This window comes from Mesorhizobium sp. L103C105A0, from assembly GCF_000502215.1.
Taxonomy (GTDB): domain Bacteria; phylum Pseudomonadota; class Alphaproteobacteria; order Rhizobiales; family Rhizobiaceae; genus Mesorhizobium.
On the sequence record NZ_AYXF01000008.1, the window covers coordinates 56,158 to 165,835 of the forward strand.

The 109,678-nt window shown below is 62.9% G+C and carries 118 protein-coding genes, 3 tRNA genes and 2 pseudogenes (2 of these 123 running past the window's edge); 51 read left to right on the plus strand and 72 right to left on the minus strand.

Features of this window, described 5'->3' with window-relative positions; genetic code table 11:
• The 5 genes from X727_RS143880 to X727_RS143860 form a co-directional block, all read left to right on the plus strand.
• Window positions 1–458, plus strand: partial view of a saccharopine dehydrogenase family protein gene (locus X727_RS143880; protein ID WP_023834741.1) — the final stretch only. Its footprint begins 706 nt before the window's first position; the window shows 458 of its 1,164 coding nt (coding positions 707–1,164); its start codon lies beyond the left edge, outside the window; its stop codon occupies window positions 456–458.
• Window positions 459–566: 108 nt separating this feature from the next.
• Window positions 567–1,355, plus strand: a complete 789-nt coding sequence (locus X727_RS143875) for an ABC transporter substrate-binding protein (RefSeq protein WP_023684789.1) — start codon at window positions 567–569, stop codon at window positions 1,353–1,355.
• A 150-nt stretch (window positions 1,356–1,505) separates the two neighbouring features.
• Window positions 1,506–2,183, plus strand: a complete 678-nt coding sequence (locus X727_RS143870; protein WP_023693902.1) for an amino acid ABC transporter permease — start codon at window positions 1,506–1,508, stop codon at window positions 2,181–2,183.
• Window positions 2,180–2,854 (plus strand): amino acid ABC transporter permease, encoded by a 675-nt coding sequence (locus X727_RS143865; RefSeq protein WP_023684787.1) that lies wholly within the window; start codon window positions 2,180–2,182, stop codon window positions 2,852–2,854. Before X727_RS143870 ends, X727_RS143865 begins: the two co-directional genes overlap by 4 nt.
• A gap of 70 nt (window positions 2,855–2,924) precedes the next feature.
• On the plus strand, window positions 2,925–3,653 hold the full coding sequence (locus X727_RS143860; RefSeq protein ID WP_023670319.1) for an amino acid ABC transporter ATP-binding protein: 729 nt from the start codon (window positions 2,925–2,927) through the stop codon (window positions 3,651–3,653).
• A 208-nt stretch (window positions 3,654–3,861) separates the two neighbouring features.
• Here X727_RS143860 and X727_RS143855 read toward each other — a convergent pair whose 3' ends face one another.
• From X727_RS143855 to X727_RS143815, 9 genes are all read right to left on the minus strand, one after another.
• Entirely contained in the window at window positions 3,862–4,929 is a 1,068-nt protein-coding gene (locus X727_RS143855) for a cyclic nucleotide-gated potassium channel (RefSeq protein WP_023684786.1), read from the minus strand.
• A gap of 144 nt (window positions 4,930–5,073) precedes the next feature.
• Window positions 5,074–6,144 carry an adenylate/guanylate cyclase domain-containing protein gene (locus tag X727_RS143850; protein ID WP_023693905.1) on the minus strand — a complete coding sequence of 357 codons (1,071 nt, stop codon included), beginning with the start codon at window positions 6,142–6,144 and terminating at the stop codon, window positions 5,074–5,076.
• A gap of 3 nt (window positions 6,145–6,147) precedes the next feature.
• Window positions 6,148–6,642 (minus strand): Rab family GTPase, encoded by a 495-nt coding sequence (locus X727_RS143845; protein WP_023670316.1) that lies wholly within the window; start codon window positions 6,640–6,642, stop codon window positions 6,148–6,150.
• A gap of 11 nt (window positions 6,643–6,653) precedes the next feature.
• On the minus strand, window positions 6,654–9,332 hold the full coding sequence (locus X727_RS143840; protein WP_031204504.1) for an OmpA family protein: 2,679 nt from the start codon (window positions 9,330–9,332) through the stop codon (window positions 6,654–6,656).
• 7 nt (window positions 9,333–9,339) lie between these two features.
• Window positions 9,340–10,005 carry a hypothetical protein gene (locus X727_RS143835; RefSeq protein WP_023670314.1) on the minus strand — a complete coding sequence of 222 codons (666 nt, stop codon included), beginning with the start codon at window positions 10,003–10,005 and terminating at the stop codon, window positions 9,340–9,342.
• A 196-nt stretch (window positions 10,006–10,201) separates the two neighbouring features.
• Window positions 10,202–10,603 (minus strand): GFA family protein, encoded by a 402-nt coding sequence (locus X727_RS143830; protein WP_023670313.1) that lies wholly within the window; start codon window positions 10,601–10,603, stop codon window positions 10,202–10,204.
• Window positions 10,604–10,624: 21 nt separating this feature from the next.
• Window positions 10,625–11,683 (minus strand): Gfo/Idh/MocA family oxidoreductase, encoded by a 1,059-nt coding sequence (locus X727_RS143825; protein ID WP_023695537.1) that lies wholly within the window; start codon window positions 11,681–11,683, stop codon window positions 10,625–10,627.
• Between the two features lie 103 nt (window positions 11,684–11,786).
• A complete protein-coding gene (locus X727_RS143820) occupies window positions 11,787–12,572 on the minus strand; it encodes a ThuA domain-containing protein (protein ID WP_023738662.1) in 786 nt (261 codons plus the stop codon).
• Between the two features lie 215 nt (window positions 12,573–12,787).
• The gene (locus tag X727_RS143815; RefSeq protein ID WP_023834742.1) at window positions 12,788–14,302 is read right to left on the minus strand and encodes a DUF2778 domain-containing protein; all 1,515 of its coding nucleotides are present in this window, start codon (window positions 14,300–14,302) and stop codon (window positions 12,788–12,790) included.
• 530 nt (window positions 14,303–14,832) lie between these two features.
• On the opposite strand from X727_RS143815, the gene X727_RS08695 reads away from it, so the two are divergent.
• The 3 genes from X727_RS08695 to X727_RS143805 all read left to right on the plus strand — a co-directional run bounded on the left by X727_RS08695 (window position 14,833) and on the right by X727_RS143805 (window position 16,334).
• Window positions 14,833–15,384 carry a cytochrome c gene (locus X727_RS08695; RefSeq protein WP_031204506.1) on the plus strand — a complete coding sequence of 184 codons (552 nt, stop codon included), beginning with the start codon at window positions 14,833–14,835 and terminating at the stop codon, window positions 15,382–15,384.
• A 129-nt stretch (window positions 15,385–15,513) separates the two neighbouring features.
• A complete protein-coding gene (locus X727_RS143810) occupies window positions 15,514–15,936 on the plus strand; it encodes a hypothetical protein (protein WP_023670308.1) in 423 nt (140 codons plus the stop codon).
• Between the two features lie 212 nt (window positions 15,937–16,148).
• Entirely contained in the window at window positions 16,149–16,334 is a 186-nt protein-coding gene (locus X727_RS143805; RefSeq protein ID WP_023834744.1) for an FCD domain-containing protein, read from the plus strand.
• Between the two features lie 324 nt (window positions 16,335–16,658).
• On the opposite strand, the gene X727_RS143800 is transcribed toward X727_RS143805, so the two are convergent.
• Complete coding sequence (locus tag X727_RS143800) at window positions 16,659–17,591, minus strand: dimethylarginine dimethylaminohydrolase family protein (protein WP_023693913.1); 933 nt, start codon at window positions 17,589–17,591, stop codon at window positions 16,659–16,661.
• A 19-nt stretch (window positions 17,592–17,610) separates the two neighbouring features.
• A complete protein-coding gene (locus X727_RS143795) occupies window positions 17,611–19,212 on the minus strand; it encodes a peptidase M20 (RefSeq protein ID WP_031198082.1) in 1,602 nt (533 codons plus the stop codon).
• A gap of 83 nt (window positions 19,213–19,295) precedes the next feature.
• Between X727_RS143795 and X727_RS143790 the strand changes: the two genes are divergently transcribed.
• The 6 genes from X727_RS143790 to X727_RS143765 all read left to right on the plus strand — a co-directional run bounded on the left by X727_RS143790 (window position 19,296) and on the right by X727_RS143765 (window position 24,968).
• The gene (locus X727_RS143790) at window positions 19,296–20,192 is read left to right on the plus strand and encodes a LysR substrate-binding domain-containing protein (RefSeq protein WP_023705214.1); all 897 of its coding nucleotides are present in this window, start codon (window positions 19,296–19,298) and stop codon (window positions 20,190–20,192) included.
• A 103-nt stretch (window positions 20,193–20,295) separates the two neighbouring features.
• A complete protein-coding gene (locus tag X727_RS143785) occupies window positions 20,296–21,387 on the plus strand; it encodes an ABC transporter ATP-binding protein (protein ID WP_023693915.1) in 1,092 nt (363 codons plus the stop codon).
• 82 nt (window positions 21,388–21,469) lie between these two features.
• Window positions 21,470–22,585 carry an ABC transporter substrate-binding protein gene (locus X727_RS143780; RefSeq protein WP_023689052.1) on the plus strand — a complete coding sequence of 372 codons (1,116 nt, stop codon included), beginning with the start codon at window positions 21,470–21,472 and terminating at the stop codon, window positions 22,583–22,585.
• Window positions 22,586–22,606: 21 nt separating this feature from the next.
• Window positions 22,607–23,440, plus strand: coding sequence for an ABC transporter permease (locus X727_RS143775; RefSeq protein WP_023670301.1), 834 nt, complete (start codon window positions 22,607–22,609; stop codon window positions 23,438–23,440).
• Window positions 23,440–24,246 (plus strand): ABC transporter permease, encoded by an 807-nt coding sequence (locus tag X727_RS143770; protein WP_023684771.1) that lies wholly within the window; start codon window positions 23,440–23,442, stop codon window positions 24,244–24,246. The genes X727_RS143775 and X727_RS143770 overlap by 1 nt, the downstream gene beginning before the upstream one ends.
• A 107-nt stretch (window positions 24,247–24,353) precedes the next feature.
• The gene (locus tag X727_RS143765; protein ID WP_245259945.1) at window positions 24,354–24,968 is read left to right on the plus strand and encodes a LysE family translocator; all 615 of its coding nucleotides are present in this window, start codon (window positions 24,354–24,356) and stop codon (window positions 24,966–24,968) included.
• Window positions 24,969–25,014: 46 nt separating this feature from the next.
• On the opposite strand, the gene X727_RS143760 is transcribed toward X727_RS143765, so the two are convergent.
• Both X727_RS143760 and X727_RS143755 read right to left on the minus strand, forming a co-directional pair.
• Entirely contained in the window at window positions 25,015–25,872 is an 858-nt protein-coding gene (locus tag X727_RS143760) for an alpha/beta hydrolase (RefSeq protein WP_245260072.1), read from the minus strand.
• Between the two features lie 32 nt (window positions 25,873–25,904).
• Window positions 25,905–26,240, minus strand: a complete 336-nt coding sequence (locus tag X727_RS143755) for a hypothetical protein (RefSeq protein ID WP_031198108.1) — start codon at window positions 26,238–26,240, stop codon at window positions 25,905–25,907.
• A 130-nt stretch (window positions 26,241–26,370) separates the two neighbouring features.
• Between X727_RS143755 and X727_RS143750 the strand changes: the two genes are divergently transcribed.
• Window positions 26,371–26,444: transfer RNA gene (locus X727_RS143750), tRNA-Cys, on the plus strand.
• Between the two features lie 20 nt (window positions 26,445–26,464).
• Here the strand turns inward: X727_RS143750 and X727_RS143745 are convergent.
• Window positions 26,465–26,541, minus strand: a tRNA-Arg gene (locus X727_RS143745).
• Between the two features lie 60 nt (window positions 26,542–26,601).
• Window positions 26,602–26,907 carry an ETC complex I subunit gene (locus X727_RS143740; protein WP_023670294.1) on the minus strand — a complete coding sequence of 102 codons (306 nt, stop codon included), beginning with the start codon at window positions 26,905–26,907 and terminating at the stop codon, window positions 26,602–26,604.
• Between the two features lie 173 nt (window positions 26,908–27,080).
• Here X727_RS143740 and X727_RS143735 point away from each other — a divergent pair, with 173 nt between their 5' ends.
• The 4 genes from X727_RS143735 (at window position 27,081) to X727_RS143720 (ending at window position 29,536) form a co-directional block, all read left to right on the plus strand.
• On the plus strand, window positions 27,081–28,265 hold the full coding sequence (locus X727_RS143735; RefSeq protein WP_023727315.1) for an NAD(P)/FAD-dependent oxidoreductase: 1,185 nt from the start codon (window positions 27,081–27,083) through the stop codon (window positions 28,263–28,265).
• Between the two features lie 51 nt (window positions 28,266–28,316).
• Window positions 28,317–28,393: transfer RNA gene (locus tag X727_RS143730), tRNA-Pro, on the plus strand.
• A gap of 179 nt (window positions 28,394–28,572) precedes the next feature.
• Window positions 28,573–28,884, plus strand: coding sequence for a hypothetical protein (locus tag X727_RS143725; RefSeq protein ID WP_023689055.1), 312 nt, complete (start codon window positions 28,573–28,575; stop codon window positions 28,882–28,884).
• A 391-nt stretch (window positions 28,885–29,275) separates the two neighbouring features.
• Entirely contained in the window at window positions 29,276–29,536 is a 261-nt protein-coding gene (locus X727_RS143720) for a hypothetical protein (RefSeq protein ID WP_023834745.1), read from the plus strand.
• 8 nt (window positions 29,537–29,544) lie between these two features.
• On the opposite strand, the gene X727_RS143715 is transcribed toward X727_RS143720, so the two are convergent.
• The 5 genes from X727_RS143715 to X727_RS143695 form a co-directional block, all read right to left on the minus strand.
• Window positions 29,545–30,003 carry a type II toxin-antitoxin system VapC family toxin gene (locus X727_RS143715; protein WP_081726183.1) on the minus strand — a complete coding sequence of 153 codons (459 nt, stop codon included), beginning with the start codon at window positions 30,001–30,003 and terminating at the stop codon, window positions 29,545–29,547.
• Window positions 30,000–30,257, minus strand: coding sequence for a type II toxin-antitoxin system prevent-host-death family antitoxin (locus X727_RS143710; RefSeq protein WP_023711889.1), 258 nt, complete (start codon window positions 30,255–30,257; stop codon window positions 30,000–30,002). The genes X727_RS143715 and X727_RS143710 overlap by 4 nt, the downstream gene beginning before the upstream one ends.
• Window positions 30,258–30,577: 320 nt before the next feature.
• A complete protein-coding gene (gene hdaA, locus X727_RS143705; RefSeq protein ID WP_023711890.1) occupies window positions 30,578–31,282 on the minus strand; it encodes a DnaA regulatory inactivator HdaA in 705 nt (234 codons plus the stop codon).
• Window positions 31,283–31,284: 2 nt separating this feature from the next.
• Window positions 31,285–32,478, minus strand: coding sequence for an AI-2E family transporter (locus tag X727_RS143700; protein WP_023834746.1), 1,194 nt, complete (start codon window positions 32,476–32,478; stop codon window positions 31,285–31,287).
• Window positions 32,450–33,007: a CDP-alcohol phosphatidyltransferase family protein gene (locus X727_RS143695; protein WP_023734063.1), complete on the minus strand. Its 558-nt coding sequence runs from the start codon at window positions 33,005–33,007 to the stop codon at window positions 32,450–32,452. Before X727_RS143695 ends, X727_RS143700 begins: the two co-directional genes overlap by 29 nt.
• Window positions 33,008–33,194: 187 nt before the next feature.
• On the opposite strand from X727_RS143695, the gene purM reads away from it, so the two are divergent.
• From purM to X727_RS143675, 4 genes are read left to right on the plus strand one after another with little or no spacing between them, the layout of a single operon-like run.
• Window positions 33,195–34,274, plus strand: a complete 1,080-nt coding sequence (gene purM / locus X727_RS143690; protein ID WP_023733903.1) for a phosphoribosylformylglycinamidine cyclo-ligase — start codon at window positions 33,195–33,197, stop codon at window positions 34,272–34,274.
• Window positions 34,271–34,978, plus strand: a complete 708-nt coding sequence (purN, locus tag X727_RS143685) for a phosphoribosylglycinamide formyltransferase (protein ID WP_023733902.1) — start codon at window positions 34,271–34,273, stop codon at window positions 34,976–34,978. Before purM ends, purN begins: the two co-directional genes overlap by 4 nt.
• Before the next feature lie 22 nt (window positions 34,979–35,000).
• The gene (locus X727_RS143680) at window positions 35,001–35,333 is read left to right on the plus strand and encodes a hypothetical protein (RefSeq protein ID WP_023834747.1); all 333 of its coding nucleotides are present in this window, start codon (window positions 35,001–35,003) and stop codon (window positions 35,331–35,333) included.
• Window positions 35,334–35,343: 10 nt separating this feature from the next.
• Window positions 35,344–35,859 (plus strand): histidine phosphatase family protein, encoded by a 516-nt coding sequence (locus X727_RS143675; protein ID WP_023834748.1) that lies wholly within the window; start codon window positions 35,344–35,346, stop codon window positions 35,857–35,859.
• A 191-nt stretch (window positions 35,860–36,050) separates the two neighbouring features.
• On the opposite strand, the gene X727_RS143670 is transcribed toward X727_RS143675, so the two are convergent.
• The 6 genes and pseudogenes from X727_RS143670 to X727_RS143650 all read right to left on the minus strand — a co-directional run bounded on the left by X727_RS143670 (window position 36,051) and on the right by X727_RS143650 (window position 41,873).
• Complete coding sequence (locus X727_RS143670; RefSeq protein ID WP_023684758.1) at window positions 36,051–36,284, minus strand: DUF680 domain-containing protein; 234 nt, start codon at window positions 36,282–36,284, stop codon at window positions 36,051–36,053.
• Window positions 36,285–36,520: 236 nt separating this feature from the next.
• Complete coding sequence (dapB, locus tag X727_RS143665; RefSeq protein WP_023834749.1) at window positions 36,521–37,294, minus strand: 4-hydroxy-tetrahydrodipicolinate reductase; 774 nt, start codon at window positions 37,292–37,294, stop codon at window positions 36,521–36,523.
• Window positions 37,295–37,357: 63 nt separating this feature from the next.
• Window positions 37,358–38,161 (minus strand): agmatinase, encoded by an 804-nt coding sequence (gene speB, locus X727_RS143660; protein WP_023834750.1) that lies wholly within the window; start codon window positions 38,159–38,161, stop codon window positions 37,358–37,360.
• A 96-nt stretch (window positions 38,162–38,257) separates the two neighbouring features.
• Window positions 38,258–39,429: pseudogene (locus X727_RS01000000164960) on the minus strand (amidohydrolase).
• 12 nt (window positions 39,430–39,441) lie between these two features.
• Complete coding sequence (locus tag X727_RS143655) at window positions 39,442–40,668, minus strand: Zn-dependent hydrolase (protein ID WP_031204513.1); 1,227 nt, start codon at window positions 40,666–40,668, stop codon at window positions 39,442–39,444.
• Window positions 40,669–40,670: 2 nt separating this feature from the next.
• Complete coding sequence (locus X727_RS143650; protein WP_023834752.1) at window positions 40,671–41,873, minus strand: diaminopropionate ammonia-lyase; 1,203 nt, start codon at window positions 41,871–41,873, stop codon at window positions 40,671–40,673.
• A gap of 103 nt (window positions 41,874–41,976) precedes the next feature.
• Between X727_RS143650 and X727_RS143645 the strand changes: the two genes are divergently transcribed.
• The gene (locus X727_RS143645) at window positions 41,977–42,453 is read left to right on the plus strand and encodes an Lrp/AsnC family transcriptional regulator (RefSeq protein ID WP_023834753.1); all 477 of its coding nucleotides are present in this window, start codon (window positions 41,977–41,979) and stop codon (window positions 42,451–42,453) included.
• Between the two features lie 58 nt (window positions 42,454–42,511).
• Here X727_RS143645 and X727_RS143640 read toward each other — a convergent pair whose 3' ends face one another.
• The 6 genes from X727_RS143640 to X727_RS1000000168595 all read right to left on the minus strand — a co-directional run bounded on the left by X727_RS143640 (window position 42,512) and on the right by X727_RS1000000168595 (window position 49,449).
• Window positions 42,512–44,620: a molybdopterin oxidoreductase family protein gene (locus tag X727_RS143640; RefSeq protein WP_023834754.1), complete on the minus strand. Its 2,109-nt coding sequence runs from the start codon at window positions 44,618–44,620 to the stop codon at window positions 42,512–42,514.
• A gap of 158 nt (window positions 44,621–44,778) precedes the next feature.
• Entirely contained in the window at window positions 44,779–46,656 is a 1,878-nt protein-coding gene (locus X727_RS143635; RefSeq protein ID WP_023689073.1) for an ABC-F family ATP-binding cassette domain-containing protein, read from the minus strand.
• Window positions 46,657–46,793: 137 nt separating this feature from the next.
• The gene (locus tag X727_RS143630) at window positions 46,794–47,240 is read right to left on the minus strand and encodes a MucR family transcriptional regulator (protein ID WP_023670270.1); all 447 of its coding nucleotides are present in this window, start codon (window positions 47,238–47,240) and stop codon (window positions 46,794–46,796) included.
• A 167-nt stretch (window positions 47,241–47,407) separates the two neighbouring features.
• Window positions 47,408–47,641, minus strand: coding sequence for a hypothetical protein (locus X727_RS143625; RefSeq protein ID WP_023684750.1), 234 nt, complete (start codon window positions 47,639–47,641; stop codon window positions 47,408–47,410).
• Window positions 47,634–48,602 (minus strand): DMT family transporter, encoded by a 969-nt coding sequence (locus X727_RS143620; protein ID WP_245274193.1) that lies wholly within the window; start codon window positions 48,600–48,602, stop codon window positions 47,634–47,636. The genes X727_RS143625 and X727_RS143620 overlap by 8 nt, the downstream gene beginning before the upstream one ends.
• A 13-nt stretch (window positions 48,603–48,615) precedes the next feature.
• Complete coding sequence (locus X727_RS1000000168595; RefSeq protein ID WP_023743822.1) at window positions 48,616–49,449, minus strand: hypothetical protein; 834 nt, start codon at window positions 49,447–49,449, stop codon at window positions 48,616–48,618.
• 111 nt (window positions 49,450–49,560) lie between these two features.
• Between X727_RS1000000168595 and X727_RS143610 the strand changes: the two genes are divergently transcribed.
• Window positions 49,561–50,529, plus strand: coding sequence for a LysR substrate-binding domain-containing protein (locus X727_RS143610; RefSeq protein ID WP_023743821.1), 969 nt, complete (start codon window positions 49,561–49,563; stop codon window positions 50,527–50,529).
• A 240-nt stretch (window positions 50,530–50,769) separates the two neighbouring features.
• Here the strand turns inward: X727_RS143610 and X727_RS1000000168600 are convergent, their stop codons facing one another.
• Window positions 50,770–50,922, minus strand: coding sequence for a hypothetical protein (locus X727_RS1000000168600; RefSeq protein ID WP_023684746.1), 153 nt, complete (start codon window positions 50,920–50,922; stop codon window positions 50,770–50,772).
• A gap of 136 nt (window positions 50,923–51,058) precedes the next feature.
• On the opposite strand from X727_RS1000000168600, the gene X727_RS1000000168605 reads away from it, so the two are divergent.
• From X727_RS1000000168605 to X727_RS143600, 3 genes are all read left to right on the plus strand, one after another.
• The gene (locus tag X727_RS1000000168605; protein ID WP_023684745.1) at window positions 51,059–51,226 is read left to right on the plus strand and encodes a hypothetical protein; all 168 of its coding nucleotides are present in this window, start codon (window positions 51,059–51,061) and stop codon (window positions 51,224–51,226) included.
• Between the two features lie 50 nt (window positions 51,227–51,276).
• Window positions 51,277–53,358, plus strand: coding sequence for an ATP-dependent helicase (locus tag X727_RS143605; RefSeq protein WP_023743820.1), 2,082 nt, complete (start codon window positions 51,277–51,279; stop codon window positions 53,356–53,358).
• A gap of 162 nt (window positions 53,359–53,520) precedes the next feature.
• Window positions 53,521–53,823, plus strand: coding sequence for a DUF982 domain-containing protein (locus tag X727_RS143600; protein ID WP_023670262.1), 303 nt, complete (start codon window positions 53,521–53,523; stop codon window positions 53,821–53,823).
• Here the strand turns inward: X727_RS143600 and X727_RS1000000168715 are convergent.
• The 4 genes from X727_RS1000000168715 to X727_RS143585 form a co-directional block, all read right to left on the minus strand.
• Window positions 53,811–54,038, minus strand: coding sequence for a hypothetical protein (locus tag X727_RS1000000168715; RefSeq protein ID WP_023834755.1), 228 nt, complete (start codon window positions 54,036–54,038; stop codon window positions 53,811–53,813). The genes X727_RS143600 and X727_RS1000000168715 overlap by 13 nt on opposite strands.
• A gap of 885 nt (window positions 54,039–54,923) precedes the next feature.
• The gene (locus X727_RS143595; protein WP_023738635.1) at window positions 54,924–55,709 is read right to left on the minus strand and encodes a GGDEF domain-containing protein; all 786 of its coding nucleotides are present in this window, start codon (window positions 55,707–55,709) and stop codon (window positions 54,924–54,926) included.
• A gap of 277 nt (window positions 55,710–55,986) precedes the next feature.
• The gene (locus X727_RS143590; RefSeq protein WP_023743818.1) at window positions 55,987–56,637 is read right to left on the minus strand and encodes a hypothetical protein; all 651 of its coding nucleotides are present in this window, start codon (window positions 56,635–56,637) and stop codon (window positions 55,987–55,989) included.
• Window positions 56,638–57,121: 484 nt separating this feature from the next.
• Window positions 57,122–57,634, minus strand: coding sequence for a DinB family protein (locus tag X727_RS143585; protein ID WP_023743817.1), 513 nt, complete (start codon window positions 57,632–57,634; stop codon window positions 57,122–57,124).
• Window positions 57,635–57,903: 269 nt separating this feature from the next.
• On the opposite strand from X727_RS143585, the gene bluB reads away from it, so the two are divergent.
• Window positions 57,904–58,539 (plus strand): 5,6-dimethylbenzimidazole synthase, encoded by a 636-nt coding sequence (gene bluB, locus X727_RS143580; RefSeq protein ID WP_023743816.1) that lies wholly within the window; start codon window positions 57,904–57,906, stop codon window positions 58,537–58,539.
• A gap of 12 nt (window positions 58,540–58,551) precedes the next feature.
• Here bluB and X727_RS1000000168055 read toward each other — a convergent pair whose 3' ends face one another.
• Window positions 58,552–58,713, minus strand: coding sequence for a hypothetical protein (locus X727_RS1000000168055; protein WP_023834756.1), 162 nt, complete (start codon window positions 58,711–58,713; stop codon window positions 58,552–58,554).
• A 299-nt stretch (window positions 58,714–59,012) separates the two neighbouring features.
• Between X727_RS1000000168055 and ndk the strand changes: the two genes are divergently transcribed.
• Window positions 59,013–59,435 carry a nucleoside-diphosphate kinase gene (gene ndk / locus X727_RS143575; RefSeq protein WP_023684731.1) on the plus strand — a complete coding sequence of 141 codons (423 nt, stop codon included), beginning with the start codon at window positions 59,013–59,015 and terminating at the stop codon, window positions 59,433–59,435.
• Window positions 59,436–59,502: 67 nt separating this feature from the next.
• On the opposite strand, the gene X727_RS143570 is transcribed toward ndk, so the two are convergent.
• The gene (locus X727_RS143570) at window positions 59,503–59,958 is read right to left on the minus strand and encodes a MarR family winged helix-turn-helix transcriptional regulator (protein ID WP_023727329.1); all 456 of its coding nucleotides are present in this window, start codon (window positions 59,956–59,958) and stop codon (window positions 59,503–59,505) included.
• A 64-nt stretch (window positions 59,959–60,022) separates the two neighbouring features.
• Between X727_RS143570 and X727_RS143565 the strand changes: the two genes are divergently transcribed.
• A complete protein-coding gene (locus X727_RS143565; RefSeq protein WP_023689086.1) occupies window positions 60,023–60,502 on the plus strand; it encodes a cupin domain-containing protein in 480 nt (159 codons plus the stop codon).
• Window positions 60,503–60,504: 2 nt separating this feature from the next.
• Here X727_RS143565 and X727_RS143560 read toward each other — a convergent pair whose 3' ends face one another.
• The 6 genes from X727_RS143560 to X727_RS143535 form a co-directional block, all read right to left on the minus strand.
• Entirely contained in the window at window positions 60,505–61,272 is a 768-nt protein-coding gene (locus X727_RS143560) for a YbaY family lipoprotein (protein WP_023731117.1), read from the minus strand.
• Between the two features lie 69 nt (window positions 61,273–61,341).
• Window positions 61,342–61,815, minus strand: coding sequence for a molybdenum cofactor biosynthesis protein MoaE (locus X727_RS143555; protein ID WP_023834757.1), 474 nt, complete (start codon window positions 61,813–61,815; stop codon window positions 61,342–61,344).
• A 4-nt stretch (window positions 61,816–61,819) separates the two neighbouring features.
• Window positions 61,820–62,077 carry a molybdopterin converting factor subunit 1 gene (gene moaD / locus X727_RS143550; RefSeq protein ID WP_023673448.1) on the minus strand — a complete coding sequence of 86 codons (258 nt, stop codon included), beginning with the start codon at window positions 62,075–62,077 and terminating at the stop codon, window positions 61,820–61,822.
• Window position 62,078: 1 nt separating this feature from the next.
• Window positions 62,079–62,675, minus strand: coding sequence for a CDP-diacylglycerol--glycerol-3-phosphate 3-phosphatidyltransferase (pgsA, locus tag X727_RS143545; protein WP_023673449.1), 597 nt, complete (start codon window positions 62,673–62,675; stop codon window positions 62,079–62,081).
• A 170-nt stretch (window positions 62,676–62,845) separates the two neighbouring features.
• Window positions 62,846–64,921, minus strand: coding sequence for an excinuclease ABC subunit UvrC (uvrC, locus tag X727_RS143540; RefSeq protein ID WP_023705337.1), 2,076 nt, complete (start codon window positions 64,919–64,921; stop codon window positions 62,846–62,848).
• Window positions 64,918–65,682, minus strand: a complete 765-nt coding sequence (locus tag X727_RS143535; RefSeq protein ID WP_023705338.1) for an SDR family oxidoreductase — start codon at window positions 65,680–65,682, stop codon at window positions 64,918–64,920. Before X727_RS143535 ends, uvrC begins: the two co-directional genes overlap by 4 nt.
• Window positions 65,683–66,093: 411 nt before the next feature.
• On the opposite strand from X727_RS143535, the gene X727_RS143530 reads away from it, so the two are divergent.
• On the plus strand, window positions 66,094–66,744 hold the full coding sequence (locus X727_RS143530) for an outer membrane protein (RefSeq protein WP_023834758.1): 651 nt from the start codon (window positions 66,094–66,096) through the stop codon (window positions 66,742–66,744).
• 63 nt (window positions 66,745–66,807) lie between these two features.
• Here X727_RS143530 and X727_RS143525 read toward each other — a convergent pair whose 3' ends face one another.
• The 3 genes from X727_RS143525 to X727_RS143515 form a co-directional block, all read right to left on the minus strand.
• Window positions 66,808–67,404: a glutathione S-transferase family protein gene (locus X727_RS143525; protein WP_023834759.1), complete on the minus strand. Its 597-nt coding sequence runs from the start codon at window positions 67,402–67,404 to the stop codon at window positions 66,808–66,810.
• A 340-nt stretch (window positions 67,405–67,744) separates the two neighbouring features.
• Window positions 67,745–68,134 (minus strand): hypothetical protein, encoded by a 390-nt coding sequence (locus tag X727_RS143520; RefSeq protein WP_023834760.1) that lies wholly within the window; start codon window positions 68,132–68,134, stop codon window positions 67,745–67,747.
• 581 nt (window positions 68,135–68,715) lie between these two features.
• A complete protein-coding gene (locus tag X727_RS143515) occupies window positions 68,716–69,243 on the minus strand; it encodes a DinB family protein (RefSeq protein ID WP_023711920.1) in 528 nt (175 codons plus the stop codon).
• Between the two features lie 95 nt (window positions 69,244–69,338).
• On the opposite strand from X727_RS143515, the gene X727_RS143510 reads away from it, so the two are divergent.
• Window positions 69,339–69,929, plus strand: a complete 591-nt coding sequence (locus X727_RS143510) for a TetR/AcrR family transcriptional regulator (protein ID WP_023673456.1) — start codon at window positions 69,339–69,341, stop codon at window positions 69,927–69,929.
• 96 nt (window positions 69,930–70,025) lie between these two features.
• Here X727_RS143510 and X727_RS143505 read toward each other — a convergent pair whose 3' ends face one another.
• The 6 genes from X727_RS143505 to X727_RS143490 form a co-directional block, all read right to left on the minus strand.
• Window positions 70,026–70,472: a hypothetical protein gene (locus tag X727_RS143505; RefSeq protein ID WP_023834761.1), complete on the minus strand. Its 447-nt coding sequence runs from the start codon at window positions 70,470–70,472 to the stop codon at window positions 70,026–70,028.
• Window positions 70,473–70,675: 203 nt separating this feature from the next.
• Window positions 70,676–71,098 (minus strand): VOC family protein, encoded by a 423-nt coding sequence (locus tag X727_RS143500; protein ID WP_023834762.1) that lies wholly within the window; start codon window positions 71,096–71,098, stop codon window positions 70,676–70,678.
• 70 nt (window positions 71,099–71,168) lie between these two features.
• Window positions 71,169–71,516: a MarR family transcriptional regulator gene (locus X727_RS1000000166870; RefSeq protein WP_196815014.1), complete on the minus strand. Its 348-nt coding sequence runs from the start codon at window positions 71,514–71,516 to the stop codon at window positions 71,169–71,171.
• Complete coding sequence (locus X727_RS1000000168610; RefSeq protein ID WP_023829025.1) at window positions 71,468–71,644, minus strand: hypothetical protein; 177 nt, start codon at window positions 71,642–71,644, stop codon at window positions 71,468–71,470. Before X727_RS1000000168610 ends, X727_RS1000000166870 begins: the two co-directional genes overlap by 49 nt.
• A 192-nt stretch (window positions 71,645–71,836) precedes the next feature.
• Window positions 71,837–72,685: a 23S rRNA (adenine(2030)-N(6))-methyltransferase RlmJ gene (locus X727_RS143495; protein WP_023701908.1), complete on the minus strand. Its 849-nt coding sequence runs from the start codon at window positions 72,683–72,685 to the stop codon at window positions 71,837–71,839.
• Window positions 72,686–72,692: 7 nt separating this feature from the next.
• Window positions 72,693–73,307 carry a hypothetical protein gene (locus X727_RS143490; RefSeq protein ID WP_023834764.1) on the minus strand — a complete coding sequence of 205 codons (615 nt, stop codon included), beginning with the start codon at window positions 73,305–73,307 and terminating at the stop codon, window positions 72,693–72,695.
• Window positions 73,308–73,489: 182 nt separating this feature from the next.
• On the opposite strand from X727_RS143490, the gene X727_RS143485 reads away from it, so the two are divergent.
• Window positions 73,490–74,647, plus strand: a complete 1,158-nt coding sequence (locus tag X727_RS143485; RefSeq protein ID WP_031204521.1) for a hypothetical protein — start codon at window positions 73,490–73,492, stop codon at window positions 74,645–74,647.
• Between the two features lie 58 nt (window positions 74,648–74,705).
• Here X727_RS143485 and X727_RS143480 read toward each other — a convergent pair whose 3' ends face one another.
• From X727_RS143480 to X727_RS143450, 8 genes are read right to left on the minus strand one after another with little or no spacing between them, the layout of a single operon-like run.
• Window positions 74,706–74,999, minus strand: coding sequence for an addiction module antidote protein (locus X727_RS143480; RefSeq protein ID WP_023672747.1), 294 nt, complete (start codon window positions 74,997–74,999; stop codon window positions 74,706–74,708).
• A 1-nt stretch (window position 75,000) separates the two neighbouring features.
• Window positions 75,001–75,288: a type II toxin-antitoxin system RelE/ParE family toxin gene (locus X727_RS143475; RefSeq protein WP_023672746.1), complete on the minus strand. Its 288-nt coding sequence runs from the start codon at window positions 75,286–75,288 to the stop codon at window positions 75,001–75,003.
• Window positions 75,289–75,340: 52 nt separating this feature from the next.
• Complete coding sequence (locus tag X727_RS143470) at window positions 75,341–76,345, minus strand: Rieske (2Fe-2S) protein (protein WP_023672745.1); 1,005 nt, start codon at window positions 76,343–76,345, stop codon at window positions 75,341–75,343.
• Window positions 76,342–77,475, minus strand: a complete 1,134-nt coding sequence (locus tag X727_RS143465) for a GNAT family N-acetyltransferase (RefSeq protein ID WP_023834766.1) — start codon at window positions 77,473–77,475, stop codon at window positions 76,342–76,344. The genes X727_RS143470 and X727_RS143465 overlap by 4 nt, the downstream gene beginning before the upstream one ends.
• Window positions 77,472–78,728 (minus strand): F390 synthetase-related protein, encoded by a 1,257-nt coding sequence (locus X727_RS143460; protein WP_023715075.1) that lies wholly within the window; start codon window positions 78,726–78,728, stop codon window positions 77,472–77,474. Before X727_RS143460 ends, X727_RS143465 begins: the two co-directional genes overlap by 4 nt.
• Entirely contained in the window at window positions 78,725–79,549 is an 825-nt protein-coding gene (locus X727_RS08335; protein WP_023743806.1) for an MBL fold metallo-hydrolase, read from the minus strand. The genes X727_RS143460 and X727_RS08335 overlap by 4 nt, the downstream gene beginning before the upstream one ends.
• A complete protein-coding gene (locus X727_RS143455) occupies window positions 79,546–80,550 on the minus strand; it encodes an NAD(P)-dependent oxidoreductase (protein ID WP_031204524.1) in 1,005 nt (334 codons plus the stop codon). Before X727_RS143455 ends, X727_RS08335 begins: the two co-directional genes overlap by 4 nt.
• Complete coding sequence (locus tag X727_RS143450; RefSeq protein ID WP_245274194.1) at window positions 80,547–81,488, minus strand: 3-oxoacyl-[acyl-carrier-protein] synthase III C-terminal domain-containing protein; 942 nt, start codon at window positions 81,486–81,488, stop codon at window positions 80,547–80,549. The genes X727_RS143455 and X727_RS143450 overlap by 4 nt, the downstream gene beginning before the upstream one ends.
• 201 nt (window positions 81,489–81,689) lie before the next feature.
• On the opposite strand from X727_RS143450, the gene X727_RS143445 reads away from it, so the two are divergent.
• On the plus strand, window positions 81,690–82,286 hold the full coding sequence (locus X727_RS143445) for a T6SS immunity protein Tdi1 domain-containing protein (RefSeq protein WP_023743803.1): 597 nt from the start codon (window positions 81,690–81,692) through the stop codon (window positions 82,284–82,286).
• 6 nt (window positions 82,287–82,292) lie between these two features.
• On the opposite strand, the gene X727_RS143440 is transcribed toward X727_RS143445, so the two are convergent.
• The 3 genes from X727_RS143440 to X727_RS1000000168060 are packed head-to-tail and all read right to left on the minus strand — an operon-like array spanning window position 82,293 to window position 84,584.
• On the minus strand, window positions 82,293–82,742 hold the full coding sequence (locus X727_RS143440; RefSeq protein WP_023672739.1) for a DNA polymerase III subunit chi: 450 nt from the start codon (window positions 82,740–82,742) through the stop codon (window positions 82,293–82,295).
• An 8-nt stretch (window positions 82,743–82,750) separates the two neighbouring features.
• Window positions 82,751–84,241, minus strand: a complete 1,491-nt coding sequence (locus X727_RS143435; RefSeq protein ID WP_023715072.1) for a leucyl aminopeptidase — start codon at window positions 84,239–84,241, stop codon at window positions 82,751–82,753.
• 49 nt (window positions 84,242–84,290) lie between these two features.
• Window positions 84,291–84,584: a hypothetical protein gene (locus X727_RS1000000168060; protein WP_155923601.1), complete on the minus strand. Its 294-nt coding sequence runs from the start codon at window positions 84,582–84,584 to the stop codon at window positions 84,291–84,293.
• 32 nt (window positions 84,585–84,616) lie between these two features.
• Between X727_RS1000000168060 and lptF the strand changes: the two genes are divergently transcribed.
• From lptF to X727_RS143395, 8 genes are all read left to right on the plus strand, one after another.
• Window positions 84,617–85,816, plus strand: coding sequence for an LPS export ABC transporter permease LptF (gene lptF / locus X727_RS143430; protein WP_023672737.1), 1,200 nt, complete (start codon window positions 84,617–84,619; stop codon window positions 85,814–85,816).
• 2 nt (window positions 85,817–85,818) lie between these two features.
• A complete protein-coding gene (gene lptG, locus X727_RS143425) occupies window positions 85,819–86,901 on the plus strand; it encodes an LPS export ABC transporter permease LptG (protein WP_023702945.1) in 1,083 nt (360 codons plus the stop codon).
• On the plus strand, window positions 86,901–89,333 hold the full coding sequence (locus X727_RS143420; protein WP_023727348.1) for an LPS-assembly protein LptD: 2,433 nt from the start codon (window positions 86,901–86,903) through the stop codon (window positions 89,331–89,333). The genes lptG and X727_RS143420 overlap by 1 nt, the downstream gene beginning before the upstream one ends.
• A 90-nt stretch (window positions 89,334–89,423) precedes the next feature.
• A complete protein-coding gene (locus tag X727_RS143415) occupies window positions 89,424–90,353 on the plus strand; it encodes a peptidylprolyl isomerase (RefSeq protein ID WP_023695593.1) in 930 nt (309 codons plus the stop codon).
• A gap of 12 nt (window positions 90,354–90,365) precedes the next feature.
• On the plus strand, window positions 90,366–91,394 hold the full coding sequence (pdxA, locus tag X727_RS143410) for a 4-hydroxythreonine-4-phosphate dehydrogenase PdxA (protein WP_031204525.1): 1,029 nt from the start codon (window positions 90,366–90,368) through the stop codon (window positions 91,392–91,394).
• Between the two features lie 38 nt (window positions 91,395–91,432).
• Window positions 91,433–92,269, plus strand: a complete 837-nt coding sequence (rsmA, locus tag X727_RS143405) for a 16S rRNA (adenine(1518)-N(6)/adenine(1519)-N(6))-dimethyltransferase RsmA (protein ID WP_023727350.1) — start codon at window positions 91,433–91,435, stop codon at window positions 92,267–92,269.
• Window positions 92,270–92,337: 68 nt separating this feature from the next.
• Window positions 92,338–92,643, plus strand: a complete 306-nt coding sequence (locus tag X727_RS143400; RefSeq protein ID WP_023672731.1) for a type II toxin-antitoxin system RelB/DinJ family antitoxin — start codon at window positions 92,338–92,340, stop codon at window positions 92,641–92,643.
• A complete protein-coding gene (locus tag X727_RS143395; RefSeq protein ID WP_023672730.1) occupies window positions 92,640–92,933 on the plus strand; it encodes a type II toxin-antitoxin system RelE/ParE family toxin in 294 nt (97 codons plus the stop codon). Before X727_RS143400 ends, X727_RS143395 begins: the two co-directional genes overlap by 4 nt.
• 33 nt (window positions 92,934–92,966) lie before the next feature.
• On the opposite strand, the gene gmk is transcribed toward X727_RS143395, so the two are convergent.
• The 7 genes and pseudogenes from gmk to fabD all read right to left on the minus strand — a co-directional run bounded on the left by gmk (window position 92,967) and on the right by fabD (window position 99,835).
• A complete protein-coding gene (gene gmk / locus X727_RS143390) occupies window positions 92,967–93,623 on the minus strand; it encodes a guanylate kinase (RefSeq protein ID WP_023689111.1) in 657 nt (218 codons plus the stop codon).
• A 24-nt stretch (window positions 93,624–93,647) separates the two neighbouring features.
• Window positions 93,648–94,614: pseudogene (locus tag X727_RS0134380) on the minus strand (YicC/YloC family endoribonuclease).
• A gap of 262 nt (window positions 94,615–94,876) precedes the next feature.
• Window positions 94,877–96,133, minus strand: a complete 1,257-nt coding sequence (gene mltG / locus X727_RS143385; protein WP_023715070.1) for an endolytic transglycosylase MltG — start codon at window positions 96,131–96,133, stop codon at window positions 94,877–94,879.
• A gap of 201 nt (window positions 96,134–96,334) precedes the next feature.
• Window positions 96,335–97,597: a beta-ketoacyl-ACP synthase II gene (fabF, locus tag X727_RS143380; RefSeq protein ID WP_023834768.1), complete on the minus strand. Its 1,263-nt coding sequence runs from the start codon at window positions 97,595–97,597 to the stop codon at window positions 96,335–96,337.
• Between the two features lie 34 nt (window positions 97,598–97,631).
• Window positions 97,632–97,868, minus strand: coding sequence for an acyl carrier protein (locus X727_RS143375; protein WP_006203723.1), 237 nt, complete (start codon window positions 97,866–97,868; stop codon window positions 97,632–97,634).
• A gap of 221 nt (window positions 97,869–98,089) precedes the next feature.
• Window positions 98,090–98,827 (minus strand): 3-oxoacyl-[acyl-carrier-protein] reductase, encoded by a 738-nt coding sequence (gene fabG / locus X727_RS143370; protein WP_023672725.1) that lies wholly within the window; start codon window positions 98,825–98,827, stop codon window positions 98,090–98,092.
• Window positions 98,828–98,842: 15 nt separating this feature from the next.
• Window positions 98,843–99,835, minus strand: a complete 993-nt coding sequence (fabD, locus tag X727_RS143365) for an ACP S-malonyltransferase (RefSeq protein ID WP_023834769.1) — start codon at window positions 99,833–99,835, stop codon at window positions 98,843–98,845.
• 277 nt (window positions 99,836–100,112) lie between these two features.
• On the opposite strand from fabD, the gene X727_RS143360 reads away from it, so the two are divergent.
• The 8 genes from X727_RS143360 to radA all read left to right on the plus strand — a co-directional run.
• Entirely contained in the window at window positions 100,113–102,041 is a 1,929-nt protein-coding gene (locus X727_RS143360; protein WP_023715068.1) for an LTA synthase family protein, read from the plus strand.
• A 311-nt stretch (window positions 102,042–102,352) separates the two neighbouring features.
• Window positions 102,353–102,853 carry a 30S ribosomal protein S6 gene (gene rpsF, locus X727_RS143355; protein WP_023672722.1) on the plus strand — a complete coding sequence of 167 codons (501 nt, stop codon included), beginning with the start codon at window positions 102,353–102,355 and terminating at the stop codon, window positions 102,851–102,853.
• Entirely contained in the window at window positions 102,853–103,101 is a 249-nt protein-coding gene (gene rpsR / locus X727_RS143350) for a 30S ribosomal protein S18 (RefSeq protein WP_006203718.1), read from the plus strand. The genes rpsF and rpsR overlap by 1 nt, the downstream gene beginning before the upstream one ends.
• Window positions 103,102–103,367: 266 nt before the next feature.
• Window positions 103,368–103,955, plus strand: coding sequence for a 50S ribosomal protein L9 (rplI, locus tag X727_RS143345; RefSeq protein WP_023672721.1), 588 nt, complete (start codon window positions 103,368–103,370; stop codon window positions 103,953–103,955).
• Between the two features lie 186 nt (window positions 103,956–104,141).
• Window positions 104,142–105,491: a cyclopropane-fatty-acyl-phospholipid synthase family protein gene (locus X727_RS143340; RefSeq protein WP_023672720.1), complete on the plus strand. Its 1,350-nt coding sequence runs from the start codon at window positions 104,142–104,144 to the stop codon at window positions 105,489–105,491.
• A 157-nt stretch (window positions 105,492–105,648) separates the two neighbouring features.
• Window positions 105,649–106,614 (plus strand): small ribosomal subunit Rsm22 family protein, encoded by a 966-nt coding sequence (locus tag X727_RS143335; protein WP_023695601.1) that lies wholly within the window; start codon window positions 105,649–105,651, stop codon window positions 106,612–106,614.
• Between the two features lie 230 nt (window positions 106,615–106,844).
• Window positions 106,845–108,338: a replicative DNA helicase gene (locus X727_RS143330; RefSeq protein ID WP_023672717.1), complete on the plus strand. Its 1,494-nt coding sequence runs from the start codon at window positions 106,845–106,847 to the stop codon at window positions 108,336–108,338.
• Between the two features lie 230 nt (window positions 108,339–108,568).
• On the plus strand, window positions 108,569–109,678 hold the 5' portion of the coding sequence (gene radA / locus X727_RS143325) for a DNA repair protein RadA (protein WP_023672716.1). The gene runs 294 nt beyond the window's last position; 1,110 of the gene's 1,404 nt are visible here — the first part of the coding sequence; it begins with the start codon at window positions 108,569–108,571; its stop codon lies beyond the right edge, outside the window.

Here is a 109,678-nt window from a genome sequence, read left to right on the forward strand (position 1 = left end):
AGGGATTGCAACGCTCGGGCCGCTATACGCTGCGCTGGCCGGGATGGTCGGCGTTCTGGGCGCCGCTGAAGGAACTCGGCTTCCTCTCCGAAGACAAGGTGCCCGGCACCGGCGCCAGCCCACGCGAATTTCTCGGCCGTCTGCTCGGCCCGCAACTGCAATATGGCGCCGACGAGAAGGACCTTTGCGTGATGCGCAATGTCTTTTCCGGTCTCGAAGGCGGCCGCGCCAAAACGGTGACGTCGGACCTGATCATCGAACGCGACCTGGCATCAGGCCTGTTCGGCATGAGCCTTGGCGTCGGCTATCCCGCCAGCATCGTGGCGCAGATGCTGGCGCGGCGCGAGATCGCCACACCAGGGCTTTTGAACCCGCTGCTGCATGTGCCGGACGGGCCGTTCTTCGACGAGCTGGCCAGGCGTGGCATCAAGGTTGCCGAGACGGTGGCCTGGGACTGAGGATTTTCGAACGGTGGCTGCCGCCGGCAAACGGTGCCGCCGCTCAAAAAACACCCAAAAGGGTGGAATAACAAAGTGGAACAACAACGATAACAGGAGGAATGCCAAATGAAGATTGCCAAGCTTTTCATCGCCGGACTTGCGCTTGCGGGCCTGACCGCTGCTGCCAGTGCCGGAACGCTCGACGAGATCACCAAGCGCGGCGAACTGCGCGTCGCGGTACAGACGCAAGGACCTCCCTTCTCGCTGGTCGGCGCGGCCGGCGAGCGCACCGGCAGTTCGGTCGAACTCGCCGAACTGATGGCCAAGGAAATGGGCGTCAAGATCACCTTCCTCGACTATGATTGGGACGGGCTGATCCCGGCGCTGCTTTCGGGCAAGGCCGACCTGCTCGTCGCCGACATGACGCCGACGCTGGCGCGCGGCATGAAGGTCGCCTTCACCACACCTTACATGTATACGGGCAGCACCGTCTTCACCAAGGCCGACAGCAAGTTCAAGACAACCGAGGACTGCAAGGCCAAGGGCACCAAGATCGCCGTGCTGTTGGGCGCCACCGGCGAAAAGGAAGCCAAGAACGCCTTCCCGGATGCCGACATCAAGAGCTACAAGGGCGGCGGCCCGCTGCTGCTCGACGCAGTCAACAACGGCCAGGCCGATTGCGGCGTCAACGACGTCTCGGCGGTCAAGGGTCAGTCGACAGCCTATCCCGCCGGCACCTTCACCATCATGCCGGACCTGTTGTCGAAGGAGCCGCTTGCCTTCGCCACCCGCTACGACGAGCCGGACCTGTTGATCTGGATGAACCTGTTCCTCAACCAGGTCAGCATCGACGGCCGCCTGCAGAAGAACCTCGACTACTGGGTCAATTCCGACGCCTGGAAGAAGGATCACTAAGCAGAGGTAAGCAGGGAGTAGTGAGTAGTGAGTAGGAAGTAGTGAATGGTGAATGGTGAATGGTGAATGGTGAATGGCCATTCCGGACGCTACTCACTACTCACTACTCACTACTCACTACTGCCCATTCACCATTCACCATTCACCGCCATGCTCGAAAATTTCAGCTTCCGCACCATCATCGAATATCTGCCTTTGTTCGGGCAGGGTCTGATCACGACCGTGTGGCTGTCGGCGCTGTCCTTTGCGGGCGCGCTGGCCGTCGGCATCGTGCTCGCCGCCATGAACCTGCAGCGCGGCCAGCTGTTTCGCGTGCTGGCCAAGGGCTATATCGATGCCGTGCGCGCCACGCCGTTGCTGGCGCAGCTCTACTTCCTCTATTTCGGCCTGCCGCGTCTCGGCTTCGTCCTGCCCGAGCTGGTCGTCGGCATCATCGCTCTGTCGCTGAACAGCGGCGCCTATGTCGCGGAAATCATCCGCGCCGGCATCCTGTCGATCCCGCGCGGCCAGGTCGAGGCCGGCGTCGCCTCGGGGATGACCTATGTCCAGCGCATGCGCCTGGTCATCCTGCCGCAAGCCTTCAAGGTGACGATCCCGCCGCTGCTCGGCCAGGCGATCGTGCTGGTCAAGGATTCCGCGCTTTTGTCGCTGATCTCGGTTTCCGAACTGACGCGCGCCGGCCAGTTGCTGGCGTCCGACCGCTTCATGCCGGCGGAAGGTTTCATCACCATCGCCGCCTTCTATCTGCTGCTCTATTACGGCCTCAAAGGACTGGCGGGGCTGTCCAGTCGCTGGCTCGGTCTGCAGCCGGCAAGGAGCAGCACATGATCTGGCAACAGCTGCAAAGCCTGGCCGGCAGCTACCCCCTCGCCTTGCGCGGCCTTGGCATGACCGTGATGCTGTCGGCGATCAGCCTGGTGCTGGGCACGCTGCTTGGCTTCGGCCTCGGCATATTGCGCACCGGCGGCAACCGGCTGATCTCGAGCGTGATCGGGGCCTGGGTCGACCTGATCCGCGGCACGCCGTTCCTGGTGCAGATCTTTCTGATCTTCTTCATCCTGCCGGAATTCGGCATCGAGCTCGATGCCTTCACCGCCGGCATCATCGCGCTCACCAACCTCGCCGCGTGCTTCATCTGCGAGATCGTCGCCGCCGGCATCCGCTCGGTGCCGACCGGCCAGGTTGAGGCAGCTCTGGCGTCCGGCCTGTCGCGCTGGCAACGCATGCGCCAGGTGGTGCTGCCGCAGGCGATGCGCATCGTGCTGCCGCCGCTGGTCGGGCAATATGTACTGTTGATCAAGGATTCTTCCGTCGTCTCGGCGATCGGGCTGACCGACCTCACCCGCGTCGGCTGGCTGGTGGTGCAGCGTGTGCCCAACGGCCTGCTGGTCTTCTTCCTGGTCGGCGTCGGCTATTTCGTCGTCTGCTATCCGCTGATCATGCTCGCCCGCCGGCTGGAGCGCCGCATGGGCGCGGCGCATGGCGAGGTGCAGCTGTGACATCGAACCCAAAGGGCTGACCGCCATGACCAATCCAAGCCCGACCAAGACAAACCTGACCAAAACGGGCATGATCGACTTTCGCGGCGTCAACAAATGGTTCGGCTCGCTCAATGTGCTGAAGGACATCACGCTCAGCGTCGAGCCGCGCGAAGTGGTCGTCGTCTGCGGCCCAAGTGGTTCGGGCAAGTCGACGCTGATCCGCTGCATCAACGGCCTGGAAGCGATCAAGGATGGCGACCTCGTCGTCGACGGCCAGCGCCTCGGCGACCCCGCCACCAACATGACGCAGCTGCGCACCGAGATCGGCTTCGTCTTCCAGTCGTTCAACCTCTACCCGCACAAGACGGCGCTGGAAAACGTCACGCTGGCGCCGATCCATGTGCGCAAGATCCCCCGCGCCGAGGCCGAGCAGGCCGGGCGCGACTTGCTGGCCAAGGTCGGCCTCGCCGACAAGGTCAACGCCTACCCGTCACAGCTGTCCGGCGGCCAGCAGCAGCGTGTGGCCATCGCGCGCTGCCTCGGCATGCGCCCCAAGATCATGCTGTTTGACGAACCGACCTCGGCGCTCGATCCCGAGATGATTTCCGAAGTGCTCGACGTCATGGTCGCGGTGGCCGAGGAAGGCATGACCATGATGGTGGTAACGCACGAAATGGGCTTTGCCCGCAAGGTGGCGCAGCGCGTGGTGTTCATGGACGCCGGCGCCATCGTCGAAAGCGGCACGCCGGAGGCGTTTTTCTCCGACCCGAAGACCGACCGCAGCCGGGCTTTTCTAAGCAAGATTCTAAGGCATTAGAGTTTAGCCAAAGCCGGTCGTCCGAAAGGCCGCGGGGCAGGAACTGTCGACGCATAGCGCCAAACAACGAGCCGCCGGTAGAGTGGATCGGCTACGTTTAGGTCTCCGGCTACGCCTCTGGGACCTTCCACGTGCCGTCCAGAACCTTCGCGCGTGGTCGATAGAGCCGTACCATCCAGTTCCAGCCGGGCCACCATCGGCTGTACGGTCAAGCCACCGGCGCCGCGCCGCGCCGCTCGAGCGCGGTCCTGCGGATGATTTCCGCGATTTCCGGGCTACTGCTGCACAGCATCTGGAAATCCGCCGCGTGCAGCGACAGGAGTGAGACAGAAGTCGCGGCAGTGACGGTCGCCATACGCGGTTCGCCGCTGATCAGCGCCATCTCGCCGAAGAAGGCGCCAGGGCCAAGCTCCACCGGGTTGGGCGTCGCGACGCTGACGCGGCCCTCCACGACGAAGAACATCCGATCACCGGTCTCGCCACTGCGGCAGATCACGGCGCCCGCCGGCACCGTGCGAGGCCTTAACGCGCGCACGATCTCGACCAGCGTGGCCGGGCCAAGCTTCTGAAACAACGGAACGCCGGCAATCAATTGCCAATTGCGGACGAAATCCTCGCGACGGACTTCTTGATAAAAGCCGGAGGCAAGAATGCCGGCCCAGAGCCCGAAGATGCCGATGCCACACATCATGACAGCCCCGGCAAGGACGCGGCCGGCGAAGCTTTGCGGAATGTCGTCGCCATAGCCGGTAGTGGACAGCGTGACCACCGCCCACCACATTGTCTCGGGGATGCTGCCGAACTTTTCCGGTTGGACGTCGCGCTCGATGACATAGGCCGCGAGTGCGACACCGAACAGAACCAGGCCGAAGACCGTGGTGACGCCGACCAGGTTGCGCGCTTCGTTGGCCAGAACCCTGCCAAGCAGCGGGAAGAAGGTCGAGTCGCGCAGCGGCTTCAGCAGCCAGACAGCACAGTAGAGGCTCCGGTCGGGCGTGCCGTCGAGCAGAAATGCGGCGACTGGAACCAAAACCGCGAGCACATCGATCGCGATTGCCGGCGTCCTGTCCCTGAGGTCTCCCGCCCAGCGCTTGAGCAGGGTCTCGGCCATCTGCAGAAGATAGGCGGCCCAAATGACAGCAAGCACGGCAGCCAGAGCCAGTCTGCTTCGTCCGGACATGTTCGGCATCGTGAGCGCAGCCACCGCCAGAAGCCCAGGCGCAGCGAGCACCGCATTTAGCGGTGCGTAGATTCTCAGAAAAGGCAGTACCGACATTCTATCCCACCAGCGGCCACTGTGCTCCAGAATAGAGGCCTTCCGGGCAAGCGCAAAGGGTGCTTTGCGATCGCAAGATCAGGTCACGCCAATGGCTTTCGGGCGCCGCTATCGGCGCTCCACGGTCGCACCGCAGGCGACGGATCAGCTCGGGAGCCGCCACATTCGCACGCGACCCGCACCGCGCAATTCCGTTTCCTCGAGTGGGTCGCAAGCAAATTTCGGTCCAAGCAGTTGGCAAGTTGCATCGGAAATACGGATTTCATCGGGCTCCGCGGACGTTTGAATACGTGAGGCGAGATTAACGGTCTCACCCCACAGGTCATAGGCGAACCGCCTCTTGCCTATGACGCCGGCGACGATCGGTCCTGAGTGAATTCCAATTCTCAGCCTTATCGGCTCTCCTGCGAAGCGTTCCCGCTTGACCGCTTTGCGCAGCTCAATCGCATAGCGCGTGAGGGCCTTTGCATGATCGGATCGCGCCGTGGGCAGGCCGGCGACCACCATCACACAATCGCCAATTGTTTTGATCTTTTCGCAGCCGTATCGCTCAGAGAGCCGATCCGCCGCCTTGAAGAAGTAGTTTAAAATAGCGAGCGTCGTCACCGCTCCGACGCTGCGCGCTCGTTCCGTAAAACCGACGATGTCGGCAAAAAGCACACTCACCTCTGCGTGGTTGTCGGCAATTTTCTTTTGCGCTTTCAATCGCTCCGCGATCGAGGCCGGGAGAATGTTGAGGAGCAGGTTTTCGGCGCGCTGATATTCACGCGCCAATCCCTCCTGGCTCTTCCTCAACGCCTCGTTCGTCGATTGCAATTTTTCGTTGAGTTGACGCTCCCTCTCTTGCAGGAGCGTCATTTCATAGGCCTTCTGTTGAAGCCGCTGCCTGTTGTCTCGTTCGGCAGTGGCGTCCAGAAAAAGCAGCCACACGAACGCATTGTCAGCAAAAAAATGGAGGTCGGCGACACGCCCGCCGGGCAGTTCAACCATGTCCATGCGAAACGGAAGCTCCGGGCAAGGCAGCAAACCCTCCATGAATTCAAGCTGCTCGGCAACAGGCTTGCCGATGCGAAGTGATGACAGCCCGTAATGTTCAACATTGCCGCCCTTGGCAGCTATGCAAAGCTCAGGGTCGATTTTCAGATAAGCGACAGCGTGCCCGTCGAAGAAGAAATTGAAAAACCAATTTCTGACTTCTTTTGGCAATTCATGCATGGTCTATTTGGTGACCATCAAGGCAAGTTGACGAAAGGCGTCATCGACCTGCTCGCCCGAAAGCGCACTTGTTAGATAGATTTGCCATCCACGTTGCCTCAACTCGTTGATCTCACCATCCGATATCGCCCACCGATCGGCCAGATCGGACTTGTTGAACAGCAATACGAACGGCATGGCGCCGAATTCGGCCTCGACCCGTTCGCGCAGCGTGAGTGCCACGGCAAGAGTAGCGGCGCGGGTTCCATCGACGACAAGCACGAGCCCGGTTGCACCGCGAACATAGCTGACGCGGAATGAGCCGATATCGTCTTCGCCGGCCAAATCCCACAAAATCAGATCCACGGTTTTGTCCGGGAGCGCGACGCTTTTCTTGTCGATTTTCACTCCGACGGTGGTCAAGTAGGTTTCTGAGAAGATGCTCTGCACAAACCTGCGGACCAGACTCGTCTTTCCGACGGCGAAACCGCCCAGCATGCAGATCTTTTTTTGCAACATGTTGGGCTCCGCTAGTCCAGGTTTACCGTAATCGAAACCCGGCGATTGGTGGAGCTACCGGTTAGACTGTTTTCAGGTACAGCCGGCTCAAAAGTGCCCGCGCCCCGAACCAGCAGCAATTCGGGAGCGACGCCCCGCTTGTTGAGAAGCGCACGAACTGTCTCGGCGCGGGCGGCGCTGATCGACGCGTTGGCCGTCTCACGGCCTGTGGTGTCCGAATGCCCGGTCAACATGAACCGCGCCGTTACGCCGGAATTGCGGGCACTCTGGGCGAATTCCTTTATTTGGTCCGCCAACCTGTCGAGAACCGGCGTCTGCTCCGGTCCCGGCACAACTTTGCCGGAAGAGAAGAAAATATCGGTCGTCTGGATGGCCTGCCTCAAATGATTAAGTTCTGCAAGGTTCAGTTCACGCAGCTGCGAGACATCCAGAACCACGCCGTCCGCCGAAAGTTGTTCAGCGGCGGCCCGTGCCCGGTTGATCCAGCCGGCAGGAGCCTCACCCACGGCCACGATGCGACCCTGGATGATCGAGAGCTGAACGGTTTTCGGCGGGGACAGCGCCGCGGTCAGCCGCTTCACCACAAACTTCGGATCAAGGCTCTGATAGAATTGCCACTGTGCATGAACGCGGGCAGGATCAACGTCCGTTCCGGACAGCAGGGCTTGCGGGTCGGCGGCAAGCGGGTCTCTCAAGCCGGAAATGTAGAAATGTCCGCCCCTCGCGCTTTGTTGGGCGACGATGATTCCCGGTTGGGCCTCAAGTCGCGACACATAATACTGCCAGTGCTCCGCCGCGCGCGCTTCGGGGCTCACGTCACGAACCTTGGAGATGTCGAATTCGGGTCCGCCTGCCGAAAGCTGCCGGGCCGCCGCGCGCGCCCGATCTATCCAGGTGTCGGGAGCCTCGCCCTCGGCAACGATGCGATCATCGACAATCGAAAGTCGTACTGTATCCGGCGGATACAGCGACGCCGTCAGCCGCTTCAACACGAACTCCGGCTCAAGACTCTGATAGAATTGCCACTGCGCATGAACCCGGGCGGGATCGACCTCTGTTCCCGACAACAGCGATTGCGGATCGGCGCCAAGCGGGTCTCGCAGGCCGGCGATATAGAATTGGCCGTCGCGTATCTTTTGGTCTGCAACGATGATGCCCGGCTGGGTCTCCAGTCGCGACACATAAGCCTGCCAGCGCTGCGCCGCGTGCACTTCGGGGCTTACGTCACGAACCCCCGAGATGTCGAAGACCGGCCCGCCTGCCGAAAGCTGCTGGGCCGCCGCGCGCGCCCGGCTGATCCAGGTGTCGGGAGCCTCACCCTCGGCGACGACGCGACCATCGACGATCGAAAATCGCACTGAATCCGGCGGAGCCAGCGACGCCGTCAGCCGCTTCAGCACGAACTCCGGCTCAAGGCTCTGATAGAATTGCCATTGCGAATGAACCCCGGCCGGATCGACTCCCGTGCCTGACAACAGCGACTGCGGGTCGACGGCAAGCGGGTCCCTCAGGCCGGCAATATAGAACTGGCCATCGCGTACCTGCTGTTCGGCAACGATGATGCCCGGCTGGGCCTCCACTCGCGACACGTAAGCCTGCCAGCGCGACACGTAAGCCTGCCAGCGCTGCGCTGATTGCCAGGAAAGAAAGTACCAACCGCCTGCCAGACTCAAGAGCAACAGGGCAACGGCCGCCACCAGCCACGGAAATCCGTCGTTTGATTCCTCTTGCTTGAGCTCGACGCAGGTCTGCAACTGCGCCTCTACGCTGGCCAGCTGCGAACCGTCGCCGTCGAACTGCTCTAAAGCCTCTGAGGATTGCTCATGGATGCGAAGCAACACATCGCGAACGATTTCATGCAATTCCTCCGGCGGATTTCCCCGGATCACCGAAACCAGTGTCGCAAACGGTCCAACTTCCGACCAGAGACGAAGCTCGCCGAAACGGATTGTGTCCAGGCCGCTCTGCTCTTTCTCGTTAAATGAGTCTTTTACAAAATCCTGAATCGCACTGAGCATCGAAGAAATGAGCTGAGGATCTTCGCTCGTCGCATTGTCGGCAGTTACATGCGCTATCAAAAGGCCGGAATTCCGATGAATGAGAAAGGCATGTTCCACACGGTAGACAAGGGAATGCTTCAGAACAACTGCGGAGAAGCTTGCCCCTGTTCTCCAGGCTTCAAGTCTCCACTTGAGCCCGTGCCAGGTGAATATGTGCCTTAGAGTTTCATTCAGCGACTGAAAGGTCTGGTCGATCTTTTCGCCGATCGACTTGCGAATTGCCGGCAGAAACACCGGGTACAATATGTCCGTCAGCGTGCGCGGGCTCTTCTGGATCGACCGTTGCACAGCCCGTTCGACAGCTGGCGCAAGCGCCTCGCCGAGTTGCGCGTAAGGCGCTCGTCCGGCAGCACTGGGAAGAACGTCGCCCACGGCCGCCGCAAGCTGCTCGGGTTCGTCGAGCAGATGCGTGACGCGTGAAAGCTCGGAGATTTCGCGGCTGACCAGCAACTGCCGCAGCGTTTCCATGCGCGGATCGGCGGTTGGAACCGCCTCGAACTGCGCACGGTAGTCCGGATCAACGTTCCGGGCAATTTCGATCAAAAGACGAGCCAGAGCCTCGCGATCAATCTCTGTATCGTTCGAGGCTGTTCTTTGCGGAAGGTTGAATGGGTCGACGGTGGACGTCAAGGTCCCATCAACTCACTTTCCAGCTACGGTCCGAGTTGCTCTTGCTCCCGACGGGATCCTGATTGAGACACTTTGCAACCTCGACAAACAGGCCAGCCAAAAGATTTCGGTCGGTCTTGACGTTGCTGAGGTCGGCAAACATCTTCTCGATCAGCATCTGAACGCCTTCATTCTTCTGCTTGATTTCCTCACGCAGCAAATGATCGTTTCGATTTATCCGGTCCGAAACGTCGCGCTCGAGCGCGCTCAACTGATCCGACAACGTGCGCACCTGCTTTTCAAGAGCCTGGTTTTGCTCGCGAAGATTCCGGTCGATCTCTTTGTCGGCATCGGCTCGTGAATCTTTTTCGCTCCGTAATTGCCCTGCAAGCGAATCGATCTGCTTCTTTGCATTCGACTCGTACATTTCGAGATTGCGCTTGGCCTCGGACTCGACATCCTTGAAGCGCTGCAACACCCGTTCTTCAAGCTTGGAAAAACGGCGGTCATAGTCCTGCATCTGGTTGCCGAACAGCAGGTCACGGATCTTGTCGACACCGACGGCGTCGCCGGCGGTTCCGTTTTCGCGAGCCTGAACTCCCATGAAGTTCAGCCCGTTTCCTTCTGTGTTACCTATCAGATTTACGTCCGCCTTCTTTTCTGAAGAAGCGGAATTCGAAGATTCCTTAGCCATCCATATACCCCCATTGAACACATGCCGTCAGGTAAGCATGTCAGCAATCGGGCCGCAAGCCGGATTCGTCTTGACTTATGCCTATTCATGGGGCAGCCGAGCGCGATGGCTAACGGCCCGGCAATGGCAATCAGGGGCGATGCCCTCTTGAAGGCGCGGAGCGTGCGGACGGTTCCGGGTATCCAAAAAGCGGCCTTCAGTCGAACGTCGCCAGCGGCTCGGCATTGATCTCGACCCACTCACAGCGCCGGCTTTCGTGGTAAAAAGACTGAAATGGCGGCGGGAACGACGGGTCGGCGAAGGCGCCGACGGGAATGGCGATCACACCGGGCTGCGTGTCGATGCGATAGTGGACGGCGGCGCCGCACTCCGGGCAGAAATTGTAGATGACGCGGCCGCCCTCGTCGCCGGTGCGCGTGAACTGCTTCGCCCGCCCCTCGATCGATACATCAGCTTGCGCAAACCGGACATTGTAGCTGAAGGCGCTGCCGGTGCGGCGCTTGCAGTCGAGGCAATGGCAGACCGAGATGCGCACCGGCTCGCCCGAACAGACGGCTGAAAGCTGGCCGCAGAGACATTGCGCGCGGCGCGTGACCATTGTTTCTTCCTCCCCTTCACATCACTGCGTATCGGCGCTGGCCCTCAGTTCCGTCCGCTTCTGTTCCGAAACCATGGCCAGATCCAGCACCTTCTGCAGTTCGGCGGCATGGTGGAATGAAGGCTCGGCCTGCACGCCGCTGCGAACCGCATCGACGAAGCGCTGGTAATTGGTCGGCACCGTGCCGGCGTCGAGCACGTGCCATTTGGCGTTCTCGATATCCTCGCCGACACACGCCTTCAGTTCCGAACCCTCGAGATTGTGCACGACTTCGATGCCGCCCTTGTCGCCATAGATGCGCAGGCGCAATTCGTTGATGTGGCCGGTCGCCCAGCGGCTGGCGTGAACGACGCCAAAGGCGCCGTTGGAGAAATCCAGCGTCATGGCGAAGCTGTCATTGGCGTCGAGGTCGTATTCGCCGATACGGTTGCCTGGCGCCTTGTCGAAGGTGCGCAGCCGGCAAAACACGTGGTCGACGTCGAGTGCGGCGCCATAGCTGGCGAAATCGAGGATGTGGATGCCGACATCGCCGAGCACGCCGTTGGAGCCGTGGTCGCGCGACAGCCGCCACAGCCATTTCGGGTCGGTGCGCCAGTCGCCCCAGAATTTCGACACCAGCCAGCTCTGCAGATAGGAGGATTCGACGTGGCGGACGGTGCCGATCTCGCCGGCCAGCACCATCTGTCGCGCCTTCTGCAAGGCAGCGACATTGCGATAGGTGAGGTTGACCATGTTGACGATGCCGGCCGCCTCAGCCGCGTTGGCCATCTCGCTTGCCTTGCCGAAGTCTTCGGCCAGCGGCTTTTCGCACAGCACCGGCTTGCCGGCCGCGATCAACGCCATGGTGGTCGGGTGGTGAATGCGGTCCGGCGTGACGTTGGCGACCGCATCGAATTCGCCCCACGCCAGCGCGTCTTCCAGCGATGTGAATCGCTTCGGTATCTTGAACCCGTCGGCGAATTCGCCCACGCGCTTTTCATCGACGTCGACAGCACCGACGATCTCGACGCCGTCGATGCCGCCGAAACGGCGGGCATGCTCCTGCGCCATCCAGCCTGTACCCAGTATCAAAAGCCGCATTCTCTGCACTCCGAGCGAATTGGTTCGATTCAATCATATGGCGCAGATACGGTCTAGGAAACCCATGCGGAAAGCCGCTACGCCTTTTTTCCTGGACTTTGCTTTAGCGGTAGCCGGCCTCGCCCGAAACGTGCAGCTTGCCGCCGCGCTCGACGATCGGCTCCAGCGCCTTTTCGACCGGCACGTTCGGCGCCTCAAGGATCGCCGACTTGGTGCCCTGCGGATTGTGCGCCCACTTAACCGCATTGCGCAGCACCTTGTGCACATTGGCGTCGTGATAGGTCGGATAGGTCTCGTGGCCCGGGCGGAAGTAGAAGACATTGCCGGCGCCGCGGCGATAGGTCAGCCCAGAACGGAACACCTCGCCGCCCTGGAACCAGGAGATGAAGACGGTCTCCAGCGGTTCGGGCACGGCGAACTGCTCGCCATACATTTCTTCATTCTCGAGCTCGAAATATTCGCCGACGCCTTCGGCGATCGGATGGCTGGGACTGGTCGCCCAGAGCCGCTCGCGCTCGCCCGCCTCGCGCCATTTCAGCGTGCAGGGCGTGCCCATCAGCCGCTTGAAGATTTTCGAGAAATGGCCGGAATGGAGAACGATCAGCCCCATGCCTTCAAAGACCCGGCGGGCGACGCGCTCGACGATCTCGTCGGCGACGGCGCCATGGTCCTTGTGGCCCCACCAGACCAGCACGTCGGTCTCGGCCAAGCGCGCCTCGGGCAGGCCATGCTCGGGCTGTTCGAGCGTGGCGGTCGAGGCGGAGATCGCCTCGTCGGCATTCAGCGCCTTGGCGATGGTCGTGTGCATGCCCTCGGGATAGAGGGCTGCGACCACCTCATTGGTCCGCTCATGGATGTTCTCGCCCCAAACGACAGCGCGTATTGTCATGATGTCCTCGTGGTGAAGCCGACCCGCAGGGGTCAGTCATAATCTGCCTGGGGGTCAAAAGGGAATAGGCAGTGGGGAATAGGCAATAGGGGCAGAAAAACAAGGAACAGGCGATGGACGCTCCTGGGCCCTACTGCCTACTGCCTACTGCCTACTGCCTACTGCCTACTGCCTACTGCCTACTGCCTACTGCCTACTGCCTACTGCCTACTGCCTTACGCTCCCCGGCCTTCCTGAGCGACCCGCGTCAGCGGCTTGGTCAGGCGCGGCACGACGACGAGGCGCTTGATCTTGCCTTTCTTGTAGGCGGCAAGGAAGCGGGCGTAGTCCTTGAAGACGACGCAGCCATTGGACTCCGCACGGCCGCCGCGCAGCATGTAGGTGTGGGCGAGCAGGCCGTCGCGACCGTACTTGTTGCCGCCGCTGACGGGAGTGAGACGGAGCGCCTCGACGCCATGGAAGCGGGATTCTCGAAGACGCAGATCATAGGTGTTGGGCGGCGTCGGGCCGACATTCTTCTTGTGCACGAAGCGCGGCTGGTCGACCATCGAACCCAGCCCCGAATGGGCCTCCAGCCGCGAGCCGTCCGGCATATAGACGGTCTTGGCCGAGATATCGTACACGGCGACGCCGCCGCCCATTCCGGGCGTGGCGAACAGATCCTTGAAGGCGCGACCGACACCGCCCGCCGGGACGTCCGGCTTGGCATAGGCCAGCATCTCGCCGGCCTCTGTCTTCGACCGTTTGCCAGGCTTGATCCGGCTTGATTGGATGCTCTGGCTTTCTGGCACGCCAGGCAGTGCGGCAACCTCCGAAGTACTGCGTGGCGAGCGCGGCGACGAATTGCCCGGCGACTGGGGTGCGGGGCTCTCGGCCGTCCTGTCGGTCTGTGGCTTGGCTGCCCTGGGTTTGCTGGCTTGCCGAGCCTCGGCAGGCTGAGCGGTTTCGGCGCGTGGACGCCAACCCGGCAACGCAATGTTGTCGGGCAGATCGTCCTGCGGCGGCAGCGAAGCGACCTGAACCTCGGCCTGCCCAGGATCCTGCGCACCGGCGATTGCTGCAACGGCCGCCGGCGGGGCCAGCATGTCAGCGTCTTCCGGCAAGCTGTTGGCCAGCGCCAGCGCCAGGCGCGACGAGCGTTCGATCTCAGCCACTTCCGGCCCAAAGCGTTCCGAGGCCGGGCCATGCTGATCGGGCAGCCGGACTTCGGCGAAACGGGCAGCGACCGGAAGGCTGGCAAGCATGAAGGGCGCATTCGAGGCCTTGGCGAAGGCGGCAGCCAGCTTTTGCGGCGACAGCTCTGCCTTGGCCACCACGCCGTCGAAGCGCATGCCGCGCGAAGTGGCGAGAGCGACGCTGGTGTTTGGCGCAATGTTTGAGGCGACACTGCTCGGGGCCACAGCGTGCGCGGCCGGCTTCAGCCGCGCCATCTTGCCGTCATGCGCGAAGTTCGCGGCGGCATGCGCGCAGCCGGCGTCGCATTGGCTGAGCAGCGAGGCCTGTGATTTTTGCGCCGAAAGCCGCGGCGCCCACGAATTGGCGAGGCTGCGGCGCGAATCGGCAAGTGCTGCGTTCGGCAGAAGCAGACTGTGCGGAAGGCTGTTGGAGGCTGCGGTGAGCGAGGTACCGAGCGAATAGAGGCCGGCCATGGTTGCCACCGACCACAGCGCCAAGGCCGCGCCGACAACCGGCACCACCACCCAGCGCTGGCCGGATCTCTTCGAAGTCAAACCCCGTTCAGGAGTGTCGCCCCGGTCTTTCAAACGCAAAAACGCCATACAACCACTCTCAATCGGCATGCAGGCTTGCGACCCTCGCATCCGTGACATCCACAGTTCGCTGGTGCCCCCTGCACCTTTCGCGTCTGTTGCCGATTGAATCAAAAGATGGACAAAGTTGGTTAACCAATCCCTCCATCAGCCACCGATTATGCGGCGCCTGATACGAAAAAAAGAGCACTCCATGGTCTGCGCCACGGTAGAATGCTCTCCCTCACCCCCGCCTTGCTGCCCGTTTTTGCGATCCAAGTCAAGGAAACGCTGCGTCAGCTTGCTGCAAGCCTGTGCTGATTGCCCGCTGATCGGCCTTCTCAATCAGTTGACCTTCCGGTGGCTGGAAGGTCTATCCGCTCAGAGACGGAGACTTCCGGCGACGGAAATTTACCGATGAGAACCGGCATCACGACCGAAGAATCCGACTGCAGGTCGAACCCCTGCTGCGGCTGGCTGATCACAGATGGATGGGGCAAGGACATGGCGCCGTGAGATGGACTGTGAAAGCGGCGCTGCTGTGGCTGGTCTGTGCCCTTACGATGGCCGCCTCCGTCGGCGGCGGACCGATGGTCGCGGCCCGGCAGGCGTCGATGAAGGAGATGGCGGCGGCTGCGAAAACCATTGCCGGCGTGTTCGACCGCAGGCAAGCCTATGACGCGGCAGCCTTCAAGGCGGCAGCGGACACGCTGCGCGCGCGCACCGGCCCTGCCCTGATTGCCGAATTTCCGAGCGGCTCGCTTGGACCGCCTTCGCAGGCCAGGCTGGAGATCGATCAGTCACGGGCGGAATTCGAGGCCCTGGCAAATCATATCGGAACGCTCGCCGACGCTCTGGCCGCCAAGGCCGAAAGCGCGCCGGCCGTCATCACCGATGACATGCGCATGGGCACCGGCCTGGCGATGGGCGGCGGCAGCCTGCTCGGCAAGCGCTCGATTCCAGAGGAAGCCGATCCGACCAAACTGCCGGCGGAGCATATCCTGCATCTCATCCTGCAGGATTGCTCGACCTGTCATTCGAAATTCCGGCAAAAGGTACAGTGAAGCGACATTATCCGGCGGAGCATTTCTTGCTGGCCTGCGCCACAGTCACTTTGCATACAAGTAAATTCGTTTGTGCTAATATATCGCCGGTCGTGCATATCCATGCATGACGAGCATCGGGAGGATGCAATGAAAACCATGAATCGCAGGTCTGCAATTGCCCTCGGTCTGACGACCGCCGCGGTAGCGCCTTTGTTCCCCTTGGCGGCATCGGCAAAAATCAAGAAATACGGCCCGAAAGAGGGCAAGGAGATTGCGCCCGGTGTCAGGGTGGTGGAGGTCGGCACCGGCAATGCAGACATTCCCGCCTACAAGAGCATCGCAATTATCGACGTTGTGTTTCAGCCCGGAGCACATGCTCCTCAAACCGTGATGGACAACGACATGGTGTGCACCATTACCTCAGGTGCATTCACGATCAAGAAAGCGGACAAGGAATTCAAGCTCAAGACGGGTGATATGTACACCTGCTCCAAGGGCAAGACCGATGAAGCGACGAATACAAGCAAGGAGGTCGGCGTGCATCGCATCGCCGTATTGATACCCGCATAGCAGATGGAATTCCGGCCGGACCACGCCGTCGCGAGTCCGGCCGGCCAGACGAGGCGATCTCGTTCCGTCGTCAGCGCGGCCATCTCACGCCAGCCACTCCCTGATCGCCGGGCGGGCGGGAACGGCGCGCATGTGGTCTTCGCGCTATGGCTTTGTTTGGGCATGATCTTTTGGGGAAGCTGGCTTGGTTTCAAAATCAACGGCTAGGTCGAATGGCTGATCAATCAGCGCATCCACGTGGCCAATACGGAGATCGAAACCGCACGAGTTTTGCCGGCCACCAGGCGGTGTTCGAGGCGATCGAGCGCCGCGACCCGGAAGCGGCCGGCCAAGCGATGCGGGCGCATCTGGAAAACGCCCGGAGCAAGTTCAATTCAGGTTCGGGCAGATTGGACTAGCCGGCAGACGCGGCAGCGCTCTGGCGCAAAGCAAAAAGCCCGCCGTTCAAAGCCGGCGGGCTCCCTTCAATCATACAGCGCGATCCGGTCGCCGATAACCAGGACGACCGAATTTCGGCCTTCAGCGGCTGGTTGCGCTCAGGGGGCGGGCTTCGACGGGTTTGAAGCGACCAGCGATCCGAGTTTGCCGGCTTTGGCCAGACTCGGCTTTTCGTAAGTTTTCTTCACAGAATCCCTCCTCTAATGGCATCAATTTCCTCTGCCAGGCCTGTTTTGTCAAATCTGGCAGCAGTCCGTCACAGGTCCCGGCGGCAATTCGTGCCGTTACGCCGGCTCGCGCTTGAGCGCCTGCGCCATGCAGTGAATGCCGCCGCCGGTCTTGGAAATCTCGCTCATGTCGACGGCAGCAACCTCGAAGCCGCGTGCCTTGAGCTGGCCGATCAGCGACTGGCTCGACGTCGGCGCGATGACCCTGTCCTTGCCCAGCGACATGAAGTTGCAGCCGAGCGCCATCGTGTCCTGGAAGGGCACGTCGATGATCTCGTGGCCCTTGCCCTTCAGCCAGTCGACGATGCCGGGCTCGGTGCAGGCGAGGCACACCGCGGTGAGCTTCTCGGCGATCGGCACCACCATCAGGTCGATATGGACGTAATATTCGTCGATGAAGGCGAGGCGCGTTTCCCAGCCTTCCTTTTCGAACCAGTCCTGCACCTGGCGGGCGCCCTCTTCCTGAGTGCGGGCGCCGCCGCAGCCGATCAGCACCACGCCCTCCTCGATGACGTTGAAGTCGCCGCCTTCGAAGGTGCCAGCCGTGACCATGTCGTAGATGGGGATGCCGAGCTTTTCATAGGTGCGGATGGCGGCATAGTTCTCGCCGCGCCGCCACCAATTGGCCATGGCGGTGATGAAGGCGCCGTAGGGCGTCATGACGCTGGAGTCTCTGGAATAGACCTGCATCGGCAGTTCCGGCGTCGGCTCGTGCCAGTGGATGTTGACGCCGAAATGCTCATAGGCGGCGACGAGGTCCTTGTGCTGCGCCTGGGCGATCTGAACGTTGCAGGGCGCTTCGCGCAAATGCTTGCGCGACAGCGAGCTGGTCGAGAGGTGGCGCAGGAAGTTTGGCGAGCCGAGCAACACGTCTGTCAGCACGTCGGTCTCGTTGGCAAAGCCCCATGATGTCAGCGGCTTGGTGCCGCCGGCGGGATTGCGGCGCTGCAGCGAGAACGGTTCGGCGACGATGCGATCATGGACGGTCATAAGGTTCTCCTCGATTTGACTATGCAGCTTGATTGGATTGGCTGCTCGGAATCCACCAATCGCGTCCGCGCGCGGTGGTGACATATTCCGGCCAGCGGAAATTGATCGGCGGGTCATAGTCGCAAAGCGGCGCGATCCAGTTGGAGCCACCAATGCCGCCGCCGGTGCGGGTGACGAATTCGTCCATGGCCGCATCGCGCGCGGACTTGTCCTCGAGCAGGCGGAGGGCTGCAAGCGCAACCGTCTTGGCGGCGCAAATGACCATCGGGTCGATGGTGGCCGAGATACCGCCCAGCGCGTTCATCGCCCAGGATGGATAGGCATGGCCATTCGCCGAGCGCAGCGCCGGGCGGGCGACATAGAAGCGTGCGGTCGGCGTGTGCCACGACATGTCGGTGTAGTCGTCGGAGGTCGAGTTGATCTGCGACGGAGGCAAATCGCGGCGCAGGATTGCCTCGGCCTCTTGCGGCGCAACCAGCCGCTCCATCTCGTCGATGAAAGGGTTGTCGGTCGCGGTGCCGCCGGCATTGACCTGGACCTCGCGACCGATCGCTTTCGCCGCCTCGTCCCAGCTCGGAGCGCCAACGGTGGACAGCGCCTCACAGGCAATCCCCGCCATGGCGTGATTGGCCAGGCCCGGCCTCGACTTCGACACCCAATGGCGCTCATAGCGACAACCGCTGATCGCCGCGGCCGCGGCCGCATTACGGTCGAGCACCGCGGTGACCTGCTCTGCCATGGCAATGGTCGGCACGCGGATCATGTACTGGATCTCGGCCAGCCCCGCCGGCAGATTGTCGGCGGTCGCCTGCCCGGCGGTGAGGATCGCCTCGCTGATCGACCAGCCGCCCTGGTGAGGCAGCATGGAATCGCGCAGCGCCTTGGAGGTCATGTACATCGCCATCAGCGCGTCATTGGCACCGGGCGCCCGCACCGCCGAATGCGCCTGCGGGATCGGCGCGCCATCGCTTGCGCGAACCCAGTTTTCGGGTTCGTCGCAGACAAAACGGTAGATCATCGCGTAGGCCGCGCCGCAATGCGTGTCCCAGCGCGCCGTGTTGCAGAGCGGCAGCATATAGAAGGGGTGGAAGGAGATCATGCCGGCAAGGCCGTCATAGTAGCCCTTGGCCGCATGGATCGGCTTCGAGCCCCTGACCTTCTCGGCCGGCTCGCCGGTGAAGCGCAACGTCCCCTCGATGCCGTGGCGTTGCATTGCCGCCTTGGTGGCGAGAAGTCCGCCGAGGCCGGCAATGCCAAGCCCGGAATGCGGATCGGTGTGGCCGCCGGCCTCGCTGCCGAGGCCCGGCCGCGATCGCTTCACCGTTGCCGCGTCCTGGCAGTTGCCGGGCACGGCGTCGTATTCGCCGTACATGCCGATGGTCGGCCCCGGGCCGTTCGTCCAGTGGGCGCAAAAGGCGGTCGGCATGCCGGCCGACCCTTCCTCGACCGAAAAGCCCTCATGCTTCAGCCGCGCGACATACCAGGCCGCCGACTGGTATTCGCGCCAGGCTGTTTCGCCGAAATCGAAAATGGTGCGCGTCCACGCCGACAGCGACGGCTGGATGCTATCGAGACAGGCAAGCGCGGTGGCTTGCGCCGAGGTCGTCACCGGTTTCTCCATGCGGCCCAAGAAAGCAGTGAAGCGGCATTGCAAAAAGTGATATGTTTTTCCGGTTCATGCAAATTCGGTTCACCTGAGGCCTCTTGCGAATACCTTCCACACAGGCGCTGCGCGCCCTCGACAGTTTTGCCCGTCACGGCAGCGTCTGGCGCGCCGCCGACGAACTGCACCTCACCCGCAGCGCCGTCAGCCATCAGTTGCGGCTGCTCGAACGCGACCTCGGCTTCGACCTGCTGGAGCGCATCGGCAAGGGCGTGGCGCTGACACCGCGCGGCCAGCGCTATGCCGCCGATGTGAGAAAGGCGCTGACGGTGCTCGGCGATGCGGTGACGCGCCAGGCCGGCACGGGCGTCGGCGGTTCGTTCGCCGTTTCCTGCACGCCGGGCTTCGCCTCTCTGTTCCTGTGCACGCACATCGGCGAGTTCCGGCAGATGTATCCAGACGTGGCGCTGTCGATCCTGACGCCGCGGCGGCTGGACGATGTCAGCAATCCGGACGCCGATGCCTTCATTGCCTTCGGCGTCGGCAACTGGCCGAACCGCTCGGTGGAGTTGCTGTGCGAAATCTCGTTCACGCCACTTTGCAGCCCGACACTGCTCAACAAGGTCGGCGGCTTTTCAAAACCGGCCGACGTGCTGCGCGCCAATCTCCTGCATCTCGGCGACACCGAGGACTGGGCGCGCTGGCTGGCGCTGTCCAAGGTGGAAAACCCCGACACCGAAAGCGGTATCTTCTTCTCGGACATGAACCTCGTCTTCTCCGCGGCGATCGCCGGACAAGGCATCGCAATGGGCGACGAACTGACCAGCCGCCGCGCGCTCAGCGAAGGCCGTCTGGTGCGCCCCTTCGACATCGCGATCCCCTCGCCGCGCTCGTATTTCCTGGTGTCGGAACATGCCAAGGCCAGCCACCCGGTGCTGGAAGCATTCAATGGCTGGTTGAGGTCGAAGCTGTCGGAGAACCGGATCAGCCCGTACTAGCCTCCCATCCGTGAATCAAATTTGCCGATCAGGCGAAAACTATTCGGTTGCGGTGAGCCGGCGCACTGCCCTACGCTCAAGCCACGATCAAGGAAGAGGCAGGATGCAGCAACCCGGCCGGGCCGCAGAGATCAAGGCAATCGGGATCGGCAAGAGCTTCGGCTCGTTCCGGGCGCTGGACGACCTGACGCTCAATATCGGCCGCGGCGAGTTTTTGACGCTGCTCGGCCCCTCCGGCTCGGGCAAGACCACCTTTCTGATGATCCTGGCAGGCTTCGTGCAACCGACCGCCGGCAAGCTTTTCAGCGACGGTTTCGACATCACCGATCGGCCGGCAGAGCAGCGCGCCGCCGGCATGGTGTTCCAGGGTTATGCGCTGTTTCCGCATATGTCGGTCGAGGCCAACATCGCCTTCCCGCTCAAGGTACGCAAGAAATCGGCTTCCGAGATCAAGCGCCGCGTTGCCGAGATGATCGAGCGCGTCGGCCTCAAGGGCCATGAGACGAAACTGCCGGCGCAGCTTTCCGGCGGCCAGCAGCAGCGCGTGGCGTTGGCCCGCGCTTTGGTGTTCGAACCCGGCGTGCTGCTCCTCGACGAGCCGTTCTCGGCGCTCGACAAGAGCCTGCGCGGCCAGATGCAGGCCGAGATGAAGCGGCTGCATCAGGAGACCGGCACCACCTTCGTCTTCGTCACCCACGACCAGAGCGAGGCGCTGGCGCTGTCGTCGCGCGTCGCCATCTTCAACCACGGAAAATTGCTGCAGGTCGGAGCGCCGGACGAGGTCTACGACCGGCCGGACAACCGCTTCGTCGCCGAGTTCCTTGGCGAGATCAACATGCTGCCGTTGAAGGGGGTCAAGCCCGCCGACAATGGCTCGACGGGCCTCTGCGAGGACCGCGCGGTCAACATGCTCTGCAAGGCCGAGAAAGTCCGTGGCGATGCCATATTGGCGATCCGGCCCGAACATATGTCGATCACGCGCGAAGCCGCCGCCGGCGAGAATGGCATTGCCGCCACCGCCATCGGCTCGACCTATCTGGGTGCGGCGACCAAACTCGATCTGACGACACGCCAGGGCGCCAAGGTGACCGTCTCGGTGCCGAACGAGGTCGCGGCGGCTGCACTCAGCAAAGGCAATTCCGTCTGGCTGACATGGCCGGCGGAAAAGGGTTTCCTCCTTCCGGACGGAGGATGACGACGAGAACGGCGAAGTCTTCCAGCAAAGAATCTGGAGCGCGCCATAACCACCGGAACCAAAACGAAAAAGGGGAACTAAAATGACAAACCAAAGCAAAAAACAAGCCATGGACGGGCTGACCGCCCGGGCTGTGCGCGGCGAGATTTCGCGCCGGCAATTCACCCAGCTTGCAGCCCTCGTGCTGGCCGGCACACCGATGCTGCTGCGCTCGACCGGTGCCTTTGCGCAGGCCAAGGAGCTGGTGCTGGTCAACTGGGGTGGCGATGCCCTTACCGCTTATGACGCCGCCTACGGCCAGGCCTTCACCAAGGAAACCGGCATCACCGTCAAGATGGACGGTTCGGGCCCGACCGAAGGCGCGATTGCCGCACAGTTCAAGAGCGGCGCGCCGACCTGGGACCTTGTCGACGTCGACCCGTTCTCGGCCATCACGCTCGGCGCGCAGGGTGCGCTCGAGCCGATCGACTACGCCATCGTCGACAAGAAGAAGATGCGCGAGGGGTTCGGCTGGGAATACGCGGCGTCGACCTATTTCTTCTCCTATGTCATCGCCTATGATTCCGAGAAATACGGCAAGGACGCGCCGACCGGCATGGCCGACTTCTTCGACGTGAAGAAGTTTCCGGGCAAGCGCTCGCTCTACAAATGGGGCGTGTCGAGTTGGGAAGCAGCGCTGCTTGCAGACGGCATCGCGCCGGCCTCGCTCTACCCGCTCGACCTGAAGCGAGCGCATGACAAGATCGCCGCTTTCAAGGAAAACGTCGTGGCTTACTGGGGCGGCGGCGCCGAGAGCCAGAGCGTGCTGCTCAACGGCGAAGCCTCGATGGCGATCGTGTGGTCGACCCGCGCCTCGCTGATCGAGCAGGACTCGGGCGGCAAGATCAAGTTCATCTGGGATCAGGGCCTGATTTCGCCCGGCGCGCTGGCCGTGCTCAAGGGCAACCCCGGCGGCAAGGACGCAGCGATGAAGTTCATCGCCAGCGCCCAGGATCCGCAAAAGCAACTGGTGATGTTCGACAAGCTCGGACAGGGTCCGGCCAATCCGGCCGCCGATGCGCTGATCCCCGCCGACAAGAAGCGCATCAACCCGGTCGATCCCGAAAACATGAAGAAGCAGATCGCGCTCGACATGGACTGGTACGCCAAGAATTACGGGGCAGCACTCGACGAATACACCAAGATCATCTCGGCCTGACCAGGCCGGGCACGAGCTTCGATGAGAGGCACCCTCTCCGACAGGATGGGCGCGGCGGTGCTGATGGCGCCGCTGCTCCTGTTCCTTGTGCTGGCCTACGCCTGGCCGTTCCTCGGCGTCGTCAAGTGGAGCGTCACCTTGCCGACACCGGGGCTCGGCCAGTATGGCGCGCTCGCCACCGATGCCCTGGTGCAGTCTGTGTTCATCCGCACGCTGCGCATCGCGCTGATCGTCACCGTGGTTTCCGTGGCGGCGGCATACGCCATCACCATGGTGTGGGTGCGCGGCAGCCCGGCACAGCGCATAATCGCTGAATTCTGCATTCTCGTCCCCTTCTGGATCTCGGTGCTTACCCGCGCCTTCGGCTGGGTGGCGCTTTTGTCCAACCGCGGCCTGATCAACACCTGGCTGCAATCGATCGGCTTCATCTCCGAGCCGCTGGCGCTGGTGCGCAACGAGTTCGGCGTCATCGTCGGCATGACGCATTTCCTCATTCCCTTCGCGGTGTTCCCGCTGGCCTCCGCCATGCGCAGCCTCGACGAGCGCGTGCTGCTCGCGGCGCGCGGGCTCGGCTCCAGCCGTATGCGCACCTTCTGGACCGTGTTCGTGCCGATGACGCGCTCCGGCATCATCGGTTCGGCGATGATCGTGTTCGTCTTCTCGCTCGGCTTCTTCGTCACGCCGGCGATCCTCGGCGGCGGCCGCAGCGTGATGATCGCCGAGCTGATCTATCTCCGCATCTTCCAGAGTCCCGACTGGGGACTGGGTGCGGCGATCAGCGTCGTGCTGGTGCTGTTCGTCGGCGCGCTCATGGCGCTGCTGTTCCGCTATGTCAGACCGAAGCAACTGATCTGATGCCGACCTATCGCCCCGGTCCCGTCTCCCTGATCCTCGCCGTGCTAGTGGCGCTGTTCCTGCTGCTGCCGCTGTTGGCGGTCATCCCGGTGTCGCTGACGCCAAGCCGCATGCTGGCTATGCCGACGGGCGAACTGTCGCTGCGCCACTACCGCGCGCTGATCGAGGATCCGCGCTGGCTCGACGCCATCCTGCTGTCGATCCGCATCGGCATCGTCAGCAGCGTCATCTCCACCGTGCTGGCGCTGTGCTTCAGCCTTGGCGCCTGGATGTTCCAGCCGCGCTTCACGGCCACCCTTGTCGGCTTCGTGCTGTTGCCGATGGTGGTGCCGCCGGTGGTCTCGGCGATCACGCTCTACTTCCTGCTGACGTCGATCTCGGGCATGAGCTCGTTCTTCGGCTACGACACCTGGCTCGGCGTCGCCATGGCGCATTCGGTGATGACGGTGCCTTTCGCCACGGTGCTGATCCTGGTCTCGCTCAGCCAGCTCGACCGCCGCATCGACCTTGCCGCGCGCGGCCTTGGCGCCGGCGTGTGGGAACGCGCCACGCGCATCATCATGCCCAACATCAAGTTCGGCATCGTCACCGCCGCGCTGCTGTCCTTCGTGCTGTCCTGGGAAGAGATCGGCGTCACCCTGTTCATCACCTCGGTCAACGCCATCACGCTGCCGCGGCTGATGTGGATGGGCCTGCGCGACAACATCGACCCGGCGATCGCCGCGCTCTCGGTGATCCTGATCATCATCACTGTGCTGGTGCTGGCGGTGAGGACTGTGGTGGTGAAGATGCGCGGCGGGCACTGAGCCAAGGTGGCCAACAACAATCGGCGATAGCCAAGCCGCTGTGTGAAGGGCGTTACGGACGGTGAGCGCCGGGTACATTACGCGGCGTCATGGGAAACCTGCCGCTGGTGACATTTGCCTTCGTGTCGGTGCTCGGAATGGCGGTTCCGGGACCGGACGTCGTGCTCGCCATCACCAACGGCTCCCGCTACGGTTTTCGACGCGCGTTTCTCGGCATGGCCGGCGTCGTACTGTCTGATTTCGTTCTTATCAGCATCGTCGCGCTGGGCTTCGGCGCTCTTCTGCTGGCTTCGGAATTCTATCTCTCGGCTCTCAGGATGTTCGGCGCGGGCTATCTGCTTTTCGTCGCCATCGGTACCCTGCGCGCCGCATCCCGACCTTCGTTCAACCCTAACCTTCCCGAAACACGCCATTCAGCCAAGGCACTCATTGGGCGCTGCTTCCTGGTGGCGGTCACAAATCCGGCGGCCTGGCTGCTTTTCCCCGCGATCCTGCCGCATTTTGTCCGCGTGGATGAGCCGATCGCGATCCAGTATGGCATCCTGGCCATTATCGCCGCGCTTGCCGATGTGTTTGTGCTGACGTTTTACGCAGCCCTTGGCGCGCGGGCTGCAAGGCTTCTGGCTGGGCCAAACGCCGTGTGGATCGACCGGTTTTACGGTATCGCCCTGCTTGGTCTTTCGAGCACTTTGATCCTGCAATCCCTCGGCCATCTGAGATAGTCGACACAGGAACACACAGGCCCGGATTTTAGCAATCGGCCCGCAGTCAGCTTGCGAAGAATCTCGACAGCCTTGCAGCCGTGTCTTCGGGGTGCTCTTCCGGGAAGAAATGCCCACCCTTGACCGAGCCGCCTCCGACGTTATCAGCCCATTGCCGCCAGATCGCCAACGGGCCGCCCTCCTCCGCATACCAGTTCTCCAACCCGCCCTCGCCGCTCCAGAGCGCAAGCAGCGGGCATCTGATGCGACAGCCATTAGCCTGGTCCTGCGCGTCGTGCTCGCGGTCGATGCCTGCGGCGGCGCGATATTCCTCGCAGATGGCGTGGGCATGGGCGGGATCACGCAGCGCCTCGATATAGGCGGCCCTGACCTCAGCGGGAAAAGCATCTGGAGCCGAGCCCCAGCCGGCGATCGCATTGTCGACAACTGCGTCGGGTGCTGCGGACAACAGGCGCTCAGGCAGCGGTTCCGGCTGGGCGAGCAGGCTCCACGGCCAGAAGGCCAGCGCCAACCTGGCATCGGCCCGATCCCAGGCGGAGGCCGTGGGGACGATGTCGAGAACGGCGACTTTCGACACGGTTTCGGGATGGTCGAGCGCCAGCCGGTAGGCGACGCGACCGCCACGGTCGTGGCCGGCAACCATGAAACGGTCGAAACCGAGAACGTCCATAACCTGCACCATGTCGCGCGCCATCGCTCGTTTGGAATAGGCGGCATGATTGGCTCCGGAAGCCGGACAGGCGCTTTGTCCGTAGCCTCTCAGATCGGCGGCAACCACGCTGAAGTGCGGCGCCAATGCCACGGCGATGTCCCGCCACATAACATGCGTTTCGGGAAAGCCATGCAGGAGCAGCAGCGGCGGCCCTGAGCCACCGGCCCTGACGAAGATCGATGTCTCCTCCATTTGAACGGTCCTGGCGTCAAAGCCCGCAAACATCAGCTGCCGCCAACCATTCCGTGGCTGGAACGGATTCGCAGCACCTGGACACCCTTCGGCAATTCGATCAGGAACTCCTTGTCGCGGTCGAGATGGTGGATGCTTTGCGGATCGCCGCCGGTAAAGGCGGCCATCGCCTCGACGCTCTCCCAATAGGAGATGGTGATGAATTCCGAATGCGTCGGCGTGTCCTCGCGAAAAGTCTGCACGCCCAGCGCTTTCTCGATCAGCGGCTTGATACCGACCTCGTAGTTGTAGCGCTCATAGGCGTCGGCCTTGTCGGGCAAGGTCCTGCCGCGCCAGATGCGCGCAATGGTCGGGGTTGTCGGTGCCATCAGCAACAAACGCCTGAACGCGAGCCGCGTTCCGAACATCTCGACTGGTGGCAGCCGGATCGCGGTCCGAACCTGCGAGCAGAGGCCGGCCAAGTTGACTAGCTGTCGCGGTCAATGCACAAGGAGCCATGGTCTGAGGGCGGGACGGTGACGCATCGGTCTGCAAAACCGACGTAGTGGGTTCAATTCCCACTCAGGCCTCCACACTATCTCTTTGAAGTTGTTGGCGATCCCGACAGGATTCGAACCTGTGACCATCGGCTTAGAAGGCCGGTGCTCTATCCAGCTGAGCTACGGGACCGCTGGCCGGCATTTGATATCTTGGCCGGCTGGTGTCTATGTGCCAGGCGCTGACCGCCGGTCAATGCGTCCAGGGTATCCTGCGGTCATAGCGGAAATTTTCCGCATAGGAAATCTGCCGGCGCTTGGTCTCTTTCGGCTCCTCGACACGGAAGGCCAGCCCCTGCTTTTCGGCATAGGCCACCGCTTCTTCCCTGGTGTCGAAGGTCAGCCTGATCTGGCTCAGCATGTCGCCCGATGTGGTGTAGCCCATCAGCGGGTCGATCTTCTTGCGTTGGGCGGGATCGAATTCCAGCACCCAATGGCCGGTCTTGGCCTTGCCGGACTGCATCGCGGTTTTGGCTGGGCTGAAAATTCGCGCGGACATGGGCACCTCGTAGCTGCGTTGGCGGTAGCGCCGCCTTATTTCAGTCAATACTGTGCAACACTGCCGACGGCAAGGCCGAAGCGGCCTGCAACCAGGCCGCTTCGGCAGCGGCATCGGCCCGATACACTGGCGTAGCATCAAAAGTCATGGTCATGATGGCGACACAAAGAGGCATGGACGCAGGGATTTTGCACGCCGAGGCCGACAGCCAAGCGATTTTCGACGGCGCGATCGTGATCGGCGCCGGGGCAGCCGGCTTGACCGCAGCCCATGCGCTGCTCAAGACCGGCGTGCCTGTGATGGTGTTGGAAAAGGAAGCCCGGCTGGCCGAGCCATGGCACGGGCGGCACGAGCGACTGCATCTCAACACGCATCGCGACCTTTCGGCGCTGCCGGGCGTTTCCTTTCCTGCCGGCACCCCTGCCTTTCCGCACCGAAACACCATCATCGGCCATTTGAACGAATTCCACGCCATGCACCGGCTGCCGGTCGAGTTCGGCATCGCGGTCGAGGAGATTGGCTTCGAGGGCGACCACTGGCTTGTGCGGACCAGTGCCGGGCCGCGGCTGGCGCGCCATGTCGTCATCGCCACCGGGCGCGACCGGCAGCCCTTCATCCCGGCCTGGAAAGGCATGAAGGCCTTTGCCGGACGCATCATCCATTCGGCCGCATTCGGTAACGCCAAGGCCTATGCGGGCAAGAAAGTGCTGGTCGTCGGCGCCGGCAATTCCGGCTTCGACGTGCTCAATCACCTGGTGGCAGCCGACGCGGGACAGATCTGGCTGTCGGCGCGCAACGGTCCGGCACTGCTGCCCAAGCGCCTCGGCCAGATCGCCGTCCACCGATTTTCGCCGATCCTGGCGCGGCTGCCGTTCAAGCTCGCCGATGCGGTGATGGCGGCGACGCAGCGATGGGCCTTCGGCGACCTCACGGCCTACGGCCTGCCGCCGACGCCTTCGGGCGGCGCAAGCCGGCTGGCGTCGGATTATACCGCCATCGCCACCGATGACGGCGCCGTCGATGCCATCAAGGACCGCAGGATCATCGTGCTGCCAACCGTGCGGGAATTTACCGGCGACACGGTCGTTTTCGACGATGGCGCGACGATCCAGCCCGATATCGTCATCGCCGCGACCGGCTACCGCACCGGGCTCGAGGCCATGCTGGGCAAGCTCGGCGTGCTCGACGAAAAGGGCGTGCCGCTGTTCAACGGCGCCGACAGCGACCCGCGACTGCCGGGCCTGTGGTTCACCGGCATGCGGCCAAGCATCCGTGGCTGCTTCGCCAATGCTCGCATCCAGGCCAAGGCGATCGCAGCCAGGATTGCGCGGGAGCGCATACCGCCAAGCCCCGTTTGATGTTTTAGGGGTTGCGCGACAGGGTCCGGAACCGTATACGCCGCAGGGCCTCGGAGTGTAGCGCAGCCTGGTAGCGCATCTGGTTTGGGACCAGAGGGTCGGGAGTTCGAATCTCTCCACTCCGACCATTTTTTCCCACAAAGCCAGTCCTTGCCCAAGGTATCACTCCCAAGGTCGCCAATGGCTGCCTCGCCGGTAGCGCATGGCGGCACGCATTGCCCAAGCAGCAGCCGCTCGCCGATCGGACCCTACATTGGAACACCAGTTCGCTCCGAGAGTTGTGTATGTTCAACCCAAGGAGCAAACAATGAAAACCCTTCTCATCGCCTCGATGATCGCGTTCGCCGGAACGGCGGCTTTGATCGCACCGGCGCAAGCCGCCAGTCTGACTATCCAGTCCGATGACGACGATCAATATTCGTCCGACGATGGCGATATACAGATTCTTCGCCATCACCAGCGCCACAAAGACTATAGCGACGACTATGGCGACGACTACAGCGACAACCAGGATGGCCAATGGCGGCGCCACCATCGCCATCACCGCTGCCATATCGAACTGGTCAGGCACTGGCGCCATCACCACAGGGTCGTCGAAGAGGTCAGGGTCTGCGGCTGATCCGATCGCTTTAGACCTGCTACGGCCGAGTTTGGCGACCGGAGCACCAATCTGACCTAAAGCGCGTCTCATTTGAACGGACTCACGCGACGCGCTTGAGGTCTTGTTTGATGCATGTTTGATGCATGCGGTTCTCTCAAAACCGGGGCCACTTGAGCGACATGCATCAGGCGCCCGTGTCATCGAACAGCATCCCTTCGGCGGGTTTGGCTGAAAATCGACGCAGGGATAATCCCCTCGCTTCCACCTCTATCGCCGGTCTAAAAGCGCGTCGCGCTGAAACGTATCCAGGCGACGCGCTTTGATTTTTGTTTTGATGCATGTCGTTCTCTCAAAACCGGGACCACTTTTGAGCGACATGCATTAGACTCCGGGCAAGGGGAGATTCTGGATGCTTGGTCTCGAGGCATGGCTTTCGCTGATTGGCCCTGCCTACTTCGCTTACATCCGCATCACGGTTCCGTTCGTCGTCGTCTGGGCCATTATCTGTGCAGCCCTGTGGATCTGGAACAACCGGCCGAGCAAGAGGCAAGGCCCTCCCCGCTCGTGGCCCGCCAGCGTGCTGTTCTTTGTCGTCGTTGCCGCGTGCTACGTGGCAGCGCATACGGTGGTCTATCTGCTGGTCCGGTATCTGGCGGCGTTGTGGGCATAAACGTAGCTCTATAGAGCGCTCTCGATATCGGTCTTCGAAAAATCGTCGCCAACATAGAGTAAGCGGCAGGCTCGATCCTTTGCCACTTCATAGGCAAAGCAATCGCCGAAATTGAGCCCGGCCGGATGAATACCCTTGCCCCATCGCCCATACGCCTCGGCTATGCGTCGGCCAGAGGCTGGTGTCACCGCCGTGACCTCGAAGCCGAGCCCGTCGATCAGGCCGGCCATTTCCTCACCGACATTGCGCCTATCCGCCACGATCAGCGCCTCGGCCACTGTGCCAGCCGAGATCAAAATATCGTCTTCGGCTTCCAGCGCCGCAATGCAGGCACTGGATTGAGGTTCGGCAAGAACGATCNCCGAGATCAAAATATCGTCTTCGGCTTCCAGCGCCGCAATGCAGGCACTGGATTGAGGTTCGGCAAGAACGATCGCCATCAGGGCCGAGGTATCGACCACGATCATTCGGGCAGGCCATCAGCGCCATAGAGGAAATCCTGGCTCCGCGCGGCATCCGACCCGGCCTTTGCCTTGGCAGCGCCGGATGCTCGCATTGCCTCCAGCAATGCCCGGCGGCCTTTCCTGTCAGGGGCAGCCTTCACGGGAACAAGGCGCACGGCTGCATGACCATGGCGGGTCAGGATAATTTCATCCCCAGCCTCGGCACGACGCACCAGTTCGGTGAGCTGCCCCTTGGCGTCTGTAACGGATACCTGCATTGACCGCTCCTTTATGGACCATGCTCTGGTCCATATCCAAAAAGTAGACCATCTAATGGTCCATTTCAATGCAGGACGATGAGATCTTGCGGCTTGGTGAAGTCTGAATGACAGCTGGCGCGCAATCGTAGGCCTTGCGGCGATTCTATCTGAAGGTAAGCTCGCCGGGCGAGAACCCCAATCATCACTCCCGGCGAGCCTACAACCCGATCAGGAACGCGATCAGGACCGGGGTCAGCCGGCAAACGCAGTGTTGCAAGATGGATGCCAGAGGTTTCTTCTCGAAATGGGACAGGAGCGGAGTCTTCTCCTTCCACTGCCTAAACCTCGAACTCGCCCTGCCCTTCATCCATGGCGCTGACGATCTCGGCGGCGAGCGCCCTGGTGATCGGCGTCTTGCGCTCGAGCGCCGTGCGGTCGAGGCGTTCGACCACGCGCATGGCGGTGGCCAGCGAGCGCTCGATGCGGCGCACCAGATATTGCACGACATGCGGCTCGACCTCGACCTGGCGGTCGGCGAAGAGTTTGGCGATGACACCGGCCAGAAGCAAATCGTCCGGCTCATGGATCTCGACGGTTGCCGCCGCCTTCAGCCGCGAGGCAAGATCGGGCAACGTCACCCTCCAGGCGGCGGGGAAGCGCCGCGCCGTCAACAGCAAGGTGGCCCCGGCGCCGCGCACTTCATTGATGAGATGGAACAGGCCCGCCTCGTCGATGGCTGTCTTGTCGACATCGTCGATCAGCGCGGGCCTGCCGCCAAGCCCGGTGATGGCATTGCCGATGCGCTGGGCATCGACCGCCACAGCGTTGGCCCGCGCCTGCCAGATCGAGCCCAGATGTGTCTTGCCGGAACCGGCCGGGCCAGCGAGCACGATCACCGGCGACGGCCAGTCCGGCCAGCGATCGACAAGGGCTGCCGCCTCGCGGTTGGTGGCCGACACCACCAGTTCGTCGCGCGAGTAGCCGGTGCCGTGGCCAAGGTCGAGCGGCAGTTGGCGCGGCGGTTCGGTCTTATGATCCGTCACGTTCAGCCGCGCGGCGACCGGTGGCCGCCGCCGCGAGCGGCGGGCAGCGGCGGGACGGGCTCGCTGGAGTGTCCCTTGTAGAGCGGCGATTCGAGATAGCGGGCAATGGCAAACCGCACCAGCACGGCAACCGCCGCCGAAGCAGGAACGGCGATCAAAAGGCCGACGAAGCCGAACAGGGCGCCGAAAGCGAACAGCGCAAACATCAGCCAGACCGGGTGCAGGCCGACGCTTTTTCCGACCAATCTGGGCTGCAGGATGTTGCCTTCGATGAACTGGCCGATGAAGAACACCACGGCGACAGCAACGATCATGGTCCAGTCCGGCCAGAACTGGACGAAGGCGACGCCGACGGCCAGGACCAGTCCGGTCAGCGAGCCGACATAAGGGATGAACGAGATCAGCCCGGCGAAGAGGCCGATGAGGATGGCGAAATTCAGCCCGGTCAGCGTCAGGCCGGTGGCATACATGCCGCCGAGCACCAGGCACAGCGTGCCCTGGCCGCGCACGAAGCCGGCGGTCGCGGTGTTGATGTCCCTGGAGATCGCCCTGACCGTCCCGACATAATCGCGCGGCACCCAGCTGTCGACGACCGCCACCATGCGATCCCAGTCGAGCAGCATGTAGAAAGCGACAACCGGAGTGACCACGAACAGGCTGACCACCGACACCAGAGCAACGCCGGAACTCCAGATCGAGGTGAAGACGGTGCTCAGCAGGCCGAAACCGGAAGTGAGCAGCGAATTCAGCCCGTCGCGCAGGCCATTGGCATTGACGCCGAATTTCTGCTCCAGCCATTTCGGATCGAAGCTGGTGATCAGCGACTGCAGCCGGGTCAGATATTCCGGCAGCTTGCTGGCGAAATCGGCCATCTGCGTGGCCAGAACCGGAACCAGGATGACGAAGGCCAGCACCAAAAGGACGATGAAGGCGATCAGGATGACCACCGTCGCCATCAGCCGGGAGAGGCCGAGGCGTTGCAGCCGGTCGGCGACCGGGTCGAGGAAATAGGCCAGCACCATGCCGGCAACGAACGGCAACAGGATGCTGGAAAAAATGTAGAGGAACAGCGCCAGGAAGATTGCCGTGCCCAGCCAGAAGAAAATCTGGCGGCGAAACGCCAGGGACGCAGCCGCCTCTGCCAGCGCTGCAGTCGCGGCATTCTTGTCAACTACCCGGGGTGGAGCCTTCGCCATAGCCGCTCATATGCCTCAGCCAAGCCACGAGATAGGCCGCGGCCGAAGCCACGGTCAAGACCCCGGACAGCAATATGAGCGCAGGCCTCAGCGGGTCGAGGTGGAGGCCAAGGGCAAGTTCGCCCAGCACCACGGCGCCAGCACGATCTGGGCGGCGGTGTTGGCCTTTCGACACATAGAGCGGCTTCATCTCGACCGGATGCGCCATGACCGTGGACAAAAGCACGGCGCAGATGATCAGCGCATCGCGTGACACCATGGTCACCACCAGCCACAGCGGCAATTGCCCGATGAAGCCCATGACCACGAACACCGAGACCAGAAGCACCTTGTCGGCCATTGGATCGAGATAGGCGCCGAATTTCGAATGCTGGTTGAAACGGCGGGCGATGAAGCCGTCAACGCCGTCGGAAATGCCGGCGACGAGAAAGCCGGCAAAGGCCCAGTCCCAGCGCATATTCAGCATCGCCAGTACGACGGCCGGAACCAGCACGAAGCGCAGGATGGTGATGAGGTTGGGAATGGTCAAAGGCATGTCCCGCCATGCTTGTTCTGCAGATAGATGATGGAGATGGATTGTGGCTGCAAGGACCAGCGGTGAAGGGGCGACTGTCCACGTATTTATCTTGGGCAAAAGCCCGGTATCCTGTCGTCATCCTTGCCCCCCGAAACCATTCATGCGAAGAGCCGCCGAGGGAAACAGGGATGCGCCGACGATGAGCAAGGGCGACCGGGCCAAGCGCAAGAACGGGCTCACCTATGCCGAGGCGGGCGTCGACATCGATGCCGGCAACCTCATGGTCGAGAAGATCAAGCCGCTGGTGCGCGCGACGCGCCGGCCGGGCGCCGATGGCGAGATCGGCGGTTTTGGCGGCCTGTTCGACCTCAAGGCGGCGGGTTTCACGGATCCGGTGCTGGTTGCCGCCAATGACGGCGTCGGCACCAAGCTGAAGATCGCCATCGATGCCGGCAAGCACGACACGATCGGCATCGACCTCGTCGCCATGTGCGTCAACGACATCGTCGTGCAGGGCGCCGAGCCACTGTTCTTCCTCGACTATTTCGCCACCGGCAAGCTCGACCCCGACCAGGGGACGGCAATCGTCGGCGGCATAGCAATCGGCTGCCGACAGGCCGGCTGCGCGCTGATCGGCGGCGAGACCGCTGAAATGCCCGGCATGTATAACGACAAGGATTACGACCTTGCCGGCTTCGCCGTCGGTGCGGCCGAACGCGGCCAGTTGCTGCCGACCGACGATATTGTCGAAGGCGACGTGCTGCTTGGGCTGGCTTCCTCGGGCCTGCATTCGAATGGCTTTTCACTGGTGCGCCGTATCGTTGCCGTCAGCGGGCTTGCCTGGAGCGATCCGGCGCCGTTCAACGACGAAGCGACGCTGGCCGAGGCGCTGCTCGAGCCGACCCGCATCTATGTGAAGTCGGTCCTCAAGGCCATCCGCAACACGCATGGGATCAAGGCACTGGCCCATATCACCGGCGGCGGCTTTCCCGAAAACATTCCGCGCGTCCTGCCCAAGGACTTTTCCGCAGAGCTCGATCTCAATGCCATCGATGTGCCGGCGGTGTTTTCCTGGCTGGCGAAGACTGGCGGCGTGGCGCCGGAGGAGATGATGCGCACCTTCAACTGCGGTATCGGCATGATCCTCGTCGTCGCCTCCGGCCAGGCCGCACAGGTCGCAGCCGTGCTGCAGGAGGCCGGCGAGACGGTGACGCCGATCGGCCGCATCGTGCCGCGCCGCGACGCCGGCGTCATTTATCGGGGCTCGATCGGCCTATGAGCAGGAAACGCACGGTTGTTTTGATCTCGGGACGCGGCTCCAACATGACGGCGCTGATCGCGGCGGCCAGCGACCCGGCCTATCCGGCCGAGATCGTTGGCGTCATTTCCGACCGGGCCAACGCCGCCGGCCTCGGCATCGCGGCCGCGCGCGGTATCCCGACCAAGGTCATCGTGCGCGCCGACCATGCCAGCAAGGAAGCCCATGATGCGGCGATCGACGCCGCGCTGATTGCATTCAACGCCGAGATCGTGGCGCTGGCCGGCTATCTGCGCATCCTGTCCCGCGGCCTGGTCGAGAAGTGGCAGGGGCGCATGATCAACATCCACCCTGCCCTGCTGCCGGCCTTCAAGGGCCTGGATACCCATGCACGCGCATTGTGCGCCGGCATGCGTATCCATGGCTGCACGGTGCATTTCGTTACGCCTGAGATGGATGACGGCCCGATCATCGCGCAAGCCGCGGTGCCGGTGATGGTCGGCGACAATGAAGACACACTGGCCGCCCGCGTTCTGAAAGCCGAGCACCGGCTCTACGCGCTGGCGCTCGGCCTCGTCGCCGACGGCAAGGCGCGCATGGAAGGCGGCCGCACTGTGCTGGCGCATTTCGCTGACGATGCCGAAAACGGAACTTCGGTGGTGATGGCCCCCGACCCGCTGCGCGAAGAGCGCGATCTCGAACATCTGGCGCGGATCACGCCGTAGGCGCTTCAGGACCTGAAAGCCCTTGGATATTTTTGACAGCGCGATCCGGAGAAAAGGCGATCTCGCCGGCGTCTTTGAACATGACGACACTGAAGGGCCAGCAAACGCCACGGCTTATTTTTACCTATACGAAGCGCATGACGAGGTAGTTGGGCGGATCATCGGCGCAATTCATATTCGATCGGGTGCCTGGGCGATCACCGAAGCGGATATTGCCGTCCAATGGGACAATGATGAGAGGCGCGTCGGCCTTTTCATCTTCGGCACTTTGTCGGCAGCCTTTGATGCCGCTACTGGCGCTAAATACGGTGGCGGATACGGCATGGACTTCCAGCGCGAAATTCCCTGGTCCTGAGATCTAACAGATGAAACAGCTGCTTCTTCTTCGCCACGCCAAGTCGAGCTGGGACGACCCGGCGCTTGCTGATTTCGACCGGCCGCTCGGGCCGCGCGGGCTGAAGACGGCGCCGCTGATGGGGCGCGAACTGGCCCGGCGCAGTTGGCTGCCTGACCTGGCGCTGGTGTCGCCGGCGCTGCGCACGCGCGAGACATGGCGGCTGGTCTCGGCGGAACTTTCGGCGAGCGTAACGGTGGAGTTCGCCGAGGCGCTTTTCGAAGCCACGGCTGGCGACATTCTGGCCGAGGTGCAGCAGGCAGTCGCATCGGCTGGCTGTCTCCTGGTGCTCGGCCATAATCCCGGCCTGGAGGACTTTGCCCGCCGGCTCGCCGGTCCGCGATCGAGTGTGGCTGCTCTCAGGAAACTTGAAGAGAAATTCCCGACCGGCGCCCTTGCCCGCTCTGTCATCGACGGCGACTGGGCGAATCTCGGCTTCGGCGCGGCCCGGTTGACGCATTGCATCAAGCCGAAGGATCTAAGCTAGACCAAGCTGCCTAACGGGCTAGCCGCAGGTGACAGCCGCAAACCGTGTTTTGAAAAGACCACGGTCAAACAAGGAGATAGGACCAATTGCTGGCGGATTGATTCAAGATCTTTGCGGCCCGATCAATTGCATAAAAACAAGAGCGGTGGGCCGGGCCCACCGCTCTTTGTGGTCGTCGATTTCCCATAAAATCAACGACCCCAGATGCCCTGGCCGGATTCCGGCTGGTTCGAGTCGCCCTTGATCGTGAAATCGCCGAGGCTGGCCGGCTTGCGGATCGAGGCGGTATAACTGTGATCGATGTTGCCGGCGGGCGCTGTCACAGCAGGCTGGTTGACGCCGTCGGAGCCGTAGTGGTCGCTGCCTGCGAAAGCGGTGCCGGTGGCAAGGAGGATGGCAGCAGCGGTAAGTGCGATCTTGGTCATTTCAGGTAATCCAGATTTTTCAGTTCTGTCCGTCAAGTGGCGTGCCTTGGGAGGAATTCGCGTCGCTCGGACCACCCCGAAATGGGTGTGCGTTGCTGCCATTGCCAATCACAAAAATGTGCGAACCGAACCGTTCGGTTCGGTGTTGGAAGGCGCGAAATGGCGTAGTTGTTGCTATATTCTATTCTCTAGGCGGCTCCGACCTCCAACGCCCCTCGTTGCGTTACCCTTGCATCTCAAAAGGTCGTGAAGCCCAGTACGTCGCGCATGTCGTATTCGCGGGGCGGCCGGACGGCGACCCAGCGTGCTGCCGCAATGGCGCCGCGCGCGAACATCGAGCGGTGGCCCGCCGAATGGGAAAGCGTGAGCGTCTCGCCCTCGGCCAGCAAGCTCACGCTGTGCTCGCCGACGATGCTGCCGCCGCGCAGCACGGCAAAGCCGATCTCGCCGGCAGGGCGTGGACCTGTAAGGCCGTCGCGGATGCGTTTCGCCACATCGTCCAGCCTGACGCCATGTCCGCGAGCGGCCGCCTCGCCCAGCATCAGCGCCGTGCCCGACGGTGCGTCGACCTTCATGCGGTGATGCGCTTCCAGGATTTCGATGTCGGTGTCGGGACCAAGTGCTCGCGCCGCCTGCTCGACCAGCCCGGTCAGCATGCTGAGCCCGAGCGAGTAGCTGCCGGAGCGAACGATGGCGACGGACTTCGAAGCAGTAGCGATGGCGGCGAGATCGGCCGGCTCGAAGCCGGTCGAGCCGATGACCAGCGCCGGGCCACCGCAGGCCGCGCAAGCTTGTGCAAGATCGACGGAGGCCGAAGGCGTGGTGAAATCGATGATGACATCGGCAAGCGCCAGTGCTTCGTCGCGTTCGACCAGCCCCTCGCCGGCGCTGCCCGGCCTGTGAAAGCGGGCGACGAGCGCCAGCCTGGGATCGGTCTCGACGGCCAGCGCCATCTCCCTGCCCATGCGGCCGAGCGCACCGGCTATGGCTATCTTCAACAGATGCGGCATGGCGGCTTTCACTGGAAATGCGAGTCACAACAATGATCTACCATGCCGCCCTGCCAGATTGATTCAGCCGGCGCCATGCGTCTTGAGCATCATGCCGGCGATCTCCTTGACCAGCTTGGCGGCAACCAGCGCGGTGAGATTGGAGACATCCTGGCTTGCATTGTATTCGAAGACATCGGCGCCGACGATGGGCTGGTCGATCCGCTGGATCAGGTTGATCACTTGCCGGGTTGTAAGACCACCGGGTTCGCGGTGCGACACGCCGGGCGCACAAGCCGGGTCGAAGCCGTCGAGATCGACCGAGAGATAGACCGGCGTCTTGAGATCGAGCTGCAGACCCTCGCTGAAATGCCGCGCCTCGATCATTTCGACGCCGAAGCGCTTGAGCTGGTCACGAAGCTCATCATTGAGGGTGCGCAGGCCGATCTGGATCAGCCGGTCAGCCAGCCCCTCCTCCAGGATGCGCGCGAAGGACGAGGTGTGGGACCGCCTGTTGCCCTGATAGGCATCGTAGATGTCGGGATGGGCGTCGATCTGGACGATCGTTAGCCTGGCATGGCGGCGGCGCACGGCACGCAGCACCGGCCAGGCGATGGCATGATCGCCGCCGAGGCTGATCAACGGGTGGCCGGCATCCAGCGCGCGGCCGACCTCGGCCTCGATTCGCTCCCACGGATCGCCGGCGCCTGAAAAGTCGATGTCGCCGTGGTCGACGAAACTGTCCGCCACATCGAAGCCGGTTTCGCTCCACGAGCTGTGCGCGTCGCTTTTGAGTTCCCGCCGGATCAGGGCCGGCGCTGCGGCCGCGCCCTTGAGATAGGACGAGTTCTCGTCATGCGGTATTCCCAGAAGCGAAACCCTGGCCATCGGCGTGCGATCTCCGGCAACAGGCCATCTCCCTAAACCCGGCAGCTGGCTGGCGATAGCAGTGCCGCTTGGGCCAGTTGCGAAGGCGATCAGGCGTCACTTCACGATCGCGCCGCCCAGCCTTTGCCTGACGATCGCGGCGTGGAAATTCGTGCCGTGCAACAGCCCGTCATCGTTGAAGTCGTAGCTGGAATTGTGCAGCGGCGGCGAGGTCTCGCCATTGCCGAGAAAGACGAAGCAGCCCGGTACGTGATCGAGGAAGCGGGCGAAATCCTCCGAGGCGGTCATCGGCTCCGCCGCGATGCTGGCGGCGCCATAGGCCAGCACGCGCCTTGCGGCGACAAAGGCCGCGTCCACCAGGTCGGCATCGTTCTGCAGCGGCACGAATTCCCTGCTATAGGTCACGTCGGCGGTGACATTGTAGGCAGCGGCGGTGCCTGCCGCGATGACCCGCATCTGGCGCTCGATCTCGGCGCTGACCTCGGGACGAAAACTGCGGCGTCACCGAGGATGCAGGCGAGGCCGGGCAATGCGTTGCGGGTGCCGTCGGTGATCAGCTCGGTCACCGAAACCACCGAAATGTCGGCGGGACTCAGCCGGCGCGAGACGATGGTCTGCAGATTGGTGACCAGCGCGCAGGCGGCGACCAAGGTCTCGTTCCCGGAATGTGGCCGCGCCGCATGGCCGCCGATGCCCTTGAGCACGATCTCGAAATTGTCCTCCGCCGACATGAACGGGCCGGCACGGGTCTCGAAATGCCCGACGGGCAGGCCAGGCATGTTGTGCAGGCCAAAAATCTCGTCGAAGGGAAAGCGCTGCAGCAGCCCGTCGTCCAGCATCGCCAGCGCGCCCCTGCCCCATTCCTCGGCGGGCTGGAAGATGAAGCGCACGGTGCCGTCGAAACCGCCCTGGGCGGCCAGCAGCTTTGCCGCGCCGAGCAGCATGGTGGTGTGGCCGTCATGGCCGCAGGCATGCATGATGCCGGGGTTCTGCGAGCGATGGGCGGTCGCGGACTGCTCGGTGATGCGCAGCGCATCCGTGTCGGCCCTGAGCGCAATCGCCCGGTTGCCGCTGCCGCGCTTCAATGTGCCAACGACGCCGGTGCCGCCGACCCCCTCTGCAACATCGTCCAGCCCGAATTCGCGCAGCTTCGCGGCGACAAAGGCAGCGGTGCGCTTTTCCTCAAAGCCGAACTCGGGGTGCGCGTGCAAATCGCGCCGCCAGCCGGTCATTTCCTGCTTCAGCACATCACGATCGAGCTCAGCCATTTTCTCCCCGACCTATTTTGCAAGCTCACTGGCGACATCAAGCAGGATGTTGGCGCCGGCGACAAGCTCGGCATCTTCAGTGTGTTCGCGCGGATTGTGGCTGATGCCACCGGCGCTCGGCACGAAGATCATTGCCGCCGGCGCGAGGCGGGCCATCATCTGCGCGTCATGGCCGGCGCCCGATGTCATGCGCCTGACGCCGAGACCGCGGTTCTTCGCGGCCGCCTCGATCAGTTCGACGATGCCGATGTCGAATAGCACCGGTTCGAAGCGGGCGAGCCGCTCGACCGAGATCGATACGTTCTCCAAAACCTCAAGCTCCTCGAGATAGGCAGCAAGGGCCGCCTCATGCGCCTGCAAGCGCTGTTCGTCGGGATCGCGCAGGTCGATGGTGAAGACGGCGCGCGCGGGAATGACGTTGATGGCGTTGGGTTCGAAGCGCATCGTGCCGACCGTGGCCACGGTTGGCCCATTTGAAGCCCTGGCCCGATCGTGCAGGAAGGTGATGATGCGGGCGGCGGCGTGGCCGGCGTCGCTGCGCATCGACATCGGCGTGGTGCCGGCATGGTTGGCGGCGCCGTCGATGGTGATGCGCTGCCAGGAAATGCCTTGCAGATTCTCGACCGCGCCGATCGGCACGCCTTCACGCTCCAGCACCGGCCCCTGCTCGATATGAAGTTCGAGATAGGCATGCGGCTTGAGGAAGCCGGGTTCGCGGTCGCCGGCATAGCCGATGCGGGCGAGCTCCTGGCCGAGCACGCTGCCATCCGTGCCGATGGCGGCCAGCACGGCCTCGGCGCTGACGCCACCGGCATGGCATAGCGAGCCCATCATGTCAGGCGTGTAGCGCACGCCTTCCTCATTGGTGAAAGCGGCGACCGCGACCGGGCGCGACGGCGAAAAGCCCGAAGCCTGCAGCGTCTCGATCACCTCCAGCCCGGCCAGCACGCCGTAGCAGCCATCATAGATGCCGGCATCGATAACGGTGTCGATATGCGAACCGATGAGCAGCGGCGCCTGCCCGGCATTGTCGGGGCTTTGCCAGATGCCGAAGATATTACCGACCCGGTCGATGGCGACTTCCAGCCTGGCCTGCCTGAGCCAGCCGACAAAGAGGTCACGGCCCTGTTTGTCTGTGTCGGAGGCGGCGAGCCGGATCAGCCTATCCTCACTGTCGCGGCCAACGGCGGCGAGTTCCCGGATGCGGCCAAGAAGACGCTGTGCATCGATCCCGATCATGGCTATGCCTCGGCCTTCAGCTTGCCGGCCAGCACATCGGCGGGGCTCTGCCCGACCAGCTCGGTATAGCGATGCGGGTCTGTGGCGCCTTCGGTGTTGATTACAAGCACGCGGGATTTGTCGTCGAGCCCGAGCGCGGCCTTGTGGTCGGCCACCGCCCGGATCAGCCCGGCCAGACCGACGCCGCCGCTTTCGCCGGCGACGATCACTGGATCATTGCCAGCCGGCCGTGCCAGCCGCCGCATCACCGCGACCGCCTCCTCCTCATCCACCGTCATGAAGGCATCGGCAACCCGCGCCAGAACGCGCCAGGCAACTTGCGAGGCCTCGTAGCATTCGAGCATCGCCATCACCGTCGGCTGATCGTGTGCGACCTTGACCACGTGGCCCACCCGGGCGGCTGCGACAACGCAGGCGGCGCGGGCCGGCTCGACGACGATGAAGGTCGGCCTGGCGTGACCGAGCACGATGGCGAGATGGCCGGCCAGGGCGGCGGCAATGCCGCCGACACCGGCCTGCACGAAGACATGGGTCGGCGGCTGCGGCAACTGGCCCAATGCTTCACGCACGATCGTCGAATAGCCCTGCATGACCAGACCGGGGATGCGCTCGTAGCCCGGCCAGGAGGTGTCGGACACCACGGTCCAGCCTTGCTCAGCTGAAACCTCGGCGGCCTGCCTGACCGAGTCGTCATAATTGCCGTCGACGCGGATCATCTCGGCGCCATAGCGGGCTATTGCTGCAATGCGCGCCTCGCTGACGCCGGCGTGAACGAAGATTGCCGCTTTCGCGCCAACCAACTGTGCACCTTGCGCGACCGAGCGGCCGTGATTGCCGTCGGTGGCGCAGGCAACCGTCATCCCGGCAGCGACCGCCCGGACGTCGAACCGGTTGAGATCGGCCACGTCAACGGGCCGACCAAGCGATCGGCTCGCCTCCTCCAGCACCAGTCGAAAAACGGCATAGGCGCCGCCGAGCGCCTTGAAGCTGCCGAGACCGAGGCGAAAGCCTTCATCCTTGATGTGGACGGCGCCGAGGCCGAGTTCGCCGGCCAGCGTCGGCAATGCATGCAACGGAGTTGCGAGGTGATTGTCGCGATGGGCAAGAAAGCGCTCGACCGTATCGGCACCGGCATTCCCCAGCGTTTCGGCATCGACCGGATCGAGCGGCCGGCGGTGCAAGGCATTGCTGTTGAGCAGGAACACGGGTGGCCTCCTTTGGGTGTGACGAAATCATATTGCAGCCGAGGCGCAAATAGCGCTGTTATTGGCGCTTCGAAATGCAAGTTTGTTTCGCCAGGATAGCGCTTTGCCTCGATCGCCTTCGCTCGACAGTTTCGACCTCGCCATCCTTGCCATCCTGCAGCGGGACAACACGACGCCGCAGCGGCTGATCGGCGAAGCCGTCAACCTGTCGGCGCCGGCGGTGCAGCGGCGCATCAAGCGCATGGAACAGTCCGGCGTCATTGCGGGCAATGTCGCCGTGGTCGACCCGGCGGCGGTCGGCCATCCCATCACCATCTTCGTCGAAGTGGAACTGGAGAGCGAACGCTCGGACCTGATCGACGCGGCCAAGCGGCAATTCTCGGCAGAGCCGCAAGTGCAGCAATGCTACTACGTCACCGGCGAGGCCGACTTCATCCTGATTATCACCGTGGCCGACATGGGCGCCTATGAAGCGCTGACGCGCAGACTGTTCTTCGACAGCAAGAATGTCCGAAAATTCCGCACCTTCGTTGCCATGGACCGTGTCAAGGTGGGGCTGACGGTGCCTCTGCCGGGATAGCCAGTCACTTTTATGCAATTCCGGACGGAAAACCGCTCACACTTTTCCTGGAATTGCTTTAGCCCGCCGGCCGCAGCCAGACCTTGTTGTCGTGGAAGGCCGCACCGCCATAGGGCGCTGGTGCGTCGGCGCCGGTGAGCACATTGATGCCTTCGCCACGCTCATGCGCGCTGTTTGGCCAGATGCCCTCGGCGATCACCACGCCGCGCTTGAGGCCTTCGAACAGCTTTGCGTGCAGCACCACCTCGCCGCGCCGGTTGCCGACCTCGATACGGTCGCCGTCGCCCAAGCCAAGCGCGGCAGCGTCGTCCGGGTGCACCAGGAGTTCCGGCCGGCCTTCCTTGGCTCTCGACACAGGTGTCTCGGCGAATGTCGAATTGAGAAAGTTGCGCGCCGGCGATGTGGCGAGCCGAAACGGATGCTCGGCGTCCGCCACCTCGATCAGGTCGACATGGTCAGGGAATTCGGGGAGTTCCGCCACCGGCCCGAACAGGCCCATGATTTTCGGCGGCCGGTTGGGCGCCGCCTGCCCGCTCCAATTGGCGCGGAAGTGAAATTTCTTGTCGGCATGGCCGAAACCATCGATGAAATGCGCCGCCTCGAAATCCGGCTGCAGGTCGACCCATTTGTCTTCCTTGAGGCTGGCGAAGGAGCCCAGCCCGCGCTTGCCGAGGATGATGTCGATATGCTGCTGCTCGGTCAGGCCAAAGCCCGGCCGGTCTGCGACGCCGAGACGCTGCGCCAATTGCTCGATGACGAAATGGTTGGTGCGCGGCCCTTCCGGCGGTTCGATCAGCTTGGGACCGAGCGTGATGTGCTGGTTGCCACCGCCCTTGTAGACGTCGTCATGCTCGAGAAACATCGTTGCCGGCAAAACGACATCGGCAAGCTTTGCCGTGTCGGTCATGAACTGTTCGTGCACGCAGGTGAACAGGTCATCACGCAGAAAACCATGTTTCACCAGCCGCTGCTCGGGTGCGACATTCACCGGGTTGGTGTTCTGGATCAGCATCGCCGTCACCGGCGGGCCACCGTAAAGCGCGTCCGCTGCGCCGGTCAGCACCGGACCGATGCGCGACTGGTCGAGATGGCGAATATTGGGATCGCGCATCGCGGTGCCTTCCAGCACATCCTGGTTGAGCTTGAAGATGCCGGAATTGGAATGGAAGGCACCGCCACCCTCATATTGCCAGGCGCCGGTGACGGCGGCGATGCAGGACGCCGCGTGCATGTTGACCGAACCATTGCGCTGACGCCCAAAGCCATAGCCGAGGCGGAAATAGGTTTTCCTCGTCGTGCCGACGAGGCGGGCGAAAGCCTCGATCTCGGTGACGGCAAGACCGGTGATGGCGGAAGCCCATTCCGGCGTGCGCGTCTCCAGATGCGCTTCCAGCCCCTTCGGATCGTCGGTGTATCTTTCGAGATAGGCGCGGTCGGCCATGCCTTCCCTGAACAGCACATGCATGACCGCGCAGGCCAGCGCGCCATCGGTGCCGGGCTTCAGCACAAGGCCTATATCGGCCTGCTTCATCGTCGCGTTCTCGTAGACATCGATGACGACGATCCTGGCGCCACGCTCCTTCCGCGCCTTGATGGCGTGGGTCATGACATTGACCTGCGTGACCACGGCATTGGTGCCCCAGATCACCACGCAGTCGGACTTCGCCATCTCGCGCGGATCGGGACCGCGCAAGGCGCCCGCTCCCATCATCCAGCCGGTCCAGGCCAGATTGGTGCAGATCGAGCCGAAGAAGCCGGAGTATTTTTTCGCATGGCGCAGCCGGTCGATGCCGTCGCGCTGCACCAGCCCCATCGTGCCGGCATAGAAATAAGGCCAGACGGTCTCGGAGCCGTATTTTTCCTCGGCCGCGATGAAGTTCTCGGCGACGACGTCGAGTGCCGCTTCCCAGCTGGATTCCTTCCAGACGCCGTCGCCCTTGGCGCCGGCGCGCATCAGCGGCTTCAGCAGTCGGTCCGGATGATGGACACGATCGGCATAGCGCGCGACCTTGGCGCAGACGACGCCAGCCGTATACGTATTGGACTTGGCGCCATGGACACGGCCGATGCGGTTGCCATCGAGCAGCTCGACCTCGAGCGCGCAGGTCGAAGGGCAATCATGCGGACAGGCGGAGTGGCCGATTCTGAGCTTGGCGTGCTGGTTCATGCGGCGTTTTTAGCGGGTTTCGCGGGCGGCGTGTAGGGCCAGATCTTACCCTCCCCTTGATGGGGAGGGTCGGCGCGCAGCGCCGGGGTGGGGTGCGGCGCAGACCCCCGCCCCGCTCGGCTTTGCGGATCGACCCTCCCCACAAGGGGGAGGGTAAATCACTCCGCCGTGCCTTCCTCGTACTCGGCCGACATGGTCAGCCACTTTTCCTCGTGACCGGCAAGCTGCTGTGCCAGTTGCGAGCGCTCCTTGGCCAGCCGGGTCGCCGTCGATGGATCCTTCTCGTATACCGCCGGATTGGCGAGTTCATCCTCGATCAGGTCGATGCGCTTGCGGATGCGGTCCATCAGCGCTTCGGTGGCGCGGATTTCCTTTGCCAGCGGCTCGAAGGCGGCGCGGCGCGCCGCGGCATCGCGGCGGCGATCGGCCTTGGATGCCTTCTCGGCCTCGCGCTTGCCGCGTCGGTCGCCGGACACGCCGGTGACCAGCGTCTTGTAGTCCTCAAGGTCGCCGTCATACGGGTTGACCGCCCCGTCCTTGACCAGCCACAGCCGGTCGGCGGTCGCTTCCAGCAGATGGCGGTCATGCGAGATGAGGATGACGGCGCCGGGAAACTCGTTCAGCGCATGGATCAGGGACTCGCGGCTGTCGATGTCCAAATGGTTGGTCGGTTCGTCGAGGATGAACAAGTTTGGCCCCTCAAAGGCCGACAGGCCCATCAGCAGGCGCGCCTTCTCGCCGCCGGACAGGTCCTTGGCGGCGGTGTTCATCTTCTCGGTGGTGAGACCGAACTGGGCGACGCGGCCACGTACCTTGGATTCCGGCGCCTCCGGCATCAGCCGGCGGACATGCTCGTAGGCGTTTTCATCAGGCCTGAGATCGTCGAGCTGATGCTGCGCGAAGATCGCCACCTTCAGGCCCGGCGCGACCGTCATGGTGCCGGTTTCCTGCTTCAGCCGGCCCGAGAGAAGCTTGGCGAAGGTCGACTTGCCGTTGCCGTTGGCGCCGAGCAGCGCGATGCGATCGTCGGCATCGATGCGCAACGTCATCTTCTTCAGGATCGGCTGGCCCTCGGTGTAGCCGACATTGACGTTGTTCAAGGCAATGATCGGCGACGCCACCGTTTTCACCGGTTCGGGGAAAGAGAACGGCCGCACCGTGTCGTTCACGATCGCGGCAATCGGCTTCATCTTCTCCAGCGCCTTGATGCGCGACTGCGCCTGTCTCGCCTTCGAAGCCTTGGCGCGGAAGCGTTCGACGAAGGACTCCATGTGTTTGCGCGCGGCTTCCTGCTTGACGCGGCCCTTCTCCTGCAATTCCTTCTGCTCGGTGTACTGGCGCTCGAACTGGTCGTAGCCGCCGCGCCAGAAGGTCAGCTTCTTCTGGTCGAGATGAACGATGGAATTGACGGCGCGGTTGAGCAGGTCGCGATCGTGCGAGATCAGAAGCACCGTGTGCGGATATTTCGACACGTAGTTTTCCAACCAAAGCGTGCCTTCGAGATCGAGATAGTTGGTCGGCTCGTCGAGCAGCAGAAGGTCGGGCTCGGCAAACAGCACCGCGGCGAGCGCCACACGCATGCGCCAGCCGCCGGAGAAGGACGAGGCCGGGCGGCGCTGCGCGGCGTCGTCGAAGCCAAGGCCAGCGAGGATGGTGGCCGCGCGAGATTCCGCCGAATGCGCATCGATATCCGCCAGCCGCATATGGATGTCGGCAATGCGGTGCGCGTCGGTGGCGGTCTTTTCCTCCTCGAGCAATGCGGTGCGCTCGAGGTCGGCCTTGAGCACGATTTCGATCAGCGGCTCCTCGGTGCCGGGCGCTTCCTGCGCCACCTGGCCGATGCGGGTGTTCTTGGGCAGGCTGATCGAGCCGGTCTCGGAGGGAAAGTCGCCGGTGATGGCCTTGAACAGCGTCGTCTTGCCGGTGCCGTTGCGGCCGACGAGGCCGGCCTTGGTGCCGGCCGGCAAGGTCAGCGAGGCATGATCGAGAAGCAAGCGTCCGGCCATGCGGAGCGAAAGATCGTTGATGATAAGCATGCCGGGGCTTTTGCACGGGAGGGCGGCGCTTCGCAAGGGCCTGGGCGCCGGCGGGGGCATAAGGCATGAAGACGGCGCGCCCAAAGCGCGCCGTCCATCACTGCTAACTGCAGACTGACTTTAAGAGGCTGCCTGGTTCAGGCTTTGGGTTTGCGCTTCGTCACCTTGGCCGCGGCGGCCGGAACGGCCGGCTTGCGGCCGAGGCCCGAGGACTTGGCCAGTGCCGAACGGGTCGCGGAGTAGTTCGGCGCCACCATCGGATAGTCCGACGGCAAGCCCCATTTGCCACGATATTCCTCCGGGCTCAGACCATGGTCGGTCATCAGGTGGCGCTTCAGCGACTTGAATTTCTTGCCGTCCTCAAGACAGACGATGTGATCGGGAAACACCGACCGCTTCGGATTGACAGCGGGGTTCAGCGCGGGGCTTTCCACGGCGGCAATGCTGCCCAGCTTGCGCACCGATGCGCTGACGCTGGCGATCAGATCCGGCAGGCCAGACGCAGGGAGAGGATTGTTGCCGACATAGGCCGAGACGATGTCAGCAGTCAGTTCAATAGCGGTCTTGCTGTCGATGGTGTGCAATTCTGTTTCTCCCGCCGGTCATGAAGTTGCCGGCTTTTTTTAAGACTTCTCTTGATGTATCGACCTAGCTGCACCCCCCAACGGGTCGCTAAAGTCTCAATAAATGATCAAGAATCGGAACAGGAGGATGTTTCCACAACAGGTTGCAACGTTGCAAATTAGAAAATCTAATACTTGGAAACGGCCGACTTCGCGCCAGCAGATTTCAACTGCACGGACGCCGCAGGTTTAGAGTCGGCCAGTATGTCCAGAATGCGCTTCCAGCGGGCGCACCGGCCGAAATCTTTTTGCTCTATCGCCTTTTCGGCCTTCATGGCGGCGTAGAGCGGCGCCTCGGCGCCGAACTCCTTGAGCAGCCAGAATGCTTCCTGTCTGGCGAGGCGTTCATCGTCGTCAAGCATGTTCAGCCTCCGAGCGTTCTATGCCCACCGCAATACAGCTGCCGATGACGAGGACCGCACCGGCTATCGCGGTCAGCGTCAGCCTTTCGCCCGAAAGTGTCAGCAGCAGCGTCGATGCGATCGGCGTCAGATAGGCGATGACCGCAACCTTGCCGCCGCCTTCAAGCTTCAAGGCGCGCGACCAGAAATAATATCCCAGCCCCATCGGGCCGGCACCGAGATAGAGGCCAAGCAGGAGGTGCTCGCTGGATGGCCAGGCAGCGCCGTCGTGAATACACCACAGCAAGGTCAGGCCGACGCCGACCAACGCCGAAGGCAAAAGCAAACGCTCCGACGGTGTGGCCAGGCGGGCGACCGCAATCGAATAGAAGGCCATGCACAGCGCCGAGCCGAAGGCAGCGAGATAGCCGACGATGCTGCCTTGGAGAAAAGGCTGGCCGCGACCACCCGAGATCACCAGCGCCACGCCGACAAAGCCGAGCACGGCAGTCAACCCCAGCAGCACGGGGCGTTGCCGCTTGCCCAGCACGATGACCGCCGCCGCGACCATCAGCGGCCAGGTGTAGGCGACGAGATTGGCCTCGATCACCGGCATGGAGGCAAAGGCGATGTATTGCAGCACCATGGTGCCGACCAGGCCAATAAAGCCGACCGCGACCGGCGCCAGGGTGCCGTCAGCACCCTTGGAAAAGGCTGCGTCTTGCAGGCCCCTCTTCCGGCTCGCCAGATGGATGACGGCGAACACCAGAGCCGCTCCACAAAATTGCAGCAACTGCACGAGCGACACTGGATGGCTGGCCAGCAGGGATTTGCCGACCAGCGCGTTGGTCGACCACAGGGCGACCGCGCCGGCGGCGAAGACCAGGGCCGATGGCGAGCCGGATCCATCCCGGAATCGGCGCGACGGTGCCTTGTCCTTATCGCCGACCATGATGTTACCGACGACCAAACCGGCGTCCACTTCTATGCTCTGGCTACCATGAATCCCTTGACCCGCCCGGGACCGGTGCATCGGCCGCCGCCGCAACCGGACGTTCTTCCTCGAAGCGGCGATAGGCCGGCAGCTGGTTCGTCCAGACGTCTTCGGCCAGTTCGTTGACCCATTCGCGATCGTGATCATTGTCGGCTGCGAGATAGAACATGCGATTGTCGTCGACGTAGGGCTTGGCCACAGAGCGCTGGTTGAGGACCAGCGTGACGCGCGAGCCGAGCTGGATCGGCGCGGTGCGGTGCAGCACACCGAGAAACTGGCCGAGCGTGGCGTAGTTCATCTTGTGGTCGATGCGCATGACCTGGTTGCGCGGAATCTCGCGGCCGGATTCAAGGATGGCGCGGCCGGTCTCGGAATCGTCGCAGTAGATTTCGAGATGGCCGCCGACCAGCGGATTGCTGATCGACAGCGGAATGAGTTCGGTGACCGGGACACCGTCGCAATGCCAATCGACGGCGCCGTCCTTGGGATTCATGAAAGTGACGGTCGAGCCGACGATCGACAGCGGATAGGGCTCGAGCTTGGTGCCCATCATGTCGGACAGACGTTCCAGGCGCAGCTTGTCATGCAGCAGTTCCTTGATCTCCGGGATAAAACGGTCGGCGCCGGTGATGAAGGTAAGGTCGAGGTGCTTGTGCACGGCGTGGCTGGCCTTGAGCTTCAACGCCGCCTCTTCGATCGCCGCCAGCAGCGCCGGGTCGTAGCCATGCAGATACTGCGCAACGCCGAAACCCGACACTTTCCAGGCCGTCTCATGGCCGATAATGGCTTCTCGGCTCATCGCGTAGCGCAGTTCAGGTATGGTATGGGCGTTCATTCTACTTCTCCAGGATGGGGGCATCACTTGGTAAACTGTCGATTAATTTCCCCACCCCTGTAAAATTAGGAATGCTGGTGCTAGTGTAAGCCCAGCTTAAGGTCGAAACGCGTGCGTCTGCTCAGTCAGGTCAACCTCAATTCGCTGAAGATTGTCGAAAGTGCCGCCCGGCACCGTAACTTCACGCGCGCGGGCGAAGAGCAGTTTATTACTGCTTCCGCCGTCAGCCAGCGCGTCAAAAGCCTCGAGGACCAGCTGCGCTTCAAGATCTTCCAGCGCGGCGGCAATGCGGTGTCGCTGACACCCGAAGGCGAGACCTATGTGTCGCGCGTTCGCGAGGCGCTGGAGCGCATCGTGGCGGCCAGCATGGAGGCGACCGGACAGTCGCAGGCGCATGTGCTGAAGATTTCGGTACTGCCGACGTTCGCAGCGCGCTGGCTGTTTGCCCGCCTGCCGCTGTTCCAGCGGCAATATCCCGAAATCGAAATGCGGGTCTCGACCTCCTACGCCACCAATGAGTTCGCCACCTCCGAGTTCGACCTCGAGATCCGCTATGGCGACGGCAGCTTTCCCGACCTCAAAGCGGACCTGCTGTTCAAGGAGGATTTGACGCCGGTGTGCAGCAGGAAGCTGTTCCACGAGGTTCTCGGCGACACGCCGCCGTCACAGGTGACGCCCGACGACCTCAGGCATTTCACGCTGCTGCATTCCGACACCTGCACGCAGAACTGGCAGTCGTGGCTGGGTTTTGCCGGCGCGAGTTCCGTGCTCGGCGAGACCAAGAGCATCTATTTCGATTCCTGCATGATGTCCTATGAGGCGGCCAATGCCGGCATGGGCTTTGCAGTCGCCAACCGCGCCTATATGGCGAGCGAGATCCGCGCAGAGAGACTGGTGGCGCCGTTTGCCGTGCATCACCCCAACACCGCCGGCTGGTATTTCGTCTGCCCGGTCACCGCGCCCTACACGCGCAAGGTGGAACTGTTCAAGCAGTGGATCATGGCCGAGGCGGCGCTGACGCAGTGCCAGCTGGACGCCGGGATTGCCGGCGGCCCGGTGCTGCGCAAGGCCATTGCCTGAGGTCCTCCCGTCGAGTTTCGTTCCGCACGCCATCTGACATCGAAGTTGTTTTGTGCAGAAGCGCCGTCATGAAGCAGGTCGATGCGGCCCACCTCATGACGCAGGCGAGAGACTCAGCTATCTTCGGTTGTTGCGGCGGACCTGATATCCGCCTGGCCGGCGCTATCAGCTCACCTCCCAAGCGGCGCCGGCCTTCTTCTCCCGAAGGCTACCTTCAGCCTTGTCGTCCCGCTAAAACGATCATTGCGCGGGCTGATCGCCGCCGGCCGCCGGCTTTGGCGCCGAATCCGACTGCGGGGCATGGTCGAGCAAGGGTGCTTTGGTCGGCTGGATATTGTTGTCGCAGGCGGCGAGCGCCAAGCCGACGGCCAACAGAACAGGGAGCTTCTTCATGGCAACCTCCTTCGTTTGCCCTCCCCTCGTGAAGGCAACGAGAGGATTCAGCTTTGGTTGCACGCTCGCAAACGACACCGCGTCGGCTGGAACCAAACGGCGGCTCTGAGGTTGGTTGCCTAAAGGAGATCGCGCCATGATCCGTCTGCTCATAACCGGCCTTTTCGCTTACGCGACCTATCGCATCGCCAAGGAGATCATCAAGGACGTGCCCGACAATTTCGATCCGTTGCCGGTGCCTGGCGACGAACGCGCCGCCTTGCGGCGCCAGTCGGCGGCAACGGGTGTCGCGCCACGGCGGTAAGGGCGACTTCCGCCCGTTGCGAACAAAGCGGAAACGATGCTTGATAGGCGATGACCATCGCCATCAATGATTCGTCCTTGCGGCCCGCCTATCTGGCGAAGCTCAACGCCGAGCAGCGGCTCGCTGTCGAACATGGCGACGGCCAGATCGCCGGGCCGCTGCTGGTGATCGCCGGCGCCGGCTCCGGCAAGACCAACACGCTCGCCCACCGGGTTGCGCATCTGATCGTCAAGGGCGCTGATCCCAGACGCATTCTGCTTATGACATTCTCGCGCCGCGCCGCCACCGAAATGGCCAGGCGGGTCGAACGCATCGCCGGCGAGGTGCTGGGCCGAGACGCGTCCGTCATCGCCGACGCGCTGAGCTGGGCCGGTACGTTTCACGGCATCGGCGCCAGGCTGCTGCGTGACTATGCGCTGACGATCGGCCTCGACCCCGCCTTTACCATCCATGACCGCGAGGATTCCGCCGACCTGATGAATCTTGCCCGGCATGAGCTTGGATTCTCGAAGACCGAAAGCCGGTTTCCGACCAAGGGCACCTGCCTGGCGATCTATTCGCGCGCCGTCAACGCGCAGGCGCCGCTTGGCGAGGTGCTGGGTTCGGCCTTTCCCTGGTGCTCGGGGTGGGCAGAACAGCTGAAAGAGCTGTTCGCCGGATATGTCGAGGCCAAGCAGGCGCAGAACGTGCTCGATTACGACGACCTCCTGCTCTACTGGGCGCAGATGGCCGCCGAGCCGGAGATCGCGGCGCATCTGGGCTCGCGCTTCGACCATGTGCTGGTCGACGAATACCAGGACACCAACCGGCTGCAGGCCTCGATCCTTTCGGCGCTGAAGCCGAACGGCGCCGGACTGACAGTGGTGGGCGACGACGCGCAGTCGATCTATTCGTTTCGCGCCGCGGAAGTGCGCAACATCCTCGATTTCCCGCAACAATTCGCGCGAGCCGCCAATGTCATCATGCTGGAGCGCAACTACCGCTCGACCGTGACTATTTTGGCGGCAGCCAACGCGGTCATCTCGGAGGCGTCGGAGCGCTTCACCAAGAACCTCTGGTCGGAGCGCAAATCCTCGCAAAGGCCGAAACTGGTCAGCGTGCGCGACGAGGCCGAGCAGGCGAACTATGTCTGCCAGGCCATCCTGGCCGAGCGCGAGGCCGGCACGGTGCTGAAATCGCAGGCGGTGCTGTTTCGCGCCTCGCACCACAGCGGCCCGCTGGAGATCGAACTGACGCGCCGCAACATCCCCTTCGTCAAGTTCGGCGGGCTCAAATTCCTCGACGCCGCCCATGTCAAGGACGTGCTTTCGGTGCTGCGTTTTGCCGAGAACCCGCGCGACCGCATCGCCGGCTTCCGCGTGCTGCAGCTGCTGCCCGGCATCGGCCCTTCGGCGGCGAGCACCATCGTCGAGACCATGGCGACATCGCTCGACGAGGAAATGGGGCTGGCCCGCTACCGGCCGCCGCAACGCGCGGCTGAGGACTGGCCAGCCTTCGTTGCGCTTTATTCCGGCCTGCGCGCCCGGTCGGGGAAATGGCCGGCCGATCTCGAACAGGTCAGGCTGTGGTACGAGCCGCATCTCGAGCGCATGCACGAGGATGCGACGACGCGGCGAGCCGACCTCATGCAGCTCGAGCAGATCGGTTCCGGCTATGCTTCGCGCGAGCGCTTCCTGACCGAGCTGACGCTGGATCCACCGGATGCGACCAGCGACCAGGCCGGGCCGCCGCACCGCGACGAGGACTATCTGATCCTGTCGACCATTCATTCGGCCAAGGGCCAGGAATGGAAGAACGTCTTCGTGCTCAACACCGTCGATGGCTGCATCCCGGCCGATCTCGGCGTCGGCACCAAGGAAGACATCGAGGAGGAGCGCCGGCTGCTTTACGTCGCCATGACGCGGGCCAAGGACGGCCTGCATCTGGTGACGCCGCAGCGCTTCTTCACTCACGGCCAGGCAGCGCGCGGCGACCGCCACGTCTATGCCTCGCGAACCCGTTTCATCCCGGCCTCGATCCTCGGCGCCTTCGAGCAGACCTCTTGGGCGAGCGTCCACGCAAAGGACGATCCGCGCCACAGACCTGAAGTCCGCGTCGACCTCGGCGCCCGCATGCGCGGCATGTGGAAATAGAAGCCGCCAACCGCGGATGCCGCCGGGGAGCGACCTCAAGAAGCAAATCGGCCTGTCATGGCATCTCTCAGGGAACCTCGGGCCGCCGGCCGCGTTTTCTGGCGTCCAACCCGCGATCGGAGAGCGGCGACCGCCGCCTTCCGCCCATCCAGAGAGGCCAGAATGCACGACGCGATGTTCTTCACCCCGGTTGCCGTTAGCGTTGGCGCCGGCCACAAACGCATGCTCGCCTCGCTGTTCGAGATGCATGATTTCCTGACCGAATTTCCGCCGTCACGCCGGCGCCTGAGCTATGGCGCGGCCGTGAGGGCTTGCGAGGCGGCGCGCGCCGGAGAAATCTCGACCGAGGCCGCACGCGATGCCCTGATCACCTTTGCGGTCACGGCAGGCATCCTCTGGCCCGCGGTCCAGCCGGCCGTCTCGGTCAAGCCGGTCGCACACGGTTATGGCGGCTACGCCGTCTGAGACGGCCGGGACCAGGCCTGCCCAGCAAAAAGATCACTCGGACTTGCCGGCAGACGTCGAACGACAAACACGTCTTGGTGATCCCACCAAGCGTCCACTTCATCTTGGAGTAACTCGGCATTGGAAGCGTCTTGAGATAGTTTGATCACGAACCCAAGATCCATGGCCATCATGCCGTATTCCTCAACCGCGATGTCGGCCTGTTCACTGTTCAATGCAAACAGGCCGCACAAAGCTGAACAGACGAACCAGCCATCGCGACCAGTTGTTATCGGCATGTGGAAAAGAATGAAAGCGCAAAGACTGCATCATAGAGCCGGCCAAAAACTGCCTCCTCCGGTATCGATCGCGACTGAATGGCTTTAACCTTGAATTCGTTCGCCAGGAAAGAAATCGCTTGTGGATGATCGGAACTGACGAGATCGATGTCTTCATCCTTTACATGGTGCCACGTCACGCATCCATACCCTGAGGCGAACTCGAGGAGTAAAAGGCCCCGGCCTAGATGCCGAGTTAAAATTCCTTTGAGTTTTATTGCAGATGCTTGCCCCATCTCTGAAATATTAACTGCCCCTTGAGACGTCAGAATCCATTATGGTCAATCAGGAAGTTGAATATATCGTCATCTTGATGAATGGATGGAACAATGGAAAATCCGGCGCCACTCTACGGATTATTTCTTCTCTAAGTAATAACAAGTTTAGGCCGACTTCTGGATCCACTGACTCATCCGATCTATGAGCATTGGATAACGGTACAAGCCGCCGAGGCGGGTACCACGCGCGATAGCGAGCGACGCTGCAGCCACCGTTTCGCCATCGCGTTGATCCACACCTCGAAGCAGAAATGGACGGCCAACCCGCAAGCAGCGGCAGACGCACCAAGCGAGGACTAGGTACATCTGAAGGCATCATATCGATGCGGCAGGCCAACGGATCGCAGCGCCAACCAGCAGACCGAGACACTTGCGTTAAGGAACGAGGCCTGCTGCAGTCGACACCATGGAAGCTGACGGCGCCGCTGCGTGTTCCAGGTCGCATTGCCGCGATCCGTTTGAAAAGCGCCTGTGCCCGACCGGAGCCTCGCCTGGCGCCCGCATTTCAATGCAACGTCGGATCACCGGCCAGCAGGGCGCGCGGCCCGGTCGTCTCAAAACTGACCTGGTCGCGGCCGTTGGACTTGGCCTTGTAGAGGTGCCGGTCGGCCGTCAGGAACATGTCGGCATAGGTGGTCGGTCCGCTGAAGGCGACGCCACCGATGCTCACCGAGAGCGGACAGGGCCGTCCACCCGGAGCAAACTCGACCTCGCGGATGCGCCGCCGGATCCCCTCAGCAACCAGCCAGGACTGCGACGGGTCGGCGCCAGGCAGGAAGATGGCGAACTCCTCGCCGCCGATGCGTCCAACGATGTCGGCGCCGCGCAGCTGAGCCTTGATCGTCTGCGCGATCAGCTTGAGCGCTTGATCGCCGCAATCGTGGCCCAATCGATCGTTGATAGTCTTGAAATGATCGGCGTCGACGATCAGCAGGGCGCCGGCATCGACGACGGCCTGGCTGCGCGCCTGTTCGAGATAGGCCTCGACCAGCATTGAAAACGCGCCGCGGTTGAACACCGCGGTCAGGCTGTCGGTCGCCGCGACGATGCTCAGATTCTTCTGGGCGATCGCCAGCTGGCGCATCTTGTACATAAGGAAAGAGAAGAACGACCCACCCAGCACGAGCGGCAGCAACAGGTCGGTGAGCTGCGCCCAGCGCAATGCTTCGGGCGACAGCGACGGAAAATTGTAGGAATCGACAAGGAAGGCCGCCGCGATGCAGATCGCTGTGCCGACAACCGTGACTGCTATGACCCTGCCCCAGCTCGTGGGCGACAGATCGACCCGCATGCCAATTTCTCCCACTGTGTTCGCTATTTTGCAGCGGGAACACAAATGAAACCCTAAACCCTTGCCTTCAATTCTAATGTGGTTAACGGTTAATCGAAAGTGTGACCGATTGCCGTGAAGATGGCGGCGGTCACAAAAAGCCCGCCACTTGCGCGGCGGGCTTTCCGACTGGCCGGAGGCTTCTCGTCAGCGCATGTCCCTCGGGAAGTCTGGGCCATGCGGTAGGAGAGTGCCGTAAAGCCTCACGGCTGGTTCGACACTCCCGGCGAAACCTGTCTCAGCGACGCGAGATCATAAGGCATAGCTGCCGCAGATCGCTGTCGTAGGTGCCCTCACTGGCGAGCACATCGACGCAGCGCTTCTTCATACGTGTCAGCTGGCTGTTCGACATGCTGGCGACGACACCGGGTGTCCCAGGTGTGCCTGGTGTTCCAGGAGTTCCTGGAGTGCCGGGCGTACCCGGCGTGCCCGGCGTTCCGCCAATGCCGACGCCGACGCCGACGTTGATGCCGCTGCCGACGTTGACGCCGACACCGGCCTTGATACCTCCGCTGCCGCCGACCGTGGCCCCAACACCGGCCTTGATGCCACCGGCTCCGCCGACCGTCGCGCCAGCGCCGGCCTTGATGCCGCTGCTACCGCCGACTGAGGCGCCGAGGCCCGCAGTAACGCCGCTATTGCCGCCGACCGTTGCGCCAGCACCCGCCTTGATACCGCCGCTGCCGCCGACCGAGGCGCCGGCACCGGCCTTGACCCCGCCGCTTCCGCCGATCGAAGCGCCAACACCTGCATTGATGCCGCCAGCACCGCCGATAGATGCGCCGACACCGACGCCAATTCCGCCTCCTGCATTCGCGGGAGCGGCAAAAATAACGATAATTGCACCCGCCGCCAGTGCTCTAGCGATTTTCTGAGTGATATTAACCATGACACTCTCCTTGTTGCCGTTCTGCTTTGTGCATTGCAACATGCCAGCAAACCAAAGCAGACATATGCTTATGCACTCACAGCTACGCACGAGTCTTCCTTATAGTTTCTTTATTTTTTTCGACATGGGCCGTTGTAGTTCTCAATCAGTGTACTCGGTTTCTAAAAAAAAATATGTTTTTGCTTCAATATTTAAACTTTGTTGAATTTATTAAATAGAAACTCTACTGAAAAATGGAGCAGGTTGTAGCGGCCGGCCGAGCAAGGGGCGCGCCAAAGGGCGGCACAAGCCACCGGGCAGCGTCGTGCAACCACGGGCTTCAAAAAACCCGGCTTGGGATTCAGGCTGAAGGTTGAGGCTTTGGCGCTGTCCGTCGCGTCCAGAGGCGTTTCACTGGTATCGACAGCCGGTCGCGGACGGATGGCACAAAGGCGCCGAAGTAATGCCGCTCCGGCGTCTTCAAACGCAAAGCGCGGTCAAGAAATCAGGCGTAGGCGCGGCCTTCGTCGGTGCGTTGGAAAAACGCCAGATCGAGCTGCACCGAAGGCCGGCCGAGAATGGTCAGGATGGCGTGCGCCTGGCCGCGGTGATGGGTCTGGTGGTTGAAGACGTGGCTCAGCGCCGGCGCCAGTCTTTGCGAGACTGTGCGCATGTCGGAAACGGTCATGTAGGAAAAGCGGCCGGACAAGGCCTTGTCGCTCAAGCCGCCCACCCAGTCGGCGATCCGCCTGTCCTCGGCCTCGCGCGCCAGCCTGAGGCCAGGCAGCGCCCGGTGCAGGATGGCGTCGAGCTTCGTCGGCGCGTCACCCTCGCCGGTGAAGCGTTTCATCCAGATGCGGTCGGTGGCCAGGAGATGGTTGAGCGTGCCCATCATCGAGCCGAAAAATGCGCCGACATCACGGTTGAACTCTTCTTCGTCAAGCGCGGCGACGGCATCGTAGATGCGGCCATTGGCCCATTGATTGTAGGCCGCGAACATCATGAAATGCTGTTTCATCTTTTTCCCGCCGACGAGTTCCGCTTCAGCCGCAGGCGCCTAATTAGACCGCGATGGCGCAGCCGCCAATGACCATTCTGTTCAATGAACTCGTCGGACACGACGCGACCCGTCCGTTCAGCCCGCATTGCTGGAAGGAGGCGGCGGCAGCAGCTTAGGGAGTAGGCAGTAGGCAATAGGGTCCGAGCGCTGTACTGCCTACTGCCTACTGCCTACTGCCTACTGCCTACTGCCTACTGCCTATTCCCCACACAAGTCTCCTGATCGCCATGCCACCACCCCCCGATTTCACCGACGATTTTCGCTCCGGGCTGGTCGCGCTGCTGCGCTGGCGCCGGGATGTGCGGCGCTTCGAGCGGACGGCTTTGCCCGAGGGTACGCTGGAGCGGCTGCTGGAGCTTGCCAGCATCGCGCCGTCCGTCGGTCTCAGCCAGCCGTGGCGCTTCGTGGTGGTCGAGAGCGCCGAGCGGCGGGGCGCGGTGAGAGACTGTTTCGAGCGGTGCAATGCCGAAGCTCTTGAATGCTTTTCAGGCGAGCGCGCCGCTCTCTATGCCCGGCTGAAGCTCGCCGGTCTCAATGAAGCGCCCTGCCAGTTCGCGGTTTTCGCCGACCGCACGACGCAACAGGGCCATGGGCTCGGCCGCATGACGATGCCGGCAACCATCGACTATTCGGCCGTCATGGCGGTGCACACGCTGTGGCTGGCGGCGCGGGCGGAAGGCATCGGCATGGGCTGGGTGTCGATCCTCGACGCCGCCGAGATGGCCGTAATCCTGGACACCCCGCCTGAGTGGACGCTGATCGGCTATTTCTGCCTCGGCTATCCCAGCGAGGAGCATGAGATGCCGACGCTGGAGCGCGAGGGCTGGGAGCGCCGGCGGCCGCCCGTTGTTATCAGGCGGTAGTGATACTGACAGTCACTTCGCGCCGTCTTTGCGGACCAGCTTCACGCAGATCGGGTCGCCCTTCGGCATCGGCGTGCATTGCCATTCGGGGCCGAAGCCGAAGTTCGTATCTGTGCGGCGACCCAGAAAGAGCAGCAGAACAAGGCCCACGGCAGCAAAAATGCCGATAATCAATAGGCTCCCTTTTATGTCGCCCGGCCTGGGGTGGTGGTAGGCCAGCGCGTCCCGTCAAACATGGTCCGATGTCTTTCCGTTCCGCTGATTTCCCTTCGAAACCGTGCGTGCCTGCGCAATCGCCATTTTCCCGCAAAGCCTTGCCTTTGACCAGGGCGTTGCGAACAGCCATGCGGGCGGTCGCGGCCGAATAACGCTGCCGGGGCGCGTCCCCTTGGCAATGGGCCGGGCGGCTTGTATAGAGCCCGCCACTCCACATTCCGATCTCAAGACTTTCATCTCAAGACAAGGACGACCCCATGGCGCTCGAACGCACCTTTTCCATGATCAAGCCGGACGCGACCCGGCGCAATCTTACCGGCGCCATCACCAGGATGCTGGAAGAGGCCGGCCTGCGCGTCGTCGCCTCACGTCGCGTGTGGATGAGCCGCCGCGAGGCCGAAGGCTTCTATGCCGTGCACAAGGATCGTCCGTTCTTTGGCGAACTGGTGGAATTCATGTCGTCGGCGCCGACCATCGTGCAGGTGCTGGAAGGCGAAAACGCCATTGCCAGGAACCGCGAAGTGATGGGCGCGACCAATCCAGCCAACGCCGCCGAAGGAACCATCCGCAAAGTCCACGCGCTGTCGATCGGCGAGAATTCCGTGCACGGCTCCGACGCGCCGGAAACCGCTGCTGAAGAGATCAAGTACTGGTTCTCGGACACCGAGATCGTCGGCTGAGCCGATAGACAGGTTTGACTATGAAAGCCGGGGCAAAACCCCGGCTTTTTGTTTTTGGCCCGCTCCCTTAGCGGATCAGCGGCGTGTCCCAGAGGTCGCCGAGCAGCGTTTTCAGCTCGGTGAAGCGCTTCTGCCCAAGCTCCTGCGCCCATTCCCGCTCGACGTCGAGCAGGATGTCGGCCATCTTCTGGTATGCGGCGCGCCCGCGGTCGGTGAAGTGGACGACGGTCCCGCCGCTCTCATCGGGCGCCGCCGAGCGAGTGATATAACCCATCGCTTCCAGCGTCTTCAGCAGTTGATTCATGGCCTGCTTGCTCATCGCGGCGCGCTCGGCGAGCGCGCTCGGCCGAAGGCCATCCGGGCCGGGATATTGGATCACCGCCATATGCGGCGGGCTGAGGTCCTCGAAACCCGACGCCCTGAGATCCCTGATCAGCTTGCGGTGAATGGCCATGGCCGGAACGCGCAGCAGTGCACCGATCAGCGGTGGCTTCTTTGGCGGTTCTTCCGCGGATAATGGCATTGACACTCTGGTAAATCGAGTTTACTCATTTCGGTAAATTCAATTTACCACGTGGGAGGATGAAATGCTAGACAGAGCTAGCCAGATCAGCGTCAATCCGGCCGACGAGACAATCAGCCATGGCGGCCTTGCCGTGCGCTTCCTGCTTACCGGCGACCAGTCGAACGGCAGCATCGCCGCCTTCGAACTGACGGTCGCCGGCTCGCAGCGCCTGCCCGCCCCGGCGCACAGCCACGATCACTATGAAGAGACGATGTACGGGATCGAAGGCGTGCTGATGCTGACCGTCGACGGACACCGGCACGATATCGGGCCGGGCCAGGCGCTGTGCATTCCGCGCGGCGCGGTTCACCGCTTCGACAACGACACCGCCGCGACCGCCAAGGTGCTGTGCGTGGTGACGCCGGCGGCGATCGGCCCGGACTATTTTCGCGAGGCCTTCGCCATCTTCAGCACTGGCGGCCCGCCAGACCGCACCAGGCTGATGGACCTGATGCGCCGGTTCGGCCTGACGCCGGCGCCCCCGCCGCCGCCGCAGTCTTGATCTTAACTCGCTGCGTTAAATCGCAAAATGTCACGGCCGTCCTTGTCGGCGATGATCAGCTTGCCGCCATCGACACGGTTTGACGCCGCCTTGGCGAGCGCCTCGAACAGCGCCTTTTCCTCGGCCATGATCTCCGGCGCGCAGGCCTTGTAGGTCGAGCCGATGTCGCTGATGACGATGGTCTCGCCGTCGACCTTGGCGGTGGCGAAATAGGCGTTGCACGGGCCGCTGCCGCCCGCCTTGCCGGCTTCGCTGACCCGGAACGTCGCCTGCGGCTCCGAAATCACGCCGATACCGTCGATATACTCGACCAGCCAGCTCTGGCCGAACAGCGAGGCCGAGGTCGGCTTGTCGCTCGGCGCCACCATTTTCAGCACAATGGCCTGCGGCGCGTCGCTGAGCGGATCGACCTGATAGCGCGAGTCCGTGACGAACAGCAGCTTGTCGTCGGCGGTGATGCGCGCCTGCAGCGCATAGGTCATGTTGGGCCGGATCACCGTTGAATCGAAGCTGATCTCGAACTTGATCGGCACCTGGCCGGCCGGCGCTACCTTGCGCTCGCCGACAATGGCGGCCGGCGCATCGGCCAGCGATACATCGGCAAGTTGAACCGACAGCACGGCGTTGGGCGGCAGCGCGATGCGCTCCCGATACATCACCTCGCCCTTCAGGGTTTTCTCGGCGGCGACGGAAGGCTCGGGAACGGCCAGAACGCCGATAACCAGCGGCACAAAACCGAAGACGAAGAATTCGGCGATCCTGTCCAGCATGCCCTTGCTCCCTTTTTGCCGATGCGATTTGGCCAAGGGAATGCGGTCAATACATGGCTGCGCCGAGATCTATTCGGGCCGCGCCTTCCAGCGCGCCACAGCCTGGTCGTCGGCGTCCTTGGCCTCGACCCAGCCGCCATCGGTGCCGTCCACGCGGTGCTCCTTCTTCCAGAAGGGTGCACGCGATTTCAGGAAATCCATCAGGAAATTGGCCGCTTCGAACGCCGCCTGCCGGTGCGAGGACGCTGCCACCACCAGCACGATGTTTTCGCCCGGTGCGATCTTGCCGTGGCGATGGATGACGGTCAGCCCTTGCAGCGGCCAGCGCTGAAGTGCCTCGCGGGCGATGCGGGTGATTTCGGCCTCGGCCATGCCGGGATAGTGCTCGAGTTCCAGGGCCGACAGCTGGCCCTGCTCGTCGCGGCAAAGTCCTGAGAAGGACACCACGGCGCCGATGTCGGCGCGACCCTCGGTCAGTTTCGCGATCTCGGCGGCAACGTCGAAATCGTCGCGCTGGATGCGCACCGTCGGCGCGCCGGACATGGTGTCAGCCCCCGGTCATCGGCGGAAACAGCGCGATCTCGCGCGCGCCGGCTATCTTCTCGCGATGCTCGACATGTTCCTGGTTGATGGCGACGCGGATCACATCAGGATATTGCAGCGCGTGCTCATATTCCTCGCCACGCGATTTCAGCCAGCGCAGGAGGTCGGCCACCGTCTCGATACCGGCGGGCAGTTCGACATCCTCTTCCGGCTTGCCGATCCGTTCGCGCACCCAGGCGAAATAAATGAGCCGGGTGATCATCTCACTCGTCCATGATGTGCTTGAGGCCGGCGCGGAAATAGTCGTAGCCGGTGTAGAGCGTGACGAGGGCTGCGATCCACAGCAGCACCAGTCCGGTCTGCGTGGTCAGCGGGAAGATCTTGTCGCCGGCAGGCCCAGCCAGCAGGAAGGCGATGGCGACCATCTGGATGGCGGTCTTCCATTTGGCGAGCTGCGTCACCGGCACCGAGACTTTCAATGCCGCCAAATATTCGCGCAGCCCCGAAACCAGGATTTCGCGGCACAGGATGATGATTGCCGCCCACAACGACCAGCCTGCGATGCCGGCATGGCGGTCGGTGTCGGCGGCGAGCAGCAGCAGGCAGGTGGCGACCAGCAGTTTATCGGCGATCGGATCCAGCATCTTGCCGATGTTGGACGTCTGCTGCCAGGCGCGCGCCAGATAGCCGTCGAGATAGTCGGTGATCGAAGCCAGCAGGAAGATGATCAACGCCGACCAGCGGGCGAAGTCGCTCGATTTCAGATGCCCCTCGAGAAAAAAGCACAGCACCACCAGCGGCACCGCGACGATGCGGGCATAGGTAAGCATGTTAGGCAGGTTGAACGCGCGCTTGGCCATATCTCAGGGACTCTTTCTGCCTGCGTACTCAAATCAGAACCGGATGTAGGGGGTCAACAGGCGAGATTCGATTGGCCAGACGAAAATAGCGCGCGATTGCCGGGATTCGAGTGGCCTGCGAGAAAAGAACGGCTGCTGCCATTTGATCGGGACAGCGGCGTCACCGGCGCTCAGCTCTCATGGAAATGATTGTAGACGAGCTTGGCGACCTGCTCTGAAATACCGTCGACCTTGACCAGATCCTCGACTGCCGCGCGGCTGACCGCCTTCGCAGTGCCGAAGGCCAGCAGCAGCGCGCGCTTGCGGCCGGGACCGATGCCGGCGATCTCGTCGAGCGGGCTCTTGACCAATTCCTTCTTGCGCCGCGCGCGGTGCGAACCGATGGCGAAGCGATGCACCTCGTCGCGCAGCCGCTGGACGAAATAGAGCACGGGATCGCGGACGGGCAGCGAAAACGAGTCCCTGCCTCTGACGAAGAAACGCTCGCGGCCGGCATCGCGGTCCTGGCCCTTGGCGATGCCGATGGCCGCCACGCGATCCTCGATGCCGAGGTCGGCGAGGATCTTGCGCACCGCGCTCATCTGGCCCTGGCCGCCATCGATCAGGATGACGTCGGGCCAGGCCGGGAAGCTGCCGGAGATGTCTTCTTCGATATCGTCGCCTGCTCCACCGGCTGCCGCGTCGTCGGGAACGACATCGCCATGTTCCTTCAGCAGCCGCGAAAAGCGCCGTTCCATCACCTCGCGCATCATGCCGAAATCGTCACCGGGCGTGATCTCGGTCGAGCGGATGTTGAATTTGCGGTACTGGTTCTTCACAAACCCTTCCGGCCCCGCGACGACCATGGCCCCAACGGCGTTGGTGCCCATAATGTGCGAATTGTCGTAGACCTCGATGCGCACCGGCGGCTTCGGCAGGCCGAAGGTCTCGGCAAAGCCGGCGAGCAGCCGGCCTTGCGTGGAGGTTTCGGCCAGGCGGCGGCCGAGCGCCTCGCGGGCATTCTGCAGCGCGTTGTCGGTCAAATCCTTCTTCTCGCCGCGCTGCGGCACCGAGATCGACACTTTACGGCCGGCGCGGGTGGACAGCGCTTCGGCCAACAGTTCCTGATCCTGGACGCCTCGCGACAGAAGGATGTTCCGTGGCGTCGGCTTGTCGTCATAGAACTGCGCCAGGAACGAGCCCAGCACTTCCGCCCCCTCCAGTGCCGGATCGGCCTTGGGGAAATAGGCGCGGTTGCCCCAGTTCTGGCCGGTGCGGAAGAAAAACACCTGGATACAGACCTGGCCGCCCTCCTGATGGATGGCAAAGACATCGGCCTCGTCGACCGTGGCCGGGTTGATGCCCTGATGGCTCTGCACATGGGACAGTGCAGCCAACCGGTCGCGATAAATGGCGGCGCGCTCGAAATCGAGCTCCTGCGAGGCCTGCTGCATGGCGGCAGAGATTTCGGTCTTCACCTTCTGGCTGCGGCCCGACAGAAAATCCTTCGCCTCGCTGACCAGCTCGGCATAGTCGCTATGCGAGATCTCCCCGGTACATGGACCGGCACAGCGCTTGATCTGGTAGAGCAGGCACGGCCGGGTGCGGTTTTCGTAAAAGGAGTTGGTGCAGCTCCTGAGCAGGAAGGCGCGCTGCAGCGAATTGATGGTGCGCCCGACCGCGCCGGCCGACGCAAAAGGTCCGAAATAGTCGCCCTTGCGCGAGCGCGCACCGCGATGCTTGTAGATGCCGGGCGAGACGTGATCGCCGGTCAACAGGATGTAAGGGAACGACTTGTCGTCCCGCATCAGCACATTGAAACGCGGCCGCAAGCGCTTGATGAGATTGGCCTCGAGCAGCAGCGCTTCGATTTCGGTGCGGGTGACGACGAACTCCATCGTCGATGTCTCGCGCACCATGCGGCCGATGCGGGCGGTGTGGAACCGGCCTTGGGCGTAGTTGGTCACCCGCTTCTTCAGGCTGCGCGCCTTGCCGACATAAAGCACGTCGCCGGCAGCGTTCATCATGCGGTAGACGCCGGGCGCATTGGGCAGCCGCTTGACCAATGTCTGGATGACCTCGGCGCCGACCATGCCGTCGGCGTCGCCGGCATGCGGCGCCCAGTCTATCGCTGTGAAGGCGACATCGGGCCCGGTGGCCTCGGGCTCGACGATCTCCTCGACCGCTTCATCCTCAAGGTTGATCTCGGGCGGCATATCGTCGGCGGCGCCGGCGCGCGTCTTGTGTTTCTGGTCTGCGGGACTCATTCCACCATGCCTGTCACATCCGGCGTCTGCCATGCAAGATGCTGGCCGCCGTCGAGCGCGATCATCTGGCCGGTCACCGAGCGCGCATCCCAGAGATAGCGGATGGTGGCGCCGAATTCGGCCAATTGCGGGCCGCGCTTCAGAATCAGGCCGTCGACCTGCTTCTGGAAATCATCATCGTCCTGGCGCGCATTCTTCAGCGTCGGACCGGGACCGATGGCGTTGACGCGGATGCGCGGACCGAGCGCCTGTGCCAGCATTTCGGTCTGCGTCCACAAGGCCGACTTCGACAGCGCATAGGAGAAATAGCGCGGCGTCGGCCGCCAGACGCGCTGGTCGATGATGTTGACGATCAGCCCCTCCTGCCCTGGCGGCAAGGCGCGGGCGAAGTTTTGCGCCAACAGCGCCGGCGTCTTCACATGGATGGCGAAGTGAAGGTCCCATGCCGCCCAGTCGAAGTCCTCGACGCTATCGTCGACGAACAGCGACGCATTGTTGACAAGAAGCGTGACCGGGCCGAGCGCTGCCGCGGCGCGGCCGACGAGATCGCCAACCGCATCCATGTCGGTCAGATCGGCGGCTACCACGCCGGCGCGGCCGCCTCCGTCCCTGATGTTCGCAGCCAGCGCGTCGGCCTCGGCGGTCGAGCGGTTGGCGTGGATGGCGACGGCAAAACCGTGCGCGGCCAGATCCTCGACGATCGCCTTGCCGATCCGCTTCCCCCCGCCCGTCACCAGCGCCGTTCCGGCGGCTTCGATCATCTGTCAATCCTCAATCTGCGCCTCAATTCGGCTAGCGGCACATTGTGACGCGTCCAGGGGTTAAATGCCGTTTCCACCTGGGGCAGGAATGTGGCGAAACGGCTTTTTCGCCGCCGGCACCGCCCCGGATTCGGGTCGGCAGGACCGCAATATAGGACGCTGAACCCGTTGCACCAAGCCGAGTGCAGTGCAGCATCGCCTGCGTACTGACATTTCGCTGTTGCGAAGATGCAACGTCAAGCTTCGGCCTCATTCGTGCCGGGGAATGACCCATTTTCAGGTTCGCTGCCGCCGCATTTTGACACGACATTCGGAACCGTTGAGTGCCAGATCCGTTTCACCCCCCGGACGGGTTGATGGCGCTCAGGACAAACAAGCCTACGTGTCTTGTGGCTTAAGGAGTAAACAACAATGCAAACCAATCTCAAATTCGCGCCGCTCGCGGTTGCGCTCGGGCTCTTCGCCCTCAGCGGTACCGCTTTTGCTGCCGATGTCGTCTCGGAAGAGCCCCCGGCGCCAGCCCCGATCGCCGAGCTCCCCGTCGCTTCCTGGGCCGGCCCGTATGCCGGTCTCAGCGCCGGCTACGGCTTCAGCGGTCATGCCAAAGTCCAGGACGGCGGCCCCGACATCAAGACCAAGGGCTTTGTCGGCGGCGTTTTCGGCGGCTACCAGTGGCAGCAGGAAAACTTCGTGTACGGTGCTGAAGCCGATCTCGGCTACAACGGCGTCAAGGGTGACAGCGGCGGCGTCAATTCCAAGGGCGGCTTCGAAGGCTCGCTGCGCGCCCGTCTGGGTTACGCCGTGACCCCGGAAATCCTGCTCTACGGCACCGGCGGCGGCGCCCTGAAGAACCAGAAGATCTCGGTCCCCGGCGACAGCGACAGCAACACCATGCTCGGTTGGACGGCCGGCGTCGGCACCGACATCAAGATCACCGACAATGTGTTCGGCCGTGTCGAGTACCGCTACACCGACTTCGGTTCCAAGAGCTTCGACAGTGTCGGCACCAAGGTCAAAGAGAGCGACAACCGCGTCACCTTCGGCGTCGGTATGAAGTTCTAACTGTCGTTCAAGCCACGACACAAGAAAGCCGGGCCTCGCGCCCGGCTTTTTTTGTTTCGCCCGTCAGGCCGGCACAGCCACCTTCAGCCCCGGAAACTTCTCATCGAAACGCGCTGCCCAGCGGGTCAGGCGGCCGCGGCCCTTTTCCCATTTGCCGGCGAAGCGCAGAGAGAGGTAGCCGAGGCAGGCACGCAACGCCAGCTGGCCAAGCGTGATCTTCTTCGGCAGCTTCGGCGGATTGGCGTTGAGGAAATCGAGTGCGGCGGTGATCTTGGTCCACTGGCGATCGAGCCAGGGTTGATAGACCATCTCCTCCGGACGCGTGCGCCGCTCATAGACCATCGACAGCGCGCAGTCGCATATGCCGTCGGCCAGCGCCTCCAGCACTTCGGCCTCGAGGCGCTTGTCGGCATTGCGCGGCAACAACAGGCTCTTCGAAGCGCGGTTGAGATGCCGAGTGATCGCGCGGCTGTCATGGATCGAGCGGCCGTCGTCGAGCACCAGCACCGGAATCTTGCCGAGAGGATTGGCTGACATCAGTTCAGCAGGCTTGTCCTCGGTCTTGACCGGCACCAGCTCGACGGCAATGCCGGCATGGAGTGCTGCCATGCGCACCTTGGAACTGTAGGGGGATGAGGACGCGTAGAGCAGCTTCGGCATGATCGGTTTCCTGTTTTCGGACGGCCAGTGCATGTCGCTCAAAAATGCGGTTCCGGTCTTGAGAACGACGCGCGTAAAACAAAGGTCTAGAGCGCGTCGCCTGAACCCCATCGGATGCGACCGCCTTAGTGTTGGCCGATCTTCCCTGAGGGGCAACTGCCAGAAGGGCAAAACCAGGCGGCCAATCCGCCGACAATGAAGTCGCCAATGCATGTCGCATAGAATTGGCGTCGATTGCGAGAGAACGACGTGGATCAAAACGAGACCTAAATCACAACAAAAAAGCTCCCGGGAATCTGCCAGTCGGCAAAGTTCCCGGGAGCTTTGAGATGGTCCGCTGTTACTTCTTCTTGGCGGCTGGCTTCTTGGCCGGTGCAGCCTTCTTCACAGCTGCCGTCGACTTGGCGGCGGCGGCCTTCATCGGAGCCTTGGCGGCGGGTTTTGCCGCTGCCTTGGCTGCCGGCTTCTTGGCGGCGGGCTTGGCTGCTGCCTTCGCAGCAGGCTTCGCCACAGCCTTGGCGGCCGGCTTCTTGGCGGCGGGTTTCGCTGCTGCCTTGGCGGCGGGTTTTGCTACTGCCTTAGCTGCCGGCTTTGCCGCTGCCTTGGCAGCCGGCTTTGCCGCTGCCTTCGGTGCTGCCTTCTTTACTGCTGCAGGTTTCGCGGCAGCTTTCGGTGCCGCTTTCTTTGCCGGCGCTTTCGCCGCCGGCGCCTTCATCGTGATCTTTGCCATGCGATGCCCCTTGCGTTTGTGCCGATGGCCGTGAGTGACCCGGCGAGCTAATGCATATCTGACTCGTGCGTATCTAGCCAGCGAAGCATTACATAGAATTTCGCAGATTAAGTTTCGGTTACGCTGAGAGCATGATCGCAATGATCGGCACAGAAATCGGCAAAGAATCTTCCCGCTTCGCAGCGAACTATTGCGAGAGAAATCTCTGATATCGCGACTCACACGATCTTCTCGTCAAGCTCACATTCTCTTGCAACGCCGTCGATCTCACGCGGTCATCGGCGGCCTATCAGATGGCAACAATCATCGCACAGCAGAGGCTGATCTTGCTTCATCCCAACGGTTGCAGGAACAGCACTAAACTAGACGCGAGCTTTTTACTCGTATATCGAAAGTGGTTGGATGAAAGCCAGGAAAGACAGCACTTGAAGGACAGCCTGTTGTGTGTCGGACGTCTCCCAGACGAGAAGGGGGATCGCCAGCTTCGGCGCAAGAGATGCCTAACGGAAATGGGAAACGAAGATCGGGGAATCCTCCTCCCAGGAAGCCGCGATCCCTTGGAAGCCAAGGGGTGCAGGCCCCTAAGCGCCAACCCGCTCGCGCACCTGCAGCCGGCGCGAAGGCTCGGCGTGGTGGAGGTGGACGGCAAACGTATCCCACGGCGGCGCAATTCCGATCTGCATCAGGATCCGCCCGATCTCGCCGCGGTGATAGCCGCCATGCGTGACGACATGTGTCAGCATTTCCTGGCGTGACATCATCGCCCTGTCGCCGTCGGTGAAGGTGAAAGGCACAGACTCTGACATGAGCTTTGGCGAGACGGCTTCGATATAGTCGAGATACCAACGATCCATCGCAGCGACATCAGCGCTCAATTCATCGAGTGCCGGTGTGTCCTCGGTGTTGTCGGACGCATAGCCATGACGCGTGCCGGAAAGATGCGCGGCGAATATCTTCGATACGACAAGGTTGTGGTTGATGAGACGGGTCGCCGTGTGGCGCTGATCGATATGCTCCTGCTGGTCGAGGCCCGCAAGCTTCTCCAGCAATTCACCATTCGCCCAGGCTTGATAAACGAAGAGGTTGCGGAGCAAATCCAGCGCGTCCATGGTCTATATCCTTTGCAAAAAATGTGAGTATGTTATCTATATTCTTGGCTGCTGGAGCAGACATGTCTACTCGCATTGCAAAGCCGCGCTCACGCATGCGCAAGCAGCCGCGCCAGGCGCGTTCGAGAGCGACGGTCGAGGCGCTCATCGAAGCCGGTGCTCATGTTCTGAGCGCGCTCGGCTGGGCCGGCTTCACCACCAACAAGGTGGCCGATGCGGCCGGCGTCAGCATCGGCTCGCTCTATCAATATTTTCCCGACAAGCTGTCGCTGGTCGAAGCAATTCGCCGGCGACATTTCGATCAGGTGCTGTCGGTGATCGCCGAATCAGCAGAAGGCGACAAGCCGCTCAAGCGATTCGCGCAGGAGCTGGTGCGCGGCATGATCGATGCGCACAGCATCCATCCGACGCTGCATCAGGTGCTGCTCGACGAGGCGCCGGGCGATCGCGGCTCACGCGCCGCCCATGCCTCGTTCCAGTCGCGCTATCTGGATCACTACACGGCGGCGGTGGCGCAATATCGCAGGCGCAGAAAGGACAATGAGACCGTGGCCCGGGTGCTGTCCTCAGCGGTCGAGGGCGTCATCCACAATGCCGCGCGGCGAGACATGCTCGACGCGCCGGAACTGCAGAAGCAGTTGGTCGAGCTGATCTGCGCTTACGTATCTGGTGGGAAGGCGATGTGAGGCAGCGGCAGCAGTTCGGAGATTGGCGAAACCGGAGCGACATCAGATCTCCCCCTTGCAGGAGATGGCAGGTGCAACGGCGGTTCTTATCCGACCTTAGCGCAGGACGCGGCAGCGGCCGTTGTAGACCATCCAGCGGTCGAAGCCCGAGACGCAGAATTCGACATTGTCGCCGATCGAGGCAAAACCCTGGCCTTCCTCGATCAAGTACCAGATGGTGCGGGCGCGGCCATCGGAAAGGCTGACAGTGGCGCCGCAATAGCGGCGGCCGATCGGCCATTCTTCGCTGGCCGGGAGATAGCGATGCTGGTGGATGCGTTGGAAATCGGTGATCGAAACATCCGGCAGATGCGGCACGTGATGCACCTGGTAGGAGAAGCGGCTGGAGATTTTGCTTAGCACCCAGGCCTCGCCGCAAACGCCGCTGTCCTCGTCGGAATAGACGGAAAGATCGGCGGCCTGCGCTGGCTGGCCAAAGGGTGCAGCCAGCGGCGTGCAAAGCGAAATCAGGGCAGCAAGAGCGGATTTGGCAAAGCGAGTCATGGCAGCCTCTCAAAGGTCGACTGCGCCCACTTTGCGGATTCGGCGGCGCGCGGTCAAGCGGTCGCGCTGCCGATGGTTTCCCGCTCCGCAACCGGTTTTTCCGGTGCGAAGCTGCGAAACCACGTCCTGAGCCTTTGAAAAAGCTCGCCTCGCCCATTTAGGAAAAGCGGCCTGCCATGGCCGGCGGGGTGCCGAAACCCGGTTCAGCCTTGCTTGGCGTCGCCCTGCGGTATCGCGGCCGGGTCCATCCACATCGCTTCCCAGACGTGGCCGTCAGGATCGGCCAGGCTGCGATTGTACATGAAGCCATAATCCTGTTGGGCGTTAATGTCGGCGGCGCCGCCATTTTTAGCCGCCGCCTCATTCATCGCATCGACCGCCGCGCGGCTGTCGCAGGACACGGCAAGCATGACCTCGCTCGAGGTGGCCGGTGGGATGGGGCGATCGGTGAACTGACGCCATTTGGCATGGGTGAGCAGCATGACGTTGATCGTTTCGCTCAGCACCATGCAGGCTGCGGTGTCGTCGGTGAAGTGCGGGTTGTTGTCGAAATCGAGAGCTTTGTAGAAGGCCATCGACGCAGCGAGGTCGGCGACGGGCAGGTTGACGAAGATCATGCGGGGCATAGGGTCTCCTTGACAGTACACACTTGAAACCGGACCGGCGTTTCGCCGGACCATCCTCCGATGCCTTCTCTCAACGCACCGGTTTTGCTTTGCCGCGCACCCTCTCGGTCTGCGCCTTCTGCATCGCTTCGACCTCTTGATAAGCCGAGCAAAAACTGCATCTCGGCCGCCGAATAATCTCCAGCAATGCGGCGCCCGCCTCGAGGATCGGATGGTAGCAGCGCCGGACGAGTTCCTCGGTCTTCTTGCCCGCCGCGACCATGACCTTGCGCCTGTCATCGGGATCCGGCTGACGGCTGACGAAGCCGCGCTTTTCCAGCCGGTCGATCAACGTCGTGACCGCCGCCGGCGTGAGATTTGTCTCCCTCGCTACGAGGTTTGCCGGCCCCGCCGACCGTGATTGATCGCACCGAGACAGCGGCGCTCGGCAGCGCTCAGCACATAGATTTCGGCGACGGTCCCATCGAACGTTTCGACGGCATCCTGCCAGCGCGACATCGCGAAGCCTATCGCGTTGACCAGTTCCTCTTCTGTCGATCTTGGCATTCGATTCGAAATCTAATAATTAGATATCTATCTATCTGATTCTGGGATTAGCGTCAACGCCGAGCCGATTAGATGTGCATCTCCATGGTTTCGGTTCGTTGAACACAGCTGAGCATTCGCGGATGGCGCCACCGTCAAAACCTCTAGCGACTTTGTGTCTTTGCCGCGGGCGTCGCCCGCTGCGAAGCGTCGCTACTCCCCGGCCAGCCATTCCAGCGACCAGTGCGCCGGCTTTTCGACCGCCAGCAATCTGTGCAGGACCGGCAGCACGATGCGCAGTTCGCGCTCCAGCGTGAAGGGCGGGTTGACCACCACCATGCCGCTGCCGTCGAGGCTTGGTTCACGCGAAGCCGGCCGGATCTCGAACTCGATGTCGAGCAATTTTGGGACGCCGGATTGCTTGAGCGCCTTGCGGAAGGCGATGATCGCTTTGCGATCCTTGATCGGATACCACAGCGCGTAGATGCCACCCGGCCAGCGCCTGTGCGCTTTCTGCATGCCGTCGACCAGGCGGTCGAATTCGCCGGCTTCCTCGAACGGCGGATCGATCAGCACCAGGCCGCGCTTTTCCTTTGGCGGCAGATGCGCGCCAAGCGCCAGCCAGCCGTCGAGTTCGATCACCCTTGTCTGGAAATCGCCGGCAAACAGCGTCTTCAGCCTGGCGACATCTGCGCCGTGCAGTTCGATCGCCGACAACCGGTCCTGCTTTCGCATGAGGTGCCTGGCGATCAATGGCGAGCCCGGATATTTCTTCACCCCGCCATCGGGATTGAGCGAACGCACCGCTTCAAGATAGGGGGCAAGCAGCGCAGCCGCCGATTTTTCGATCGGGGCGTCGATGAGGCGGCCGATGCCGCCTTGCCATTCGCCGGTCTTTTGCGCTTCCGCCGACGAAAGATCGTAGCGGCCAATGCCGGCATGAGTGTCGACGACACGGAACGCCTTGTCCTTCTGCTTCAGATAGTCGAGCAGAAGGCTGAGCACGACATGCTTGACGACGTCGGCGAAATTGCCGGCGTGATAGGCGTGACGGTAGTTCATGCCGCGCTCATGTCGAGGAGCCTCTGCCCCAACGCGGCGGTGGCGGCTTCGAGTTCGGGTTCTCCGGCCGGCGACCGCCGAAAGCCAGAGTAAGCAGGAAGCCGATCAGGCCGACGGCCATCAGCCCATAGCCAACCGGCCGTGCGCGTTGATCGATCTCACCGGCGCCGGAGCGCAGTATCAGATCCACTGCGCGTATCGGGATATCGTCGGCGTCGCCCGGGCCGGCGGTGAAGAGATAGGCGCCGGGACTGACGGTTTCGATCACGCCGGCCTCGTCGCGAAAGATCTTGTCGGGCAGTTGCGGGCTGACCTGGCGCGGATTGTCGGCGTGGTTGAATTGCAGCGTCGAGGCAAGCACCGTGCGCCCGGCTGTGGCGGCAGTCAGCGTCAGCACGGTGCGCTGCTGCGAGACAATGCGCTCGGCCTTTGCCTTCAGGTCGACCAGCACTCTGACCGGCGCGTCGCCAGCTTTCAGCGTCACCGTCACAGGCCTAAACCGTCCCTGGTCGTAGACGCGCCAGGTGCCGATCTCGTGGCCGGAGAAATTGCTCATGGCCCAGGGATACACGAAGCCAATGGCGGCGCCGGCAAGCAGTATCAGGACAAACAGAAAGCGCATTGAGGAGATCCGGGTGTTCGACAGATTGCCAATAACGCCCTGAAGGCCAAAAAGCGATGGCTGACGCAGCGGAGCCACCTTTGTGGAGTCCGTTGGCGGCACGCAAGCCATGTGGCACTTATGGCGAATGAAGCCTTCCGCAGAAGCATTGACTCGTCTTTTCCAACCGATGCCGGTGGCTCATGCCCAATAGCACCGTGCTGATCACCGGTGCCCGCGCGCCGGTGGCGCTGCACCTGGCGCGGCTGCTGCATGGCGCCGGTTGCCGGGTGATCCTGGCCGACAGCCCGGCCCGGCCGATCGCCGCAGCGAGCACGGCCTGCGCCGCCTACCATCGCCTGCCGCCGCCGCGCTTTGCCGCCGACGCCTATGCCAAGGCGGTGGAAGCGCTTGTCGGCGCGGAAGGCATCGAACTCGTTATCCCGACCTGCGAGGAAGTCTTTTATCTCGGTCGTCTCTGGCAGCACCGCGCCATGCCGGCCCGCCTCTTCGCACCCGAGATGGCGATGCTCGCCCGCGTTCACGACAAGCATGCCTTCATCCGGCTGGCGCAGAGCCTTGGGCTCGACGTGCCGGAAACGATACTGCTGCAAAGCGAGGCCGATCTCGACGGCGTTCGTGGCCAATCGCGCGAATTGGTGTTCAAACCTGTGTGGTCACGTTTTGCCCGTGACGTACTGCTGCGGCCATCGCCGGACGAACTCGACGCCGTCCGCCCCTCGCCCGCCGCTCCTTGGGTGGCGCAGCGCTACGTCGCCGGTGAAGAGATCAGCGCCTATGCGGTGGCGATCGAGGGTGAACTCAAAGCGCTGGCGCTCTACCGTTCGCTCTATCGCGCCGGCAAGGGCGCCGGCATCTGTTTCGAGCCGGTCGAGGATATCGCGGCGCGGCGCTTCGTCGAAACCTTCGTCGCCGGCGCCGGCTGGACCGGCCAGATATCCTTCGACCTGATGCGCGAGAACAACGGCAGGGTGCTGCCACTGGAGTGCAATCCGCGCGCCGTGAGCGGCCTGCACTTCTTTCGCGATCCGCGGCGCTTCGCCGACGCGGTCCTGGAGGATGGCGCCGAGGTGAAGCCCGACGTGACGGCGCCGCAGACGGTGAGGCTTGCGATGTGGATCTACGGGATGCCGGCGGCACTGCGCTCCGGTGGTCTCGGCCGCTTCCGTCAGGCGATGCACAATGCCAGCGAGTTGCTCGACTGGCCGGGCGACCCCGCGCCGAAGCGGGCGCAGTGGCGCACACTGGCCGAGATCGCCGGCACAGCACTGCGCCAGCGCATCAGCCTGCAGGCTGCGTCGACGCGCGATATCGAGTGGAATGGGCCGGAGCAGGACTAGTCGAGTTGAAACGGAACTTCCGGTTTTCAGCTGAGTGCGTAAGTCCTGCTAAGGTTGCCTAAACGGGATTAACTGGCTTTGCGGACAATTGCAGGCCAAGCGCCTTGGTTACGCCCAGCAATGTACTGAGGCGCGGATCGCCCTTTTCGCTCAGCGCCTTGTAGAGTGCCTCTCGGGTCACGCCGGCGTCCTTCGCTATACTTGTCATGCCGCGGGCGCGCGCGACAATGCCGAGGGCGTGCGCAATATAAGTCGCGTCCCCGGTCTCGAACGCATCAGCGAGCAGTTCGGCTTGAGACTCAGCATCATCAAGATATTCGGCGGCGTCGAATGGTGTGGTTCTGAGGGTCATATCAAACTTCCTTTGCCATTTTCCTGGCTTTTCCGATGTCCCTGTCCTGCGAGCCTTTGTCACCGCCGCAGAGCAGGATAATGACCGTGTTGCCGCGCCGGACGAAGTACACGCGGTATCCCGGACCGTAATCTACGCGCAATTCTCCTATGCCATCGAAGAACTTGGCGTCTCCCAACAGCCCAGCCTGAACGCGGACAATCCGTTGGGTGATCTTCTTTACGGCGCGAATGTCCGTGAGCCCTCTGAGCCATTTTCGGAATTCGTCAGTGGATCGAACTTCGATCATCCGTGAACTATAATTTACAGCATAACTGGAATCAAGTGCCGTGAACTTTAGATTACAGCTCGATTTGGTGCACCCGCGGCTCTGCCGCCGCCGGTGGCATCTTGCCGTCGATGATCGCCGCTATGTCGCGGCGCAGGAAATCCAGCGGGCCGATCGCCGGCTGAACCTGCGGCGATATACGGGCGTTGTCGCTGGCCGATTTCAGCACACGGCGATCCTGCTGCAGGGCAAAGGCAAAGAGCGGCCGGAAAGCAAGCGCCTTGAGTTCGCCGAACAGGCCCTGTCGCGGGCCGATCAGCCAGCCGACGCCTTCGACGGTCCGTTCGTCCGCCTGACGCAAATGGAAAGTGGTCGCCAGCGCCAAGCCGCCCTTGCCCCAATATTCGAGTTCGACGATGCCGGGATGGCGGTAGCGGCCGATGGTCTTGGCGCGCTCGCCTTCCAGTAGCCGGCTGACCAGCCCCTGTTGGCGGTCCTCGCCGGTGTAGCAGCTTTCGACCCAGCCCTTGCCGCCGGTCACCTCGACGCGCACGAGATGGCGCTTTGCGGTCAGGCCGCGCAGCACACCCTTGTGGGTGAAGTGGGTGTGAGTGGCGTCGAGAATGTTCTCGGCGGCGTCGAGCACCGTCGATCGCGCCGAGCTTCGCACCCGCTTCACGACGACATCCTTGCCTTGCATGCAATGGAGATAGGGCTCGCCCTCAGGCGTGCCTGCCGAGACGAAGACGACGCCGTCGCGCTCGATCGCGCTGTAGCGGCGGATACGGTAATGCGGGACGTCGCCGACATGGCCGGGAATGGCGGTGCAGCGCCCTTCCCCATTGTAGCGCCAGCCATGATAGGGACATTCGATCTCGCCACCGACGACCTTACCGGTCGAGAGTTCGACCAGGCGGTGAGCGCAGCGGTCGAAGAGGGCGGCAATGCCTTTCGCCGAGCGGAACAGCACCAGTGGCGCGCCGTCGAACAGGATGCGCTTCGGCTTGGCTTTGATGTCGGCAGACCGCATCACCGCCTGCCAATAGTCTTTGTCTTTCTGCTGCCGGGTGTCGCTCAAAGTTCAAATCTCCTGAGCAGGGGAATGCCGACCTTCGCGAGCACAAATTCCATGATCCGCACCGCCATGCGTTGGCGGCGCGGCATATGGGCAGCATAGACGGCGTTGTATTCCACCGTCGCCACGGCGCCGCGCAAGCGTTTGAAGGCGGCGGCACCGGCGCTCATGTTGAAGAACAGGCTGTGCGCCATCGCATGATCCTGCGCCAGCGCCATCATCATGCGGTAAAGGCCTTCGCTCACCGGGAGGCCGGTGTCGTAGCCGACGATGGGCTGCGTCAGTGTCCTGCCGTTCTGAGACAAAGCGGCGACGGCGACCAGTTCACCGCCGGGACGACGCAGGCCTGCCAGTTGCAGGATGCCGCGACGGTGCGTCTCGCCGATATAGCGGGCCGTGTAGTGCGGGTTGAGCGGCGTGTATTTGTCGAGATAGAGCATCCGGTAGAGCGCTTCGGCGCGCGCATAGTCGGCCTCGGTGAAGTCGCCATTGCCGACCTGCTCGAAAGGCGTCGTGGGCAGCCGCTTGCGGTCGCGCTTCATGTCGTTGGTCATGGCCGAACCGTCGCCTGCGAAGATGTAGATCTGCCGCGCCGCCAGCATTCGAAAACCCTCCGCCTTCAGCGCTGCGATTGTCGACGGATCGGCGATCTCGTTCAGGGAGCGGATGAGAACAGCGCGATCGGGAAAACGCGCGGTGAGATCGTCGCGCATCGCCGCGACCGCGTTGCGATCGAGCAGCGGCACCGGATTGGTCGAATAGAGCCAGTTGTTGACCTGAACCTGATGGTCAAGGCCGCTCATCCTGACCAGCGGCGCGCACAGGCCGATCAGCATCCGCATCGTTTTTTGCAGCAAGGGCGAGGAGACGAAATTGCGGGTCTCGTCGATGGCATAGTCGACATAGGCGCTGGACGGGCAGCAGATGTAGCAGTTCGGCGCTTCGCTTCTGTCGTTCAGCGTCAGCGGAAAGGAGCGGCCGGCGATCTCGAAGGTTTCGACAGCCACTGTCAGATTGCGCACGAGGTCGCGCACCGGCACCTCGTTGAAAAGCTGAACGAAGGCTTCGACCTCACGCGGGTTGTTTTCTACCCGGTTCGTCTGATCGAGTGGCAACATAGCGAGCCGGTTCATGATGCCGCTCCCAGGTGGCATTCGACCCGACGCAGTTTGCGGCCGGTCTCCAACGGCAGGTCCCTGCGAACAAGGCTGACCGAAGCTGTCGCCTGGCGCGCCGCCAGCAAATTGCGCACGGACTGATGGGCGGCGGTGGCGGCTTCGTCGGCAAGCCCGGGGGCCAGGCTGAGTTCGATTGCATCTTCAGCGGTCTGGACCAGGCGGAAATCGTCGATGCGCCGGTCGGCCTTGAGCACCGCATTGCGTAGTATGTCGGGCGTGACGAGGAGCTGCCCGTGCGGCGAGGCTAGCCGGAAAGCGTCGTCCATGCGGCCGACGATCTCGTCCAGCGTGCGCAGCGGCGAGCCGCAGCGGCATGGCTTTTCGGACAGCCGCAGCAAGTCGTTCATCCGGTAGCGCGCCATGATCTGGGTCCGGCGGCGAAAGGCGGTGATCAGCGGCATGACCAGGCCGTCGCCGGCCGGTTCGAACTCGAAGAACACCGAATCCTCGGCCAGATGCAGCCCGCCCTGGCGGCAGGTGACGGCGAACAGCCCTTCGGTCGCCATGTAGATCTGGTCGACCTGACCACCAAAGAATGCCTCTATGACCGGCCGGTCAACCGGGTCGAGCGTTTCGGCGGCGCTGAAGACACGCTGCGGCTTGAGCCGAAAGCCCTCGGCCGCGAAGTGCCGCAGTATCTTCGGTGGCGCGATGATCACCGTCGGCGCGAAATCTTCGAGAGCGCCGCGCCAGCTCTCCGGACCGCGCGTCAGATCGAAGAAGCGCAGGTCGATACGCCGCGATTTGCGCGCGCTATCGTAGAGCCCGGTGTTTTGCGGCAGGATCACCGCAACGCGCTGCCGGCGCCAGAGCAGATCGGGCACGGCTTTGGCCAGGATGGTGCCCAGCCAGCGGTATTTTTCCGCCTCGGAAATGACGAACAGGCCACGATTGCCCGACGTGCCGGTGCTGGAGCCGACAGTCAGCTCGCCAATGCGGCTATCGCCGGCCTGCGCCTTCCAGGCCTCGGCGGCCGAGACGCCATGAATGTTGAAGCGCTCGAAATTGCCCATCAGCGTCGCCTTGTCGGTCACCGGCAGATCGCCGAGATGACGCGGCGTCTTGCCGTAGAACGGCGCGCGCGGCAGGTCGCGGTCGAGAAAGCGGCGCAAGGCATGACCTTGCCAGCGTTCGAAATTCTCACGGCTCTTGCGCGAGAGCCATTGCGTCAACACAAACGAACGGGCCGCTTCCGTCGGCCCGTTCATGCGCTCTCTCCGGCCAGATCGTAGGCCGTCACCGCCGGATCATGACAAAGAACAACCTCGCCGCCGGTCGCCAGAAACCGGCGCAACATTACGCTGGTCGGCTCGATCGCGGCGGCATCCTCGGCCAGCAGGGTTGCCGGCAGACCGGGAGTTCGGTTTTCGACAAGGGCCGCGAACAACCATTGCGCGTCGACGGCGTAGAGCAGCGGCCGCTCCAGATTTGGGAACGAAAGGCCGAACTGGCCATCGGCATGGCCGGGCAGACCGACTGCGATGACGCTGCCGTCGCCGAACAGATCGGCGCCGCCCGGTACGCCGCCACGCGGCTCGACCTGCCGCTTCGACGACAGCCCGTCGAGTCGGGCCTCGAAGTCAGACGGGAACAGTTCCTTGAAGACGCCATGGCGCAGATTCTGCAGGGAAGTCTTGGCCTTCGCCCGCGCCCAGGCGGTGTCATTGGCGATAAGCCGAGCGTTGGGAAACAGCGACAGGCCCGACATGTGGTCGGCATGGAAATGCGTGACGATGACGGTGCGCACATCCTGCAAAGACAGGCCGAAGCGCGCCAGTACCGCGAGCGGCTGCTCGGCTTCGTTGAGCTGGGGCCGGAGGATCGCACTGTAAAGACGCAACGCCGTGCTGCGCTCGCTGCCTTGTGTCACATGCGGCGTGTAGCCGGTATCGACCAGTACGGGGCCGGCCTGCGGATGCATGATCAGGCCGTAGCGGACACGTAGCCTGACCTTCGCCCAGCTGCCGCCGCGCAGGATCAGGCGCTCGACTGCGCCGACAGAGGCGCTGTTGGCGAAGACGATCTTCACGCAGCCTCCCTGCTTTCCGTCGCCTTGCCGAATGTGCGATCGAGCCCTTCCTCGAACGACACTTTCGGCGCCCAGCCGAGGATGCGGCCTGACTTGGAAAGATCGAGGCTCTGCGCATAGGCGAACAGGCCAAGACCGTAGCGCGTCACCGGCGGTTCCGGGCAGCCGGGCAATATATTCGCTACCGTCTCCGCTATCCCGGCCGCCAGCATGGCGGGCCAGAGCGGCATTCTGCGCCAGCGCGGCTGCACGCCGGCGCGGGCGCAGGCCGCCTCGGCAATGCGGCGGACCGGCACCACTTCGCCGCCGGAGATGTTGAATACCTGTCCCTCGGCAGCGCTGCCGGCGGACAGCGCGGCAAGCACCGCATCGACGACATCCTCTATATAAGTGAGATCGATGCGCGCCTTGCCGTCGCGAAACAGCGGCAGCGGCCGCTGCCGTGCCACCTGCAGCAGACGCGGCAGCAGCGTGCGGTCGCCGGGACCGTAGAGGCCGCGCGGCCGTAGCACCACCGGGCTGATCTCAGGCGCCGCCAGCACGATCTCCTCGGCCTGCCGCTTGGTGCGGGCATAGTGGTTGACCGGAGGGGGCAAGGCCGCATTCTCGGAAACTCCGAGCTGGTCGCGATAGGCGAAACAGACCGTCGGGCTGGAGATATGGACGAAGCGGCGCACGCCTTGCCCGCGCGCGAAATCGCTGAGGTTGCGGGTAGCTGTGACATTTGCCGTCTGGAAATCCGCCAACCTGCCGAAGGGCGCGGAAAGTGCCGCGCAGTGGATGATCGCATCGACTCCGTCGAGAGCGCGCGCGGCAGCTGCATCGAACGGTTGAGACAAATCGAGCCGAACGACCCGATGACCAGCGGCTTCGAGCGCCGCGCAGCGTTTGGCGTCCCTGCCAAGACCCAGCGCAGGTGTACCCAGTGCAGCCAGCCGCGCCATGACATGCGCGCCGAGGAAGCCGCTGGCGCCGGTGACGAGGACGCGTCCCACGGTCATGCTTCCAGCGCCATGCCGCCGAACGACACGCCGGCCGAGGTGCCGAGGAACAGCACCTTGGCGCCGGGCACAATGCGTTGTTCGCGGCGCGCGACGTCGAGCGCAAAGGGGATGGAAGCGGCGATCTGATTGCCGTAGCGCGCCGCGATGTCGACGAGCTTTTCCCTGGCGAAGCCGGTCTGGCGCGCCATGTGGGCGAGCGCGAAAGGGCTTGCCTGATGCGGCACGACGAGGTCGACATCGTCGTGCCGCCAGCCGGCGCGATCGAGCAACTCCGCTACAAAGCCGTTGAAATGGCGTGACGTGACGCGAAACAGTTCCTTACCCTCCATGTGGAACAGGCTGTGGCGGGCGAATTCCTCGGGCTCACGATGAAAGTCGAACCGGGTGCCGCCGGAGCCGATGCTGCAGGCCGCATAGGCGGAAGGGTAGGTGCGCATCAGATTGGCCGCCACCCCACCTTCGCCAGGGGCTGCCTGTTGCAGCACGGCGGCCGCCGCGCCATCGCCGAAGAGGGCCGCAATTTCCGGCTGGTCCTGCCACGGCAGGGCGCGCGAGGCGATTTCAGACGAGAACACCAGCGCCGTCCGGCATTGCCCGGCCTCGATCAGGCGCGACGCGGTCTCGAAGGCTGTGAGGAAACCGAGGCAGGTGCTGTTGACGTCGAAGGCGGCCGCCGACCCATCGGCAAGGCCGAGGCGCTGCATGACCAGCGGAGCCGTCGACGGCAACGGCTGATAAGGCACGCCGCAACCGCCGATGACCAGATCGACACTGCCTGCCTCAAGTTCGGCATCGGCAAGCGCCAGACGGGCTGCGGCACAAGCAAGGTCGACCTGCGATTCGGCGTCGCAGACATAGCGTTCGATGACGCCGGTCGCGGCCTCGAAATGTCCATCGCCATACCCCAGCCGCGCATCGAGGGCGCGCGACGTCACGCATCGAGCCGGCACGGCCCGCCCGGTTCCGATGATCCTGATCCGCATTCTCAGCCCGCCCAATGAGCCTGCATCCAGTCAATCCATAAAACGGATCCAATGTGATGGCCATCATCAAGACGAATGCGTGGGAACTATGGAGCCTTCAGTGGATTGCGGCTAGAATCTCTCGCAAGTATAAAGACCCGTACGGGGGCGATTATGGCCAGATCTTTTTTCCGCTTTATTTCTTCAATTTTTGGCGCGTCCGACGCCAGACAGGAAGGAAAAGCCGAGCCCAACAGAGCCAATACAGGGGGCTTGATCAGAGCCGAATGGCCCCATGACTATCAGTTCCTCTTTATCGAACCACCTGCGAACGAAATCGCGGAAGCGTTGGACGGCTGGAAGTGGATCGGACTGGATGGCCTTGAACCAGCTGCGGTGTCAGCTTTCGGCGACATATTTTTCCGTGCCGGCGACGGGTCGGTTCGTCATCTCGATATGCTCGACGGGAAATTGACCAGAATTGCGGGTCATTGGGCGGAATTTCAGGCCGACTTGCAGAATGAAGCGCGCCGCGACGAGTTGCTGCTGGCGGGCCTTGTCGTTGCCGCCCGAAAGAACGGACTGATTCCGGCAGCCGGCCAATGCTATGATTTCAAGAAGCCGCCGGTGCTTGGCGGCGAAATGAGTCTGCGAGAGATGGAAACGACGTTTTTCGTTGTGAAGGTGCATATCGCCGGCCAAATCCATCGGCAGGTGAAAGATCTCCCGCAGGGCGCGAAGATAAACAAGGTTACGATCAGCGACCGATAACGCGACTTACGCCTTGCGCTCCCAGCGACGGTCGGGCGTCTGCTGCCAGTAGGTGACAGCGTGGCCCGCTTCTTTCAACACCTTCCAATGCGTCCGCGCCCCTTCGACCTGGGCCGCGTCATGGCCGTCGAACAGGAACACGGCGCGTTCGTAGCCGGCGAGATCGGCGGGTGCGGCGCCATCGACGAGGAAGCGTATCTGCGCCTGGTTGGGGTTGGCGTCGCTCGTGGTGAGCAGGATTGGCTGTTCGGCCGGATGGGCTTCACGGTCGGTCGCGTGCGCGAGGAACGAATCGTCCCTGAATGTCCACAGATGCAGGTCGAGCGCATCGCGCCGCTCCTCGGTCCCTGTCTGCACCACGGCGCGCCAGCCGCGATCGACGCTGCGCTCGAGCAGGCCGGGAAGCGCATCCTCCAGCGTCGATTCGGTCAGGTGGTAGAACAGGACATCGGCCATTCCCTGCCTTATCCCTCGTAATTGTCGCGCACCAGCCGGTCGAGCAGCCTGACGCCGAAACCCGAGCCCCAGGACTGGTTGATCTCGCTCGGCGGCGAGCCCATCGCGGTGCCGGCGATGTCGAGATGCGCCCACGGCGTTTCCTTGACGAACCGCTGCAGGAACTGCGCGGCGATGATGGCGCCGCCATAGCGGCCGCCGATGTTCTTCATGTCGGCGTTCTTGGAATCGATCAGCTTGTCGTATTCAGGCCCAAGCGGCATGCGCCACAGCCGCTCCTGACTCGCCTGGCCGGCCGCCGTCAACCTGTCCGAAAGTTCGTCATTGTTGGAGAACAGGCCGGCATAATGCTGGCCGAGCGCGACCATGATGGCGCCGGTCAGCGTCGCCAGATTGACCATGAATTTCGGCTGGAAGCGGTCGTTGCAATACCACAGCGCGTCGGCCAGAACGAGGCGTCCTTCGGCATCGGTGTTGAGCACCTCGATGGTCTGACCCGACATCGAGGTGACGATGTCGCCGGGGCGCTGGGCATGGCCGTCGACGGCATTTTCCACCAGCCCGACGATGCCGACGACATTGGCCTTGGCCTTGCGCGCGGCTAGCGCCTGAATGAGCCCGATGACGGCCGCGGCGCCGCCCATGTCGCCCTTCATGTCCTCCATGCCGGAAGCCGGTTTCATCGAATTGCCGCCGGTGTCGAAGGTGACGCCCTTGCCGACGAAGGCGACCGGTGCGTCCTTGGCCTTGCCGCCCTTCCATTGCATGACAGCCATCCGGGCGCCGCGTGGCGAGCCTTGCGCGACACCGAGGAGCGAGCCCATGCCGAGCTTCTTCATTTCCTTCTCGGTGAGGATTTCGACCTCGACGCCGAGCGCTTCCAGTTCCTTGGCGCGGGCGGCGAATTCGATCGGGCCGAGCGTATTGGCCGGTTCGTTGACAAGGTCGCGCGCCAGAAGCACGCCGTCGATGACCGCAACCTCGTCGGCGAAGGCCTTTTTCGCCGCGGCAGGATCGGCGGTGTGGATGGTCACCTTGACCGGTTTCTTCGGCTCGGCATCGTCCTTGTCTTTCCTGGTCTTGTATTTGTCGAAGGAGTAGCTGCGAAGAATGATGCCGGCGGCAAGGTTCGCCGCTTGCCTGCCGCCAATCTTTGCGCCCGGCACATCGAGGATGACGGCCACCTCCGCTGCCTTGCGCAGGGACGCGGCGATGGTGCCGCCAAGCTTCAGCCAGGCAAAGTCATCGAGGCCGGCGACCTTGCCGGCGCCGACCGCCACCAGTCGGTCGAGCGATGTTCCCTGCGGCGCCAGCACTTCCACGACACCGGCGAATTTTCCGGAAAACTCCGCCACCGGAAACGCCCGCGCCAGCGTTCCTGAGGGGTCGCAGGCCTTTGCCGGTTCGCCAAGGCCACCATCGTCGGCCGCCAGCACGAAGATGCTGCCCTTTTTGGGTGCGGCAAATTTGGCGAAGGCGATCAATGGTCTCAAAGTCATCAGGTCCTGCTTTCGGGAAACGGCTCAGATTTTCAGGAAAAATGCATTCTCAGGGAAGATGCGCGACATTTGGTCGTTTTCCTTGATTTGGCAAGACTTTGCCGGAATCAGGGCTCATATGCGCAGCGGAATCGATAACGATTCGTCGCGGCACGGCCCCGCTTTCCTGCCGCAACCTGTTGTTAACCATCGATGTTCTCCCTTTCTTATCCATTGCCGCCGACACTCCGGCCTGCGGGACGGGCGATGTGGGACGGAGAATCGGATCGAACTGCCTGAAAGAAATGGCCAAACGCACCCAGTTGTACAGCCGCAGCCGGACGACTACCTTGTCCGCGGGCATGATGCCGTTCGGCAAATCGAGAAAAGCCTTGCATGAAGGTCGTTGAACGCTACATCATGCGTCGCGCGTTGGCGGTGTTTCTCGCTGCGCTGATCTGGACGCTGGCCATTGTCTGGACGACGCAGGTGCTTGCCCGCATCGACCTGGTCACCGACAGTGGCCAATCGGCGCTGACTTTTTTCGAGGTCGCGGGCCTCATCATCCCCACCATCATCCCGATCGTGGTGCCATTCGCCCTGGTGGTGGCGGTGGCCCAGACGCTCAGCGTCATGAACTCCGATTCGGAATTGGCCGTCATCAACGCCGCCGGCGCCTCGCGCTGGACGATTGTGCGGCCGGTCCTGCTGATCGCGCTGGCGGCCAGCGTCTTTTCCTTCGCGGTCGACAATGGCGTCGAACCCTATGCCAGGCAGAAGAACCGCCAGCTGATCGCGTCCTCGCGCGCCGATCTCTTGTCGCTGATCATCCAGGAAGGCACGTTCCGCAAGATCGACGACGGGCTGTTCCTGCAGATAGGCGAGCGGCTTCCGGACAACCGGCTCGGCGGCATCTTCGTGGCCGATTCGCGCGAGGAAGGCGCCAATCTGATCTATTATGCCAAGAGCGGCAGCGTCGTCGAAAAGGGTGACGAGAAGGTGCTGATGATGAATGACGGCGTCATTCATCGCAAGACGCTGACCGGCGACCTGTCGGTCATCCGCTTCACGTCCTACGCCTTCGACCTTTCCGCCTTCATGTCGGCGGCGAACGATATCATGCTCCTGCCCAAGGACCGAACGACGCAATACCTGCTCAACCCGGATCCGAACGACAAGATCTTCCAGCGCAGGCCCGGCGCCTACAAGGCCGAGCTCGACCAGCGCTTTTCCGAATGGTCCTATTCGCTGGTGTTCGCGCTGATCGCGCTGGCCGTGGCAGGCGATGCGCGCTCACACCGCGAGGCGCGCATCCACCCGCTGATCACAGCCATCGCCATTGCGCTGTTCGTGCGCTGGCTGGGCTTCTTTGCCGCCGGCAAGGCCGACAAGATCCCGCAATACGCCTATATGGTCTATGGCGTGCCGGTCATCGCCTCGGCGGTCGCCATCTGGTTCATCGTCACCTCGCGAAGCATGGAACTGCCCGGCAGCTGGGCCGACTGGATGACGAATTTCGCCGGCCGCGTCAGCGATGGCTGGACGGCGCTCAAGCTGCGCCTCAATCGGCGCTACACATCCGGCCAGGGAGCCTGACGATGGGCTGGACCCTGGGCCGCTACTTCTTCTTTCGCTACGTGTCGATCACGATCTGGTTCTTCATCGGCCTTCTGGCGCTGGTGTTCCTGATCGACTTCACCGAGCTGTCCGGCCGCATCACCGGCCTGCCGGGCTTCACCTACGGCACGGCGGTCGCGATCTCGGCGCTGAGGATGCCGATGATCATGCTGCAGACGGTGCCGTTCGTCGGTCTGTTCTCGGCGATGGCGACGCTGGTGTCGCTCAACCGCAAATACGAGCTGGTGATTGCGCGATCGGCCGGAGTGTCGGCCTGGCAGTTTCTGTTGCCCTGCTGCATAGGTGCGCTGTTATTCGGCATACTATCGGTCGGCGTGCTCAATCCGATCGCCGCGCATGGCTTCTCATGGTCGGAGCAGATGGAAAACCAGCTGCGATCCGGCAATTCGAACGTGGTGGCGGCCGATGCCACGCCGTGGATCCGCCAGAAAACCAACTCGGGCGACACCATCATCGGCGCCCGCGCCATCCTGAACCAGGGCCTGGAAATGGCCGACACCGTGTTCTTCGTCCTCGATCCGCAGGGCAACATCGTCGAGCGCAAGGACGCCGCGCGGGCCTTTCTGCGCGACGGCTACTGGGAATTGCAGGACGTCAAGGTGTTCAAGGACGGCAACATCCGTTCCGAAACGACCGACCAGTTGCCGACCAACCTCAAGCCGGAATTCGTGCAGGAACGGCTGGCGCGCCCCGAAACCATCCCGTTTTACGACCTTCCCGGCAAGATTGAGGTTGCCCGCTCCTTCGGCCTCAAGGCAAATGCCTTCGCCATGCAGTTCGATTCGCTGGTGGCGTTACCGTTCCTGCTTGTGGCCATGACGCTGATTGCGGCAACAGTTTCAATGCGATTTGCGAGGATGGGGCAGTCGGCAACGATGATTCTGGGTGGCGTCCTCGCCGGCTTTCTGCTTTATGTCGTTTCGGTATTGGTCAAGGCATTCGGCGTGGCGGGATTCGTGCCCACAGCCGTGGCTGCATGGGTTCCGGTTGTCGTGGCTATGTTCTTTGGGGTGACATTCCTGCTATACAAGGAAGACGGCTAGTGAGGGAGGCGGCTTTGCGCAGCCATAGGCAGGCCGGTTTGGCGCGCCTCTATTCGGCGAGCGCCTTGGCATGCCTGCTCGCCTGCGGCGTGCTGACGGCCCCTGCGCTGGCGCAGGACGTTACCGACGTGGCAACGAAGGTTCCCTCCGGCTCCCAGATGCTGCTGGCGGCCGACACGCTCGTCTATAACAATGACAACCAGACGGTCACCGCCATCGGCGGCGTCCAGATCGACTATGGCGGCAACAAGCTCGTCGCCCAGCGCGTCGTCTATGATCGAAACACCAAGCGGCTGGTTGCCAGCGGCAATGTGGAGATCGTCAACAGCGACGGCACCAAGATCAACTCGCAGCATATCGATATTACCGACGATTTCGCTGACGGTTTCGTTAATGCGCTGCGCGTCGAAACGCCCGAAAAAGCCTATTTCGCCGCCGAAAGCGCCGAGCGCATGGGCGGCGTGCTGACAACGTTCCACAACGGCGTCTATACGGCCTGCGAGCCTTGCGAAGACAAGCCGGACAAGGCGCCGACCTGGCGGATCAAAGCCAGGAAGATCATCTGGAACGGCGAAAAGAAAACGGTTCGCTTCGAGAATGCGAATTTCGAATTCTTCGGTTTCCCGCTGGCTTACCTGCCGGCGTTCGAGATCGCCGACCCTACGGTCAAGCGCAAAAGCGGCTTCCTGATCCCCAGCATCGGCTACAACAACCGTCTCGGCGTCGGCGTCAAAGTCCCCTACTATTTTGCCCTGTCGCCGACCTACGACCTCACCGTTACCGGCAGCGGCTACACCAAGCAGGGTTTCCTCGGCGAGGCCGAGTGGCGCCAGCGCTTCAACAATGGCCAGTACACGCTGAAGCTTGCCGGAATCAACCAGCAGGACCCTGGCGCTTTCCGTGATTTCGCGGCTTTCCCCGGCGGCTACAATGTCAATTCGGGGCCAGCAGGCGATCCGAACAAGTTCCGCGGCATGATGGGCACCAAGGGCCAGTTCGCCATCAATCCGCGCTGGGACTTCGGCTGGGATATCCTGCTTCAGACCGACAAGAATTTTTCGCGTACCTATACGATCGAAGGCTACAACGACGCCGTGCATCAATCGTCGGTCTACCTGACCGGCCTAAACGACCGCAATTATTTCGATGTGCGCGCCATGCGCTTCCAGGTTCAGGAGAACACACCGGACGGCAACGTCGCATCGCGCAGCGACAAGCAGCCCTGGGTGTTGCCGTCGCTCGACTATGCCTACATCCCCGACATGTCGGTGGCCGGCGGCCAGCTGTCGTTCAACGTCAATGCACGAGTCATTCGCCGCGACGATCTCGATCAGGCCTATTTTACCCCCTATGTGCCGGGCTCAGGCGTCCAGCGCGTGCGCGGCATCGAGGGCGAATCCGGTCGCCTCACCGCCGAAGCCGAATGGAAGCGTACCTTCACCACGGACGGCGGATTGCAGTTGACGCCCCTTCTGGCTCTGCAGGGCGACGTCGACTATCTCAACGCTTCTTCGGCTTCGCTGACTGCGGTAAACCAGATGGCAACGAATGTCGGTGCCGCCGACGACATGCGGTCTTCCTTCGCCCGGTACATGGCGACCGCCGGACTTGAAATGCGCTGGCCGGTGCTGTTCTCGATGACCGGCTCCAGCCATATCGTCGAGCCGATGGCGCAGGTCTTCATGCGCCCGAATGAGCAGTATGTCGGCGGGCTCGCCGTTCCCAACGAGGATGCACAGAGCTTCGTCTTCGACGCCACGACGCTGTTCGAGCGCGACAAGTTCTCCGGCTACGACCGCGTCGAAGGCGGCAGCCGCGCCAATGTCGGGTTCCGCTATTCCGGCGCCTACGACAATGGCTGGGGCACCAACGCGATCTTCGGCCAATCCTACCAGTTGGGCGGGCGCAACTCGTTCGATTCACCGGATCTGGTCAATGCGGGCGCCGATTCCGGCTTGGAGACTTCGACCTCCGACTATGTCGGCCTTGTCGGCTTCAGCAGCCCGAGCGGCTTCTCCGGTTCGCTCAGCGGCCGCTTCGACGAGCAGACCTTCGAAGTTCGCCGTGCCGAGGTGAAGGCCGCCTATTCCGGGCTGCCGGTTTCGCTGAGCGCCAAATACGCCTTCATCCAGGCGCAGCCGCTCTATGGTTTCACCACCGACCGCCACGAAGTCACGCTCGGCGCCTCGACACACCTGGCCGAAAACTGGCGCGTCTTCGGCACCGGCACCTACGACCTGCAACAAAGCGTGCTGGTCAAGGACGGCGTCGGCTTTGCCTACAATGATTCCTGCTTCACCTACCTGATGACGTACTCGGAATCACGCGACATCAACACCAAGGAAGTGTCGCAGAATGTCGGCTTCAACCTGTCGTTCCGCACGCTCGGCGATTTCGGCTCGTCCCAAAGCTCGATCGACTCCATCCAGTAGAGCCGGCTGACGACATCGTTTTGCCGCATAAAGCGGGCACGGATTTCGCCAATATCGGGCTGGAATCGGCCAAAACCGGGTAGAATTGGGATGCTTTCGATGAGGAAATACCTGTTTTCGGCAGGATTCGCGCTCCTGTTGGCGGCGACCTCGGTCTCTGTCACCATGATGGTACCGCCGGCGTTCGCCAGTGAAATCAAGTATGTCGTCAACAACATGCCGATCACCACCGGCGACATCGCGCACCGGGCTGCCTTCCTGAAACTGCAGCGCAAGAAGGGTGACGCGGGTCAGGAAATGATCGACCAGACGCTGCGCATGGCGGAGGCCAGGCGTCTCGGCATCCGCATCTCCGACGCCCAGGTAGAGGCTGCCTATCAGCGCTTTGCCTCGAGCAACAAGATGCAGCTCAAGCAGCTCGACGGTGTCATGGCGCAGTCCGGCGTGACCAAGGAGCATTTCAAGGAATTCATCCGCTCCCAGATGGCGTGGAACCAGGCGCTGAGCGCACGCTACAGCGGCGGCGGCGGGGAGGTGAGCGAACAGGATCTGGTCAAGCGCATGCTCGAAAAAGGCGGCGCCAAGCCAAGCGCCACCGAGTACATGCTGCAGCAGGTGATCTTCGTGGTGCCGAAGGCCGAGCGCAGTGCCACACTCGCCAAACGCAAGCGCGAGGCTGAAGCCATGCGCGCCCGCTTCAATGGCTGCAACACCACGCGTGAATTCGCCAAGGGCCTGATCGACGTCACCGTTCGCGACCTCCCCCGATTGCTGGCGCCGCAACTGCCGCCGGACTGGGCCGAGCAGATCAAGGCCACCAAGCTGGGCGGCGCCACGGCCGTGCGCGAGACCGATCGCGGCATTGAATTCATCGGCATCTGCTCGTCGCGAGAGGTTTCCGACGACAAGGCGGCCCAGATGGTGTTCCAGAGCGAAGGCAGCGGCGACAAGAACGCCGACGAGCTCTCGGCCAAATATGTCGAAGAGCTGAAGGCGAAAGCCAAGATCGTTACGCGCTGAACCGGCCCAGCCGTGCATGAGACAGAGCTTCCGCTGGCGCTGAGCGTCGGCGATCCATCCGGCGTCGGTCCGGAAATCGCCATTGCCGCGTGGCAGAGCGCCCGCGGTTCCGGTGCCGCGCCCTTCTACCTTCTCGCCGATCCGGCGCTGATTGCCGCGCGGGCGCGCCGGCTCGGCGCGGCGGTGGCAATCGCCGAGACGGTGCCGGCCCAAGCAGCTGGTGTCTTTCAACACGCCTTGCCCGTGGTGCCGCTGGCGGCCCACTTCACCGACGATCCCGGCCGGCCCGACCCGGCCAATGCCGCCGGCATCATCGAGGCCATCGATCGCGCCGTCGCCGACTGCCTTGCCGGTCACGCGGCCGCGGTCGTCACCTGTCCGATCGCGAAGAAGCCGCTCTACGATGCCGGCTTCGGCTTTCCCGGCCACACCGAGTATCTGGCGCATCTGGCCTCGCTCCACACCGGCGGCACGGTGACGCCGGTGATGCTGATCGCCGGCCCCGAATTGCGCACCGTTCCTGTCACCATCCACATCGCGCTGGCCGAGGTGCCGAAGACGCTGACGACGGAGCTGATCGTTGCCATCGCGCGCATCACCGCCGGCGATCTTGCACGCCGTTTCGGCATCGCCAGGCCGAGGCTCGCGCTTGCCGGCCTCAATCCGCATGCCGGCGAAAGCGGCGCCATGGGGACAGAGGACGAGCACATCATTCGTCCTGCGGTCGACATGTTGCGGGCGCAAGGCATCGATGCCTTCGGACCGCTGCCGGCCGATACGATGTTTCATGCGCGCGCCCGCGCCGGCTACGACGTGGCGGTCTGCATGTATCATGACCAGGCGTTGATCCCGGCCAAGGCGCTGGCCTTCGACCAGGCCGTCAACGTCACGCTTGGCCTGCCGTTCATCCGCACCTCGCCCGATCACGGCACAGCCTTCGACATCGCCGGCAAGGGCATCGCACGTCCCGACAGCCTGATCGCGGCGCTGAAGCTGGCCCGCCGGCTGGCCGATACCGGCGCAAAGCCCGCAGTTGCATGAGCCAAAAATCATGAGCCCAAATCATGAGCCCAAAATTCATGAGCATTGACGGGCTGCCGCCGCTGCGCGAGGTGATCGAGCGCCATGGACTGCAGGCAAAGAAGGCGCTTGGCCAGAATTTCCTGCTCGACCTCAATTTGACCGGCAAGATCGCGCGCGTCGCCGGGGACCTTAGCGACAGTACGGTAATCGAGGTCGGCCCCGGCCCCGGCGGGCTGACCAGGGCGCTGCTCGCTGCCGGTGCCCGCCGCGTCGTCGCCATCGAGCGCGACGAACGCTGCCTTGCGGCCTTGGCCGAGGTCTCCAACCACTATCCGGGCCGGCTCGAGGTGATCAGCGGCGATGCGCTGAAGACGGATTTTGCCGCTCTTGCCAAGACCGCGTCACAAGGCAGCCCGGTGAGGATTGCCGCCAACCTGCCCTACAATATCGGCACCGAGCTGTTGATCCGTTGGCTGACTGTGGCGGACTGGCCACCCTTCTATCAATCGATGACGCTGATGTTCCAGCGCGAGGTGGCCGAGCGCATTGTCGCCGGTTTCGGCAGCGATGCTTATGGCCGGCTCGGCGTGCTGGCGGGCTGGCGGACCGAGGCGAGGATCGCCTTCGACGTGCCGCCGCAAGCGTTCACGCCGCCACCCAAGGTAACGTCCTCGGTGGTGCATCTGGTGCCGCGCGCCAGCCCTTTGTCAACCGACGTGAAAAAACTCGGTCGCGTCACCGAAGCCGCTTTCGGCCAGCGCCGGAAAATGCTGCGGCAGAGCGTGAAGAGCCTGGGTGGCGAGGCACTGCTGACGCGCGCCGGCATCGATCCGACCCGGCGTGCGGAGACGCTCAGCGTCGAGGAATTCGTGCGGCTGACAAACGCGGTTTGACCGGCGGCGCTAGCGCCGCCTAGCAATCGTCATTCAAACGCATTACATTGACGTCGAAGGAGATTGCCATGCCAGCAAATGCACTGGTCCAGACGCGTATCGACGCCGACATCCGGGATCGAGCTTCGGCGGTGCTCGAAAGCATGGGGCTGACGGTCTCGGATGCGGTGCGGATATTGCTCACCCGAACCGCCAACGAGGGTGCGCTGCCCATCGATCTCGTCACAAACAACGAGGCGTATGATTTATGGTTTCGCGCCAAGGTTCGCGAAGCGCTCGACGACACCCGACAAGACATTCCTGATGATCAAGTCGAGGCGCATTTTGCCGAGAGACGCGCCGCGGCGCGGCGTTCGGGTGAACCTAAATCTTGAAGATCGTCTGGTCGCCATTCGCGCTTTCAGATCGCGACGGCATCTTCGCGCATATCGAGGCCGACAATCCTGCGGCCGCGATCGCCACCGATGAGCGGATCGTCGCCGCAATCAACCGTCTTCGGGACCTTCCCCAAAGCGGCCGGATCGGCAGGCTTGCAGGGACACGAGAGATCGTCATCGTCGGCACGCCATATGTCGCGGCCTATCAGCTGACCAACAGCACGATTCGAATCCTGCGCGTGCTTCACGGAGCGCAGCGTTGGCCGGACGATCTGCCAGGCAGCTGATGCCGCTAATTTAGATTGCCAGCGGTGGACGAGCTATTCCGTCTTCTCGTCCAGCAACCCCGAGACGAAATCGAACAGCCCGGGCCGGCGGTCGCGCCGCAGCCTTTCCGCCGTCACGATGCCACGCACTTCGGCGAAGGCGCGGTCGAGATCGTCGTTGACGATGACAAAGTCATATTCCTTCCAGTGCTCGATCTCGTTGCGGGCGTTCTTCAGCCTGGTCTCGATCACGTGCTCCTGGTCCTCGGCGCGGCGCTTGAGGCGCGACTTCAATTCCTTCATCGACGGCGGCAGGATGAAGATCGAGACGATGTCGGCGCGCATCTTCTCCTTGAGCTGCTGGGCGCCTTGCCAGTCGATGTCGAAGAGCATGTCACGGCCCTGCGCCAGCGCCAGTTCGGCCGGCTCGCGCGGCGTCGCGTAGCAATTGCCGTGCACCTCGGCCCATTCGAGCAACGCGTCGGAATCGCGCAGCCGCTCGAACTCGCGCGTGGTGCGGAAGTGATAGTGGACGCCCTCGATCTCCGAGCCGCGGCGTGGCCTGGTGGTGACCGAGACCGATAATTCCAGGCTGCCGTCGCTTTCCAGCAGGTTGCGCGCGATCGTCGACTTGCCGGCGCCCGACGGCGACGACAGGACCAGCATCAGCCCGCGGCGGCGAATGCGGGATCCGAGATCCCTGGCAACCATCGGCTCCTTGCCACCCATTCGGGTTTACTCCAGATTCTGGACCTGTTCGCGAAACCGGTCGACCACCGCCTTCAGTTCCAGCCCGATGGCGGTGACAGTGGCGGCGTTCGACTTGGAACACAGCGTATTCGATTCGCGGTTGAATTCCTGCGCCAGAAAATCGAGCTTGCGGCCGATGGCGCCGCCATTTGCCAGCAGCGCTCTGCCCGACGCCACATGCGTCTTCAGCCGATCGATCTCTTCACGGATATCGGCCTTGGTGGCCAGGAACGCCGCTTCCATGTGCAGCCGGCCGGCATCGAGATTGGCCGACGCATCCATCAGCAGCCGCACCTGTTCGGCGATCCGCTCGCGGATCGCCGCCGGTTCGCGCGACGGGTCGGCCTCGGCTTGAAGCGTCAGCGCCTCAATGGCGTCGATATGGCCGGAAAGCAGCGAACGCAGCGCTTCGCCCTCGTTCTGGCGTGCCTGCTCGAGACCTGTAAGCGCCGTTTCCAGCGCGGACAGGATTGACGCGTCGAGTGCTGCCCGCACCTCCTCGGTTTCGCTGGTTTCAGGGATATCGAGCACGCCGCGCAGGGAAAGCAGACCGTCGGCAGTTGCCGGACCAACACCGAACTGGTCCTGCAGCCGCTTGGCCATGCCCGCCAGATCCCTGAGGAAGGCTTCGTTGACCACCGGCTGCGCCTGCTGGCCGGCGGCGCGGCCGACGGTCAGCGTCGCTTGGAAATTGCCACGCGAAAAGCGCTTCTGCAGCGTCTGCCGCACAGTCGGTTCGAGCCGCTCGAAACCTTGCGGCAACCGCAACCTGACCTCGACGCTCTNTCTGCAGCGTCTGCCGCACAGTCGGTTCGAGCCGCTCGAAACCTTGCGGCAACCGCAACCTGACCTCGACGCTCTTGCCGTTGACCGACTTGACCTCCCAGGCGATCGAGGCGCCGTCATGTTCGGCAACAGTGCGTGCAAATCCGGTCATGCTCTGCAAATTCATGATGCGGCTCGTGTCTCCCTGATGGTCCGATTCTAACAATTGCGCATGCGTTCGATATCACGGGCAGCGCGAATGTCAGAATCGCAATACCGGCAAGATGTTGATTGCCGCTGTCGTTTCGATCTCGCAGGGCTGAAATCGAGATTCAGAGGCACCCGAGCAAGACCGAAAACGCTTCGAACCCCGCTGTTCGTTCAAAGCAGCAGCGCGTCCGCCTCTGTCCGCGTCGCTTAAGGTCGATCCCTCTGAAAGCGCCGGCCTGCTACTGGGCGGCACCCGTATCGCCGGCATCACCGCTGTCACCGGCGGCATCGCCACTTGCGTCACCGTTGTCGTCGCCATCCGCCGGCGCATCGGTCTGGCCCGGAGTCTTGGCGCCCTTGGCGGCGTCTTCAGCCTGCTTCTTCTGCAGTGCCCGGTAGCGGGCAACGTTCTCATTGTGCTCGGCAAGCGTGGTGGCAAAGACGTGGCCGCCGGTGCCGTCGGCGACGAAATAGAGATCATCGGTCTTCGACGGGTTGGCGACGGCTTCGAGCGCGGCGCGGCCGGGATTGGCGATCGGCGTCGGCGGCAGGCCGTTGATCAGATAGGTGTTGTAAGGCGTCTGTTTCTGGATGTCAGATTGATAAATCGGCCGGTCGGCGGGTTTGCCCTTGCCGCCGAACAGGCCGTAAATGATGGTCGGATCGGATTGCAGCCGCATGCCCTTGGCCAGACGGTTGAGGAAGACGGCGGCAACGCGCGAGCGCTCGTCGCCCCGGCCGGTTTCCTTTTCGACGATCGAGGCCAAGGTGACGAAGTCGTCGACATTGGCCAGAGGCAGGTCGGGCGCGCGCCGCTGCCAGACCTCGTCGACCAGCTTCTTCTGGTCGGCGAGCAGCTTGTCGACCATCTGTTGGCGCGTGGCGCCGCGGGTAAAGCGCAGCGTGTCGGTGGCGAGGCTGCCCTCAGCCGGCTTGGCGGCCGGCATGTCGCCGGTCAGCGCATCCTGCTCGGCGATGCGCTGCAGCGCCTGCTCGACCGTCAGGCCCTCGGGAATGGTCAGCGAATACATCACCGACTTGCCGCTCTTCAGAAGCTCCATGATGTCGCGCATGGAGGCGCGCGGCTTTATCTCGTATTCGCCTGCCTTCAGCGCTGAATCATTGCCATAGACCCGCACGGCGATGCGGAAGATGCGGGCATCGCTGATCAGCCCACGCCGTTCGAGCTGGTCGGCAATATCCTGGACGCCGGTGCTCGGCTTGACCAGGAAGGTGTCGCCGGCCACCGACGGGCCCGGTTCGTTGAATGCCTGCTTGCCGAAATAGAGCGAAACGCCGGCGGCGAGGATCATCAACATCACCGCGGAGATGACGAAGTTCATGAACACGACGACTTGGCTGCGCGAGGCGCGCGAGCGCTTTGGTGGTGGTGTGCCGGCTTCCGGGCGCAAAGCTTCGGCCGCGGTCTTCGGCACGATCGGGCCGGTCTGCTGGTTTTGTCCGAATTGTCCGCTGCCGCCCGGATTGGTGTTCATTAGCGCCCTACCATCTGATCTCTTAGAGCGACCATGCGCCCGATTGGACGCACAGCGTGCCCTAACATTTCAAGCCTACGCATCGTGCTTTTAAAAAAGCGCCTTCGGTTTCAGGCCGATGCGACGAATCCCCAGCGGCAGAGTAGGCTTGAATATGGCAAAATTGACGACAGACCGCTGGCGCGCCGGTCGATACCGCAATCAGCCTGTATAACGCTGGAATACCAGCGAAGCGTTGGTGCCGCCGAAGCCGAAGGAGTTGGACAGCGCCACGTCGACCTGGCGATGCCGTGGCGTGTTCGGAACAAGATCGATCGCGGTTTCGCGTTCCGGGTTGTCAAGATTGATGGTGGCTGGCGCGATGTTGTCTCTGATAGCGAGGATCGAAAAGATCGCCTCGGCGGCACCCGCGGCACCCAGGAGATGGCCGATCGACGACTTGGTCGACGACATCGAGATTTTCGAGGCGGCGTTGCCGACCAGCCGCTCGACGGCGCCGAGTTCGATCGTGTCGGCCATGGTCGAGGTGCCGTGCGCGTTGATGTAGTCGACGTCGGCGGGCGTCAGCTTGGCCCGGTTCAGCGCCGCCGTCATGCAGCGGAAGGCGCCGTCGCCGTCTTCGGCCGGTGCGGTGATGTGATAGGCATCGCCGGTCAGGCCGTAGCCGGTGACCTCGGCATAGATCTTGGCGCCGCGCGCCTTGGCGTGTTCGAGTTCTTCCAGCACCACGACGCCGGCGCCCTCGCCCATGACGAAGCCGTCACGGTCGCGGTCATAGGGACGCGAGGCCTTCTCAGGCGTGTCGTTGCGGTCGGTGGACAGTGCCCGGCAAGCAGCGAAGCCGGCAAGCGATAGTCTGGTCACCGGCGATTCCGCGCCGCCGGCCAGCATCACGTCGGCATCGCCGAAGATGATCAGCCGGGCGGCATCGCCAATGGCGTGCGCGCCGGTCGAGCAGGCGGTGACGACGGCGTGGTTGGGGCCTTTCAGCCCATGCCGGATCGATACCTGGCCAGATACCAGGTTGATAATGTTGCCGGGAATGAAGAATGGACTGATACGGCGCGGTCCGCGCTCTTTCAGGATGATAGCGTTCTCGGCGATGCCCTCGAGGCCGCCAATGCCGGAGCCGATCATGACGCCGGTGGCGCAGCGCTCGGCTTCGGTGCTGGGCTCCCAGCCGGAATCCTTCAGCGCTTCGTCGGCGGCCGCAATCCCGTAAAGGATGAAGTCGCCGATCTTGCGCAGTTCCTTGGGCTCGAGCACGGCTTCGGGATTGAGCGTGCCGTTGGTGCCGTCACCGCGCGGAATGACGTGGGCTATCTTGCAGGCAAGATCTTCCACTTCGAACTCGGTGACGCGCTTGGCGGCGCTGCGGCCGGTCAGAAGTTCCTTCCAGCTGTGCTCGAAGCCCATGCCGAACGGCGAAATCAGGCCAAGGCCCGTGACCACGACACGCCTCATCGCAGGTCCTCCCCGGTGATGACTGCGGATAGTGTCAGGCCGAAGCCTTGTCGATGTACTTCACGGCATCGCCGACGGTCAGGATGGTCTCGGCCGCATCGTCCGGAATCTCGACGCCGAACTCTTCTTCGAAGGCCATGACGAGTTCGACCGTGTCGAGGCTGTCCGCGCCCAGATCATCGATGAAGCTCGCCTGCTCCGTCACCTTGTCGGCATCGACGCCAAGATGTTCGATGACGATCTTCTTGACGCGCTCTGCGGTGTCACTCATTTGGGGCATCCTCGTCTTTTGTTTGTCTGTCTTCGTTAGCGGGCAGAATGCCGCTAATCAAGCTGAAAGATGGTCCTGCCGGAAACGCAACGGTGCCGGACCGGTTTTTGCCCGAACCGCCGGGTTGCGGGCCGCATTACACGAAAAATGGCTGAGGTCCAAGGCGAAATGGTCTCTTTTCACAAGCCGGCCATGTCTTCTTATCACCCGGCAATATCCCGTCAGATCATGGCCATGCCGCCGTTGACGTGGATGGTCTGGCCGGTGACGTAGGCTGCCTCGTTGGAGGCGAGATAGGCGACGGCCGACGCCACTTCAACACTCGTGCCCATGCGGCGCGTCGGGATCGCGGCCATTATCGCGTCTTTCTGCTTGTCGTTGAGCTTGTCGGTCATGGCCGATTCGATAAAGCCCGGGGCGACGCAGTTGACGGTGATGTTGCGGGTGGCGATCTCCTGCGCCAGCGACTTGGAAAAGCCGATCATGCCGGCCTTGGAGGCGCAATAATTGGTCTGGCCAGGATTGCCGGTGACGCCGACTACCGAGGTGATGTTGATGATGCGGCCATGGCGGCGGCGCATCATCGGATGGGTCAGCTCGCGGGTGAGCCGGAACACGGCGGTGAGGTTCACCTCCAGCACGCTGTCCCAATCCGCGTCCGCCATGCGCACGAACAGGCCGTCCTTGGTGATGCCGGCATTGTTGACCAGTATGTCGACGCCTTCGAGTTCGGCTTCGGCCTTCTGGCCAAGCGCCTTGACCTCGTCACGGTCGGCAAGATTGGCCGGGAACAGCTTTACCCGGTCGCCGAGTTCGCCGGCCAGGGTCTCCAGTTTCTCGATGCGGGTGCCGTGCAGGCCGACAATGGCGCCTTGCGCATGCAGCAGCCGGGCAATCGCCTCGCCAATGCCGCCCGATGCGCCGGTGACGAGCGCCTTGCGGCCGGTCAGTTCGAACATTTTCGTCTCCTGATCTTAAGAGAACACCCTTCCCACGGGAGGGGTTGAATCGCCAGTGGATTGTGCAAGCGCGGCCAGCGCCGCCTCGACATCGGCCGGCGTGCCGACGGCCGATGTGGCGATGTCGCGGTTGATCCGCCGCGCCAGGCCGGAAAGCACCTTGCCGGCGCCGATCTCAAAGAGCGTGGCGACGCCATTGGCGCCGAACCACTCCACCGTTTCGCGCCAGCGCACGCGGCCGGTGATCTGCTCGACCAGGCGGCGCGCGATCTCGTCGGGGTCGCTGGTCGGGACTACAGTGACGTTGGAGACGACGGGCACCACCGGTGCATTCTTGGTCACCCCGGCCAGCGCCTCGCGCATGACATCGGCCGCCGGCGCCATCAGCGCCGAATGGAAGGGTGCGGAGACCTGCAGCATCAGCGCCCGCTTGGCGCCCTTTTCGGTGCACAGTTTCGCGGCGAGTTCCACCGCCGCCCTGGCGCCGGAGATCACCAGCTGGCCGCCGCCATTGTCGTTGGCGATCTGGCAGACCTTGCCGGATCCCGTTGCGGCCTCGGTGCAAGCGGCTTCGACGTCGGGCTGTTCCAGTCCGATGATCGCCGCCATGGCGCCCTCGCCGGCCGGCACCGCCGCCTGCATGGCGTTGCCGCGGATGCGCAGCAGCCGGGCAGCATCGGCGACCGAAACGAAACCCGCCGCGGCAAGGGCGGAATATTCGCCGAGCGAATGACCGGCAACGTAGGCAACCTTGTCCTTCAGCGAAAAGCCGCGCGCTTCCAGCGAGCGGATTCCCGCAAGCGAGACCGCCATCAGCGCCGGCTGGGCATTGGCAGTCAGGGTCAGCGCCTCTTCCGGGCCTTCCCAGATCAGTTTCGACAGCTTTTCGCCCAGCGCATCATCGACTTCCTCGAACACCCTGCGTGCCTCGGGGAAGGCGTCGGCGAGGTCCTTGCCCATGCCGACAGCCTGGCTGCCCTGTCCCGGAAAGGTGAATGCGACGGCCATTTGGGCGCTCTCCAGCGGCTGATTTTTACTGCCTGTGACGCAAGGCGGACCGCCAAGTCAAGCCCGGAGGCGGCATTTCGGCTCTCGCTTGAACCGGAGCTGACCTCGAGTCCCTGTTCCCAAAGGCTTTTTGCCGATCACACCTGATGAAAACCGCTCACGAATCGTTTGCTGGCTCTTCTTATTTTCGCCACAGGCGCTAGCTTTTGCATGACAGTTCTATGACAGAACGGTGGCGCGAGTGGAAATACGCGTTGCTTGGGCCGGGGGAAGAGACGTGGCTAGGATCAGGAAGGGCGCGGCCGTACCCGCGCCACAGTTCTTGGAAGACGATCCGTCCACCGGCTACCTGCCGGGGCGCAGATGGCCGGTCATCCGCTACGGCCTGGTCACGCTGCTTGCCTCCGCCATCCTGGTGTTCGCCATCGAATGGATCGTGCGCGGCGACTTCTTCGGCACGGTCGACTTCTTCCTGCAGCCATTCAAGCCGGGCTGGACCACCATCATTGTCTTTGCATTGGTGCTGATGGGACTGGACGCCGTGCTTGGCCGCAGTCACCAGAGCCTGATGATCGTGGCGCCGCTGACGCTGGCGCTGGCCTTTGTCGGGCATCAGAAGTCGCATTATCTCGGCGATCCGCTCTACCCAACCGATTTTCTTTATTCGCGCCAGATCATGGCACTGATGCCGCTCCTGGTGCGCGAACGGCCCTGGACGGCGCTCGCCATGGCGGTCGGCATCGTCGCCGGCCTGTCGCTGCTGATCTATGGCTGGCGGTTGTGGCGCCGCAAGGTTCCGATCCTCAGCCGCAAAGGGCGGCTGGCGCGGCTGACGCTGGCAGTGCCGCTGCTCGCCTTCTTCGTCTCAATCATGGACTACGCCACCTTCTCGTGGACCCGCGACCGGCTGCAGATCATCCCGATCATGTGGGACCAGAAGGAGAACTACGCCTCCAACGGGTTTGCGCTGGCCTTCGCGCTCAACGTGCCGATGGCGCATGTCTCGGCGCCGGCGGGCTATTCCGACAAGGCGATCGACGCGATCGACAGGCCTGCTGTGGCGGCCTCGGTACCGGATGAGAAACCCGACATCATCGTGGTGATGAGCGAATCTTTCTGGGATCCGACCAAGCTGCCCGGCGTCACAATCACGCCTGACCCGATCCCCAATGTGCGGGCGCTGCGTTCCGGCTATATGTTTTCGCCGGAATTCGGCGGCATGACCGCCAACATCGAATTCGAGGCGCTGACCGGCTTTTCCAATGCCTTCCTGCCGGCGGGCTCGATCCCCTACCAGCAATATGTGCGCACGCCGACGCCGTCGCTGGCGACCTTCCTGAAAAGCGAGGGATACCGGGCGCGCGCCATCCATCCGGGCACCAACTGGTTCTGGAACAGGGGCGCCGTCTATGCCGATTTCGGCTTCAACGATTTCCGCTCGGAAGAGACGCTGCCGCCACTGGAAAAGCGCGGGCCGCTGGCTTCCGATGCGTCGATGACCGACGAGATCATCGCAGAGGCCGACGCCAGCGAGCGGCCGGTGTTCTTCTTCGCCGTCAGCCTGCAGAACCACGGTCCCTACGAGCCGTACCGCTATTACAATCCGACCCACAAGGTCGCGGCACCGATCAGCACATGGGCGCGGGAATCGCTGCTCAGCTACGCCGAAGGCTCCGCCGATGCCGACCGTGGCCTCGAACGATTGATCGAATGGGCGAAGAAGCGCGAGCGGCCGACGGTCATCGCCTTCTTCGGCGACCATCTGCCGCCGCTCGGCCCCGTCTATGTCGAAACCGGTTACCTGAAGGACAATGTCGCGCCGCGCAAGGAACCGACGCCGGAGGCGGCACTGGAGCATCATCAGACGCCGCTGGTCATCTGGTCTAACCGCACCGGTCCGGCGCAGGATATGGGCGCGGTGAGCCCGGCCTTCCTGCCCTACCACATCCTGACAACGGCCGGGATCACGCACCCCTACTACACCGGCTTCCTGGGCGCGCTGCGCGAACGTTATCGCGTCGTGGATCGCAATCTGCTTCTGACACCGTCAGGTGAGGCCACGGCGGACTGGGCGCGGCAGAAGGACATCGATCCGGCGATCAACGATTTCCGCCTGCTGCAATACGATATGATGTTCGGCAAGCGTAAGGCGGCTCCGGACTTCTTCCCCGAAACGATCAACGGTCGTACCCCGCATACGAGTTGATGCCTGGTCTTTTCCAACCCTGCGACGCCAGGACGCTGTCCGGAGCATGCGTTACCCTTGCCTTCCAGCCAAATTGCTATATAGACGCCCGCAATCTGCCGGTCCTTGCTGGGGGCTGAACGGAGGGCCGGAGGTTTTACCCAAAACCTTCGTGTGAAGCCAGAAGCGCTTCCGCCTCCCGTGTCTCCGCTCTCGACCGTCTCGAAATGCTCCTTTCTTCCTCGCCCCCTCGGGACCAGCGGGTCAGAGAAGTTGCAGAGGCTTTTGCCGCGAGGATCCGGGAGAGAAACGAAGAAAGGCACTGAACCACTATGGCTCTATACGAACATGTGTTCCTTGCCCGGCAGGACCTCTCGCAGCAGCAGGTCGATGCGCTTGTCGAACAGTACAAGGGCGTCATCTCCGCAAATGGCGGGTCCGTCGGCCGGGTCGAGAACTGGGGACTGAAGTCCCTCACCTACCGGGTCAACAAGAACCGGAAGGCTTACTACACGCTTATGGACCTCAACTGCCCGCCGGCAGCGCTCAACGAGATGGAGCGCCAGATGGGCCTGTCCGAGGACGTGCTGCGTTTCCTGACCGTCAAGGTCGAGGCGCATGAGGAAGGCCCGTCGGCCATGATGCAGAAGCGCGAAGAGCGCTCGGAACGCGGCGGCTTCGGCGACCGCGACCGTGGTGATCGTGGTCCGCGCTCGTTCGGCGACCGTGATCGCGGCGACCGTGGCGATCGTCCGCCGCGCTCATTTGGCGACGCCGGTGGTGATCGTGGTCCGCGCCGTCCGCGCGAAGGCGTTGAAGGAGGTGCAGAATAATGGTCGACATCAATCAGATCCCGACCCGGCGCCCGTTCCATCGCCGCCGCAAGACCTGCCCGTTCTCCGGCGCCAACGCGCCCAAGATCGACTACAAGGACGTGCGTCTTCTGCAGCGCTACATTTCCGAGCGCGGCAAGATCGTGCCGTCGCGCATCACCGCCGTCAGCCAGAAGAAGCAGCGCGAACTCGCCAAGGCGATCAAGCGCGCCCGCTTCCTCGGCCTGCTGCCCTACGTGGTTCGCTAAGACTTTCGAGCGGGCGGTTCGCCGCCTGCTTCCTTCTCCCACGGCGACGGGCGCCGCAGGGGTAATTTGATGATGCATGTCGTTGTCCCAAAACCGGGACCACTCTTGGCGACGTGCATTGAAATCCCGAGTTGAGGTGAAAAGCCTCTAACTGCCGCGACAGGCAGGACAGCGACACCGGCGCCAAGGCGCTCAGAGCTTCCTGACCTGTTCCATTCAATTCGGCGCCGATCCCGCGGTCGGTGCCCAGACGAAGGAACAAGACCATGCAAGTGATTCTTCTCGAACGCGTTTCCCGCCTCGGCCAGATGGGCGATACCGTCAAGGTCAAGGACGGCTTTGCCCGCAACTTCCTCTTGCCGCAGGGCAAGGCGCTGCGCGCCAACGAAGCCAACAAGAAGAAGTTCGAAGGGCAGCGCGCGCAGCTCGAAGCGCGCAACCTCGAGCGCAAGTCGGAAGCCAGCCAGGTTGCCGAAAAGCTCGACGGCAAGAGCTTCATCGCCGTGCGTTCGGCCGGCGAGACAGGCCAGCTCTACGGTTCGGTGTCGACCCGCGACATCGCCGACCTGCTGACCGCCGAAGGGTTCTCGGTCAACCGCAACCAGATCCAGCTCAACCAGCCGATCAAGACCATCGGCGTCACCAATGTGGCGATTGCGCTGCATCCGGAAGTCGAGGTCACCATCAGCCTCAACATCGCCCGCACGGCCGACGAAGCCGAGCGCCAGGCCAAGGGCGAGACGCTGACCACCGCCGAAGCCATCTATGGCGACGACATCAACGACAACGCACGGCCGGAGAACTTCTTCGACCCGAACACCGAGTTCGAAGGCGGCGAAGAAGACAACGCCTGATCCCGCACGGGGCCTGATCGGGAAGCGAGGGGAGCAGCGCTCCAATCACTTCCTCGTCATCCAGCCTTTCTGGACCAATGCCCGGGCCTCTCGCCCGGGCATTTTTGTGCCAAATGGAACTTTTCGAACCCCTATATATTGTTGCAGAATTGGTCCGCCAGTCTGACCGTGAGGGGACATTTGGTGATGAATATTCTGTTGAAGCGCGTTCTCGACCGCCTGGTGCGTACGGGCAATCTGAAAGTCACCGGGCCGAAGGGCTCGACAGTGGTTTTCGGCGACGGCAGCGGCGAGCCGGTGCATATGCACATCAAGACCGCGCATGCCGAGCGCGCCATTACCTTCGATCCGATGCTGGCCGTGCCGGAAGCCTATATGGACGGCGAACTCGACATCATCGAGGGCGGCGTACTGGGTATGATGCGCATCGCCTTCCAGAACATGGGCAGCGGCGGTATCGACGCCACCTGGTCGAAGGCCATCGAGGGTCTGCGCCACGCCTTTCGCCGCCTGCAGCAGATCAACACCGCATCACGGGCGCGCCGCAACGTGCAGCGCCACTATGATTTGTCGGGTGACCTCTACCGGCTCTTCCTAGACGACGACATGCAGTATTCCTGCGCCTATTTCGAACAGCCGGACATGACGCTCGACGAGGCGCAGATGGCCAAGAAACGCCATATCGCCGCCAAGCTCAGGCTGAAGGCCGGCCAGACCGTGCTCGATATCGGCTCCGGCTGGGGTGGGCTCGGCCTCTATCTCGCCAAGGCTTTCGATGTCGACGTGCAAGGCGTGACGCTGTCGACCGAGCAGCACGGCGTCGCCACCGACCGGGCGCATGCGCAAGGCTTGCAGGACCGCGTGCATTTCGACCTCAAGGACTACCGCGAACTCAACGAACGCTTCGACCGCATTGTCTCGGTCGGCATGTTCGAGCATGTCGGCGTCAACCACTTCCGCACTTTCTTCGACAAGTCGGCGACGTTGTTGAAGCCCGACGGCGTCATGCTCTTGCACACGATCGGCCGCTCCGGCGTGCCGTGGGCGACCAGCGCCTTCATCCGCAAGTACATTTTTCCGGGCGGCTACATTCCCTCGCTGTCGGAGGTGATGCCGGCGATCGAGAAGTCGGGCCTTGTGGTCACCGACATCGAGATTTTGCGGCTGCACTATGCCGATACGCTGAAGCATTGGGGCCAGCGCTTTGCCGCCAACCGCGACAAGGCCAAAGCCATCTACGACGAGCGCTTCTGCAGGATGTGGGAGTTCTATCTGGCGGCTTCGGAAGCCGCCTTCCGCTGGCAGGATCTGGTGATCTTCCAGATCCAGATCGCCAAGAAGAACGACACGCTGCCGATGACGCGCGACTACATGGCCAAATGTGAAAAGGCGCTCGAAATGCGCGAAATGGGGCATCGTCAGGAGGCGGCGGCCGCCGAGCCTGCTGTCGCTAGGTCTGTGCCTGCCAGGTCCGTTGCTGTCAGGTCCGTTGCGGCCAAGCCAGCGCGCCGTCGCAAGGTGGCGGATCGCGAATAACGCCTCGATTGCGATTGCCGCTTGCCATTGACGGCTCTGACACTGAAAAAGGTCTCGTTCTCGCGAGACCTTTTTTAATGACCTGCCTGCCCACCATCGCCACCACCCTTGTCGAGTTCGCCCGCGCCTCGGTGCTCGCGGCACGCGGAGCCTGAGCGTGGAACTCCCCGCCTCGCTGCGACAAGGCGTCGAGCGCCTGCTCGAAACGATACCGCTGGCGGTGCTGCGCCAGGCGGCGAAGACGCTGTCTGACCGCTACCGCGCCGAATTGCGCGACGGCCGCCCGCACATGGCCGAAGAGATGGCGGTAAAAGCCTATCTGGCGACGCGGCTGCCGGCGACCTACGCGGCGGTACGGGCCGGTCTCGACGAACTCGCCTATGCGCGGCCCGATTTCCAGCCAACGAGCTTGCTCGATGTCGGCGCCGGTCCTGGCACGGTGCTTTGGGCCACTACAGACCTGTGGCCCGACCTCGAAGAGGCGGTTCTGGTTGAAGCAAGCGCCGCGGTGCGCAAGGTTGGCCAGTCGCTCGCCCTTGATACCATCGCCACCAGGATGGACTGGCGCGCCGGCGACGTGACCATCGACCTTGCCGATCTCAAGCCTGCCGATCTGGTCACCTGCGCCTATGTGCTGGACGAGATCGCGCCGGCATCGCTGCCGAAGCTTGTCGGCCGGCTCTGGCATTTGACCGGCGACACACTGCTGATTGTCGAGCCCGGCACACCGGCAGGCTGGCAGCGCATCCTGGCAGTGCGCAGGCAATTGCTGGAGGCCGGGGCGCATGTGCTGGCGCCTTGTCCGCATGAGGCGCCCTGCCCGCTTGAGCCGCCCGACTGGTGCCATTTTTCGCGCCGCGTCGCCCGCTCGCGCCTTCATCGCCTGGCCAAGGACGCGGACGTGCCGTGGGAGGACGAGAAATTCATCTACGTCGCGGCGTCGCGGCAACCCGCGCCTGTACATCCGCCCCGCGTGATTGCGCCGCCGAAATCGGGCTCCGGCAAGGTGCTGCTCAAACTGTGCCAGCCGGATGGCGGCGCCGGCGAGACACTTTTCACCAAGCGCGAGGGCGAGCTGTTCAAGGCAGCGCGGCGGCTGGACTGGGGCGATACACTGGACTAGAAGCGGATAATCACCGAGATTGTTCTTGCTCTGTTCCAACGACTCGGATAAAAGTCAGCGCCTTTCTGAGTCAACCGGAATCGGGGCGCGGAAACACTCTTCTGTGGACGGTTTGCCGCCCCTGTGAACAACGGGCATCGAGGTTGATTGGTCGTGCGGTGATGCAGAAAGGTCAGCACCGATTTATCTCGTTCTGATATCGAGAAGCCGGGATCAAAATCGGGGACATCATGGCAGAGGCAGCGCGAAAATTCGGCGTGGCGGAGCAGCAACCGCTTTATCGTGAAGCGCCGAACAACATTGAGGCCGAGCAGGCGCTGCTCGGCGCCATCCTCGTCAACAACGATGCCTTCTACCGCGTCTCCGACTTCCTCAAGGCCGGCCATTTCTACGAGCCGCTGCACCGGAAAATCTTCGAGGTCGCGGCCGAGCTCATCCGCATGGGCAAGGTGGCGACGCCGATCACGCTGAAAACCTTCCTGCCGGCCGACGAGAAGGTCGGCGACATGACGGTGGCGCAATATGTGGTTCGTCTGGCGGTCGAAGCCGTCACCGTCGTCAATGCCACCGATTATGGCCGCGCCATCTACGATCTGGCCACGCGCCGGGCGCTGATCACCGTCGGCGAGGACATGGTCAACATCGCCTATGACGCGCCGGTCGACATGGCGCCGTCCGAACAGATCGAGGATGCCGAGCGGCGGCTGTTCGAACTGGCCGAAACCGGCCGTTACGATGGCGGCTTCGAGAGCTTCACCGACGCGGTCAAGACCGCCGTCGACATGGCCAACGCCGCCTATATGCGCGACGGCCATTTGTCGGGCCTCGCCACCGGCATGCGCGATCTCGACCGCCGCATGGGTGGCCTGCAGGCGTCGGATCTGATCATCATTGCCGGCCGTCCGGGCATGGGCAAGACATCGCTAGCCACCAACATCGCCTTCAACATCGCCGAGATGTATGAGCCGGCGCAACAGGCCGACGGCTCGTTCAAGGCAGCCAATGGCGGCGTCGTCGGCTTCTTCTCACTGGAAATGTCGTCCGAGCAGCTCGCCACCCGCATCATTTCCGAACAGACGGAAATTTCGTCGTCAAAAATCCGCCGCGGCGAGATTTCAGAGATGGATTTCGAAAAGCTGGTCGCCTGCTCGCAGACCATGCAGAAGATCCCGCTGTTCATCGACCAGACCGGCGGTATCTCGATCGCGCAGCTGTCGGCGCGGGCGCGGCGGCTGAAGCGTCAGCGCGGCCTCGACCTCATCGTCATCGACTATATCCAGCTGATGCAGGGGTCGAGCGCGAAATCGTCGCAGAACCGGGTGCAGGAAATCACCGAGATCACCACCGGCCTCAAGGCGCTGGCCAAGGAACTCTCCGTTCCGATCATCGCGCTGTCGCAGCTGTCGCGTCAGGTCGAAAGCCGCGAAGACAAACGCCCGCAGCTGTCCGATCTTCGCGAATCCGGTTCGATCGAGCAGGACGCCGACGTGGTGATGTTCGTCTATCGCGAGGAATATTATCTGAAGAACCGCGAGCCGAAGCCCGGGACCGATGAATACATCAAATGGGAACACGAGATGAACGAGATGCGCGGCAAGGCCGAAGTCATCGTCGCCAAGCAGCGCCATGGCCCGACAGGTTCGGTGAGCCTCGCCTTCCATGGCGAGTTCACACGGTTTTCCGACCTCGCCGAAGAGCATCATATTGCGGAGAGGTTCGAGTAGCTTTTTGGCCTACCGCAGCGCTCCGTCACACCCCCCTCTGGCCTGCCGGCCATCTCCCCCGCAAGGGGGGAGATCAGCAGCTTTGCGGATGGCGCTCATCTTGCGACGTTGGCGATTGGCGAAAGCAGCGACGATAGCCAATCTCCCCCCTTGCGGGGGAGATGTCCGGCAGGACAGAGAGGGGTGTGCAGGATCACCCTCCTTCGGTCATTTGCAGGCAGCATCACTCCATGGCTAAATCGCGCGTCCAGTTCATCTGCCAGAATTGCGGGTCGGTGCATCAGCGCTGGGCCGGTAAATGCGATGCCTGCGGCGAGTGGAACACACTGGTCGAGGAAGGCACCTCGGGCGGCATCGGCTCGGGACCGGCCAACACGCGCAATGCGCGCAAGGGCCGCGCCGTGGTGCTGACCAGCCTGTCCGGTGACATCGAGGACGCGCCGCGCATCATCTCGGGCATTGGCGAACTCGACCGCGCCACCGGCGGCGGCTTCGTGCGCGGCTCGGCGCTGCTGGTCGGCGGCGATCCCGGCATCGGCAAGTCGACGCTGCTTACCCAGGCCGCAGCAGCATTGGCGTCAAAAGGCCACCGCATCGTCTATGTCTCGGGCGAAGAGGCTGTCGCGCAGATCCGGCTGCGGGCGCAGCGGCTTGGCGTCGCCGACACGCCGGTCGAACTTGCCGCCGAGACCAATGTCGAGGATATCCTGGCAACAATAGCCGACGGCAGAAGGCCGGACCTCGTCATCCTCGATTCCATCCAGACGCTGTGGACCGACATGGCCGACTCGGCGCCCGGCACCGTCACCCAGGTGCGCGCCTCGGCGCAAGCGATGATCCGCTACGCCAAATCCACCGGTGCTGCCATCGTGCTGGTCGGCCATGTGACCAAGGAAGGCCAGATCGCCGGTCCGCGCGTCGTCGAGCACATGGTCGACGCCGTTCTCTATTTCGAAGGCGAAGGCGGCCATCACTACCGCATCCTGCGCACGGTGAAGAACCGGTTTGGGCCGACCGACGAGATCGGCGTCTTCGAGATGTCGGACAAGGGCTTGCGCGAGGTCGCCAATCCGTCGGAGCTGTTCCTCGGCGAACGCCACGCAAAATCGCCGGGTGCCGCGGTATTTGCCGGCATGGAAGGGACACGTCCGGTGCTGGTCGAGATCCAGGCGCTGGTGGCGCCGTCCACATTGGGCACGCCGCGCCGTGCCGTCGTCGGCTGGGACGGCGCACGGCTGTCGATGATCCTTGCCGTGCTCGAAGCCCATTGCGGCGTGCGCTTCGGCACCCACGATGTCTACCTCAACGTCGCCGGCGGCTACCGGATTTCCGAGCCGGCG

Excerpts from the sequence above, each read along its gene's own strand:
- X727_RS143520 (WP_023834760.1), bottom strand. The coding sequence starts at position 68,134 with ATGGCAAAGATCACGATGAAGGCGCCGGCGGCGAAAGCGCCGGCAAAG.
- pgsA (WP_023673449.1), bottom strand. The coding sequence starts at position 62,675 with ATGGCCAAGCGCGCGTTCAACCTGCCTAACATGCTTACCTATGCCCGC.
- X727_RS1000000168060 (WP_155923601.1), bottom strand. The coding sequence starts at position 84,584 with ATGCCCGCGGACAAGGTAGTCGTCCGGCTGCGGCTGTACAACTGGGTG.
- X727_RS143525 (WP_023834759.1), bottom strand. The coding sequence starts at position 67,404 with ATGCCGAAGCTGCTCTACGCGTCCTCATCCCCCTACAGTTCCAAGGTG.
- lptG (WP_023702945.1), top strand. The coding sequence starts at position 85,819 with ATGGGCTGGACCCTGGGCCGCTACTTCTTCTTTCGCTACGTGTCGATC.
- X727_RS143710 (WP_023711889.1), bottom strand. The coding sequence starts at position 30,257 with ATGCAGGTATCCGTTACAGACGCCAAGGGGCAGCTCACCGAACTGGTG.
- X727_RS143460 (WP_023715075.1), bottom strand. The coding sequence starts at position 78,728 with ATGAACGGGCCGACGGAAGCGGCCCGTTCGTTTGTGTTGACGCAATGG.
- X727_RS143670 (WP_023684758.1), bottom strand. The coding sequence starts at position 36,284 with ATGACCAAGATCGCACTTACCGCTGCTGCCATCCTCCTTGCCACCGGC.
- X727_RS143875 (WP_023684789.1), top strand. The coding sequence starts at position 567 with ATGAAGATTGCCAAGCTTTTCATCGCCGGACTTGCGCTTGCGGGCCTG.
- X727_RS143760 (WP_245260072.1), bottom strand. The coding sequence starts at position 25,872 with ATGGAGGAGACATCGATCTTCGTCAGGGCCGGTGGCTCAGGGCCGCCG.
- X727_RS143830 (WP_023670313.1), bottom strand. The coding sequence starts at position 10,603 with ATGGTCACGCGCCGCGCGCAATGTCTCTGCGGCCAGCTTTCAGCCGTC.
- X727_RS143455 (WP_031204524.1), bottom strand. The coding sequence starts at position 80,550 with ATGACCGTGGGACGCGTCCTCGTCACCGGCGCCAGCGGCTTCCTCGGC.
- X727_RS143415 (WP_023695593.1), top strand. The coding sequence starts at position 89,424 with ATGCTTTCGATGAGGAAATACCTGTTTTCGGCAGGATTCGCGCTCCTG.
- ndk (WP_023684731.1), top strand. The coding sequence starts at position 59,013 with ATGGCGCTCGAACGCACCTTTTCCATGATCAAGCCGGACGCGACCCGG.
- X727_RS143600 (WP_023670262.1), top strand. The coding sequence starts at position 53,521 with ATGCACGACGCGATGTTCTTCACCCCGGTTGCCGTTAGCGTTGGCGCC.
- bluB (WP_023743816.1), top strand. The coding sequence starts at position 57,904 with ATGCCACCACCCCCCGATTTCACCGACGATTTTCGCTCCGGGCTGGTC.
- X727_RS143465 (WP_023834766.1), bottom strand. The coding sequence starts at position 77,475 with ATGAACCGGCTCGCTATGTTGCCACTCGATCAGACGAACCGGGTAGAA.
- X727_RS1000000168600 (WP_023684746.1), bottom strand. The coding sequence starts at position 50,922 with ATGAAGAAGCTCCCTGTTCTGTTGGCCGTCGGCTTGGCGCTCGCCGCC.
- X727_RS143835 (WP_023670314.1), bottom strand. The coding sequence starts at position 10,005 with ATGGCTAAGGAATCTTCGAATTCCGCTTCTTCAGAAAAGAAGGCGGAC.
- X727_RS143510 (WP_023673456.1), top strand. The coding sequence starts at position 69,339 with ATGCGCAAGCAGCCGCGCCAGGCGCGTTCGAGAGCGACGGTCGAGGCG.
- X727_RS143440 (WP_023672739.1), bottom strand. The coding sequence starts at position 82,742 with ATGGCCGATGTCCTGTTCTACCACCTGACCGAATCGACGCTGGAGGAT.
- fabF (WP_023834768.1), bottom strand. The coding sequence starts at position 97,597 with ATGAGGCGTGTCGTGGTCACGGGCCTTGGCCTGATTTCGCCGTTCGGC.
- X727_RS143635 (WP_023689073.1), bottom strand. The coding sequence starts at position 46,656 with ATGCTTATCATCAACGATCTTTCGCTCCGCATGGCCGGACGCTTGCTT.
- rpsF (WP_023672722.1), top strand. The coding sequence starts at position 102,353 with ATGGCTCTATACGAACATGTGTTCCTTGCCCGGCAGGACCTCTCGCAG.
- X727_RS143850 (WP_023693905.1), bottom strand. The coding sequence starts at position 6,144 with ATGCATGAATTGCCAAAAGAAGTCAGAAATTGGTTTTTCAATTTCTTC.
- X727_RS143330 (WP_023672717.1), top strand. The coding sequence starts at position 106,845 with ATGGCAGAGGCAGCGCGAAAATTCGGCGTGGCGGAGCAGCAACCGCTT.
- X727_RS143595 (WP_023738635.1), bottom strand. The coding sequence starts at position 55,709 with ATGCGGGTCGATCTGTCGCCCACGAGCTGGGGCAGGGTCATAGCAGTC.
- moaD (WP_023673448.1), bottom strand. The coding sequence starts at position 62,077 with ATGATCACCCGGCTCATTTATTTCGCCTGGGTGCGCGAACGGATCGGC.
- fabD (WP_023834769.1), bottom strand. The coding sequence starts at position 99,835 with ATGGCCGTCGCATTCACCTTTCCGGGACAGGGCAGCCAGGCTGTCGGC.
- rpsR (WP_006203718.1), top strand. The coding sequence starts at position 102,853 with ATGGTCGACATCAATCAGATCCCGACCCGGCGCCCGTTCCATCGCCGC.
- X727_RS1000000168605 (WP_023684745.1), top strand. The coding sequence starts at position 51,059 with ATGATCCGTCTGCTCATAACCGGCCTTTTCGCTTACGCGACCTATCGC.
- X727_RS143755 (WP_031198108.1), bottom strand. The coding sequence starts at position 26,240 with ATGGCACCGACAACCCCGACCATTGCGCGCATCTGGCGCGGCAGGACC.
- X727_RS143605 (WP_023743820.1), top strand. The coding sequence starts at position 51,277 with ATGACCATCGCCATCAATGATTCGTCCTTGCGGCCCGCCTATCTGGCG.
- X727_RS143785 (WP_023693915.1), top strand. The coding sequence starts at position 20,296 with ATGCAGCAACCCGGCCGGGCCGCAGAGATCAAGGCAATCGGGATCGGC.
- X727_RS143375 (WP_006203723.1), bottom strand. The coding sequence starts at position 97,868 with ATGAGTGACACCGCAGAGCGCGTCAAGAAGATCGTCATCGAACATCTT.
- X727_RS143720 (WP_023834745.1), top strand. The coding sequence starts at position 29,276 with ATGCTTGGTCTCGAGGCATGGCTTTCGCTGATTGGCCCTGCCTACTTC.
- rsmA (WP_023727350.1), top strand. The coding sequence starts at position 91,433 with ATGAGCATTGACGGGCTGCCGCCGCTGCGCGAGGTGATCGAGCGCCAT.
- X727_RS143725 (WP_023689055.1), top strand. The coding sequence starts at position 28,573 with ATGAAAACCCTTCTCATCGCCTCGATGATCGCGTTCGCCGGAACGGCG.
- X727_RS143515 (WP_023711920.1), bottom strand. The coding sequence starts at position 69,243 with ATGGACGCGCTGGATTTGCTCCGCAACCTCTTCGTTTATCAAGCCTGG.
- X727_RS143795 (WP_031198082.1), bottom strand. The coding sequence starts at position 19,212 with ATGGAGAAACCGGTGACGACCTCGGCGCAAGCCACCGCGCTTGCCTGT.
- X727_RS143865 (WP_023684787.1), top strand. The coding sequence starts at position 2,180 with ATGATCTGGCAACAGCTGCAAAGCCTGGCCGGCAGCTACCCCCTCGCC.
- X727_RS143640 (WP_023834754.1), bottom strand. The coding sequence starts at position 44,620 with ATGAACCAGCACGCCAAGCTCAGAATCGGCCACTCCGCCTGTCCGCAT.
- X727_RS143805 (WP_023834744.1), top strand. The coding sequence starts at position 16,149 with ATGGCTGATCAATCAGCGCATCCACGTGGCCAATACGGAGATCGAAAC.
- dapB (WP_023834749.1), bottom strand. The coding sequence starts at position 37,294 with ATGCCGCATCTGTTGAAGATAGCCATAGCCGGTGCGCTCGGCCGCATG.
- X727_RS143485 (WP_031204521.1), top strand. The coding sequence starts at position 73,490 with ATGCCCAATAGCACCGTGCTGATCACCGGTGCCCGCGCGCCGGTGGCG.
- X727_RS143505 (WP_023834761.1), bottom strand. The coding sequence starts at position 70,472 with ATGACTCGCTTTGCCAAATCCGCTCTTGCTGCCCTGATTTCGCTTTGC.
- X727_RS1000000168595 (WP_023743822.1), bottom strand. The coding sequence starts at position 49,449 with ATGAACGCCCATACCATACCTGAACTGCGCTACGCGATGAGCCGAGAA.
- X727_RS143700 (WP_023834746.1), bottom strand. The coding sequence starts at position 32,478 with ATGGCGAAGGCTCCACCCCGGGTAGTTGACAAGAATGCCGCGACTGCA.
- X727_RS143500 (WP_023834762.1), bottom strand. The coding sequence starts at position 71,098 with ATGCCCCGCATGATCTTCGTCAACCTGCCCGTCGCCGACCTCGCTGCG.
- X727_RS143490 (WP_023834764.1), bottom strand. The coding sequence starts at position 73,307 with ATGCGCTTTCTGTTTGTCCTGATACTGCTTGCCGGCGCCGCCATTGGC.
- X727_RS143400 (WP_023672731.1), top strand. The coding sequence starts at position 92,338 with ATGCCAGCAAATGCACTGGTCCAGACGCGTATCGACGCCGACATCCGG.
- X727_RS143555 (WP_023834757.1), bottom strand. The coding sequence starts at position 61,815 with ATGTCCGGCGCGCCGACGGTGCGCATCCAGCGCGACGATTTCGACGTT.
- fabG (WP_023672725.1), bottom strand. The coding sequence starts at position 98,827 with ATGTTCGAACTGACCGGCCGCAAGGCGCTCGTCACCGGCGCATCGGGC.
- purM (WP_023733903.1), top strand. The coding sequence starts at position 33,195 with ATGAGCAAGGGCGACCGGGCCAAGCGCAAGAACGGGCTCACCTATGCC.
- X727_RS143340 (WP_023672720.1), top strand. The coding sequence starts at position 104,142 with ATGAATATTCTGTTGAAGCGCGTTCTCGACCGCCTGGTGCGTACGGGC.
- uvrC (WP_023705337.1), bottom strand. The coding sequence starts at position 64,921 with ATGAGTCCCGCAGACCAGAAACACAAGACGCGCGCCGGCGCCGCCGAC.
- X727_RS143675 (WP_023834748.1), top strand. The coding sequence starts at position 35,344 with ATGAAACAGCTGCTTCTTCTTCGCCACGCCAAGTCGAGCTGGGACGAC.
- X727_RS143855 (WP_023684786.1), bottom strand. The coding sequence starts at position 4,929 with ATGTCGGTACTGCCTTTTCTGAGAATCTACGCACCGCTAAATGCGGTG.
- X727_RS143845 (WP_023670316.1), bottom strand. The coding sequence starts at position 6,642 with ATGTTGCAAAAAAAGATCTGCATGCTGGGCGGTTTCGCCGTCGGAAAG.
- X727_RS143820 (WP_023738662.1), bottom strand. The coding sequence starts at position 12,572 with ATGACAATACGCGCTGTCGTTTGGGGCGAGAACATCCATGAGCGGACC.
- speB (WP_023834750.1), bottom strand. The coding sequence starts at position 38,161 with ATGGCCAGGGTTTCGCTTCTGGGAATACCGCATGACGAGAACTCGTCC.
- X727_RS143570 (WP_023727329.1), bottom strand. The coding sequence starts at position 59,958 with ATGCCATTATCCGCGGAAGAACCGCCAAAGAAGCCACCGCTGATCGGT.
- X727_RS143585 (WP_023743817.1), bottom strand. The coding sequence starts at position 57,634 with ATGAAACAGCATTTCATGATGTTCGCGGCCTACAATCAATGGGCCAAT.
- X727_RS143655 (WP_031204513.1), bottom strand. The coding sequence starts at position 40,668 with ATGATCGGGATCGATGCACAGCGTCTTCTTGGCCGCATCCGGGAACTC.
- X727_RS143740 (WP_023670294.1), bottom strand. The coding sequence starts at position 26,907 with ATGTCCGCGCGAATTTTCAGCCCAGCCAAAACCGCGATGCAGTCCGGC.
- X727_RS143625 (WP_023684750.1), bottom strand. The coding sequence starts at position 47,641 with ATGCTTGACGACGATGAACGCCTCGCCAGACAGGAAGCATTCTGGCTG.
- X727_RS143800 (WP_023693913.1), bottom strand. The coding sequence starts at position 17,591 with ATGACCGTCCATGATCGCATCGTCGCCGAACCGTTCTCGCTGCAGCGC.
- mltG (WP_023715070.1), bottom strand. The coding sequence starts at position 96,133 with ATGAACACCAATCCGGGCGGCAGCGGACAATTCGGACAAAACCAGCAG.
- X727_RS143435 (WP_023715072.1), bottom strand. The coding sequence starts at position 84,241 with ATGACTTTGAGACCATTGATCGCCTTCGCCAAATTTGCCGCACCCAAA.
- X727_RS143445 (WP_023743803.1), top strand. The coding sequence starts at position 81,690 with ATGGCCAGATCTTTTTTCCGCTTTATTTCTTCAATTTTTGGCGCGTCC.
- X727_RS143590 (WP_023743818.1), bottom strand. The coding sequence starts at position 56,637 with ATGGTTAATATCACTCAGAAAATCGCTAGAGCACTGGCGGCGGGTGCA.
- X727_RS143775 (WP_023670301.1), top strand. The coding sequence starts at position 22,607 with ATGAGAGGCACCCTCTCCGACAGGATGGGCGCGGCGGTGCTGATGGCG.
- gmk (WP_023689111.1), bottom strand. The coding sequence starts at position 93,623 with ATGGTTGCCAGGGATCTCGGATCCCGCATTCGCCGCCGCGGGCTGATG.
- X727_RS1000000168610 (WP_023829025.1), bottom strand. The coding sequence starts at position 71,644 with ATGCCAAGATCGACAGAAGAGGAACTGGTCAACGCGATAGGCTTCGCG.
- X727_RS143495 (WP_023701908.1), bottom strand. The coding sequence starts at position 72,685 with ATGAACTACCGTCACGCCTATCACGCCGGCAATTTCGCCGACGTCGTC.
- X727_RS143560 (WP_023731117.1), bottom strand. The coding sequence starts at position 61,272 with ATGCTGGACAGGATCGCCGAATTCTTCGTCTTCGGTTTTGTGCCGCTG.
- X727_RS143810 (WP_023670308.1), top strand. The coding sequence starts at position 15,514 with ATGAAAACCATGAATCGCAGGTCTGCAATTGCCCTCGGTCTGACGACC.
- X727_RS143530 (WP_023834758.1), top strand. The coding sequence starts at position 66,094 with ATGCAAACCAATCTCAAATTCGCGCCGCTCGCGGTTGCGCTCGGGCTC.
- X727_RS143860 (WP_023670319.1), top strand. The coding sequence starts at position 2,925 with ATGATCGACTTTCGCGGCGTCAACAAATGGTTCGGCTCGCTCAATGTG.
- X727_RS143535 (WP_023705338.1), bottom strand. The coding sequence starts at position 65,682 with ATGATCGAAGCCGCCGGAACGGCGCTGGTGACGGGCGGGGGGAAGCGG.
- X727_RS143735 (WP_023727315.1), top strand. The coding sequence starts at position 27,081 with ATGGACGCAGGGATTTTGCACGCCGAGGCCGACAGCCAAGCGATTTTC.
- X727_RS143770 (WP_023684771.1), top strand. The coding sequence starts at position 23,440 with ATGCCGACCTATCGCCCCGGTCCCGTCTCCCTGATCCTCGCCGTGCTA.
- purN (WP_023733902.1), top strand. The coding sequence starts at position 34,271 with ATGAGCAGGAAACGCACGGTTGTTTTGATCTCGGGACGCGGCTCCAAC.
- lptF (WP_023672737.1), top strand. The coding sequence starts at position 84,617 with ATGAAGGTCGTTGAACGCTACATCATGCGTCGCGCGTTGGCGGTGTTT.
- X727_RS143475 (WP_023672746.1), bottom strand. The coding sequence starts at position 75,288 with ATGATCGAAGTTCGATCCACTGACGAATTCCGAAAATGGCTCAGAGGG.
- X727_RS143780 (WP_023689052.1), top strand. The coding sequence starts at position 21,470 with ATGACAAACCAAAGCAAAAAACAAGCCATGGACGGGCTGACCGCCCGG.
- X727_RS143480 (WP_023672747.1), bottom strand. The coding sequence starts at position 74,999 with ATGACCCTCAGAACCACACCATTCGACGCCGCCGAATATCTTGATGAT.
- rplI (WP_023672721.1), top strand. The coding sequence starts at position 103,368 with ATGCAAGTGATTCTTCTCGAACGCGTTTCCCGCCTCGGCCAGATGGGC.
- X727_RS143825 (WP_023695537.1), bottom strand. The coding sequence starts at position 11,683 with ATGCGGCTTTTGATACTGGGTACAGGCTGGATGGCGCAGGAGCATGCC.
- X727_RS143565 (WP_023689086.1), top strand. The coding sequence starts at position 60,023 with ATGCTAGACAGAGCTAGCCAGATCAGCGTCAATCCGGCCGACGAGACA.
- X727_RS143870 (WP_023693902.1), top strand. The coding sequence starts at position 1,506 with ATGCTCGAAAATTTCAGCTTCCGCACCATCATCGAATATCTGCCTTTG.